Below are 115343 nucleotides of genomic sequence, written 5' to 3'. Positions count from 1 at the left end.
GAGGTGCGGGTGACCATGCCCGCCGACGAGATCGCCGCCATCTCCGATGAGGTGCGCAGGACGCATCGCGGGTTCGGCATCGGCCCCGCCGGAGACGGACTGTCGCGCGCGGTCGTGCCCGCGGCATCCGTCGCCGAGGATCGCACGGTGCCACCGACCCTCGAGGAGTTCCGCGCGCAGCTGCTGGCGTACGCGGGCACCGACTTCGGCGTGCACTCGCCGCGTTCGCTGACCCGGTTCAGCGACGCCACCCGCCTCGCCGAGCGTTACCGGGTCGACCGGGTGCTCATCGCGGGCGACGCGGCGCACGTGCACCCTCCGCTGGGCGGGCAGGGGCTGAACCTCGGCATCCAGGACGCGTTCAACCTCGGCTGGAAGCTCGCGGCCGAGGTCGACGGGCGGGCGCCGGCCGGCCTGCTCGACAGCTACTTCACCGAGCGGCATCCGGTCGCCGAGAGCGTGCTGACCTTGACCCGAGCCCAGAGCGAGCTGCTGCTGCCCGAACCCGGCCCGCTCGCCGTGCGCCGCCTGCTGACCGAGCTCATGGACTTCGACGACGTCAGCAGGCTGCTCGCCGAGCGGGTCACCTCGATCGGCATCCGCTACGACCTCGGCGACGGACCCGCGCTGCTCGGCCGTCGGCTGCGCGACATCCGCCTCTCCGACGGGCGCCTCTACGACCGCATGCACGACGGCCGCGGACTGCTGCTCGACCGCACGGGTGCGCTCTCGGCGGGCAGGTGGACCGACCGGGTCGACCTGCTCGCCGACGCCGATGCAGAGCTCGACGCGCCCGCGGTGCTGCTGCGACCCGACGGCCACGTCGCATGGATCGGCGACGACCAGCACGACCTCGACGACCGCCTGCCGGCCTGGTTCGGCGCGCCTCAGTCGACCGCGTAGGCGTCGTAGACGACCTCGCGGGGCCCGCGGGCGGCGACGCCCACGATGAGCGAGCGCTGCAGGTGCGCCAGCTCGGGGGCGGATGTCTCGACCTCGACGTGCAGCCGGAACCGGTACTGCTCGGGCGGCACGACCTCGCCGCGGCCGAGCGCCGCGAGCACCTCGGCGCTGCCCGAGCGGAGGCCGTGGGTGCGCAGGTGCAGCAGCGCGCCGTCGGCGGTGCGCGCCGTGTAGCGCGTGTCGATCTCGATGGTGCCGTCGGGCCGCACGACCTGCCAGTCGGCGCCTCCGGCGAGCACCTCGGCGTCGAGGCCATCGCTCAAGCGCCCGCCGAGGATCGGCACGACACGTCGGTGCCCGGCACTCGTCACGCCGTGGTCCTCGATGCCGTCGACGACGACCGCCGCGCGGAACAGCTTCACGAGCCGGGTCGCGGGCGGCTCGACGCGACCCGCGGCATCCGCTCCCCCGGTCATGCGCGTGCCTCTACGGCGACATCGGCGGTCGAGCGGATGCCGCGGTCGGCCCGCGAGCGCTCCTGCAGCGTGTCGCGCAGCCGCTCGAGGGCGGGCAGCGCCGCGGCGAGGGCGGCCGCATCGGCCGGTCCGAGGGCGGAGAGTGCGTCGCCGACGAGGCTCGCGCTCGCGGCGTCGAACCGTTCGAGCAGGCGGTGCGCCTCGGCCGAGGCGCGCACCTCGACGCGGCGGCGGTCTGTGGCATCCGTCGCCCTCGTGACGAGCCCGCCGGCTTCCATCGACTTCAGCAGGTTGCTGACGGTCGTGCGGTTGAGGCTCAAGTCCTCGGCCAGCTCCACGGGGCTTCGCGCCGTGTCGACCGGGAGCGCGCGGAGCACCTCGACCTGCGCGTCGGGGAGGTCGGGCAGGTGCTCGGCCGCCCGCGCGGCGCGCAGGAGGCTGCGTCGCAGCGGCGAGATGAGGCCGCTGAGGCGGGCCACGTCGAGGCCGTCGGCCGCCTCGGCGGATGCGCCGCCGGCCTCGCCGGCCGACGCGCGCGCCGCGATGCTCATGCCCGCGCCGCCGGGGTCAGCGACGAGCGCTCGTTGAGCAACTCGGGGTGGAAGCCGGCCGCCACCTTGTAGGCGTCGGCGATCTCCCGCAGCTCGGCCTCTGGGATCACGTCGTGGATGTCGGCGAACCCCTGCGGCGCCCGTTCGAAGGCGAGTTGCATCACCCGCTCGGGGCCGAGCTGCCGCGTCATCGCCGACAGCTTCGTCGTGATGGGCCGGCGGTCGGCCTCGTATGCGGCGAGCGCGGCATCGATGCCGTCGGGGCCCCCGTCGGCCGTGGTCGCGAGGTGGAAGGCGAGCGACCGGGCGTCGAGGATCGCCTGCGAGGCGCCGTTCGAGCCGTTCGGGTAGAGCGCGTGCGCGGCGTCCCCGAGGAGCGTCGTGCGCCCGACCGTCCAGCGGTCGAGGGGATCGCGGTCGACCATCGGGTACTCGAGGATCTCGTCGGCGGCGCCGATGATCGCCGGCACGTCGAGCCAGTCGAAGTCCCAGTCGGCGAAGAGGTCGACGATGGGCGCCGGGTCGACGGCGTGGTTCCAGTCGGCGGTCTCGTCGACGCCCTCTGGCGCACGACGCTCGGCGATGAAGTTCACGCGGGTCATGCCCGCCTCGGTGCCGGGGGCGACGAGCGGGTAGGCGACGAACTTCTGCTCGGCGTCACCGGCCATGATCATCGTGCGGCCGTCGAGGTAGGTGGGGGCGAGGGCGGTGCCGCGCCAGAGCACGAGGCGGTTCCACGGCGGTGCGCCTTCGGTCGGGTGCGCCTGCGCCCGCAGGGCGGAGTGGATGCCGTCGGCCCCGATCACGACGTCGGCGTCGAGCACGAGCTCGGCGCCCGCGGCATCCGCGAACCTCGCCCGCTCGACGACGCGGCCGTCCGCACCGGCGACCCCGTGCTCGACGCCCGTCGCTCGCCAGCCCAGCCGGATCGCGTCGGCGCCGAGGCGGCGTCGCACCTCGTCGGCGAGCAGCAGCTGGAACTCGCCGCGGTGCACCGAGAGCTGCGGCCAGTGGTAGCCCGCCTCGAGTCCGCGGGGCTCGCTCCACACGGGCTGCCCGAAGCGGTTGAAGTACGAGAGGCGACCGGGCGCCGTGCCGATCGCGGCGACCGCGTCGACGAGTCCGAGCTCGGTGAGCTCGCGCACGGCGTGCGGCAGCAGGTTGATGCCCACGCCCAGCGGCCGGAGCCCCTGGGCCCGCTCGACGACGGTCACGTCGCGCAACCCCGCCGCCGCGAGACTCAGGGCCGTGGCCAGTCCGCCGATTCCGGCTCCGACGATGACGATCTTCACGCTGCCTCCTTGCAAGTGGTGAATTGAGTTTGGAACAAACACAAATCCCTGTCAAGGGGCAGCGGCCGAGCGCAGGGCGATGGTCGCCCCGGCGAGTGCCGGCGGACGGTCGAGGGGATGCCGGTGGCGGGCCTACGCGGGAACGGCCGCCGCGGCATCCGGCACCGCGTCGGCACCGGCCGAGGCGACCCGAGTGGTGGCATCGCACTGCGTCGCCGAGAGGCGCCCCTCAGGATCGAGCCGCGCGAGGATGCTCGCGGTGATCGCCGCGAGCTGCTCGAGTTCGGCCGGCTCGAGCGCGTCGAGCACGTTCGTGCGCACGGTCGCGACGTGGCCGGGGGCGGCCCGCTCGAGCACCGCGAGGCCGTCGGCGGTGATGCGCGCGTTCGTCGCCCGCTTGTCTTGCGGGCACGGGAAGCGCTCGAGGAGGCGCTTCTGCTCGAGCCGGCGGGCGACGTGCGAGAGCCGCGGCAGCGTGGCGTTGGTCTGCGAGGCGAGCCTGGTCATGCGGCTGGTCTGCTCGGGCGAGGCGGCGAGCACCGAGAGCACGAGGTACTCGAAATGCGTGAGCTCGACATCGCGCAGCAGCTGCGCGTCGAGCACGGTCGGCAGCAGTTCGCTCACCGCGACGAGCCTCGCCCACGCCGTGGCTTCGGCCGAGGAGAAGGGCTGGGTGGTCGTCATGACGCCATTCTAGCGCATTGGTTGTCATGACAACCAATGCCGTGCTACGGTTTAGTTGTCTCAACAACCAAACTGCCATTCGGCACCACGAGGAGAACCACATGACCACGGTCAGCATCATCGGCAACGGCAACATGGGCACGGCGATCGGCGGCCTGCTCGCCGACGGCGGCACGACCGTCGAGTACGTCGACCGCAGCACCACCGACATCACGGGCGACATCGTCGTGCTGGCCGTGCCGCACCCCGCCCTCGCGCAGATCGTCGCCGAGCGCGGCGAGCAGCTCGCCGGCAAGGTCGTCGTCGACATCACGAACCCGCTCGACTTCACCACCTTCGACGGCCTCGTCGTCGACGCCGACGGCTCGGCCGCCGCCGACCTCGCCGCAGCGCTCCCCCAGTCGCGCGTGCTCAAGGCCTTCAACACGAACTTCGCGAGCACGCTCGCCTCGAAGACCATCGGCGATGCCACCACCACCGTGCTCATCGCGGGTGACGACGCCGACGCCAAGGCGCTGCTCGCCGCCGCCGTCAGCGCCGGCGGCGTCAAGGCCGTCGACGCCGGTGCGCTGAAGCGCGCCCGCGAGCTCGAGTCGCTCGGGTTCCTGCAGCTCACGCTCGCCGTGCAGGAGAAGATCTCGTGGACCGGCGGGTTCCCGCTCGCCGCGTAGTCGTCGACCCACCACCGAACGGGCGGGGCCGCGCTCGGTCCCGCCCGTTCGCGACGGATTCGGCGCATCTCCCCCATCCGGCGCCGCTGGGGTACTAGCCTGACCTCGATGTGGTGGAATCGGAAGCACCCGAAACCCCAGCCGGCGCCCGAGGCTCCGGCAGACGTCGCTGCCGCCGCGGCGGCGACGCCCCTGCATCGCAACGCGTTCCTGCTCATGGCCCTCGGAGGCGGGACCTTGGCGGTCATCGGCCTCGCGCAGATCGCCTCGATCGTCGCACCGGTCTTCCTCGCCCTCATCCTGACCATCTGCGCGCAGCCGATCCGCGTCGCCCTCGAGCGACGCGGCGTGCCGCGCGGCATCGCCACGGGCGCCGTGATCGTCGCGCTCCTCGCGCTCGTGGTGGTCTTCGGCTACGCCGTGGCCATCGCGCTCGGCCAGTTCGCCGAGCTGATCACCCAGTACACCCCCGAGATCCAGGCCTGGATCGCGAGTCTCGGCGGCTGGGCCGCATCGATCGGCCTCGACTCCTCGGAGATCTCCGCGGCGCTCGGCAGCTTCGATGTCGGACAGATCGCCCAGGTCGTCTGGGGGCTCGTCGGCGGCGCCGTCGGTGTGACCACGACCTTCGTCATCATCTTCACGATGCTGCTCCTGATGCCGATGGACGCCTCGCTGCTGCCCGCCGTGCTGCGCAAGATCGAGCCGCATCGCCCCCTGCTCGTGCACTCGCTGCGCGACTACGCCGCGAACGTCCGTCGCTACATGGTCGTGACGACCGCGCTCGGCGTCGCCCAGGGCGTCATCAACTGGGTCGTCCTCGAGTTCCTCGGCGTCCCGGGCGCGTTCATCTGGGGCCTCCTGTCATTCATCTGCAGCTTCATCCCCAACGTCGGCTACTTCATCGCGATCATCCCGCCGATCGTCTTCGGCGCCCTCACCGGCGGGTGGCCGACCGTCATCGCGGTCATCGTGCTCTACGGCATCGTCAACGCGGGCGTGCAGTCGATCGTCCAGCCGCGCGTCGTCGGCAACGCCGTCGCCCTCAGCCAGTCGATCACCTTCTTCTCCGTGCTGTTCTGGGCGGTCGTGCTCGGGCCCACGGGTGCGATCCTCGCGATCCCCCTCACGCTCCTGGTGCGCGTCCTGCTCATCGACACCAACCCGCGCATGCCATGGGTGCGCCCCCTGCTCGGGGACTTCGTCGAGACGAGGGCGACCCTCAGTGCATCGGATGCCGAGCGAAAGGCCGAGCGGCGCGCGCGCAAGGCCACCGGCACGTCCGTGCCCACCGCGACCGCCCAGCCCGGCGACGACGTGAAGCACGACTGAGCGGGCGGGGACGACGACGATGCTCGCCGCCATCGGCCACCTGCTCCCGCTCGCGGTCGCCACCGCGGTCAGCTCCGTGCCCATCATGGCCACGATCGTGCTGCTGCTCTCGCCGAACCGCACCCGAACCGCACTGCCCTTCCTCATCGGCTGGGTCGCCGGGCTCCTGCTCGTCGTCTCGATGTGCACGCTGTTCGCCCAGCTCATCCCCACGCCCAAGCTCGGCTTGCGCCCGAACACGGCGATCGGCATCTGGGAAACGGTCATCGGGTCTGCCCTCATCGTGCTCGCCATCGTCTCGTGGGCGCGTACTCGGCACGACTCCCGCACCGAACTGCCGAAGTGGCTCCGCTCGATCGACAAGATCGGCGCGTGGCCGGCGGTCGGACTCGCCCTCGTGCTCAACCTGCGCCCCAAGGCGATCCTGCTCGCGATCGCGGCCGGTCTGGCCATCCGCGGGGAGGACCTCGACTTCGCCGACACGGCGATCTCCATCGGCGTCTACGTGGTGATCGCCGCGTCGACCGTCGCCGTGCCGATCATCGTCACCCTCGCCGACCCGAAGCGCATGCAGCCCCGCCTCCTCATCTGGCAGGACTGGCTCATCCGCAACAGCGCCGTCGTCACCTCGCTCATCGTGCTGCTGATCGGCGTCGTCGTGCTCGGCAGCGGGCTCAGCAGGTTCTGAGGCCCGGCGCGCACCGACCGGTACACGCGGAGGGGCGGATGCCGCGGCATCCGCCCCTCCCGTGTCGGCAGGTCGTGCCGGCTCAGCGCGCGATCTGGAAGTTGAACACGTCCTGATCGAAGTGGTTGTACTCCTCGTAGTCGACGAGGTCGTAGAGGTCGGCCCGGTGCTGCATCTCGCCGAGCTTCGACGTGAGGTGGCCCTCGTCGATGATCGTGTCGAGGCCGCGGCCGGCTGCACCCATCGCGATGCGCAGCAGCGAGACCGGCCAGATCACGATGTTCACGCCGGCGTCGCGCAGCTGGTCGACCGAGAACAGGTCGCTCTTGCCGAACTCGGTCATGTTGGCGAGGATCGGCACGTCGAGCGCGTTGCGCATGGCCTCGAACTCGCCGAGGTCGCGCATCGCCTCGGGGAAGATCGCGTCGGCCCCGGCATCGACGAGCGCCTTGGCACGGTCGATCGCGGCGTCGAGCCCCTCGACGGCCCGGATGTCGGTGCGAGCCATGATGAGGAAGTTCGGGTCGCGGCGGGCATCGGCCGCCGCCCGGATGCGCTTGATCGCGGTGTTCTCGTCGACGACCTGCTTGCCGTCGAGGTGGCCGCACCGCTTGGGGTTCACCTGGTCCTCGATGTGGGTGCCGGCGATCCCCGCGTCTTCGAGGGTCTGGATCGTGCGCGCCACGTTCATCGGCTCGCCGAACCCGGTGTCGGCGTCGATGATGGCGGGCAGCTCGGTCATGCGCGCGATCTGCTGACCGCGGCCGGCCACCTCGGTGAGGGTCGTCAGGCCGATGTCGGGCAGCCCGAGGTCTGCCGCGAGCACGGCGCCGGAGATGTAGACGCCCTCGAAGCCCTTGCGCTCGATGAGGCGAGCCGACAGCGGGTTGAACGCACCGGGGAAGCGGAGCAGTTCGCCGGACGCGAGGCGCTCGCGGAAGAGGCGGCGCTTCTCGGCGGCAGGGGTCTGGGAGTACAGCATCAGGGGTGTCCTTTCGCGGCCGCGCCCCCGTCGGTCGTCGAGTCGTGGGCGCTCATCACAGGCTACCCGCCGGACGCGGGCGGCCGGCCGTGGTCGGCCGTGGTCGGCCGTGCTCAGCCGCGCTCAGCCGACGATGCGGATGCCGAGATGCTCGGCCAACCGGGTCGCGATGAGCGCGACCTGCAGTTCGTCCATCGTGGCGCCGCGCAGCCCTTCGACCCCGGTCACGTCGAGGTCGAGGCCGCGGAGGTCGACGTCGGCGAGCCGCGCGCCGGTGACGTCGAGCGAGCGCACGTCGGAATCCGTGAACGCCATGCGCTCGACCCTGGCCCCGCCGAGGTCGAGTTCGTCGACCGTGCAGTCGGTGAACCGCACGTCGCGCAGCGTCGCGCCGCGGAGGTTCACGAACCCGAGCTTGCAGCCCACGAAGTGCACGGCCTGCCAGGTGTCCTCGTAGAACTCCACCGACCCGATGCGCGAGTTCGACACGACCACGTCGCGGAGGCTCGCGCGCGGCGCCCGCAGCACGGGAGCGTCCCAGCGGTCGAGCACGCTCTCGGCGATGTCGGCCCCGCGCAGGTGCACGTCGTGGGCCGCGACGCCTGCGATCTCGACCTCGCGCAGGCGGATGCCGGTGAGGTCGCGCTCTGCGAGGTCGCCGCCGACGACCCGCACACCCTCGAGGTCTGCGCCAGTCGCGAGCACCGCGGCATCCGCCTCGTCGAGGTCGGGCAGCACGATGCGGTCGAGGCGAGGGGCGATCGTGCGAGTCTGCTTCGCCATGGTCAGCGCAGGATCAGCATGTGGAGAACGAGGTACGGCACCGGTCGATCCTACGGCGGGCCGCCGACGCCTCTGGAAGGATGGCATCGTGACCGCTCCCAGCAACGCCAACGTCGGCGTCCTCCTGCCCCGTGACCTGCCCGTCGACCAGGTGCTGCCGTACGCGCGGCGTGTCGAGGAGCTCGGCTTCGACGAGGTCTGGCTCGTCGAGGACCTCGGGTTCCGCGGGGGGCTCGCCCAGGCCGGCGCCGTGCTCGCGGCGACCGAGCACATCACCGTCGGCGTCGGCATCCTGCCCGCCGGTGCGCGCAATGCGGCCTTCACCGCGATGGAGCTCAACACGCTCGCGCTCATGTTCCCCGGCCGGTTCGTCGCCGGCATCGGGCACGGCATGCCCGACTGGATGCGTCAGGTCGGCGCCTGGCCGAAGAGCCCGCTGACCCTGCTCGGCGAGTACACGACGGCCGTGCGCGCGCTGCTCCGCGGCGAGCCGGGCCCGGCCGCCGGTCGGTACGTCGACGTCGCCGGGGTCGAGCTCGTCGAGCCCGCCTCGGTGGTGCCGCCCGTGATCCTCGGCGTCCGCGGGCCGAAGTCGCTCGCGGTCGCCGGCGCGACGGCCGACGGCGTGGTGCTCGCCGAACCCGCAGCACCCCCGTACATCGCGGCCGCCGTCGAGCACGTCAGGAGCGGGGCGACGGATGCCGCGAGCCACCTCGTCGTGACCTACGACGTCGCGGCGGTCGATGCAGACCCGCAGGCCGCCCTCGCCCGCGTGCGCCCCGGACTCGCGTGGATCGGCGAGCCCGATTGGGCGCCGCACCTCGTCGGCCTGCCCTTCGCCGACGACCTCGCACGGCTGCGCGCGTCGTCGTCGAGCCCCGAGGAGTTCGCCGAGCGCCTGCCCGACGAGTGGGTCGCCGAGCTCGCCCTCGCGGGCACCGCCGAGCAGGTGCGCGAGCGCCTCGCCGCCCGGCACGCGGCGGGCGCGACCACGGTCGTGCTCACGCCGATCGGCGACGACCGCCTCGGCGAGCTCGAGCGCCTCGCCGAGGTGCTGCCGCGCTGATCCCGACCTCGGCTTGAGGCCCAGCCCGACCGAGCGAAGGAGACCATGGTGGCAGGCGGTGCGCAGGTGCTCGACCCGACGGTCGGCGAGGTGCTCGCCGAGCTCGCCGCGCTCGAGGATCCGAAGGTCCGGGCGGTCAACGAACGCCACGGCGACGACCACGGCGTCAACCTCAGCCTGCTGCGCGGCGTGGCCAAGCGGCTGAAGGTCCGACAGGATCTCGCCGTGCAGCTCTGGGCGACCGGTGAGACGCCCGCGCGGCTCGTCGCGATCCTGATCAGTCGCCCCAAGGAGTACACCGCCGCCGAGCTCGACGAGATGCTGCGCGATGGCCGCGTGCCCAAGGTGCACGACTGGCTCGTCAACTACGTCGTGAAGAAGAGCCCGCACGTCGAGGAGCTGCGGGTCGCCTGGTTCGACGACCCCGACGACGTCGTCGCCAGTGCCGGTTGGTCGCTCACCGCCGCCCGCATCGCGAAGAACCCCGAAGGGCTCGACCTCGCCGGGCTCCTCGACCTCATCGAAGCGCACATGAAAGGCGCCCCACCGCGCCTGCAGTGGTCCATGAACGACTGCCTGGCATACATCGGCATCCACCACCCCGAGTACCGGGCACGGGCGATCGACATCGGCGAACGTCTCGAGGTGCTGAAGGACTACCCGACTCCGCCGAACTGCACGTCGCCGTTCGCGCCGATCTGGATCGCCGAGATCGTGCGCCGCGGCGAGGGTCCATCGGCCTGAGCGACTCGGGCGAATCGGGCGACCGAGCCCGGATCAGCCGCGGCTCACAGTGCCGGCTCCGGGCCCGGCCCGTGCGGCGCACCCATGGAGCCCTCCGGGTCGCAGTGCATCACCGAGAGGTGGACCTCGTCCATGACCGAGTAGGTGTACTCGAACGGGTAGTCGAGCGTGATCGTGCCCGGCGCCATCATGCTCTCGAAGACGTGCGGCATCGTGCCGGCCGGGCAGGCTCCGACGTAGGCTCCGAGCGTCGTCACGACGAGCGGCTCCGGGCAGAACATCGTCGACGTGGTCACGCCCGCGCAGAAGTCGGTGCCGCCGGTGGCGGGCTCCGGCTCCAAGGTCTCATCGTCCGCTTCGGCCTCGGACTCCGACTCGGCCAACGCGAGCGCCGCGACATGGCTCGCCACGGCGGCCTCGACGGCCGAGCGCATCGGCGCGAATCCGGCGGCGACGCCCGCTCGATCGGTCTGCGACGCCCGACGCAGTGCGTCGACGGCGGTGCGGGCCCCCTGCAGCATCGCCGGCTCGGCTGAGGTCGCGCCCGCGATGCGCGCCTCGGCATCGGCGGCGAACCGCTCGACGAACGCCGGCAGCGCAGCGTGGGTCGCGGACGTCGCATCGACGACCTCCGCGGCCTCAACCCCGGCGATCGCCGCGTCGAGTGCCGCCACCGCCGTGCCCGCCTCTGCGAGCAGCGCCGCATCGGCGAATCCGGCGAGGTCGCGGACCGCAGCCCGCAGCGGCAGCGCGGCCTCGAGCGCCGAGCGTCGCGCACCGGCGAGGGCCGTGCTCGCGGCGGAGTCGCGCTCGGCGGAGTACACCGCGACCGGTGCGACCGGGTCGGCCGCCTCGGCGTCTTCGGGGGCGACGATCGTGAACCCGACCCACAGGGCGAGGGCGACGAACAGCACCGCGAATACGGGGCCGACATCGCGCACGAGGTTCTGCTTCAGGGTTCGGGCGGGTTCGGGCGCAGGGGGCGCTTCCGGCATCGGGGGCTCCGTGGAAAGAAGGGGTCGGGTCCCGCACGAGCGCGGTGCGCCGAGCCTATCGCTGCGCGGCGGCACGGCGCGAACCGGGCTCGGCCCCTCCGCCGACGGGCGTTCAGGCCGCAGCGCGTGCGACCTCGGTGATCCGCCCGTCGACCAGGTGCACGACGCCGTGCATGCGCGGCAGGTGCACGAGGTCGTGGGTGACGAGCAGGGTCGAGGTGTTGCGTTCATCGGTGAGCCTCAGGATCAGCTCGATGATGCTCGCCCCGCGCTCCTGGTCGAGGGCGCTCGTGGGTTCGTCGACGAGCAGCACACTCGGGTCGTTCATGAGCGCCCTGGCGATGTTCACGCGCTGCCGCTGACCTCCCGAGAGCTGGTGCGGTCGCTTGCCCCGTTGATCGGCGAGGCCCACGGCGTCGAGGAGTTCGTCGGCCCGAGCCGAGGCGGCACCGCGGTTGCGGCGGCTGTGCTTCGCGCCGAGCTCGTTCATCACCGTGAGCTGTTCGGTCGCCGTAAGCGACGGCAGCAGGTTCGACTGCTGGAACACGATGCCGATCCGGCTGCGTCGAAGCTCGGTGGCCTCGCCGGCGTCGAGCTTCGTCGCGTCGATATCGTCGATCAGCACGCGGCCGGCATCGGGTCGGATGAGCGTCGCGGCCACGGCGAGCAGGCTGGACTTGCCCGACCCGCTCGGGCCGGTGATGCCCGTGACGGTTCCGGGGTGCGCGGTGAGCGACACCCGGTCGACGGCCGTGAGCCGCCCGTCGCCGTCGGGGAAGGTCAGGGTGATGGTGTCGAGGGTGATCATCGGTTGCTCCCGAGGGCGGTCAGTGGGTCTGCGGAGGTGACGGAGCGGAGCGCGAAACCGGCTCCGGCGAGGCCGAGCACGATCATGATGACGGCCGGCAGCAGGGTGGTGATCGGGCTGAGCAGGAACGGCAGGGCACTTCCGCCGACGAGCACGCCGAACAGCGCGACCACGGCGAGGCCCACCCCGATGCCGAGCGCGAGCACGACGAGCGCCTGCCCCAAGGCGTCCCGCACGAGCGAACCGGTGCTCGCCCCGAGGGCCTTGAGCACGGCGATGTCGCCCTTGCGCTGCATGGTCCAGACGGTGAAGAACGCGCCGATGACGAGACCCGAGATGCCGAACAGCATCGCGACCATGAGCAGCAGCGAGCCGATCTCCGACTTGAAGGCGCTGAGCGCGAGCAGGGATCCGAGGGTCGTCTTCGAGACGGTGCCGTTCGTGGCGTCGGCGGCGTCCCAGTCGGGGTCGCCGCTCACGGCCAGCACCGTGGCATCCGCCCCCGGGTTGCCGGTCGCGGCCGCGTAGGACTGCCAGTCTGCGAGCGTCATCTCGACGACCGGGGTGTGGCTGTACCAGGCGTCGCCCCCGATCGTCTCGACGGTGTACTCGGTGCCGGCGATCGAGATCTCGTCACCGCCCTCGACGCCGAGGTCCTTCGCGGCCGGCGCCGAGAGCCCGACGCGTCCGTCGGCGGAAGGGGCCGTGGCGTCGAACCCGTGCTGCACCCCGAAGACCGCGATCGCCGTGCGCACGTCACCCGCCTCGGCGCTCGTCTGGCTGATGCCGATCGGCTCGACGCCGCGCACGCCGGGAACGGCGGCCCAGTCCTCGGCCTGCTGCGCGGTGACGGCGGAGTCCGAGAAGCTCGCGGCGTCGGAACCGTCGGCGGGCGCCGAGAACACGATGCGGTCGCCCGGGATGGCGAGCACGGCCGAGATGTTCTGCGTGGCGAGCCCGCCGGTGAGCCCGCTGAGGAACCCGACCAGGATGGTGATGAGCGCGACGACCGAGCCGATGAGCACGAATCGGCCCTTGGCGAAGCGCAGGTCGCGGATCGCGACGAACATGTTGGAGTCCTTTCCGGCCACCCGATGGGGCGGCATGACCACCCGACGAGGTGGCATGTCCCACTCTTCTCGCGGGGCCCGCCCGCGTCATCCGCACTCCGCACACGATTCGGCGGGCGAACGGATGACCCGGGAATCGTCCTTTCGAAGGGTGCCGCGGCCCCGGCCTGCCCGTAGAGTCGGCCCCATGGCCCACACCGCGTTGACCCCGGTCTTCGTGGGTCTGCGAACCGGGCTGCACGTGCTGTTCGCGGCCCTCACCGTGCTCGTGATGGTGCGCGCGATCCTCGCCCCGACCGAATCCAGTGGCCTGGTCATCGCGATCTCCGCGGTGCTGCTGCTCACCTACGGCCTGGGCGGCGTGGTCGCTCGGCCGCGCGAGCACGCGCACGAGGGGGCCTCCGAGGGCACACGCGCGGGCTCTCGACGGCGGATCGCCCCGCTGATCTGGCTCGCGGCGCTCAGCCTCGAGTGGGTCGTGCTGGTGTGGCTCATCCCCGAGGCCGCCTACCTCGTGTTTCCGATGTTCTTCCTCTACCTGCACCTGCTCGGCCGCTGGTGGGGGTCTGCCGCGATCCTCGGTTCGACGATCATCGCGATCTGCGCACTGGGCCTGCACGGCGGGTGGACGATCGGCGGCGTCATCGGCCCGCTCGTCGGCGCCGGGGTCGCGCTCCTCATCGGGCTCGGATACCAGGCGCTCGCCCGCGAAGCCGCACAACGCGAGGCCCTCATGGACGAACTGCTCGCGACACGCACCCAACTCGCGACGACGGAGCACGAGTCGGGGGTGCTCGCCGAGCGCGCACGGCTGGCCCGCGAGATCCACGACACGCTGGCGCAGGGGCTCTCGAGCATCCAGATCCTCCTGCACGCGGCCGAACGCGCCGACGGCGAGCGGCCCGGCATCGAGCACATCCGGCTGGCCCGCGAGACCGCGGCCGCGAACCTCGCCGACGCGCGACGGTTCATCCGCGAGCTGACGCCGCCCGACCTCGACGACCACGGGTTCGGTGGTTCGCTGCGCCGTCTCGCCGAGACGCAGTGGGCGACCGACGGGCTCGAGGTGCGCGTGCGCGTCTCCGATCAGGTGGTGCTGCCGATGCAGTTGCAGACCGCACTGCTCCGCATCGCGCAAGGGGCGATCGCGAACGTCATCCAGCACGCGCACGCATCGGTCGCGACGATCACCCTGGCCGTCGAGGACGACGAAGTGCGCTTCACCGTGGTCGACGACGGCGACGGGTTCGATCCACTGCAGAGCGCGAACACCGACGGCCGATCGGATTCGTTCGGCCTGCGCGCCACACGTGAGCGCGTGCAGCAGCTCGGCGGGGAGCTCGTCATCGACTCCGCTCCGGGTCAGGGCACGACGCTCGCCGTGACCATCGCCCTCGAGGGGGTCTCATGATCCGCATCGTGATCGCCGACGACCACCCCATCGTGCGAGCCGGGCTCGTCGCGCTCTTCGGCCAGGAGCCCGACGTCGACGTCGTCGCCGAGGCCGCATCGGGCGATGAGGCCGTGCGCGCCGCGGAGCGCGAGAATCCCGACGTGGTGCTCATGGACCTCCAGTTCGGCGCGAACGGCGGCACCGGGGCCGACGCGACCCGGCGCATCCGCTCGCTCAGCGCCCCGCCGTACGTGCTGGTGCTCACGAACTACGACTCCGACGCCGACATCCTCGGCGCGGTCGAGGCCGGCGCGAGCGGCTACCTGCTGAAGGATGCCCCGCCGCACGAGCTCCTCGCGGCGGTGCGTGCCGCCGCAGCTGGCGAGAGCGCCCTCGCCCCGGTCATCGCCTCACGACTGCTCGACCGCATGCGTGCACCCTCGGTGAGCCTGAGTTCACGCGAGATCGAGGTGCTCGAACTCGTCGCCGCCGGGCGATCCAACACCGCGATCGCCGCCGAGCTCTTCGTCAGCGAGACCACCGTGAAGTCGCACCTGGCGCACGTCTTCTCGAAGCTGAACGTGTCGTCGCGCACGGCCGCGGTCGCCGCGGCCCGTCAGCGCGGCATCCTGCGCTGACGCCTCGACGGGATGGCGCTCTGGCTCAGCCCTGACCGGCCGGCCCCGCCTGCCCGATGCTCGTCCAGCCGCCCGAACCCGGCTGCGCGGATGCGCCGCCGGCGGCGCCGGAACCGCCCTTCAGCGCCTCGAGCTGACGCTCGATCTCGGCCTGCGCCGAGATGACGGCGAGCTGACGCTCGATGTCGGCGTCGGGCGCGGCGGTGAGGTCGGTCAGGGCGCCGCTCGCGAGCAGCTCGTCGGTCGCGGCCGCACGGGCCTGCATCTGGGCGACGCGGTCGCGTGCGCGATCGAGGCTGGACCCGACATCCGTGATGCTGTTGCTGATGCCCGACACGGCCTCGTTCGCCCGCACCTGGGCCTCGGAGGCGGTGTAGGTCGCCTTGATGGTCTCCTTCTCGATGCGGAACGCGGCGACCTGGTCGGTGAGGCGACGCTCGCGCTCCTGCAACTGCGCCGTCTGCCGGTCGAGCGCCGTGAACTGCTGCTGCAGCTGCGCGACCTGGCTCTCGAGCATCGCGCGGCGCTCGAGTGCGGCGCGCGCGAGGTCTTCGCGCCCCTGCGCGAGCGCCTCGGCCGCCTGCGAGCCGAGGCGCTGGTAACGCGCGCCCATCTCCTCGCCCTGCAGCTCGATGCGCTTCTTCGCGGTCGCGACGTCGGCGACGGCGACGCGCACCTGCTGCAGGAGCTTCACCTGCTGGTCGTAGCTGTCGTCGAGGGTCTCCCGCGGGTCCTCGATGCGGTCGAGCGCCTTCGTCGTCTTGCTGCGGAAGATCGTTCGCATCCGCGAGGTGTTGCTACTGCTGCTCATGGTCGGTTCCCCTCATCTCGAACGGTTGAAGCCTGCGGCGACGGCGCGGCGAAGCGCCCGTCGCGCCGATTGAGCGCCTGCAGCTCCTCGATGCCCGCGTGCAGCGCGGCGACCTCGCGGTCGACATCCGACCTGAGCACGGCGAGCGTGTCGTCGGTGGTTCCCGAGAGCCCGGATGCCACGGCCGACCGCACATGCCGAACGAGCTGTTCGACCTGGTCGACGCGATGACGTGCTGCGGGCAACTCCTCGGCGAGCACGGCGGTGTCGTGCTCGGACTCCATGAGGCGCAGCTGCAGGTCGAGCACGCCTCCCTCGTCGGCGATGCGCCCGAACAGGCGCGGCAGCTCGCCGCGGGATCCGCCGCCGCCCGCGACGAGCTCGACGGCCGCACCGCCACTGCGCAGCGCCTCGTCGAGTCGCACACGCAGGGCGAGCACCGGGCGTTGCGCACCCCGGCTGACCTTGGCCCTGGCCCGCAGCGCGGCGCCGCTCACGGCGCGGTTGCGGCGCACACGCCGTACGGCCGCTCGCACGATGAGCACGAACGTCACCATGACGGCGAGCGAGAACAGCACGATGCCCCCCAGCACGCCCAGCACCACTTCGATGCCCGTCACTGCACCACCCCCAAGTCGTGATCGACGACTCCGTCGACACGCGATATAACGCGTGTCGCGAGAATACCCCGGAATCGCGCGAACCGTGAGTCCCGTCGGCGGATTCGCAGGCTGCGGCGCCGGACGACCGGCGTCAGAACGGCCAGATCAGCGGCACGTAGAGCACCGCGACCAGCAGGAAGAACAGCAGGAGCGGCAGCCCGAGCTTCCAGTAGTCGCCGAAGCGGTAGCCGCCGGGTTCGAGCACCATCGTGTTGGCCGGCGTCGCGACCGGCGTCAGGAACGATGCCGCGCCCGAGACGGTCAGCGCCATCATGAACGGCAGTACCGAGACGCCGAGGTCGGCGGCGACGACGACCGCGATGGGCGCGACGATGAGCACCGTCGCGGTGTTCGAGATGAGCTGGCCGAGCACCATGGTGAGCACGCACATGGCGGCGAGCGCCAGGTACGGCGTCGACTCCCCCACGAGGCTCAGCAGGCCGCCGGCGATCACGTCGGCCGTGCCGGTCGTGATGAACGCGGTCGACAGCGGGATCATGCCGGCGACCAGCACGACGGTCGTCCAAGAGACGCTGCGGTACGCCTGCGTCGGCGTCACCACGCGCAGGAGCACGAGGGCGGATGCCGCGGCGAGACCTGCGATCGCGGCCGGCACGATCCCCGTGGCGAGGAGCACGACCATGACTGCGAGCACGCCGATCGCCCGCTTCGCCCCGTCGCCGAGCGGCACGGAGCGCCGGACCCGAGCCGGATCGTCGACGACGAGCACCTCAGGGCCCGCCGTGTTGCGCTCCAGCTCGTCCCAACCGCCGCCGAGCAGCAGCGTGTCGCCCGCCTGCAGGGTCGTCTCGGCGCCGACCAGGTCCTCCCCGCCGCGCTGCACGGCGAGCACCACGAGGTCGCCGCTCGGCGTCACCATGCCGGGGAACAGGTGAAGTCCGATGAGCGACGAGCGGGGAGCCACCACGACCTCGGTCGCGCCGCGGCGCACGCCGAGGAGTTCGGTGCCCTCTGGCAACCTGTACTGGCTGCGCAGGGCACGCGCGTGCGCCGACACGTCCTGCGGGAGGATCGACGGCGCACGGCTCGGCAGCAGCCGCCGACCGAGCAGGGCGATGATCAGCACGGTGCCCACGACGAGCGGAACGCCGACCAGCCCGAACTCGAAGAAGCCGAACGGGCGAGCCCCGGCATCCGCCGCCGCCTCGCTCACGATGATGTTCACGGGGGTGCCGGTGAGCGCGAGCAGCGACCCCGCATGCGCCGAGAACGCGAGCGGCATGAGCATCTGCGACGGCGCAACGCCCGCGCGCGTCGCGACCACCACGACGACGGGGATCAGCGCCGCGACCGCGCCGTTCACGCTGATGAGCGCGGTCACCGCCGCGACGAGCAGGCAGACGACCACGAGCAGCACCTTGCGCCCGGTGCCGGCTCGCCCGATGACCTGCTGGCCGGCCCACGCCGTGACGCCCGTCGCGTCGAGGGCCTCGCTCACGACGAACAGCGCCGCGATGAAGATCACGGTCGGGTCGCCGAACCCCGACAGGGCCTGACCGAGGTCGAGGATGCCAGTGGCCCACAGCGCGACCGAGACGCCGATCGCGACGATGCCGAGCGGCACCCGGTTCGACATGAACGCCGCGATGGCGAGCGCGAGGATCACGAGCGTGGTCACGACGGGATCCATGAGGCTCACCCTAGCGAGACCGGGCCGGCGGATGTCGGATCCGGGCGTGGAGTCCCAGGGGCTCGGGATCCGGCAGGACGGCGCCGCCCGGCCCTGCGCGCGACTATCCGGGCGCCGACGGGAACGCCCGGCGCGCCAGCAGCACGACCAGTGCGCCGGCGAGCACGAGCGCAGCACCGCAGTACGCGACCCAGTCGAGTCCGACACCGGCGAGCACCGCGCCGCCGAGCGCCGCGCCGCCGCCGATGCCGATGTTCGCGGTGGCGTTCACGAGGGCGCCGATCAGGTCGGGCGTCGCACCGCGGGTGCGGATCGCGGCCGTCTGGAAGCTCGACGCCACCGCCCCGAACGCGGCGCCCCACAGGGCGGAGGCCGCGAGCACGCCGACGGCCCCGGGGAACGCCAGCCCGAGCGCGACCAGTCCGACCACCATCACGCCGAGCACGAGCAGCAGGCTCGAGCGCGGCCGGCGGTCGAGCGAGACGCCGGCGAACCACGTGCCCGCGAGCCCGAGGCCGCCGAGCAGGAGCAGCACCGGTCCGATGCCGCTCGCCTCGATCCCCGCCGCGAGCAGGATCACGGCCACGTACGTGTAGACGGTGTACTGCCCCAGGTAGACGAGCGCGTTCGCCACCGAGACCATCGCGAGGCGCCCGCGCCGCAGCATCCGCTCGGGGTCCGCTCGATCGGCGGCCGGCTCGACCGCCACTGCGGGCAGCAGCACCGCCACGAGCACGAGGGTGATCGCGCAGGCGACGGCGAGCACGCCGAAGGCGACCCGCCACCCGACCGCCGTGCCGAGCGACGTCGACAGTGGAACGCCGAGCACGAAGCCCGCCGATGCGCCGGCCGTCACGAGCGCGAGCGCGCGGCCGGTGAACTCGGCTCGCACCAGCCGCGACCCGTAGGCGATGCTCAGCGAGAAGAACAGGGCGTGCGCGACGCCGCCGATCGCCCGGCCGGCCGCGACCACCGCGAACGTCGGCGCGAGCGCGACGACGACGTTGCCGGCCGTGTACGCCGCGAGCGTGCCGAGCAGCAGTGCCTTGCGCGGCAGCCGCCGGGTCCAGAGGGTCAGGGGCACGGCGAGCGCGGCGACCATGAACGCGTAGACGGTCACGAGCAGCCCGGCGATCGACTCCGTGACGCCGAGCTCCTCGCCCATCGCCGGCAGCACGCCGACCGGCAGCATCTCGGTCGTGACGGCGAGGAACGTCGCGATCGTGAGCGCGAGGATCCCTCCGGCGGCGTCGCGCACGGTGCCGGGACGCCAGGCCCTCGGCTCACCGGATTCGCTCATACCGCGAGGCTACCGACCGCAGCCGCGCCGCCACGCGGCATCCGCTCGCCGAAGCCGTGACTCATGCGGCGCGCTGCCGCGTACGCGGCTCAGCCGCCGGTGCGCCGGCCGGTGCGGAGGCGCTCGACGGTCTCGCCCGCAGCGGTCGCGACGAGCACGAGCGCGGCGAGCACGCTCATGAGCAGCGGCTCGAGCAGCCAGCTCAGGGCGGCCAGCAGCACGAGCAGGCCGAGCCCCGCCAGCTGCGCCCGCATCCAGCGCCCCTCGAGCACGCGCCGGAACAGCAGCGTGCCGCCGAGGAACAGCAGCGGTCCGCCGATGACCGTGAACACGGCGGCCGCGCTGTGCTCGTGCGGATGCGCCAGGATCTCCTTGTCGCCGACGCCGAGCATGACGATGCCCGCGATGATGAGCAGGTGCACCCACGAGTACGCGGTGCGGGCCAGTCGCGCCGGCGCCTCGTGCGCTGCGATCGCCTCGGGGCCGACGCGTTCCCCGTGGTCGAAGTAGATCCACCAGCAGGCCGCCCCCGCGACGAACGCGGTCACGAGCGCCACGGCCACCTCGACGGATGCCTCGGAGTCGACGACCTGGAATCCCGTGACGAGCAGGCCCTCGCCGAGGGCGATGAGCACGAACAGCGCCGACCGCTCCGCGATGTGCGGGCCCGAGACATCCCACGCCCCGACCTCGACCCGGCCGAGCCGCGGCACCGGATACCCGAGCACGCTGCCGAGCAGTTCGATGCCGATGGCCGCCGCCCAGAACGGCAGCTGCACGGGCAGCGGCAGCAGTGCGCCGACCAGCCAGAGTGCCGACCCCGCCGTGGTCCAGACGAGCACGCACGAGAAGTCCCGCGCCAGTGCCGCATCGTGTCGTGCCGCCGCCAGCACGATGAACACCGCCCGGCCGAGTTGGAGCACGACGTAGGCGATCGCGAACGCCCACGCCCGGTCGCCGAACGCCTCGGCGATCGACACGCTCAGCACGAGCGCCACGAAGGCGAGCACGATGACGGCGCCCCGCACCGGCAGCTTCACCGGGTCGAGCCAGTTCGTCAGCCAGCTCGTCGAGATCCACGCCCACCACAGCGCGGTGACGGTCAACGCCCCCTCGAACGCCCCGAGCGGTGTCTGGTTGGCGTAGAGGTACGTGCCGAGCTGGGTGAGCGCGAACACGAACACGAGGTCGAAGAACAGCTCGACGAAGGCGACGCGGTCGGCACGCTCGGAACCCGACGGCCTCAGGAGGTCGCGACGGAATCCGATCCTCGCGGTCGTCGTCAGCCCGGCTGCATCGCCCATCGACGCATCACCTCCCGGGCCGAGCGTAGCGTTCCCTCGGCGACAGCCTGCCGGGGGGCGAGCCCGGTCAGTCGGACGCAGTGGACCCGGTCCGCCCCAGCCGCGCGACCCTCGCCCGCGCGTTGCGCTCGCTCGGCGACATCGCGCCGAGCAGGCGGCGCGCGACGGCGAGCAGCAGGCGAGTGAGCGTGATCGCCGGCCACCACGGCCGCCTGAGCCCGAGCAGCTCCCGCTGGTGCGGGGCCAGCGAGGCGACCGCACCGCCGAACAGGATCGGGTACAGCCGCCCGGTGAGTCCCGGCAGGCCCGGCCGGCGCAGGAAGTGCACGGTCTCGACGACCCGCTCATCGCGCTTGGCGTCGACGAGGAACCCCGCCATCTCGCCGCGCAGCGCCGCCACCGTGGTCGGCGGATCGGTCACCCCCATCAGGCTCCCGGCCTCGGCCCACTCGCGGACGTAGGCATCCGGCCCGCCGGGGATCGGCCCTCCCCAGATCTCGTGCGCACCGAGGAACGCCTCGGTGAACGCATCGTGCACCCAGCGCAGCAGCTCCTCATCGTTCGCGGCGTACGGGCGCTCGACGCCCTGCGCATCGACGTAGGTGCCGGTCACGTGCTCGTGCAGTCGGGACACGAAGGCGGATGCCGCGGCCGCCGCCCGCCGGTCGCCGAAGGTCGTGACGGCGACCCACCGCACCGTGCCGTCGAGCCGCGCGAGCGGATCCTCGCGGTACCGCGACCAGTCGTGCACCCCCGCCATCGCGCCCGGATGCAGCGTCTGCAGCAGCAGCGCCCTGATGCCCGCGACGAGCGTCGGCAGCGCGCCGTTGACGGCCCAGACCGCACTGCCCGGCCCGAAGAACCCGGCGTCCTCGCCCTCGGCGAGCGCCGCGGTCCACGCCGGAGGATCGGGCCGCCGGCTGCGCAGCGGATGCCAGCGCGCGGCGCCGATCGACGACCCCGCCGTGCGCGTTCCCCGATCGCCCATACTCGACGGTAGACCGCGCCGACTGGCATGCGGCTGCGGATCCGCGGCTCCTCTGGCCGACGGCAGGCGACGGCGGCCCGCGCCTCGGCCCGCGCCGCGGTGCGCGCGCCCCGCTGCGTCAGGGCGCGAACGCCCGCTCGACGATCCGCGTCGGCATCACGGTCGGGTCCCCGAGGGTGTCGGCGAAGACCAGCTCCGCGGCGCCGATGAGCAGCAGTTCGTCGTCGAGCCGCGCCTGCACGATGACCGGCTCGCTGCCGCCGCCCGGGAGCGTCGGCGCGATCCGGCGGTGGAGCTCGCCCTCGCCGACGACGGCGAGCAGGTGCGCCAGGTGGCCGCCGAGGATGACGGTCCGTGGATTGAAGATGTTCACGATCGATCTGAGGGCGACGGCCAGCCGACTCACCTGACGGTCGATCTCCCGGCCTCCCGGCCCGTCGCGGTCGCGCCACGCCGCACCCATCGCTTCCTGCACGACGGCGAGCTCGACGTCGCCCAGCGCCGCCGCCTCGACGAACCGGTCCCGCCGAACCTCGGTCTCGAGACATCCGCTCGCCCCGCAATGGCAACGTCGGCCCTTGGTCGAGACCGCGGTGTGCCCGAACTCGCCCGCGTTGCCCCCCTCTCCGGCGACGAGTCGGCCGTTGATGACGATGCCGCCGCCGATGCCGCTCGCGCCGCCGTTGAGGTAGATGATCACGCCGTCGCCTCGCCCGGCCCCGAACGTGCTCTCGGCGACGACACCGCAGTTCGCGTCGTTGCCGACGACGACTCGCATGCCCGTCGCCTCTTCGACGAGCCGGCCGATGGGCGCGTCGCGCCAGCCGAGGTGCGGGGCCAGGATCACCGACCCGTCGACCTCGCGCACCAGGCCGGGGAGGGCGACGCCGACGCCGAGCACCGTCGCGTCGCCGAACGCCGGACGCATGCCCTCGATGATCGCGCTGACGACGTTGACGAACTCGCCCGCCGTCGGGATGCGTTCGTTCCGGTACCTGACGCGATGGAGCACTCGGCCGCTCAGCCCGACGAGCGCCACGTCGATGGCGTCCACCTCGGGGTTGACGGCGATCGCGGTCGCCTGGTCGGACGCCGCGACCGACGGGCTGGGCCTCCCCACCTTGCGCACCGTCGTCGCGGGATTCTCCACGACGAGCCCCCGATGCGAGAGGTCGGTCACCAAGCCCCCGATCGTCGATCGGTTCAGCCCGGTGGCCCTCGTGATCTCGGACCGCGACATCGGACCGTCGCGGTGCACCAGCCGAAGCACCTGCGCGAGGTTCTGCCGTCGGATGTCGTCGATCGTCGCCCCGAGCGTCGAGCTCGGCGAATCCATCCTCGCTCCGTCCATACCCATCCCTTTCGGATCGCGGCGAAGGGGCGCGCCACGACGACGGACCGCACGGCAGCCCGTCGTCGTGGTGGAGCGCCCGGCCCCCTGCCGGTCAGTTGCTGCTGAACGCCGCGTCGAACGCGGCCGACGGCGGCGTGATCGCGTTGAGCCGGCGAACGAAGGCGAGCGCCTCCGGCGCACCCTGGAGCCGGTCCATGCCCGCGTCCTCCCACTCGACGCTGGTCGGGCCGTCGTACCCGATCGCGTTCAGCGCCCGGAACACGGGCTCCCACGGCACCGCCCCGTGGCCGGTGGACACGAAGGTCCAACCGCGCCGAGGGTTCGCCCACGGCAGATGCGACCCGAGCACGCCGTTGCGACCGTCGAGGTTCGTCACCGACTCCTTCACGTGCACGTGGAAGATGTGCTCGGCGAAGTCGAGCACGAACGCGACGCTGTCGAGCTGCTGCCACACGAAGTGCGACGGATCGAAGTTGAACCCGAAGCTCGGCCGGTGGCCGATCGCCTCGAGCGTGCGCTTCGCGGTCCAGTAGTCGTAGGCGATCTCGGAGGGATGCACCTCGAGCGCGAATCGCACGCCGACCTCCTCGAACACGTCGAGGATCGGGTTCCAGCGGTCGGCGAAGTCGCGGTAGCCGGCGTCGATCCATTCATCGGACGCGGGCGGGAACATGGCGACGGCCTTCCAGATGGACGACCCCGTGAACCCGTTCACGTTCTTCACGCCCAGCTTCGCCGCGAACCGCGCGGTGTCCTTCAGGTCCTCCGCCGCGCGCCGGCGCACGCCCTCGGGGTCGCCGTCGCCCCACACGCGATCGCTCAGGATGTCGCGGTGGCGTTCATCGATCGGATCGTCGCAGACGGCCTGCCCGGTGAGGTGGTTCGAGATCGCGAAGACGGTCAGCCCGTTGCGCTCGAGGATGTCCCTTCGGCTCTGCACGTAGGCCTCGTCGTCCCATCTCGAGACATCGAGGTGGTCGCCCCAGCAGGCGATCTCCAGCCCGTCGTATCCCCATTCGCCCGCCAACCGGGCGACTTCCTCGAACGGGAGGTCGGCCCACTGGCCCGTGAACAACGTGATCGGTCGCGTCATCGCGAGTGCTCCTTGCTTCGGTGGTTCGGTGTGCTGCGGGTCGGCATCAGCCGACCGGGGTCCAGACGGCATCGTGCTCGGAGCTGCGCTCGACCGCGTGGAGCACGCGCTGGAGGTGCAGTCCGTCGGCGAACGACGGGCTGGGGGCGGCGCCGGCGGCGATCGCGGTCACCAGTTCGACGACCTGGTGCGAGAAGCCGTGCTCATAGCCGAGCGTATGCCCCGGCGGCCACCACGGCGCCAGGTACGGATGCCCAGGCTCGGTCACGAGCACCCGGCGGAACCCCTGCTCGAGTTCGGGGTCGGTGGCGTCGTAGACCTCGAGCTCGTTCAGCCGTTCGAGGTCGAAGGCGATGGCGCCTCGCGACCCGGACACCTCGATGGTCAGGGCGTTCTTGCGGCCGGTCGCGAACCGCGTCGCCTCGAACGTGCCGATCGGCGCGAATCCGTCCTTCGAGGCGAATCGTCCGGTGACGAGTGCGACATCGTCGACCGTCACGGTGCCGACCCGGTCGGATGCCGTGCCGGAGAGCCCGACCCGTTCGCCGAGCATCGGTCGTTCGGTCACGATCGTCTCCAGGATTCCGGAGACGCGCTCGAGCCGAAGTCCGGTGATGAACTCGGCGAGGTCGATGGCGTGAGCGCCGATGTCGCCAAGGGAGCCGGAGCCCGCACGGTGCTTCTCGAGCCGCCACGTCATCGGGCCGGTCTCGTCGCGAAGCCAGTCCTGTCGGTAGGCCGCCCGCACCTGCCTCACCACGCCGATGCGCCCGGACGCGACCAGATCGCGCGCGAACGTCACGGCCGGCACGCGGCGGTAGGTGAGGCCCACCATGCTGAGCACCCCGCGCTCGGCTGCGGCGTTCGCGGCTGCGGCCATCGCCTCGGCTTCGGCGACGGTATTCGCGAGGGGCTTCTCGCAGAGCACGTGCTTGCCGGCCTCGAGTGCGGCGATCGCGATCTCGGCGTGCGTGTCGCCCGGGGTGACGATGTCGACGAGGTCGATGTCGTCGCGGGCGATCACCTCGCGCCAGTCGACGGATGCCTCGGCCCAACCCCATTTCTCCGCGGCCTGCCCGACGGCCGCGGGGTCGCGCCCGGCCAGGACCTGCATCGTGGGCTTCACGGGGAGATCGAAGAACCTGGGGGCGACGCGCCAGCTCTGGGAGTGCGCTGCGCCCATGAATCCTGCGCCGATCATCGCGACGCGGAGCGTGTTCGACATGTCGTCCTTTCTTTCGTTGCCGGGTCGGTGCATCGAGGCGCCCGGCCGCGTCGGCCGGGCACCCCGATCACCCGATCAGGACTCGAAGGCGAGATCGATGAACTGGTCGACGTTGTCCTTCGTGACCACGGGAGCGTCGAGGACGATCCGGGTGGGCACGCTGGGCGTGATCAGGTCGCTCATCGTCTTGCCCTGCGCGATGAGGCGCGCGAGCGCGATGCCGTCTGCGGCCTGCGTCGACGGGTAGATGATGGTGGCCTTGAGCACGCTGTCGTCGGCCTGGATGGCCTCCATCGCGTTCTTCGAGCCGGCGCCGCCGACCATGAAGAACTCGTCGCGGCCGGCGGCGTTGATCGCCGCGAGCACGCCGATGCCCTGGTCGTCGTCGTGGTTCCAGATGGCGTCGATCTTCGGGTTCGCCGAGAGCAGCTGCGAGGTCGCTGCCTCGCCGCCCTGCACGGTGAAGTCCGCGGCGACGCGGGCCGAGACGTCGAGGCCGCAGTCCTCGAGCGCGTCGGCGAAGCCCTGCGAACGGTCCTGCGTGAGCGGCAGGGAGTCGATGCCGGCGATCTCGGCGACGACGGCGTCGGGGGTGTCGCTCAGCTGCTCGCAGATGTAGGTTCCCGCGGAGACGCCCATGCCGTAGTTGTCGCCGAGCACCGTGGTGCGTGCGGCGAACGGGCTCGAGAACTCGCGGTCGACGTTGATGACCGGGATGCCGGCCTCCATCGCCTTGATCGCGACCTCGGTCAGCGCAGCCCCATCGCTCGGGAGCAGCACGATCGCGTCGACGCCCTCGTTGATGAAGGTCTCGACGGCGGCGATCTGCGCGTTCGCGTCGTTCGTGCCCTCGGCCATCTTCAACTCGACGTCGCTGAAGCCGGCCGCGGCCGCCTGGGCGCCCGAGTTGATGGCGCCGAGCCAGCCGTGGTCGGCGGCCGGACCCGAGAAGCCGATGACGACGTTGTCGCCTGACGCCGCGTTCTCCTCGCTGCTGGTGCCCTGGTCGGTGACGCTCTCGTCGGAGCCTCCGCCGGTGCAGCCGGCGAGGAGTCCGATGGCGAGGACGGATGCCCCCACGCCGAACAGCGCGCGCTTGGCGAGCCTGTGATTCCGTGCCATGAGTTCTCTCCTTTGAGGTGTGTGATCGCTGAGGTGATCGCTCGGGGATGCGGGGTGGGCATCGCCGCTCGGCGTTTGTTTTTAGTCGCATCAAATAACGCCGTTCGCACCATATCAATCCGACCCAGTGCTGTCCACAGGCATTTCCCGCGGCGTTCGACTGCAATCGGTCGGCCTGTTTCCTCGGCAATCACGGGATTTCGGTCGCCCGAATGGTCTGATATGTTGCGACCATGATCAAAGTCGACCATCCCGTGCTGCTCGACGCCCGAGGCCTCCAGAAGTCCTTCGCCGGTGTGCGCGCGCTGAAGGACGTGACCCTCGAGATCCGGGCCGGCGAGGTGCACTGCATCCTCGGCCAGAACGGCGCGGGCAAGTCCACGCTCATCAAGACGCTCGCCGGCGTGCACCAGCCCGACCAGGGCGAGATCCTCTGGCTCGGCAGCCCCGTCGCCATTCCCGACCCGCAGGCCGCCCTCGAGCTCGGCATCGCGACGATGTACCAGGAGCTCGACGTCGTCGACGGTCTCACCGTCGCCGAGAACATCTTCCTGGGCCATGAGCTCGCGAAAGCCGGCTTCACCCGCCGCAGCCAGGCGTACCGTCGCACCCGCGAGCTCATGCAGCGCCTCGGCCACGGGTCGATCTCGCCGAACACGGAGGTCGGGTCGCTGAGCTGGCCCGTGCCCTCTCGCACGACATCAAGCTGATCATCATGGACGAGCCGAGCGCCGTGCTCGACTCCGAGGAGGTCAAGAACCTCTTCCACGTGATCGGCGAACTCACGAGATCGGGCATCGCCGTGGTCTACATCACGCACCGCCTCGAGGAGATCCGCCAGATCGGCGACCGCATCACCGTCATCAAGGACGGTCGCAGCATGGCTCACGGGCTCTCCGTCGCCGAGACGCCGACGGCCGAGCTCATCCGCCTGATGACCGGCCGCAACGTCGAGAACGTCTTCCCGCCGGCAGTGCCCTTCCCCGCCGACGCCCCCGTCATGCTCGACGTCGACGGCCTCGAGCTCGCCGGCGTCTTCTCCGACGTGTCGTTCTCGGTGCGCGCCGGAGAGGTCGTCGGGCTCGCCGGACTCGTCGGCTCCGGTCGATCCGAGATCCTCGAGACGATCTACGGCGCACGCCGCTCCTCCCGTGGCCGCGTGGCCGTCGCCGGGCGACCGCTCGCGCGCGGTTCCGTCGTGGCCGCGGTCGCCGCCGGCATGGGGCTCTCCCCCGAGGAACGGAAGAGCCAGGGGCTCGTGCTCGAGGAGCCCATCTACGTCAACGTCACGCTCTCCTCGATCTCGCGCTTCGCACGCGCCGGATGGCTCGACACGCGCGCCGAGCGCAAGGCGGCCGAGGCGCAGATCGAGGCGCTCGAACTGCGCCCGGCCGACCCCGACCGCGCCGCCATCACCCTCTCCGGCGGAAACCAGCAGAAGATCCTCCTCGCCCGCTGGCTCACCCAGATCGACGAGCACGGCGTGCTCGACCTCGTCATGAAAGGAACTGCCGCATGAGCGAGCAGACCACCCCCGGCGCTGAAGTCGTCGCCGAGCCGGACCCCACCACGTCCGCAACCACCTCGGTCGTGGAGGCCCAGCCCTCGCCGATCCGCCGCCTGTTCAGCGGCCCGGTCGGCCGCAACGCCGGGCTCGTGCTCGCGCTGCTGCTGATCGTCGTCGTCGGTGCGATCACCGCAGGCGACACCTTCTTCCAGGTGTCGAACATGCTCACGATCCTGCGCCAGGCCTCCATCATCGGCGTCATCAGCGTCGGCATGACGCTCGTGATCATCGCGGGCGGCATCGACCTGTCGGTCGGCTCGGTCATGGGGCTCGCCTCGGTCGTCGCGACGCTCGCCGTCGTGCAGGACGTCGTCGACCAGTCGCACTGGATCGTGATGATCGCGATCGCACTCGTGGTCGGACTCGCCGCGGGCCTCGTGAACGGCGTCGTGATCGCCTACGGCAAGGTCGTCGCCTTCATGGCGACCCTCGCGATGCTCGTCGCCGCACGAGGGCTCGCCGAGATCCTGGCGGAACGACGCACCCTCGTGATCGAGAGCCGCGACTTCATCGACGTCATGAACTCGGACCTCCTCGGGGTCGACATCCTCATCTGGATCTTCGCGCTCGTCGCCGCTGCCGGGTGGGTCGTGCTGAACCGCACGACGTTCGGCCGACGCACGGTCGCGATCGGCGGAAACCGCGAGGCCGCCCGCCTCGCCGGCATCGACGTGAAGCGTCACACCATGTGGCTGTACGCCATCGCCGGCCTGTGTGCCGGCATCGCCGCCATCATGATCCTCGGCCGCACCACGGCCGGCACGTCGACGCACGGCACTCTGTACGAGCTCGACGCGATCGCCGCGGTCGTGGTCGGCGGCACGCTGCTGGTCGGCGGGCGCGGCACGATCACCGGCACCGTGTTCGGCGTGCTGATCTTCGCGACGCTGTCGAACGTGTTCGTGCAGAACAACCTGTCGTCGTCGGTGCAGGCCGTCGCCAAGGGCATCATCATCGTCGTCGCGGTGCTGCTGCAGCAGCGCTTCGCGAAGCCGACCGGTTCCCGCGAATAGCGCGAGACGTCAGCTCGCGGCGACCTGCTCCGGCTCGCGCGCCGAGGTCGGGCTGCCCACCGACGCCGAGGTCGGATCGCGGAGGATGGTGCGGAACACGAGCTCGCCCGCGCCGATCAGCACGTTCTCGTCGAGCGTCGACGACACGATGCGCACCTCGGACGACGGTCCGGCGAGCGCGGCGCGTTCGACGGAGTCGAGCAGTCGATCGCCGGTCGCGTTGCGCACCGCGCCCAGGAACCCGCCGAGCACGATGACGCCGGGATTGAAGATGTTCACGATGTTGCGAAGGGCGATGCCGAGGAAGTCGAGCTGGCGGTCGACGAGCGCCGTCACGGCGGGCTCCTCGCCGTAGGCCTCGCGCAGCCGCTGCTCGAGCAGGCTCGACTCGGCGTCGCCGAGGCCGACCACGCTGAGCAGGTCGTCGCGGTTCACCTCGGTCTCGAGACATCCGACGGCACCGCAGTGGCACAGCCCCCCGTCGGAGTTGACGAGCATGTGCCCGAGTTCGCCGCTGTAGCCGTTCTCGCCCGACAGGAGTTGTCCGCCGACGATGACCCCGCCGCCGATGCCGCCGGCTCCACCGTTCAGGTACACGACGTTGTCCTCGTCGATGCCCTCGCCGAACTGCCCCTCGGCGACGACCGCACAGGTGGCGTCGTTCGCGGCCCAGGTCGGCAGGCCCGTCGCCTTCGCGACCATCTGCACCAGCGGCTCGTCGTGCCAGTCGAGGTGCGGTGCGACCCGCACGACGCCGTCACGCGCGCCCACCAGGCCGGGCACGCCGATGCCGACGCCGAGCACGGTGCCGCCCTCGGAGAGCTCGAGTCCGCGCACGAGGGCCTGGAGCGTGTTCACCACGTGCACGGCGGTCGGCGCCCGCTCGACGTCGAAGCGGAACTCGCGGAGCACGCGACCGCCCATGGCGACCACGCCGATCGAGATCGCGTCCTTGTCGGGGTGCACGGCGACCGCGATGTGGCGGGGCGACGGGCCGATCACGGTGCTCGGCCGGCCGACGCGCTTCGTGTCGACCGGCTGGGAGACGGTGACGAGGTCGAGCGACTCGAGCTCGGTGACGATGGTGGCGACCGTCGACCGGTTGAGCCCGGTCGCATGCGTGAGGTCGGCACGGGTCATCGATCGGTTCGCGTGCACGAGCGACAGGACCGTGCTGAGATTCTGCCGACGGAGATCCTCGAGGTTCCGTCCCCTGGATCCGACACGCGAGGTGCCCCCGATCGGATCCTTCATCCCACCTCCAAGTAGGTGTTCTCGTCGGTGGCGCGATGCGGAGCCGGCGATGACTGATTCCGATGCTACTCGGATTGTTGGAATCGAGGCCGAAGGGGCCGCCGCAAGACGCCGACCCGCTCGGAACGCGCTCCGCTGGAACACAGGGTGAGAGCGCTCTCACCCTTGGGGGTCACTCTAGCCCCGATCCCACCGGAGACTGAAGTCCGGTTGCTCCGGATGTCGGAGAATCGCCGGTTTGTTGCAATTCAAGACTTAACACCCGTCGCACGCCCGGTCGGCGACACGACCGCAACGCCGGCACCCTCGTCGGAATCCGCACGGGTCGACGGCGGCGCCTCGGTCCAGGCCTCCCGACGCCCCTCCTCCCTCGCCCGCTCCACCAGGTCCGCCACCGCGCGCCGGTCGCGGCGCCGACGGGCGACGAGTGCGGCCGTGATGAGCGCCAGCGCCAGGAGCACGGTGAGCTGGGGCCAGGGCGGGGCCCAGGTCGACAGCGTCGCCGACTCCGCGGCATCCGGCGCCGATCGCCATCCGCCCGATGCGTCGGCGACCTGCACGGTCGTCTCGACGCTCGTGGGCACGAGCACGAGGGGCCACACGTCGTCGAGTTCGACCTTCACCTCGCGACGCTCACCCGGAAGCAGCTCGATCACCTCGTCGGAGGCCGTGAAGGCGGACGCCCCGCCCGCGGCCGCCACCTGCCCGGTGACCGCCAGTCGGGTGTTGCCGGTGTTCTCGAGCGTGAACGATGCGGACAGCAGACCGGGGAGGAACGGATTCCAGGCAACCCGGTACTCCGAGGAGGCGTCGACGATGGCGAGGGCGGGCTGCAACTCCCCCACCACGCGCGTGAGCACGCGGAAGCCGACGCGACTCTCGATGCCGATCGTCGCGCCGTCGCCCGACCCGACCGAGGTGATCGACGCGGCCACTCCGGCGGCATAGTCGCCGGGGACCGCTCGTTCCGGCACGGTGACCGTGTAGGGCACCACGACGGTGCCGCTCGCGGGCACGGTCACGCTCTCGGGCAGATCGATCCAGAGTCCGGCGGAGGTCGACGGCGTCGTCGCGTGCAGCATGTTGAAGCGCCCGGTGTCGGTGAAGTACCCGTCGGCGGCCGACAGGGCGAAGGTGACCTCCGACTCCCCCAGGTTGCGAACGGCGAGGTGCTCGGTTCGCGTCTCGCCCGGGTCGAGCGACTGCTCGACCCAGGCCCGATCGTCGGGTCCGTCGGCACCGGCGGGAGCGACCGACCAGCTCACCGCGGGGTCTTCCGCCGCGATGGCCGAGTTCGGCGCGACCGCCTGGTGCGCGAACGGCATGATCAGCGAGGCCATGACGCCGAGTCCGACGCGCCACGTGAACGGGCTGACGGTCTTCATCGACCACTCCTCGGATCCTCGAGCGAACACGACTGTATGTTGTGACTCCAGTCATATTACCCATAGCCTGCTCTGAAGGTGTCGACGCGATGCGAGCCACGGACCGGTGACGGAGCCGTCCGGCTCGAACGACGGCGCTCATGCGTCCCGACGTCGTCCGGACCATTCGATCCTCGGAACAGGAGCGTCATGACCTCGACCCCCCTCGCCCCACCCGCCTCGACGCTGCGCGTCGGACTCCTGGTCGGCGCGGTCGCCCTCACGGCGTTCAACCTCCGCACGGGCGTCACCGGGTTCAGCCCGCTCGCCGACCGCATCGGCGACGACCTGGGCTTCGGCGCTCCCGTGATCGGCGCGATCGGCACCGTCGTCACCGCGTGCTTCGCGATCTTCGGACTCGTGTCGCCGAGCGTGGCGCGATGGATCGGCCTCGAGCGGGCGATGGTCCTCGCGCTCGTCGTGTCGACCCTCGGCACGCTGCTGCGGTCGATCTCGTCGTCGACGGAACTCCTCATCGGGTCGAGCGTGCTGCTGTTCGCGGGCATCGGCATGGCCAACGTGCTGACCATCCCGCTGATCAAGCGATGGTTCCCGGCCAGGCTCGGCACGCTGAGCAGCGTGTACGCCGTGCTGCTCCAGGTCGGCCAGGTGGTCGCCCCCATCGTCTCGGTGGCCGTCGCAGAGTCGCTCGGCTGGCGATGGGCGCTGGCGATCTGGGCGTTCCCGCTCGCCATCGCGGCGGCCATGTGGGCGGTTCCCGCCCTCGCGGGTCGAGGCGCACCCGCCGGTTCGACGGCCGCCCCGCAACGCCTCGACGCCGCGACTCGACGCCGCTACTGGCGGACCCCGACGGTGCGCGGACTCATCCTGCTCTTCTCGATGACGGCGCTCCACACGTACACGATCGTCACGTGGCTGCCGAACATCGCGATCGACGCCGGCCTCGGCGAAGGCGGCGGCGGCGCACTCCTTGCCTTCTTCTCGGTCTTCGGCATCGCCGCCGGCTTCGTGGTTCCGGGGCTGACCCTCCGCATGCGCAACCCGATCGGCGTGGTGGTCGGTTGCGCCGCCCTCCTGGGCGTCGGCTACATCCTGCTCGCCATCGACCCGACCACCTTCGCCTGGACGGCGACCGCGGCGCTCGGGCTCGGGGTCAGCACCTTCCCGCTCTGCCTGGCCCTCGTGCACCGGCGCTCGACCACGCCGGAGGGGGGCACCTTCCTCTCGGGGGCGATGCAGGGCATCGGCTACGGCGTCGCGTGCATCGGCCCGCTCTGCGTCGGATGGGTGCTCACCGCCACGGGCAGTTGGCTGCCGGTGTACGTCTGGCTGGTGGCGACGCTCGCCGTCACGGTCTACGGCGGCGTGCTGGCCTGCCGCCCCGGCTCGGTGGAGGCCGACGCCGCCGAGCGCGCATGAGAAGAGGACGGGGATGCCGCGGCATCCCCGTCCTCGTTCGTCTCACGTCGTGCTTCACGCCGACACGCGCGACCTCCGGAACACCAGCAGGGCGCCGACCACCACGACCACGGCGACCGCCGCGACCCCGAGGCCGACGCCGAACCAGGAGCCGAACTCCTCGACGGGCGCGCCGTCGGCGACCGCGGCCGCGGGAGCGACGTAGTCCTCCGCGACCACGTCGACCATCACGATCTCGAGCGGCGCGCTCGTCTCGTATGCGATGGGGTCGGTGACGCGCACGGTGACGTCCCACGATCCCTCCGGGAACGTGCCGGCCGGCACGCCCCAGATGCCGGAACCCTGGCTCGCCGAGACGAGCGGAACGGGTTCGAGGAGCTCCCCGGTCGCCGATCGGCCCTCGACCGTCGCGGTGATGAGCGCCTCGACGGGGTGCGAGTCCTTGGCGTACACGAAGGAGACGTAGATGCCGCCCTCTCCGTCCTGCGCGATCTGGCCCTCGATGGGACCGCCGTGCGCCTGTGCGGGAGCGGCTCCGAGCCCGAGCAGCAGCGCGGACAGCATCGCCAGGAGCGCGACGAGCATCGCCCAGGCCCTCCGGCGCGCGACGGTCGCTGCGATCATCGTCGAAGCCACGGCCGTCACTCGAAGAGGGAGAGCGTGAGGGTGGAGGCGTAGTTCCCCGGCTCGACCGTCACGGGCGTGCGCAGGGACAGGTCGGCCGTCGCGGTCCACTGGCCCTCCTCGGCGATGGCCTCGGATGCCGCGGCCATCGCGAGGAGCTCGACGTCGACCAGGCCGGGGCCGGCGTCCAGTTCGCCCTCGACCGGGTCGCCCGCGGCGACCAGGCCGGACTCGCCGCCGTCGATGAGCTCGGGCGCCCAGCCCAGCAGCGAGGCCGGGATCGACGGCTGCCCTGCGGCGCCCTCGAAGTCGGTCGCGGTGCCGAGCACGTACCAGAACGCGTCGTCGGGGATCTCGTCGGCGGTGCGGGTGTCGGTGACCGTCACGGTCGGCAGGGTGCCGGTGAACTGTCGGACCGTCGGGGTGGATCCGGACTCGTTCAGCGTGGCCGAGCCGCCCGCGACCGTGAGGGCGAGCACGCCGGGCTCGTCGATCTGCGCGATCTCGACGGACACGTCGATGTCCTCGCCGCCGTGCTGCTCCTCGGCGGACGCCGCGGTCGCGACACCCGCCAGCACGATCACGCCGGCCGCGACCATCGCGCACCTGGCGACGACTTCTCTTCTCCGCATGGGGTTCTCCTTCTCATGGACCGGCGTCGTTCGCGCCGGAAATCAGGGGGTGGGTGTGGTGATGGGCGGCCCGCCGTCTCCGGCGGGCCGCCCATCGGATCAGCCGCAGGGGAACGCGGCGTATCCGGTCTCGACGGTGGTGGTGACCGTCTCGCCGTCGACGACTCCCGTCACGGTCACCGAGGCGGTGCCGGCGGGCAGTGCGGCGAGGCGCGTCGTGAACGCGTGGAACGCGTTCTTGCCGGGAGCCACGGCGGCGAACGACTTCGTGCCGTACGCCGACGTGTACGCCACCGTCAGCGGCACGTCCTCGTTGTTCGTCGTCTGGAGCGTGAGCATCGCCTTGCCCGCGACGCATCGTGCTCCGGCGACGACGGTGACGTCGAGCGCGGTGCCGACGGCCGGCACGTCGAGACTGCCGACCTCGCTCGTGTTGCCCGCGGCATCCGTCGCCCGGTACTCGACCGTCACCGCGCCGTTCGGCAGTGCGACCGGGCCGTCGAAGACGGTCCACTCCGCGTCGCCGATGCGGTACTCGATCGAGTCGACCCCGCTCGTGGCGTCTTCCGCCTCGAGCTCGAGCGACCGCAGGGCCGGGTCGGTCTCGTCGGCCGCGATCGCCGCGGTCGGCACGGGTGCCGTCGCATCGATCTTGAACGCGACCGACTGCACCTCGGCCGAGCCGCCCGACGAGGTCGAGGCACGGTACTGCAGTTCGTGCTCGCCGTCCTCGGTCACGACGACGGGCGCCGTGTACTCGACCCAGCCCTCGCCGTCGAGGTTGACCTCGCGGTAGACGGTGCCGCTGCCGCCCTGGGCTTCGACGGCGACGGTGACGTCACCCGTGTACCACCCGTTGTCGCCGGGCGGCGATTCGGGCGTCACGGCCGCCGTGACCTCCAGCGGGTCCTCGACCACCTTGAAGTAGTCGAAGGAGGCGGTGTTCGACACCTGGCCCTGCGCGGAGTTGCCGAGGGCGTACAGGCCGACCTTGGCATCCGCGAGCGCGGAGTTCGACACCGTCTGCGCGATCGCCGTCCAGTTCACGCCGTCGGTGCTGGAGTACCCGGTGAAGGTCGTGCCGACCTTCTCCAGGCGCAGCCACACGAGCCCGTTCGCCGGCGCCGGAGCGTTCGGCTGGGGGTTCTGCACCGAGTTCCCGACCTCGCTGCGCATCTCGAGGTTGCGTGCGATCGGCTGACCGGCCTCGTTCGTCGCGAGGATGTCGAGCTTCACGTAGTTGGCCTCGTCCTTGAAGAGGATCAGGCCGCCCTGCTGGTAGCGCCGGTCGAGCTCCGAGGCGTCGACCTTCGTCTCCACGACCCAGTCGTCTGCCGGCTGGGGCTGCAGCACGAAGTTCGTCACTCCCGCGTCCGTGTTGTAGATGTCGAACGGCGAGGTGTCGATCCGCAGCTGCCCGTCGGAGACGCGGTAGCCGTCGGTGTCCTCATTCACGACCTCCCAGCGGCAGGCCTCCAGCGAGGTGCCGTCGAACTCGTCGTTCGGCGATTCCGCCGTGGCGGTGTCGTCGGGCGTCACCTGGAACCAGTCGTACTTCGCGTTGATCACGCCGTACGCCTGCGAGGGCGTGCTGTTCGTGCCGAGCGTGAGCAGGCCGATCTTCGGGTCGTCGATTCCGGCGAGGGTGAACGTGTCCGGCATCGTCGTGAAGTCGGTGCCGTTCGCCGAGTACGCGGCGCTCACGGTCGTGCCATCGCTCGTCAGCCGCACGTAGTACGTGTCGGGGAAGTCCGCCCCGAGTGCCGACGTGTTGCGCTCGACCGCCGTGGCGTTGTCCTCCTTCAGGAACTGGAACACGCGATTCGCGGGATCCGACGACTGGCCGCGTGCCATCTGCACGAGCTTCAGGTAGTTGTCGTCGTCGCCGTAGATCGTGATGCCGGCCTGCTGGTACTGCACCCGTGCCGGGAAGTTCACCTTCGCGGTCATCGAGAACGCACCTTCAGGGATGTCCTGCAGGACGATGTTCGGCGAACCCGTGCCGGCGGCGTGGATGTCCGTCAGCGAGGCCGGGATCGTGAGCTCCCCGTTCGCCACCTGGGCGAACTGGTCGATCCGCACCGAGCGGTTCCAGCGGTTCGTCGTGTCGAGCGCCGTGCCGTCGAATCCGTCGGAGCGCCCGCTGTAGCAGATGCCGATCGGCGCCGAGTTGACGTTGATCGTCTGCTTGAAGTCGCGGTACGCGCCCCCGGCGTCGGTCACCCGCACCGTGAGGGTGTAGGCGCCGGGCTCGGTGTACTCGAAGGCGAACTCCGAGGTCCCGGCGACGAAGCCGCCACCGGTTCCCGCGTCCCACTTGTAGGTGAGGAGGCCGGAGTCGCCGTCGGGGTCGGTCGCCTCGATCGAGGCGTTCACCGCCAACGGGGGCTCGCCGCTGGTCACGTCGACCGTGAGCTCGCCGGTCGGCGAGGCGTTCGTGTCGACGCCGTCGCCCTCGAACACGAGGTTGTTGACGTTGGCGCCTCCCGACGTGAGCACGAAGTACAACGTGCCGGTCTCGCCGTTCGTCGCCGCCGTGTCCAGCGTCATCGGGAAGTCGCGGTAGGTCTGCCACGCGGGCTGGCCGTTCGAGCCGTTCGTGGGCTGGAACGTCACCGTGCCGAGGGTCGGACCGGTCGGCGAGTTCCACCGCGCCGCGATGGAGCCGTCGCCCGCAAAGCCCTTGGCGATGCGCAGGGACACCGAGTCGATGCCCTTCAGGTTGATCGGCTCGTACGACCACCAGTCGTTCGTCTCGATGTTGCTGACGTTGCGTCCGCCACCGGCCGAGTCGCCCGTGGCCTCGGTGCGCACGCCGTCATCCGCTCCGCCGGTGCCGCCGATGCGGCCCGTCTCGTCGAAATACTCCGCCTGGAAGTACTTCGGGTTGAGGATGTTCGTGCCGAATCCCGTGAGCGGGACGCCGGCGGCGCCGCCGTCGTCGGCGTAGTTCACGTTGATCACCCAGAAGAGGTTCGCCTCGAGGCCGTGGCCCGCGTCGCGGATCGTCTGGATGCTGCCCTCGCAGCCGTGCTGCTCACCGAAGTCGTGGTTGTGCGAGTCGTGGCCGAGTGCGGCGACGACGGTGACGTTCGCGCAGTCGACGGGACCCGAGGCATCCGGATCGTTCACCGTCACCTCGTAGCGCACCTGGTCGCCCCACTCGAAGAAGCCGCCCTGCTCCGGGAAGGTGATCTCCACCGTCGGAACCGCGTTGCCGACGACGATCTGCACGTTCGCGACCGCCGAGTGGCCGAGTTCGTCGGTCACCGTGAGCTGCGCCGTGTACGCGCCCGCTCCTTCGTAGGTGTGGGTCGGGTTGGCCGCGTCCGAGGTCGGCGTCCCGTCACCGAAGTTCCACTCGAGCGTGTAGTCGAGGGCGAGCGGATGCCGCGTGCCGTCGGAGCTGAAGTTGACCGTCAGCGTCTCGTCGGGGCCGTTCGTGACATCCGCGGATGCACGTGCGATCGGCGAGGGGCTGCCCTGGACGTAGTCGATGCGGTAGACGCCCGAGTCGGCCGTCGAGCCGCCGAAGTCCGAGCCCCAGTCGATGACGTAGAGCGCGCCGTCGGGGCCGAACTCGAAGTCCATCGAACGGTGCCAGTCGCCGCCGCCGTCGAAGATGCCGGGCAGGATGCGGTTGATGTCGACGATCTCCGAACCGGTCTCCTCGTCGAGCTGGATCGAGTACTGCTTGCCCTGGTTCCACTCGCCGAAGATCGCCTTGCCGTCCCAGTAGGCGGGCCACTTGGTCTCGGACTCGAGGTCGGGGTCGAATCGGTAGACGGGTCCGCCCATGGGCGCTCCGCTGTTGCCGATCTCGGGGTAGATCGCCGCGGTGCCGTTCTCCGTCCACCATTCCGGCTGGATCACCGGAGGCAGCGTCGTCAGGCCCGTGTTGTTCGGGCTGTTGTTGATCGGCGCGGCCGGGTCGAAGGCGGCTCCGGCGGTCGACGTGGCGAAGTTCCAGTCGCGGTAGCACTTGACGCCCACGCAGAGCGGCCAGCCGTAGTTGCCGGGCTCGTCGACGATGTTCCACTCGACCGTGCCGCCAGGGCCGCGGTTCGCGTTCGCGGATCCGGCGTCGGGGCCGTAGTCGGCGACGAACAGCTTGTTCGTCTGCGGGTCGAGTCCGATCCGGAACGGGTTCCGGAAGCCCATGGCGTACACCTCGGGCCGGGTCTTGTTCGTCGTGTCATCCGCCTCGTCGAACAGGTTGCCCTCGGGGATCGTGTAGGTGCCGTCGGCCTGCGGCGTGATGCGGAGCACCTTGCCGCGGAGGTCGTTCGTGTTCGCCGACGACTTCTGCGCGTCGAAGTCGGACCGGCCCGTGCGCTCGTCGATCGGCGCGTAGCCGTCGGACTCGAACGGGTTGGTGTTGTCGCCGGTGGCGAGGACGAGGTTTCCGTCGTTGTCGAAGAGCATGTCCCCACCGGCGTGGCAGCAGGTGTTGCGCTGCGTCGCGACCTTCATGAGGACCTTCTCCGACGAGAGCGCCGCCGTCTTCGCGTCGAAGTCGTACGTGAACCTCGAGAGGCGGTTGTGCGGGCCGTCGCCGCCGACGCTGTTGGGTGCGTAGTAGAGGTACACCCAGCCGTTCTCGGCGAAGTCGGGGTCGAGCACGACGCCGAGCAGGCCGTCTTCGTTGGCCTGCGTGACGGCGAGCGTCAGCGCGGTCGTCGTCGCGTTGGTCTCGGGGTCGATCTGCTGCAGCCGTCCGTTGCGCTCGGCGTAGAACACCTTGCCGTCGGGCGCGATGTCCATCGCCATCGGGTTCTGGGTGTTGTCGTCGAGCGTGATCTTCTCGTAGTTCGCGCTCTGCGTCGCCGAGCAGCCCGCCGGAACGACGCCGGCCGCGATCTCGAGTCCACCGAGGATGTGCTGGCGGAACGCCGGGATCTCGTAGTTCGACTCGATGTGGCCGAGCCCCGTGTACCAGGAGCGGCCGCCTTCGTAGTCGCTCTGGCACCACGCGATCGGGTGGTCGGCGCCCTGCGTTCCGCCCGTGTAGCTGCTCTCGTCGAGCGAGAGCAGCACGTGCACGTTGTCGCGCGTGAAGTTGCGGTAGTTGTACCACTCGTCGCTGAGGGTCCAGGTGTCGCCCTCGAGGTGCATGGTCGACGGGTTGGCCTTGTCCTCGATCTTGACCGTCGCCTGCTGGGGCGCCGGGTGGCCGTTGAAGTACCCGCCGACGAGGCCGCCGTAGAAGGGCCAGTCGTACTCGGTGTCGCTCGCGGAGTGGATGCCGGCGTAGCCGCCGCCGCCGCGGATGTACTCCTCGAAGGTGGTCTGCTCGTCGGCGGTCAGCACGTCGCCGGTGGTCGAGTTGAACACGACGGCGTCGAACAGTGCGAGGTCGGCCGCGTTCGCGGGTGCGAACACGCTCGAGTCCTCGGTGAAGACGGCTTCGAAGCCGTTCTCCTCGGCGAGGTCCTCGATGAGGGTGTTGGCCGGGGCGATCGACCCGTGGCGGAAGCCGGCCGTCTCGGAGAAGACGAGGACGCGGAAGTCCGCGGTCGCCTCGAGTTCGGCGGCCTCGGCCGCTGGTGGGCTCCAGAGTGCCGGCAATGCGAGGCCGGCGACGACCGCGAGTGCGGTCGCGAACGCCGTGGTCCGGCGCCTGGTTCCTGGGATGGGGATGGGGACTGCTCTGTGCACCATGCGCTCCTGAGGTCGTCGTCGGTCACTCGCGCACCGGCATCGACCAACCTCGGTCGACATTGACTGCGCTGAGGCTGATGCTATGGAGCCTTTTTGTTGTTTGTCAAGCAGAATTAACCGAACCCCGAAATCACGCATGCTTCCGGTCACGCGCTGGCGCCAGTACGCGCCGAGCATCGAATCTTCCTGTTTCACAACAATTTCTTCGTGCGTGCCGGACCGAACCACCGTGACCGTGGCGACACCGAGGCGTGACGCCCCGACCGTTGCAGGGCTGCGCCTCGGCGCGGCGCCCCTCCGGCGCGGCGCCCTCCGGGGTTCTCAGGCCACGCCGTCGAGGGCGGAGAGGATCGGCCACATGTGGTCGAGGAGGCTGGCCGGGAGCATCTCCGCCCCCGAGCCCGGGGCGAACGGCGCCCGGTACCGACCGCCGTGCACCTGCGCCGGCGTCACGAAGTGCTCGTGGTGCCGGTCGACGTACTCGATCGCGCGCCCCTCCATCGACCCGGACACGGCCACGAAGTCGAACATCGCGAGGTGCTGGACGACTTCGGACAGGCCGGCGCCGCCGGCGCGCGAGCAGACCGGCACCCCGGTTCCGGCGGCGAGGAGGAGCGTGGCGATGTTCTCGTTGACGGCGGTGCCGTCGATCTGGAGGTAGCCGATGGCGTTGAGCTGCAGCAACTGCTTGACCATGACCGGGCTGAGCGCGTGCTCACCCGTGGCGATCGGCACCGGCGTGATGGCGTGCGCGATGGCCGCATGCCCGAGCAGGTCGACGGGACTCGTGGGGTCCTCGACCCAGTGCAGGTCGAAGGCGCTCAGCGCGGAGATCCACGCGACGGCCTGGTCGACGCCCCAGCGATGGCCCGCGTCGACGGCGATCGCGATGTCGGGACCGCAGACCTCCCTCGCGATCGCGAGCCGGCGCAGGTCGTCGGCGAGGCTCGCACCGACCTCGAGCTTGACCTGCGTGAACCCGCTCGCGAGCGCCTGACGGCAGAGCCGCTCGAGATGCTCGTCGGAGCACCGGAGTGCGCCGGGCCAGGCCGCGGCGGCCGGGTAGCCCTCCGCGAGCAACCGGCGCTCGCGTTCGAATCGGTGCGCCTCCGCCCCATCGAGGATCGCCAGCGCCTCTTGCGGCGCGAGCGCGTCCGACAGGTAGCGGAAGTCGATGAGGCCGACGAGCTCCGCCGGGCGCATCGCGGCGAGCAGCCTCCAGAGCGGCACGCCGGCCCGCTTCGCCTTGAGGTCCCACAGCGCATTCACCACGGCACCCGCGGCGCGATGCGCGACACCGCCGTCGGGCGCGAGCCATCCTCGCTGGGAGTGGTCGACGAGCGCCCGCCAGGTGGCGCCCATGTCGGCGAGGAGCGTGTCGAGATCCTGCTGCTCGACGATCGCCATCGCCGCGTCGATCGCCGCGAGTTGCACGTCGGCGCCTCCGCCGGCGGTCGGGACGAACCCGTGCCCTTCGCGCCCGTCGGTCGCATCGTCGCTGATGGTCAGGTAGGCCGCCGAGCAGACGGAATCGCGGCTCGAGGCATCTGCGCCGTCGAGCCGAGAGGGGGAGCCGAAACGTATTTCACTCGTGAGATAAGAGAATGCTGCGCCCATGCCTGCCTCCGAGGCCCAAGTAAACATCCGATCTATACCCGCCGTCAACCAGTGATCTGGCTGACCTCTTATCAGTATCGAGCCGCTCGCGAGTTTCGCTCTGAGGCCCGAAAATTTCAGGGAACGCGTTCCTTCGGAAGACATCCGATGGCCTTTCGAGCCGAATTGGTGGGACAAGGACATCGACCCATCTATTTGTTGAAGAAATCCCCAAATTGGCGGCAGCCTGCTGGATTCCCTCACCGAAAGTCCTTGACACATCGGATGTCTCATCGATACACAGGTCACGGTGGTCGGGCTGGAGCCCGCTGCCTGACGACGATGTCTGGAGGCCGATGATGACCGAAGACCACGAAACCGGAGCAGGAGGGCGACCGCTCGCCCGCGCCGGAAGACCGCGATCGCCACGCCGCATGCGCGGCGTGACCGCCGCAGGGCTGGCCGCCCTGCTGGCGATCCCCATCTCCGCTGCGGCAACCGTGCCCGCGGCGACGGCGGCGGAACCCGAGCCGCACGCGCGCATCTCCGGCGCGCCGGACGTCGTGTGGTTCGACGAGCCGCTCGCGACGACCGGTGACCAGCAGCGCAACTGGGAGCAGCGAGCGCTGCCGATCGGCAACGGCGCGCTCGGCGCCGTGGTCTACGGCGGCGTCACCGACGAGCGCATCCAGTTCAACGAGAAGTCCCTGTGGTCGGGCGGACCCGGAGCACAGGGCGGCTACGACTACGGCAACTGGACCGACGGTCGCGGACCCGAGACGATCCAGCAGGCGCGCGACCTGATCGCCGCCTCGCCGACGGGAGGGGTCGCCCCCACCGACATCGCGAACCTGCTCGGCCAGCCGAAGCGCAACTTCGGTTCGTACCAGACGTTCGGGGACCTGAACCTCACGATGACGGGCATCGGCTCGACGACCGAGTACCGACGGCAACTCGACATCGGCGACTCGCTCGTCACGACGAGCTTCACCGCCGACGGTGTCGACTACACGCGCGAGTACTTCGCGTCGGCGGCCGACGACGTCGTCGTGGTCCGCCTGGCCGCGGACGAGCCGGGCCGGATCGGCTTCACCGCGCAGGTCGCCCTCCCGGGCGGGCGCAGCAACGTCGTGCACACCGCCCAGGACGGGCGCCTCACGACCTCGGGCACGCTCTCCAACAACGGCCTCCGATTCGAGTCGCAGCTCGCCGTCGACACCGACGGCGGAACCGTGGCGGACAACGGGAACGGCACGGTCACGGTCACGGGGGCGAACGAGGTCACGCTCGTGCTCGGCGCCGCGACCGATTTCGCGATGGACTTCGCCGACGACTACCGCAGCGGCGTGAACCCGCATGTGCCGGTCACGGCCGCCGTCGACGCCGCGACCGAACGCTCGTACGACGAGCTCCTCGAGCGGCATCAGGACGACTACCGGTCGCTCTTCGATCGCGTCGGGCTCGACCTCGGTGGAGCCGAGCTCCCCGACATCCCCACCGACGAACTGCTCGCCGCCTACCGCGGCACGGTGGACGCCGAGAGCGCCCGCGCACTCGAGACGCTGTACTTCCAGTACGGCCGCTACCTGCTCATCTCGTCGTCACGGGCGGGCTCGCTCCCCGCGAACCTGCAGGGCGTGTGGAACCGGGTCAACAATCCCCCGTGGGACGCCGACTACCACGTCAACATCAACCTCCAGATGAACTACTGGCCGGCTGAGACGACGAACCTCTCCGAAACGGCGGATCCGTTCTTCGACTACGTCGAGTCGATGGTGCCCGCCGGCACCGTCACGGCGAGCGAGATGTACGGCGCCGACGGCTGGGTCGTCGGCAACGAGACGAACCCCTACGGGTTCACGGGCCTCCACAACTACGCGTACTCGTTCTGGCAGCCGGATGCGGCCGCCTGGCTCTCGCAGCACTTCTGGCAGCGCTACCTGTTCACGCAGGACGAGGACTTCCTGCGCGAGCGCGCCTACCCGATGCTGAAGTCGGTGTCGGAGTTCTGGATCGACTTCCTCGTGAAGGATGCCGACGGCAGCTACGTCGTCACCCCGAGCTACTCCCCCGAGCAGGGCGACTTCACGGTCGGAGCCTCGATCTCGCAGCAGATCGTGACCGAGGTGCTCACCTCGGCCGCGGCTGCAGCCGAGCTCGTCGGCGAGGACGACGCCGAGTACCTCGCGCAGCTCGGCGACAAGCTCGACCATGTCTACCCCGGCCTCGCGATCGGCTCGTGGGGGCAGCTCAAGGAGTGGAAGGTCGAGCAGGCCCTCGACAACCCCGGCAACCAGCACCGGCACGTGTCGCACCTGTACGCGCTCTTCCCGGGCTCGGCCGTCTCGCCCGCCGAGACGCCCGAACTCGCCGCGGCGGCCCGCACGTCGCTCGAGGGCCGAGGCGATGGCGGCACCGGATGGTCCAAGGCCTGGAAGATCAACTTCTGGGCACGCCTGCTCGACGGCGACCGTGCGCACAAGCTGCTCGGCGAGCAGCTGAAGGGCTCGACGCTCGACAATCTCTGGGACGACCATCCGCCGTTCCAGATCGACGGCAACTTCGGTGCGACCTCGGGTGTCGCGGAGATGCTGCTGCAGAGCCAGGCCGGACGCATCGACGTGCTGCCCGCGCTGCCGTCGGCGTGGCCCGACGGCTCGTACTCGGGGCTGAAGGCCCGTGGCGACGTCGAGGTCGGCGCAACCTGGCAGGACGGGTCGGTTCGCGAGATCACGCTCGAACCGGCGCAGGACGGGGAGCTGCGGGTCGCGAACCAGATCTTCAAGCCCGGCTTCTTCAGCCTGAAGGACGGCGACGGCACGATCATCGAGCCGACGCTCGACGGCGGCGTCGCCGTCTTCGAGGGCGAGGCGGGCGAGGTCTACACGATCACCGCGGAGGTCGCGCTGGCGGTCAGCGCACCGGCATCCGCCGTGAGCGGCCAGGAGATCCCGGTCGTCGTGCGCGTCGAGGCCATCGGCACGGAACCCGTCACGGGTGCGAGCGTCGCGGTGGGCGTGCCGTCGGACACGGCGCCCGGGATCCCCGCGTGGTCGGCGGCGCCGGCCACGGTGGACTTCGGGCCCATCGCCGCCGGGGCGTCCGCAGAGCAGACGGTCACCGTCAGGGTCGGCGCCGGCAACGCCTCGAGGCAGTCGCCGATCACGGCGACGCTCACCCGCGACGGCTCGTCGATCTCGACGACGACGGTCGTCGACGTGAAGCCGCCGACTCCATGCCCGGTGCCAGACCCCGCGAACGCCCTCGTCGCGTGGAACCTCGGTGGCGATGCCGACGGCGACGCCTCGCCGTACGATCGCGACTGGCGGATCCAGGGCACCCTGCCATCGCTGGCGGAGGGTCCGACCGGCACTGCGCAACGCCTGAGCAGCGCCGGGTACCTCACGAGCGTCGCGCCGTTCGCGCTCGGCTACCTCGAGGAATCCACCTTCGCGGCGGAGTTCAAGATCGATCCGGGCCAGTCGAGCCACCGACGATTGTTCGACCACCGGGCCGCGAACAGCGACTCCGACGGCATCCTGATCGACCTGACCCCGTCGAACAACGTGCGGATCATCACGGCCGGCGTCGGCACGACGACGACGGCGGTGGTTCCGACCGGGCGGTGGTTCTCGCTCGCGGTGACGTTCACGACGGGCGGCCTCATCACGGTCTACGTCGACGGGGCGCAGGCCGCCACGGCGACGATCAGCGGTTACCAGGCGGCCAACGCCTGCACGTCGCGGACGCTCCACATCGGCGCGAACCGCGACGGCGGCGAACGGCAGTCGGGCGGCGTCGACCGGCTCGCGATCTTCGCTCGCGCCCTCACCGCCGCCGAGGTCGGTCGTTGGCAGGAGCTGGCGTTCCCGCCGACCCAGCCGATGCTCGAGGTGACGGCCACGGCCGCCGCGCGCTGCGTGGCCGGCAAGGTCGTCTCCACCGTCACCGTGACGAACGAGGACGACGTGCCCATCGACGTCTCCGTCGAGACCGCCTTCGGCACCCGGTCGTTCACCGCGGTCGCTCCGGGCAAGAACGCGTTCCACGGCTTCACGACCCGTGCCGCGAGCATCGCCGCCGGCGAGGCGACCATCGGCCTCACCGCGACGGTCGACGGCGAGGAGGTGAGCCAGAGCGTCGTGGCGCCCTACCCGGCCCACAGCTGTTGACGATCCGCTGACGGGCCGACGGGGTGGCGATGCGCGAAGCATCGCCACCCCGTCTCACGTTCGGGCCGCGCCGGCAGATCGGGCAGGCGGATGCCGCGGCATCCGGAGCCCGGAGCCCAGCGCGTTCGCGCTAAGCGGCCGCCGCCGCGTACTGCTGAGCGACCCTCGCGACCTTGTCGACGTAGTCGTTGTCGTGGTTGTACGAGTAGACCGCCGCACGCCACCCCTCGGGCGTGGTCATCGACCCGGATGCGCACAGGTAGTTCGCCGTGGTGAGCGCGGCGTCGTCGATCTGGTTCGGGTCGGCAACGCCGTCGCCGTCGCCGTCGCCGCCCCACTTCGCCCAGGTCGACGGGATGAACTGCATCGGGCCGACGGCGCGATCCCACGTGGTGTCGCCGTCGAACGCGCCCCCGTCGGTGTCGGCGATCTTCGCCACCCCGTTGCCGTCGAGCGCGCGGCCGATGATGGGGGGCTGCACGTGGCCCGCGTCGTCGATCGACCGGCCGCCGTGGCTCCCGTGCCCGGACTCGACCGAGCCGATGGCGGCGATCGTCGCCCAGTCCACCCCGCACTCCGGGTGTTCGGTGGCGACCACGATGTGGGCGAGCGCGTACGCCGCGAGCGCGCGCTCGGGTATGTCGGTCGCCGCGGCGATCCGACCGGCCCAGTCGGCGTCGATCAGCGGCAGCTCGGCCGGCACGGGCACGGAGCCCGACAGCCCGGTGGACTCCTCGGCCGTCGGCTCGTCGCCCTCGGCCAGCACGTCGCCCTCGAGTTCCTCGGGATCGGCGGTCTGCTCGGGCTGCGCCACCGTCGGCGGGAGGGCCACGTGCGGCCCATCGGCCGCCGGTGCCGCGAAGCCGCCCGGGTTGGTCGCCGTGCCGACGATGTTCACCGCGACGACGGCGCCCACCACCAGCGCGACGACGCCGACCACCACGCCCGAATACGCGGCGACGCGGCGAACGATTTGCCAGCCGGTCGCCCGCTCGCGGGCGGCACGGGGCCCGCCGTGCTCGTCGGCGTCGAGTTCGTCATCCCAGGACATCGTGCGGTGGCTCCGTTCGGGCGGTGGTTCAGGGCTGCCCAGTGCGATCGCTCCGGCGCCGACTCGTTCGAGCAGGGCGAAGCGACCGCCTCTTCACCCTACGCGCGAGCCGCGGACGACGCACGGGTTTGCCCCAACGCGCATGGCCGACGCGCGTTCGCCGCGGCATCCGGGGCAGCGGGATCTCGTCGCGATCTCCCCCGCGCGGCGGATCCGGCGAGCGCCGCGCCGACCTACCGTGGTCAGCGGCCCGAGTAGCCGTGCCGTTCAGCCCTGCCGCACAGCCCGCACGATGAGCGCGCGCACCTCGGGCACGAGCTCGTCGGCCGGCCCGTCGACGACCACGGCGGGCGCGACGGCCGTGATCGGGAGCGGGGCGACCGCCGACGGAGCGCTGCCCGCCGCCGCACGCCAGCCGGAGATCTGCTCGGCCGAGGCGACGTACGCGATGCGCCCGAGGCCGACCCACGCGTGCGCCGCGGAGCACATGGCGCAGTGCTCCCCCGACGTGTAGACGGTGGCCGCCGCGCGTTGCTCGGGCGTCAGGTTCACGGCCGCCCAGCGCGCGATCTCGAACTCCGGATGCCGCGTCGCATCGCCCGTGCTCTCTTCGCGGTTGCGATCGGCGAACCGTTCGACGCCGAGCGCATCGACGAGCACCGAGCCGAACGGGCCGTCGCCCGAGTCGAGCGCTTCGCGTGCGAGTTCGACGGCGCGACGCAGGTGGACGAGATCGGCTTCGGAGATCGGCATCCTCCCAGTCTGCCGCGCTCGTGGCGCGCCGTCACGGGTCGGGTCAGCCGATGACGTCGCCCGCCTCGACGACGGTGAGCCGTTGCGTCGGCCTCGTGAGTGCGACGTAGAGCCGCTTCCACGTCGCGACGGAGACCGCCTGCGGCGCCGGCATCGGCGGCACGGCCACCACGACGGCGTCGAACTCGAGGCCCTTCGCGTCGTCGGGCGTGCCCACCCAGAGCCGGTCGGCAGCGCCGCTCGCGGCGGCCGCGGCGGCCTCGGCCGCGCGGACCTCGCGCAGGGCGCCGAGCACCCCGAGCGGTGCGATCACGCCGACCGTGCCCTCGCTCTGCGCGAGCGACTCGACGGCCGCCCGCGCGGTCGCCTCTCCGAGGTCGGCGGGTGCGACGCGCACGACACTGGGCTCGTGCTCGCCGTCGCGAGCCGACGTCGGCTCGTGCACGCCCGGGTCGATACGGCGCAGCACGCCGGTCGCGAGCCGCATGATGCGACCGGGGGTGCGGTAGTTGACGGTGAGGTCGGTGCGGCTCCATCTCGGCACCTGCGGGTCGAGCAGGCCCGCCCAGGTGAACGGGGCGTCGGTGGCCGTGTACTGGTTCGCGTCGCCGACGAGGGTCATCGACCGCGACGGGCAGCGGCGGATGAGCGCGCGCAGCAGCATCGGGCTCGTCTCCTGCGCCTCGTCGACGATGACGTGGCCGTAGACCCACTCGCGGTCGGCCATCGCGCGCTCCGCGGGCGTGCGGCCATCGCCGGCGACCTGGCGGTCGGCGAGCATCGCGGCGCTCACGATCTCGACGGGCGCGCTCAAGTGGTCTTCATCGGCATCGGCGTCGGTCACCATGTCGAGCACGTTCTGCGCGTAGGCGAGGTCGGTCGCCCGGTCGGCCCTCGCCTGCGCCGCGGCGGCGGTCATCGGCCGCGGATCGTGGCCGAGCAGCTCGGCGAGCTCATCGACGAGGGGGATGTCGGCGGGCGTGAGGCCGTGCTCGCGGGGGCGGAGCAGCGCCGATCGCAGCGACGGGTCGATCGAGGGGAACGCCGCGTCGAGCCGGTCGGCGTCGCTGAACAGCTCGCGAATCACGTCGACCGGGTCGAGCAGCGGCCAGAGCTCGTCGAAGAGCTCCTGCACGGCCGGGTCTTCGGCCCAGTCGGCGCGCCGCTCCCAGTCCTCCATCGCCGAGGCACCGTGCTCGGCATCCTCGAGGCGCAGGATCTCGGTCAGCAGCGCCTTCTCGAACTTCGGCCGGGCCGCGTTGTGCGGCGTCGCGCCGGCGCGGCCACGCGAGCGCACGCGCGCGAGCAGCCGGCCGTCGAGGGTCATCGGCTTGAGGCCGGCCGGGCGCAGCACGAGGTCGCCGTCGTGCGAGACCTCGAAGGCGCGCACGGCCTGCTTGAGCGCGGCGACGATGTCGAGCCGGCCCTTGAACTCGGCCGCGACGGCGGAATCGGTCGCGGTCGCGGTGACGCCGGGCACGAGCGTGCTCGGCGTGACGAGCACGGCCGAGTCCTCGCCGAGCGACGGCAGCACCTGCGAGATGTACTCGAGGAACCGCAGGTTCGGGCCGACGATGAGCACGACCGACTTCGAGAGCCGGTTGCGGTGCTCGTAGAGCAGGTACGCCGCGCGCTGCAGGGCGACGGCCGTCTTGCCGGTGCCCGGCCCGCCCTGCACGACGAGGGTGCCCGCGAGCGGACCGCGGATGATCGCATCCTGCTCGCGCTGGATCGTGCCGACGATGTCGCTCATGTGCGCCGTGCGCGGCCGGTCGAGTGCGGCCATGAGCGCGGCATCCGCCCCATCGCCCGCAGTCTCCGCGACGGCGTCGGGGTGGTCGAGGTCGACGAGCAGCGGCTCGTCGTAGACCGCCGTCACGGTGCGATCGGTCGACGAGATGCGACGCCTGGCCTTGACGCCCTCACGGTGCAGCGGCGTCGCCGTGTAGAACGGGCGCGCCACGGGCGCACGCCAGTCGATGAGCAGTCGTTCGCCGTCGTCGGGGTCGCTGAGCCCGATGCGGCCGATGCGGAACCGCTCGCCCTCATCGGTCTCGATGCCGCCGAAGAGCAGGCCGTACGACGCGGTGCGGAGCCCCTGGAGGCGCTGCGCATGGTGCGCGACGAGGGCATCGCGCTCGGTGAGGTTCAGCTCGTCGCTGGGTCGGCCGAGCATCGCGCGGAGGTACTCGGCCTCCTGCTCGACGAGTCCGGCGACGACCCCGCGGATGTGGTCGAGCGCCGCCTGCTCCTCGGCGACGGGCGTGGTGGAAGTGCTGCTGGCGATCTCGGTTCTCCTCGTGCGGCGGAACCGTCGATTCTACCCGCGATGGATGCCGCGACATCCACCTGTGAAGTCAATCCCCTGCAGCGTGCCCGCCGGTCGGCCTAGCGTCGAGTGACACGACGATCGAAGGAGGGGCCATGCCCGGCACCGAGAAGGAACGCATCATCGAACTCGCGCGCGGCATCCCGTTCGGATGGCTGACGACCGTGACCGGCGACGGCAAGCTCGTCTCCCGGCCGATGTCGCCGCGCGAGGTGACCGATGACGGTGTGATCTGGTACTTCGCCGAGCGCGACTCGCGCGACGCGAGCGAGATCTCGGCGAACGCGAACGTCGGCGTCACCCTGAACTCGGGGTCGACGTTCGTCTCGTTCGCCGGTCTCGCCGAGCTCGTCGACGATCCCGCCCGCAAGGACGAACTGTGGGATGCCGCGGTCGAGGCGTGGCTGCCGGACGGCCCGCAGAGCCCGAACGCGGTGCTCATCAAGGTCACCGCCGAGTCGGGCGAGTACTGGGACACCCCGGGCGGGCGCATCGCCACCCTGATCAGCTTCGTCAAGGCGAAGGTGACCGGCGAACGCTACGACGGCGGCGAGAACGAGACCGTCGTGCTCTGAGCTATCGGAGCGCGTCCTGAACGCCGCGGATTCTCGGGTGCGCACGCCGCGCAACGTACGGTGCGGCCGGTGCTCGTCGTCGAAGTCGCCGGAGTGGCGATATCGGGCGGGGCGCGAGTAGCGTAGCGTCGCCCCGCTCGATCGACGGCGACGACAGGAACCCGCATGACCACCTCCGCACCCACCGCTCCCCCCGTGAAGCTCCGGCGTTCGCTCGGGCTCTGGGCGATCGTCGGCCTCGGCCTCGGCTACATGACCCCCATGACCGTGTTCGACACGTTCGGGTACGTCTCCGACGAGAGCGGCGGGGTGGTGCCGCTCGCCTACCTGTTCGCGCTCGTGGTGATGCTCTTCACCGCGATCAGCTACGGGCGCATGACGCGCGTCTACCCCTCGGCGGGTTCGGCGTACACGTACGCGTCCGAGACGATCCACCCGAACGTCGGCTTCCTCGTGGGGTGGACGGCCCTGCTCGACTACCTGCTGCTGCCGCTCGTGAACGCGCTGCTGCTGCGCCAGTACTTCGAGGCGTTCTTCCCCGACATCTCGGGCTGGGTCTGGGTCGGCGGGTACGTCGCGCTCATCACGCTCCTGAACCTGTGGAGCATCACGTCGACCTCGCGCGTGAACGCCACGCTGCTCGTCTTCCAGGTCGTGCTCATCGTCGTGTTCGTCGGCCTCGCCTGGGGAGCGCTCAACGCGGGCGCCGGCAACGGCACGCCGTTCAGCATCGAGCCGCTCTACCACGCGAACGTGCAGATCGCGACGGTGATCAGCGCGGCCACGATCGTGTGCTTCTCGTTCATCGGGTTCGACGCGATCACGATGTACACCGAGGAGGCGAAGGACGCGAACACCGTGCCGAAGGCGATCGTGCTCTCGCTCGTGATCGGCGGCGGGCTGTTCTTCGTCGCCGGGTGGTTCACCCAGTCGCTCTTCCCGAGCGTCGAGGGCCTCACCGAGGGCACCGCGCTGCCAGAGCTCGCGTACTCGGTCGGCGGCATGCTCTTCCAGATCCTCTTCGTCGCGGCCGCCGTCGCCGCGGTCGCCGCGTCGAGCCTCGCCTCGCACGCGAGCGTCTCCCGCATGATCTACGTCATGGGCCGCAACGGCACGGGTCCGATCTCGCGACGCCTGTCGTACGTGCACCCGCGGTTCCAGACGCCGGCGGTCGCGATCGTGCTCGTCGGCATCGTCTCGCTGGGCGCCGCGGTGGCCGACCTCGACTTCATCTTCTCGCTCATCAACTTCGGTGCGCTGATCGCGTTCACGGTCGTGAACATCACGGTGATCCTGCACTTCGCCGTGCGCCGCCGCGAGGTGAGGTCGGCGTCGCAGATCGTGCGCAACATCGTGCTGCCGGTCATCGGCGTCGTGCTCACCGTGGTGCTCTGGCTCAACATCAGCAGCGACGCGATGATCTACGGCCTCCTCTGGCTCTCGATCGGGGTGGTCGCGCTGCTGGTGCTGACTCGCCTGTTCCGCCGTCCGATGCGCCTCTCGCTCGAGGAGGACGAGGTCATCGCCGAGGGCGACGAGGGCGAGGACGCCCTGCTCGCCGAGGACCGCAGGCGACTCGACTCGGCCGAGTAGCGCTCGCATGCGAGGGGCGGATGCCGCGGCATCCGCCCCTCGTCACGTCGGCGTCGATCGTGCTCGACGGGTCAGGCCGCCCACCACGGCCGCAGCGGCAGCCCCCCGTTGCCGCCATGCTCGTCGGGCCTGACGGCCAGCACCTGGTGCAGCTGGATGCCGCCGGACTCGAACGCGAGCCGCGACCCTGCCATGTACAGCCCCCACACCTTCGCGGTGGGCAGGCCGACCTCGGCGACCGCCTCGTCCCAGTGGGCGACGAGGTTCGCGCACCAGTCGCGCAGGGTGAGCGCGTAGTGCGGTCGCAGGTTCTCCTCGTGCAGCACCTCGAGCCCGACATCCTGCGCCTCGCGGATGATGCGGCCGGAGCCCGTGAGCTCCCCGTCGGGGAAGACGTACCGGTCGATGAATCCCTTCGCCGAGGGCTGCGAGGTGTTGTCGGGGCGGGTGATGCAGTGGTTGAGCAGCAGCCCGCCCGTGCGCAGCCGCGACTGCAGGAACCCGAAGTACGAGGCGTAGTTCTTGACCCCGATGTGCTCGAGCAGTCCGATCGACGAGACGGCGTCGAAGCCGGTCTCGCGGATGTCGCGGTAGTCGCCGAACCGCACCTCGGCCAGGCCGGAGAGGCCTTCGTCGTCGATGGCGCGCTGCGCCCACGACGTCTGCTCCTCGGACAGGGTGACCCCGATCGCCCGCACACCGCGGCGTGCGGCGTAGCGCACCATGCCGCCCCAGCCGCATCCGACGTCGAGCAGGCGGTCGCCCGGCTTCAGCCGAAGCTTCTCGAAGACGAGCCGGTACTTGTTCTCCTGGGCCTCGTCGAGCGTCGCCTCGAGCGAGGGATAGCAGGCGCAGGTGTACGTCATCGACGGCCCGAGCACCCACTCGTAGAACGTGTTCGAGACGTCGTAGTGGTGGTGGATCGCCTCGGCGTCGCGCGACTTGCTGTGCCGCAGCCCCTCGGCGACCCTGCGCCACCTCGGCGGCACCTCCTGCGGCGGCGGGGCGATGGGGCGCAGGTGCTCGACGCCGATCGACCGCACGACCTGCGCCATGAGCTTGGGCGGCGGCAGCTTGAAGACGAGCTCGTCGGCCAGGGCCTTCAGCAGTTCGTAGGGATCGCCCGGGTGCACCCCGTGGATCTCGAGATCGCCGGCGATGTACGCACGCGCGAGGCCCAGGTCGCCACGACCTGTCGCGAGATACGTCGTGCCGCGCGGGCTCGTCAGCTCGATCCCGAGCGCCGCATCGGGCGGACCCGCCGAGCTCCCGTCGTACGCGGTGAACCGCAGGGGCAGGCGCCCGCCCGCGAAGATCTCGAGGATCTGCGCCAGCGTGAGCTTGCCTGCGGCATCCGGGCCGCCCGCGGCATCCGCTCGGCCGAACGGATCATTCGGTTCCGTCGGGTCGTTCGAACCCGCCGTGCCGGTCATCGGTCCCTTGGTCGTCGTCATCGACGTTGCACCGCCTTCGCATAGAGGTCGAGGAGTCGTGAGTCGGGGTCGAACCGCGCCTTGGCGGATCGGTAGGCGTCGCCGCCGTAGAGCGCGTCGAACTCATCGCGCGAGTAGAACGCGTCGGAGTAGAGCGACTTGTGGCCGTCGAGCGCCGAGACCTCGCGCTCGATCAGGCGGTTCGTCTCGCCCTCGGTCGCGCCGACCGGCACGGTCGACCAGAAGCCGACGTTGACGTAGGTGCGGTGCGGCTCGAGCGGGTAGAGCGGCCAGGCGTCGTCGCCGCGCAGTTGCAGCGGGCAGAGCCAGATCGGCTCGATCGGCACGTTCGCGAGGAACCAGTCGAGGAACTCCGCGGTGCGCTCGATCGGCACCTCGACGTCCTGGATGACGCGCTCGCGCGGCGGCCGGCCCTTCACCCGCTCGAGCCGATCGCCGATGCCGTAGCGGCGTTCGAGCCGCATGAGCCGCGCGTAGGAGCTGCTGCGCCGCAACCGCCGGGGCCACAGCCGGCGCACGAGCGGCTGCTGCGCGCCGAACGCCGCGGAGCACCAGAACCAGTCGGCGTCCCACCGCCAGAGGTAGTCGTGCACGGTGAGCCGGTCGCGCTTCGCGCCATCGTCGTGCTGCATCGACCGGTAGTAGACCTGCTGGCCGGTGTAGTCGCTGACCGGGCCGGATGCCGCGGTGCGCCGGCCGAGGCAGAGGTAGCCCTCGTCGGCGCTGAACACGACCCCGTCGAGGAAGTCGACCCGCTCGCCCTCGTGCTCGCCCGTCGCGACGATGCGCCCCATCGCGGCCACGAGCTCGCCGAGGTCGTGGAACCGCACGTGCGTCAGCGCGACGAACGGCTCGACGGGCTCGAGCTCGATGCGCAGGCGCACGGCGTAGCCGAGCGTGCCGTACGAGTTCGGGAACGCTCGGAACAGGTCGGCGTTCTCACCGTGCTCGCCGTCACCGCGCGACGCCGTCACCACCTCGCCGGCCCCGGTGAGGATGTCCATCTCGAGCACCGACTCGTGCGGCAGCCCGTTTCGGAACGACGTCGACTCGATGCCGAGACCCGTGACGGCGCCCCCGAGGGTGATCGTCTTCAGCTGCGGTACGACGAGCGGCACCAGGCCGAAGGGCAGCGTCGCGTCGACGAGGTCCTCGTAGGTGCACATGCCCGCGACGTCGGCCGTGCGCGCCTCGGGGTCGACCGAGATGACGTGGGTCAGGCCCGACGTGTCGAGCCCCGCGGCATCCGCCTTCGCGCGCGTCCTGAAGAGGTTCGAGGTGCGTTTCGCGAGCCGCACCGAAGAGGTCGCGGGCACCGCGCGATAGCTCGCGAGCAGGCGCTGGACGCCGGCGGCGTGAGCAGTACGTGCGTCGATCACGGACGCGGACACGTGCTCACGCTAGTCCGCAGGAGCCGCTGTGACTACGGCAAGCTCGAGGTGCACACACACAGCAACGTCACACCGATTCGTCCGGCAACGAGCGGAGGGCCGGGTGCCGTTCGGCAACCGACCCTCCGCTGAAGTCTTGACCTCCTCAGCCCCGTCCTTGCGTCACACGAACACCAGGCGAGTGCTGATGCCGTCCGTTTCGACCGAGACGATGCGATTGCCCTTGGCTTCCTCTTCGTCGATGGCATGCATGATCGCAAGGGCGCGGCGGAACGTGTCGGTCACATTCAACTCCTTCACTTCAGCCGTGGTCGCAACGATCTCTGCGTAGGAGGGGGGAAGACTGAGCGAGAAGCGGGTCGGCACCTTCTTCGCCGGCTTCCGAGATTCGGATACCGTGCCCGGCAAGGTCTCGCCGGCGCCATCGGCGTCGAGTGTTTCCACAGTGTCAGTCACGATTCGCTTGCGGGACCTTTCGTTCTTCTGGTTCATGAGAACCTCTCCAATGCATGAAGCGGGATCCCCGGCTCCCGCGATACAGGCACCGATAGCTGTTGACATGCCCCTCCCGGGCTGTCGTCTCGGACGGGTGGACGCACGCGCCCCAGACACGTGGCCCCGCCACTGCTTTCGGATCAGGGTCTCACTAACCTAGCACCGATCACTTGGGTATCAAACGGATAATTTCATAAAATTTGTGTATTGAAAATGATACCTCGCCTCAGTACAGTTGCTTCACCCCCTGTCAGGGAATCGGGGATGAGGGGGGTCGGACGAAGACGACTTGAGAGGGGGTGGCCAGAGGTCGAGTGGGCTCAGCTCACAACCCTCGTCCCCAGATGTTCGCCAGTCACGTCTCTGAGCACGTGACTCTCGTCGCCAAAGAGAACCGGTCGACCACGCCGAGGCGTCAGCCCTCCCCGTTCACGAATCGAAAGGTGCTCCGATGTCCCACCCCACCACGGGGGCGATCCCGATCGTCCCCGAGTCGCCCGCGCTGCCGGAGGTCATCCACCACGGTGAACCTCCGCCCGCCGTCGCCATGACGAATCAGTTCGTCGGGCGCACGCCCGACGGCGTTGCACCGCACACCGAATCCGACACACGAGTCGTCGTCGTGACCCCTCGTGACATTCGCCAGTCGCACGCGGGCGAGCTCGTCGCCGTCGCCGTCGGATCGGTCAGTGCGCTCCTCGTCGTCGTCGGGTACGTGTTCCTGGACCAGCCGTTCGAGGAGACGCTCGCGCTGCTCACCGCCTGCGTCACGGTTCTCGTGGCGCCGTACATCCCCCGTCGCATGCTCCAGCGCGACAACAAGTAAGCCCGCCGCGGGGCGGGCGCTGCGATGCGCCCGCCCCGCCTGAAGTTCGCGCGACATCAGCCTGTTCGGAGCACCCGCGCGTCCGGAGCGTCGACGACGGCATGCGCTCGCGCCGAAGGTCGGTCGCGCGGCGTCCACCCCCGGCGGCAGCGGACAGTCGATCGTCGCGCCCTCCTCGTCGGCCGTCTGAGGATAGCGCCGACCGTGTGACCGTCTGCGCATTCGTCGCGTCAGCCCTGCCGCCAGCGGTACTCGAGCTCCGGCCGACCGGGCGTGCCGTACCGCGGCGCCCGCTCGACCGAGCCCTCGTCGGCCAGGTGCTCGAGGTATCGCCGGGCGGTGACCCGTGAGATGGCCAGCTCCCCGGCGAGCTCGCTCGCCGAGACGGCGTCGGCCCGCCCTCGCAACGCCTTCACGATGCGTCCGAGGGTGTCGCCCGTGAGCCCCTTCTCGAGCGGCACCGACCCCGGCGAGCGCAGGCGCGCGAGCGACTGGTCGACCTCGTCCTGCGTCGTGGTGCCCGCGCCCTCGTCGAAGCCCGCACGGAACTCGAGGTAGCCGCGCAGCCGTTCGGCGAACACCGGAAAGGTGAACGGCTTGATGAGGTAGGCCACGATGCCGAGGTTCACCGAGGCGCGCACGACCGACACGTCGCGCACGGCCGAGATGGCGATCACGTCGACCTCGAGTCCGGCGGTGCGGATGCGCCGGCACAGCTCGATGCCGTGGATGTCGGGCAGGTTCATGTCGAGCAGCACGAGGTCGACCGATCCCCGTCGCGAGCCGTCGCCCTCGAGCGAGTCCCGCAGCAGCCGGATCGCCTCCTTGCCGTCGTGCGCCACGCCCGCGACCGCGAAGCCGTCGAGTCGGCGCACGTACTCGGCGTGCGCCTCGGCCGTGATGGGCTCGTCGTCGACGACGAGCACGCGGATGTCGCTCATGCGCGGCTCCCGCTCGAGGCGGCGTCCGGGGATGGCGCCGACGCTGCAGCTGACGCCGACGGGGCGGGCTGCGGCAGCAGCACCGTGAACACCGCGCCGACCCCGTCGTCTCCGGGGGTCACCGTCACGGTGCCGCCGAGGCGGCGCACGGACTGGCCGACGAGCGCCAGACCGAGGCCGCGCCCGCCCTCGCCGTGCGGCTTCGTCGAGAACCCGCGCTGGAACACCCGCTCGGGGTCTGGCACTCCGGGGCCGTTGTCGGAGACCCGGATGCGCACAGCCGACGCACCCGCCGCGCCCGCCGGCGTCACGTCGATCGCCACGCGCACCTCCGGGTCGGCGACGGCGACCGACGGCTCCATGGTCGCCGCGACGGCATCGATCGCGTTGTCGATGAGGTTGCCGACGATCGTGACCCATTCGGCCGGCGGCACGTCCGTGCTCGCGACCGCCGGGTCGACCGAGACGGCCAGCACCACGCCGCGCTCGCTCGCCTGCGCGGACTTGCCGAAGAGCAGGGCCGCGAGCACCGGCTCCTCGACGGCGCCCATCACGTCGTCGGCGAGCTCCTGGCGCGAGTCGAGCTCCTCGGCGGCGAAGGCGAGCGCCTGCTCGGGCCGGCCGAGCTCGATGAGCGCCACGATCGTGTGCAGCCGGTTCGCGAACTCGTGCGTCTGCGAGCGCAGCGCATCCGACAGCGTGCGCATCGAGGCCAGCTCGCCGGTGAGCTGTTCCAGCTCGGTGTGGTCGCGCACGGTCGTGACCGTGCCCAGGATGCGGGCCGGACCGGGGTTCACCGCGGTCGGCGTCGACACGGCGACCGCCTGGTTCACCACGAGCACTCGATCGTCGGTCAGATGCACCTCGTCGACGGCGACGGCTCCGCCGGCGAGCAGGTCTCGCAACGACGCGGGCAGGTCGAGGTCGACGATCGCGACGGGGTCGCCAGAGACATCCGACGACGGATGCCGCGGCAGCCCGAGCAACTCGGTGGCCTGGTCGTTGGCGAGCACGAGCCGGCCCTGCGTGTCGACGAGCAGCAGGCCCTCGCGCACCGAGTGCAGCACGCCCTCGTAGTAGGCGAACATGCGGCTCATCTCCTCTGGACCGCGCCCCCACGTGACCCGACGCAGGTAGCGGCTGAGCAGCCACGCCGCGAGCGCGCCGAGCAGCAGCGTGACGATCGCGGCTCCGAACACGATGGGCAGGCGGGCGCCGAGCGCGGCCGAGAGGTTCGACACCGTCACCCCCGCCGAGACGATGCCGACGACCTCGCCCGAGGCGTCCTCGATGGGCACGGTGGATCGCACCGACGGGCCGAGCGTGCCCGTGTACGTCTCGGTGAACGACTCCCCGCGCAGCGCCGGCTCGATGGTGCCCCGGAACGGGAGTCCGATCTGCGAGGTGTCGGGGTGCGTGTAGCGGGTGCGGTCGGGATTCATGATCGTCACGAAGTCGGTCGCGGTGTCGTCCATCACGGCGACGGCGTACGGCTGCAGCTCCGCGGTCGGGTCGGCCTCGGCGAGCGCGTCGACCACGAAGGGGTTGTCGGCGATCGAGGTGGCGACCACCATCGTCTTCGCCGCGGCGTCGGCCTCGACATCCGCTCGCGCATCGTTCCAGAGCCAGATGGTGGCCGCCGCGGTGAGCACGGCGATGAACGCGACCTGCAGCACGAACAGGCGCGTGGCGATGCTCCATCGCCTCACCCACGCCGTCATGTGCACGAGACCAGTATGAACACAACGTCGTCGCACCCGCCCCGTCGGTCGAAGCTGTCAGCACTGATCGCAGGCCGGCCGCATCGAAGCGGCCCCCATGAGGACGAGGAAGACCAATGGCAACGACGCATGCGGTGTCCGCACCGAAGAACCGGAAGGCGCGACGACTCGATCGCTCGCACTACCTCTACATCGCCGTGATCGTGGCGGTGGCCGCGGGCATCGGCGTCGGGCTGGCGTTCCCCGACTTCGCCGTCGGCCTCAAGCCCATCGGCGACGCCTTCATCGCCCTCATCAAGATGATGATCGCCCCCATCATCTTCTGCACGATCGTGCTCGGCGTCGGTTCGGTGGCCAAGGCCGCGACGGTCGGCAAGGTCGGCGGACTCGCCCTCGGCTACTTCGTGATCATGTCGACCTTCGCGCTCGCGATCGGCCTGCTCGTGGGCAGCATCATCCACCCGGGCGCCGGCCTCGACATCTCGTCGACGACGTACGACACGTCGGACCTCAAGGCCGAATCGTCGACGGAGTTCATCCTCGGCATCATCCCGACCTCGTTCTTCTCGGCGCTCACCAGCGGCAGCATCCTGCAGGCCCTGTTCGTGGCCCTGCTCGTGGGCTTCGCGCTGCAGAAGATGGGGCCGAAGGGCGTGCCGATCCTCGAGGCGATCCGCCACCTGCAGGTGCTCGTGTTCCGCATCCTCGCCATGATCATGTGGCTCGCGCCCATCGGCGCCTTCGGCGCGATCGCCGCCGTCGTCGGCGCGACCGGCGTCGCTGCGCTCGTGGCCCTCGGCACGCTCATGGTCGCGTTCTACGTGACCTGCATCCTGTTCATCGTCGTCGTGCTCGGACTGCTGCTGAAGGTCGTCACCGGCGTCAACATCTTCCGCATGATGAAGTACCTCGGCCGCGAGTACCTGCTCATCGTCTCGACCTCGTCGAGCGAGGTCGCGCTGCCCCGCCTCATCGCCAAGATGGAGCACCTCGGCGTCTCGAAGCCGGTCGTCGGCATCACGGTTCCCACCGGGTACTCGTTCAACCTCGACGGCACCGCCATCTACCTCACGATGACGTCGCTGTTCATCGCGAGCGCGCTCGGCACCCCGCTCAGCCTCCCCGAGCAGATCTCGCTGCTGCTGTTCATGATGATCGCCTCGAAGGGTGCTGCCGGGGTCACCGGCGCCGGCCTCGCGACGCTCGCCGGCGGCCTGCAGGCGCACCGACCCGACCTCGTCAACGGCGTCGGGCTCATCGTGGGCATCGACCGCTTCATGAGCGAGGCCCGCGCCCTCACGAACTTCACCGGCAACGCGGTGGCCACCGTGCTCATCGGCACCTGGACCAAGCAGATCGACACCGTGCAGGTCGAGGACGTGCTCTCCGGACGCCGGCCCTTCGACGAGGCGACCATGAGCGCCGACGACCACCTCGGCGCCGACGAGCAGGCCTACGAGGCCCGTCGGTCGGCCGATGCCGACGGTGAGCACATCTCGACGGGCGCCGTGGCGAGCATCGTCAACGGGCCGACCGACCGCGCCTCCGCACCTGCCCTGCCCGCCGCACCCGCCCTCGAGAAGGAGTCCGCTCGTGTTCACTGACACGCTCCCCGGCGTTGAGCGGCGGGCCACGAACACGGCAGTCCCCGTCGACACCGTCGCGAACACCGTGGCGCCGGCCATCGCCAGGTCATGGCTGCTCGTCTCGGGTTCGAAGCCCGAGGGGTTCGCGGATGCCGCGGCATCCGGAGCCGATGCGATCGTGCTCGACGTCGAAGATGCCGTGGCCGTCGGGGCGAAGGCCGCGGCCCGCGACGCCGTGGTCGGCTGGCTCTCGGGCGGCGGCCGCGCCTGGGTTCGGATCAACGACGCGACGACGACGCACTGGAGCGCAGACCTCGATGCCCTGGCGGGGGCGCACGGACTGGAGGGCGTGATGCTGGCCAAGGCCGAATCCGTCGCCCAGGTCGCGGCGACCGCCGATCGCCTGCGGCCCGGCACCCCGATCGTCGCGCTCATCGAGAGCGCGGTCGGGCTCGAGGACGCCTCGGCGATCGCGCGGCATCCGTCGACGTTCCGCCTGGCGTTCGGGGTCGGCGACTTCCGACGCGACACGGGCATGGGTGCGAGCGAGATCCGCACTCGCCTACCCGCGCTCCCGCCTCGTCGTCGCGAGCCGGGCCGCTGGGCTCCCCGGCCCGATCGACGGGCCGTCGCTCAGCACCGAGCCCGACCTCGTGCGCGACCAGTCTGCGCATGCCGGGTCGCTCGGCATGACGGGTCGCCTCTGCCTGCACGGTGAGCAGGTCGCCTCGGTGAACGGGGCACTGAGCCCGTCGAGCGACGACATGGCCTGGGCCGCCGGCGTGATCGCCGAGTTCGAGGCGCGCGGCGGCGTGATCCGCGACGGCAGCGACCTCCCGCGGCTCGCCCGTGCGCGCGCGATCACGGCGGATGCGGCCGCGTTCGCCTACTCGGCCTGACGTCGGCGGCCGCCTCGGCGGGCTCGGGCCACCGGGCCACCGGGCCTCCGACGCCGCCGGGCCGGCTCAGGCCAGCCGCATCGTCGCACCCGCCCGGGCCGCGAAGGCGGTGGCACCGGCGGTGATGGTGCGGCGCATGACCTCGACCGCTGCGGTCGGCGCGACATCCGCCGGCCAGGCGACGCTGATCGTGCGTTCGAGGGCGTGCCCCGCGAGCCGCACCGCTCGCAGTCCGGGCCGGTCGATGAGCACCATCGCCGGCACGATCGCGACGCCGAGTCCGCGCTCGACGAATCGCAGCACCGCGTCCATCTCGGCGCCCTCGAGCACGACGCGCGGCGTCAGGTCGGCGGCCAGGAACGCGGCATCCGTCGCAGCACGCAGGTCGTAGCTCGAGCTGAAGACGATCTGCGGCAGGCCTGCGACCTCGTCGAGCGTGATGGCGTCGCGCTCGGTGACCGGGGCGGCACCGGCCGACGAGACGACCACGAGCTCCTCGACGAGCAACGGGGTCACCGTGAAGCGCTCGGCCGACGAGGCGTCCGACGTCGTGATCAACGCGAGGTCGAGTTCGCCGCTGCCGAGCTGGTCGAGCAGGTGACGCGAGCCGTGCTCCGACAGGTGCAGCTCGATGCCCGGATGCGCCGCATGGAACGCGCTCAGCACCTCGGCGACGAGGCTGATGCAGAGGGTCGGGGTGGCGCCGAGCCGCACCCGGCCGCGCTCGAGTCCGGCGAGCTCGGCCAGTTCGCGGCGCACCGACTCCGCGTCGGCGAGCATGCGCCTGGCGAGCGGCAGCAACGACTCCCCCGCGACGGTCAGCGTGCTGCCGCCCCGCGCGCGGTGGAACAGCTCGGCGCCGAGGTCGTGCTCGAGCGCGGCGATCTGGCGGCTCAGCGAGGGTTGGGCGAGGTAGAGCTCCTCTGCCGCCCTGGTGAAGTTGCCGAAGCGCGCGACCTCGATGAAGCTGCGCAGCTGCTCCAGGTTCATGTCGACAGCCTACGCTTCGATAGCTTCTCTGCATCATGCCAACGACTTATATGCATTGGAGGAATCGGATGCCGCTGCCTAGCGTTGACGGCATGAGCACCACGACCCCCACCGACCGCCATGCAGAGCGGCAGATCTCCACCACCGTCCTCGTCATCGGCACCGGCGGATCCGGGCTGCGCGCCGCCATCGAGCTCGCCGAGGCGGGCGTCGACGTGCTCGCGCTCGGCAAGCGCCCCAAGTCCGACGCCCACACCTCGCTCGCGGCCGGCGGCATCAACGCCGCCCTCGCCACGATGGACGCCGACGACAGCTGGCAGCAGCACGCCGCCGACACCCTCAAGGAGAGCTACCTGCTCGCCGACCCGCGCACCGTCGTCACGGTCACCGAGGGTGCGGCCCGCGGCATCGACGACCTCGAGCGCTACGGCATGCCGTTCGCCCGCGAAGACGACGGCCGCATCTCGCAGCGCTTCTTCGGCGCGCACACCTACCGCCGCACCGCGTTCGCGGGCGACTACACCGGGCTCGAGATCCAGCGCACGCTCATCAACCGCGCCGCGCAGTTGAACCTGCCGATCCTCGACACGGTCTACGTCACGCGCATCCTCGTGAACGACGACGGCGCGGTCTTCGGGGCGTACGGCTTCGATGTCGAAGACGGCACGCGGTACCTCATCCACGCCGACGCCGTGATCCTCGCCGCGGGTGGCCACAACCGCATCTGGCGGCGCACCTCGTCGCGTCGCGATGAGAACACGGGCGACTCGTGGCGGCTCGCCGTCGAGGCCGGCGGGCGCGTGCGCGACCCCGAGCTCGTGCAGTTCCACCCGTCGGGGATCATCGAGCCCGAGAACGCGGCCGGCACCCTCATCTCCGAAGCCGCGCGCGGCGAGGGCGGCATCCTCACCAACGGCCTCGGCGAGCGCTTCATGCACAGGTACGACCCCGAGCGCCTCGAGCTCTCGACCCGCGACCGCGTGGCCCTCGCCTGCTACACCGAGATCAAGGAGGGGCGTGGCACCCCCAATGGCGGTGTCTGGCTGGATGTCTCGCACCTGCCCCGCGAGACGATCATGCAGCGACTCCCCCGCGTCTACCAGACGATGCTCGAGCTGCAGATGCTCGACATCACGAAGGAGCCGATCGAGATCGCGCCCACCGCGCACTACTCGATGGGCGGCGTGTGGGTTCGGCCCGACGATCACGGCACCGACGTCCCGGGGCTCTACGCGATCGGCGAGGCCTCCTCCGGGCTGCACGGCGCCAACCGCCTCGGCGGCAACTCCCTCATCGAGCTGCTCGTGTTCGGACGCATCGTCGGCCAGGCCGCGATCGACTACTCGCGCGGGCTCACCGGCCAGCAGCGCTCGGCCGCCGCCGTGCAGGCCGCCCGCGACGAGATCGCCGCGCTGCTCGCATCCGATGGCACCGAGAACGTGCGCGCCCTGCAGCGCGCCATCCGCAACACGATGACCGAGCACGCCGGCGTCGTGCGCGACGAGCAGGGCCTGCTCGCCGGGCTGGCCGAACTCGACGCGATCGAGGCCCGCATGGCCGACATCGGCGTGCACCCCGACATCGCCGGCTACCAGGACCTCGCCCACGCGTTCGACCTCAAGTCGGCGGCCCTCGCGGCACGCGCCACGCTCGAGGCCGCACTCGAACGGCGCGAGACCCGCGGCTGCCACAACCGCAGCGACCACCCCGAGACGGATGCCGCGCTGCAGGTCAACCTCGTGTGGTCGCCCTCGACCGGGGTCACCCGCGAGTCGATCCCGCCCATCCCCGCCGAGATCGCCTCCCTCATGCGCGAGGAGGTCTCGCTCGCGGGCAAGCTCGTCGAGTAGCCCGGCCCGGCAGACCTGCCACGGGCGTACCCGAGCACGACGAAGGGCGGATGCCGCGTGGCATCCGCCCTTCGTTCGTGCACGCCCTGGGGCGGTTACGTATGCCGCTTCGACGTGACCGCGCGCTGCAGGAGCACGAAGACCAGCAGGATGCCGCCGGTGATGATCGTCGTCATCTCGGGCGGGATGCCGCCGTCGCGGGTGATCAGCACGTTCATCAGGCCGAGCACGAGGGCGCCGACGACGGAGCCGAGCACGTAGCCGTACCCGCCCGTGAGCAGGGTGCCGCCGATGACGGTCGCCGCGATCGCGTCGAGCTCCCACCCGATGCCGGTGATGTTCTGCGCGATGCCGAGGCGTGACGTGTAGACGACGGCGGCGATGCCCGAGAGCGTTCCACTGATCACGTACACGAGGATCTTCGTGCGCGGCACCGCGAGCCCCATGAGGGCCGACGAGCTCTCGGAGCCGCCGATCGCGTACACCGTGCGACCCGTGCGGGTGCGGTGCAGCACGAAGAAGGCGATGAGCACGACCAGCAGGGCGATGATCACGCCGGGCGTGACGACCACGTCGTTGACCTTCTCGCCGTCGATCAGCTTGAACTGCTCGCCGAGCCAGAGGATCGGCGACTCGTCGTCGAGGCGCTCGGGCCGGGTGCTCAGGAGCGCGGCGAGACCGCGGCCCAGGAACATCATGGCGAGCGTCGCGATGAACGGCTGCACGTTGAAGTACTGGATCAGGATGCCGCTGGCGAGGCCGATGACCGTGCCGATGAGGACCATCAGCACGATCACGAGCCACGGATTCCACCCGGCGTTCGCGAGCATCACGCCGGCGACGCTCGAGAGCGCGATGACCGAGCCCACCGACAGGTCGATGCCGCCCGTGAGGATCACGAACGTCATGCCCACCGCGAGGATGATCAGGTGCGCGTTGTTGATGAACAGGTTCGACAGCGTGTTGTACTGCACGATGCGGCCGTAGGCCACCTCGCCGTAGATCACCATGCCGACGAAGATGACGATGGCCGCCACGGTCGGAAGCACCGACGGGTTCGACGACACGACGCGCTTCACGCGGGCGACGATCTTCGAGAATGCGGATGCCTCGACGGGTGCGTCGACGCGGGGGGTCTGCACGGTGGTCATGCCGTCACCTCCTGCTTCTGCTGCTTCGGCGCAACGGGGGTCGAGTCGGACTTCGGCTGCGGAGGCTTGCGCCGCTGGCCGAACCAGCTGCGCACCCGCTCGGACTGCAGCAGGCAGAGCACGACGATCACGATCGCCTTGAACGCGGGCGTCGCGGACGAGGAGATGCCGAGGAACACGATGGTCTTGTCGAGCGTCGCGATGAGCAGGGCGCCGACCACGGCGCCGCCGATCGAGAACTTGCCGCCGGCGAGCGAGGTGCCGCCGATGACGACGGCGAGGATGGCGTCGAGCTCCATCTGGTAGCCGGTGCGCGAGACGTCCACCGTCATCACGGTGCCGACCGACATGATGCCGGCGATGCCCGCGAGCACCGCGCTCAGGATGTACACGGTGAGCAGCAGGCCGCTGGGCTTGATGCCCGCCATGCGGCTCGCCTTCGGGTTGATGCCGATCGCCTCGATCATGAGGCCGAGAGCGCTGCGACGCACGACGAGGCCGACGATGATCACGATCACGATCGCGAGGAGGAACACCACGGGCAGGCCGATCACGAAGCCGTTCGCGATCCACCGGAACGGATCGTTCGTGGCTGAGGTGTTCTGCCCCTCGGTGATCACCTTCGCGATGCCGCGGCCCGCGAGCATCATGATGAGCGTGCTGATGAACGGCTGGAGCCCGATGTAGGCGACCAGCACACCGTTGATCGCGCCGAGCACGGCGCTCACGAGGAGCGCGAGCCCGATGGCGCCGAGGGCGACGCCGAGCGAGCCCGACTGTCCGGCATCCTTCATGAACACCATCGCGACCGCACCCGAGACCGCCATCACCGAGCCGACCGAGAGGTCGATGCCCCCGGTGGCGATGACGAGCGACAGCCCGACGGCGATCATCATGATCGGAGCCGAGGCGCGCAGGATGTCGACGAGGTTGCCGACGAGGTTGCCGTTGACGGGGTTCACCGACAGCGTGAGGTAGTTCGGGTCCTTGAGGACGTTGAGGGCGAGGAGGGCGAAGATCGCGACCACACCCCAGAAGTACGGCTTGCGGATGAGCTCGCGCAGCCAGTTCGATCGAGCAGCGGTGCTCATGATTCCTCCTCCGGCGCAGCGGACGCGTGCGCGTTCCCCTGCGGTGCCGCGGTCGGGTGCGAACCCGCCTCGGCATCGATGATGCCACTCTCGGCCGCCGCCTCGACACCGTGCGCGGCGATGACGTCGACGACGTGCTGAGCGGTGATGGCGGGTCCGTTCACGATCTCGCCGATCTTCTGGTGATCCTTGAGCACGACGATGCGCTCGCTCAGGCGCACGACCTCCTCGAGCTCGGACGAGATGAAGACGACCGAGACGCCGTCTTCGGCGAGTTCGGCCACCGCCTCCTGGATCTCGGCCTTCGCGCCGACGTCGATGCCGCGCGTCGGCTCGTCGAGGATCAGGAGCTCGGGCTTCGTCGCGAGCCACCGGCCGAGCAGGACTTTCTGCTGGTTGCCGCCCGAGAGGTTCTTGATGAGCCGGTTCGGATCGGAAGGGCGCACGTTCAGCGCGACGATGTACTTCTCGACCAGCTCGTCCTGCTCCTTGCGCGGGATGGGCCGGGCCCAGCCGCGCTCGGCCTGCACCGCGAGGATCATGTTCTCGCGCACGGTGAGGTCGCCGATGATGCCCTCGTCGCGGCGGTTCTCGGTCGAGAACGCGATCCGCTTGCCGAGGCCGTCGGCGGGGGTCTTGAGGTCGACACGCTTGCCGTGCAGCTCGACCTCGCCCTCGTCGGCGCGATCGGCGCCGTAGAGAAGTCGTGCGAGCTCGGTGCGCCCCGACCCGAGGAGGCCCGCGAAACCGACCACCTCGCCACGATGGATCTCGAGGTCTGTGGGCTCGATCGAGCCGTGCCGGCTCAGGCCCTTCGCGGCCAGCAGCGGCTCCTCGGCGTCGTAATCGCGCTGCTCGACGCGACGATTGCCGCCGAGCGAGGAGAGCGTGCCGAGATCCTTGCCGATCATCTTCGAGATCAGGGCGTGGCGGTCGAGCTCGCGGGTGAGGTACTCGCCCTCGTACTTGCCGTTGCGCAGGATCGTCAGCCGGTCGCTGATGGCGTACACCTGGTCGAGGAAGTGCGAGACGAACAGGATCGCGACGCCCTGGTCGCGGAGCGTCCGCATGACCCGGAACAGGCCCTCGACCTCGGCCGCGTCGAGGCTCGAGGTCGGCTCGTCGAGGATGAGCACCTTCGCCTTGACCGCCATGGCCCGACTGATCGCGACGAGTTGCTGCATCGCGATCGACAGCGTCGAGAGCGGCCTGTGGGTGTCGAGGTGCTCGAGCCCGAGCGTGGCGAGCGCTTCGGTCGCTGCGGCGTGCGTCGCGCGCCAGTTGACGCCGAAGCCGCCTCGGATCTCGTGGCCGAGCATGACGTTCTCGCCGATCGTGAGGTTCGTGACCAGGTTCACCTCCTGGTACACGGTCGAGACCCCGGCGCTCTGCGCGTCGCGGGTGCCGTGGAACTGCCGTTCCTGACCCGCGACGACGATCGACCCGCTATCGATCTTGTAGACCCCGGTGAGGGCCTTGATCAGCGTCGACTTGCCGGCGCCGTTCTCGCCCATCAGCGCGTGGACCTCGCCCTGGAAGAGGCGGAAGTCCACGCCGTCCAGCGCCTTGACGCCTGGGAACTCGATGGAGATGTCGCGCATCTCCACGATGGGCAGTGATTCACTCATGGCATTCGCATCCTGTGCTTCGGCCGCATGAGCGCGGCCGGCCTTTCAAATGGAGCGGTGCGGGGTCGCTTGAAGCAGCAGACCCCGCACCGCGTGCGCTGCACGCCGCGATGCGCGGCGTGGTCAGCGGATCAGTACTTGCGGTCGGCGAGCACGGCCTGAGCCGCCTCGGCCGAATCGAATGCCTCGCTCGGCACGATGATGTAGGACTCGACCGACTCGCCCTCGAGCGTCTTGTTCACGACGTCGAGCGCGGTCTCACCGAAGAGCGGGTTGTACTCGTGCACGTAGCTGAGCTGGCCGTCGGCGAGCGCCTGCATGGCGGCCTTCGTGCCGTCGATCGTGGCGATCTTGACGTCGACGCCCGGCTCGAGGCCGGCCTCTTCGACGGCCTGGGCTGCGCCGAGGCCCATCTCGTCGTTCTGCGCGAAGATCAGCTGGATGTCGTTGCCGTTGGCCTTGAGGAGCGTCTCGGTGACGCTCTTGCCCTCTTCGGCCGACCAGTTCGCGGTCTGCGCGGCGACCTGCACGAGCTTCGAGCCGTCGACCGACTCGTTCCAGCCCTCGTTGCGCTCGTTCACCACGCCGACACCGGCGGGGCCCTCGAGCGTGATGTAGTTGCCGCCGTCGGGGAACTGGTCGACAGCCCAGGCGCCGACCTCCTTCGCGACCTCGACGTTGTCGGGCGCGATGCGGGTCACGTACAGGCTCGTGTCGTCGGGCTCGATGCCGCGGTCGAGGAGGATCACGGGGATCTCCGCCTCCTGTGCACGTGCGAGCGAGTCCTCCCAACCGGATGCCTCGGTCGCCGACAGCAGGATCACGTCGACGCCCTCGTCGACGAACGACGTGAACGCGTCGATCTGCGACTTCTGGTCGAGGTTGGTCGCGGGCGCGTACTTGAGGTCGAACCCGGCTTCCTTCGTGAAGGTGTCCTGGACGTTCGTCTCGTTGGCCTCGCGCCATGCGCCCTCGGGGCCGACCGCCACGAAGCCGACCGTGGTGAGCTCGTCGGCGCCGGCGTCCGAACCGCTGTCGCCGCCGCTCGAGCATGCGGCGAGGCCGATGCTCAGCGCACCGACGGCCGCCAGGCCGAGGATTTTCGTGAATCGCCTCTGAACTGACATGTGATCTCCTCCTTGAGACCCGGCACCAATGCGCCGGTGTTTTCCGCTGAGCGGAATCCGAGTGATTGCGGCGACGCTTGGCGCGTCCCACACCGTGATGTTACCGGGAACAAACTCGGGCGCACAAGCGATTTGTTCCCGGAAACATAACATTCCGGAAACAGGCCGCGCGACCCCGGGATTTAGAGGGGTCGACGAGGCCCCATTCGTCGCGATCGCCGGCCGATCGCGCGGCACTCGCCCCGGTTCGCGCCTAGGCGTCGTCCTCGTCGTCGGCCGCGATCATCTCGATGATCGTGTCGACGCTGAGCCCCGGTCCGTTGCTCACCTCGCCGATCTTGCGACGGTCCTTGAAGATCGCGATGCGGTCGCTCAACCGGACGACCTCGTCGAGCTCGGAGGAGATGAAGACCACCGCCATGCCGTCGCGGGCCATCTCGGCGACGCGGGCCTGGATCTCGACCTTGGCCGCGATGTCGATGCCGCGGGTGGGCTCGTCGAGCACGAGCACGTGCGGACGCGTCGCGAGCCACCTCGCGAGCAGCACCTTCTGCTGGTTTCCGCCCGAGAGCTGGCGAGCGGGTGCGTCGAGTCCGGGCGCGACGATGCCGAACGACTCCACGTACCGCTCGACGAGCGCGTCGCGCTCGGCGTGGGAGATCGGCCTCGCCCAACCGCGGATCGCCTGCAGCGCGAGGATGATGTTCTCGCGCACGCTCAGCTCTTCGATGATGCCGCCGTCGCGACGGTCCTCGCTCGCGAACGCGATGCGGCGACGCAGGGCCGTCGCGGGGTTCGGCAGCCCGACCGACCGGCCGTCGATCTGGAACGTGCCGGAGTCGCTGCGCACGACGCCGGTGAGCAGCTGCCCGAACTCGCTCCTCCCCGAGCCCCGCAGGCCGCCGAGGCCGACGACCTCGCCGCGGTGCAGTTCGAAGTCGGTGGCCTCGAACTCGCCACGCCGGCCGACGCCGATCGCCCGGAAGACGGGGGTGCCCTTGGGGTCGGCCCGGTGCGCGCGACGGTCGGATCCGATGCGGCGCAGCTCGATGAGGTCCTTGCCGATCATCTTGGAGATGAGCACCGCGCGATCGAGCTCGCGGGTCGGGTACTCGCCCTGCCCGTGACCGTCGCGCAGCACGGTGATGCGGTCGCTGATCGCGTACACCTGCTCGAGGAAGTGCGAGACGAAGAGGATCGCGACACCCTGCTCGCGCAGCCGCCGGAGGGCGCGGAACAGTGTCGCGACCTCGTCGGCGTCGAGGCTCGAGGTCGGCTCGTCGAGCACCAGCACCTTGGGGTGGGTCACCATCGCCCGTGCGATCGCGACGAGCTGCTGGAGGGCGGGCGGCAGGGTCGACACGGCCTGCCTGGGGTCGAGGTCGCCGAGGCCGAGCTCCTCGAGCACGGCCGTGGCCCGCCGTCGCGTGGCCGCCCACGAGATGCCGTACCAGCGCCGCTCCTCGTGGCCGATCATCACGTTCTCGGCGATCGAGAGGTTGCCGCAGAGGTCGACGTCCTGGAAGGCCGCGGCGATGCCCGCGGCCTCGGCCTCGGCAGGGCCAGAGAGCACGACGGTCTCGCCGCCGACGCGCACCTCGCCCGCGTCGATGCGGTACGCACCGCTCAGCGCCTTGACCAGCGACGACTTGCCGGCGCCGTTGCCGCCCATGAGCGCGTGCACCTCGCCCGCGTATAGGCGCAGGTCGACCTCGTGCAGCACGGTCGTGCCGTCGATGTCGACGGTGATGCCCGTCATCTCGACGACGGGGGGCGTCGAGGCATCCGTCGCGTTCATGACGCCCTCGGGGGCGCGGTCGACGATCGCACGACGAGCTCGCTGGGGATCTTCGAGCGCTGCGGGATCTCGCGCCCCTCGAGTGCCGCGCGCAGGACCTCCATGGCCTTGACGCCGAGCGCGTGGAAGTCCTGGGTGACGGTGGTCAGCGGCGGGATGAAGTGGCGGGAGAGCGGCAGGTCGTCGAACCCGATGATGCTGACGTCTTCGGGCACCCGGATGCCGCGGTCGTGGAAGCCGTGCACGACGCCGAACGCCATCTCGTCGTTCGCGACGAACATCGCCGTGTACTCGGGCACGCCGTCGAGCCCGACGGCGTAGTCGTAGCCGAAGTCGGCGGTCCAGTCGCCGACGACGATCGGTCGGGCCCTGAGCCCCCACTGCTCGATGCGCGCGTGGAACGCCCGCTCGCGGCCTCGGGCGTCGAGCCAGTCGAGGGGGCCGGCGAGGTGCAGGATGTCGCGGTGCCCGAGTGCGACGAGGTGATCGACGGCGAGCGTGGTGCCGAGCTGCTGGTCGACGCTGACCGTGAGGAAGTTCGGGTCCTTCGCGGCCTTGACCACGAGCACCGGCACGTCGATCGAGATGCGGCGAAGCGCCGACACCGACGACGAGCGGGGGGCGACGATGCAGAGGGCGTCGACGCCCTCGGCGATGAGGTGGCCGACCGCTCCTTCTGGAGTGAGGTTCGCGTCGTCCTGCATCGCGACCGAGGCCACGGAGTAGCCGCTCGACCGGGCCGCGAACTCGAGCCCGCGCAGGGTGCTCGTCGGCCCGAACTCCACGGAGCTGTCGACGATGACGCCGATGCGCTGGGTTCGCTGGGTGGCGAGCGCCCGTGCGGCGCTGTTCGGCTTGAAGTCGAGCTGCTGGATGACGTCGAGCACCCGCTGGCGCGTGGCCGGGCGGATGTTCGGGTGCCCGTTGAGCACGCGCGACACGGTCATGTGGGACACGCCGGCGAGCACGGCGACCTCGCGGATGCCGAGCTTCTCGGGGCGTTCCCCGCTCTCGACGTCACTCACCACCGGTCTCCTGTCTCGCAGAATCGTCGCCGCCCAGGTGCCCCGATGCCGAATCGCCGATCTCGACCGCTCGACGACCGGTCGACGGGGAACAGCCTATTCGTTCAGGGCCCGTGAGCACGTGACGATGTGGACGGCGTGCCCGCGCGACGATCCGCGCGAGCACGCCGCCCTCGATCATCCGCCCGCGCGCGTCAACCGCACGTCCGCGCCTCGTACGACGCGCCGCCCGCGGAGCTCGCGCCCGTCGCCGTCGCGGCGACCCCGACGTATCCGCCCGGCATCGATGCGAGCCGGCTCGCGAAGGCCTGCGAGACCGTCTTGCCCGCCGGCACCCCGGCGAAGGTCTTCGTGCCGTACGCCGTCTCGACCGTGACATCCGCCGCCCTGCTGTCGGCGTTCCGCACCGACGCGACCAGGGTCGCCTTGCCCGCGACGCACTTGGACGTGGCCGTGGTCTCGACGGCGAGATCGGGGTTCGTGCCGACGCCCGCGTAGTGGAACATCACGCGCCGGTACTCCTGCGCGGTGATCGGCATGATGCCGCCGTGGCGCTTCTTGAGCGTGCCGAGGTTCACGTTGGTCGCCTTCGACCACGCCGAGGCCGACGTCGAGTTGAGGTCGGTCGTGCGGAACGGCAGGTACCCCTTGCCCGCGCCGTACTGATCGGCGAGCAGTCCGTAGAGCTGCTGGGCGGCCCCGCGGTCGTCGTCGTTGTACGCGAAGAACTCGGGACCCTCGAGGCAGGCGCCGGTGTAGTTGTTGCCGCCGGCGCACGTTCCGCTGCCGCTCAGGATCGACTGCAGCGTGCCGACGAGCACCCACTCCTGGTCGGTGCCCGTCGTCTTCGCGGTGGCCGAGGTGGTCACGGCGTCGAGCTTCTTCGACCGTTCGATCGTGATCTGGCCGTCACCGGAGGCGCGGTAGAACCAGTCGCCGACCTTGATCACGGTCGTGTCGATGATCGAGCCCTGGCGGTCGATCCACTTCACGGGCGTCGAGAAGGTGCGGAAGTCGCGCGTGGTCGACAGGTACACGTCGACGCTGTCGCCGAGTTCGGTGTTGCCGTCGGCGCGGGTCGCCCAGTACACGTAGTACTGCTGCGTCACGTCGTCCCAGATCGCCTCGGGCGCCCAGGCCATACCGGCGTTCGGGATGCCGCTCGCGACGTCGGTGAGGCGGGGTTCGGTCCAGTTCACGAGGTCGGTCGACTCCCAGACCACGAGGTTCTTCGAGCCGGTCTCGGTCGCCTGCGCCGATCCCCAGCCGCCGCGGTAGTAGATGCTGAGGTCGGTCGCGATCAGGTAGAACCGGTCGCCCTCGGGCGAGCGAACCACGAACGGGTCGCGCACGCCGCCGTCGCCCTGGCCCTTGGCGAGCGAGAGCACCGGGTTGCCGTTGGCGCGGGTGTCGGTGAAGGCGACCGCGTCGCGGCTCGTCGCGAAGTAGATCTGCTCGTCGTTCGCGCTGCCCTCGGTGCCGGTGAAGTGCGCGAACAGGTAATCGGTGGTCTCGGCGAGCTCGACCGCCTTGCGCACGGTGAGCGGGATGTCGCGGGTGGCCGTGACGCCGTCCTTCGTGGCCGTGACGGTCAGCACGACGCGGGCGTCGCCGTTCGCGGGGCGCGTCACGACGCCCGGCGCGACCGTGGAGGTCCCGTCGACGTCGACGATCGCGGGCGCCGACGAACTCCAGGTCAGCGCGGAGTCGTACCGCGAGCCGATCGTCGGCAGCGTGATGTCGGAACGGACGTCGTCGGCGTAGGGCAGGGCGATCGCGTCGAGGTCGCGCTGTGCGGCCTCGCTCGGAGACGGTGCACGCAGCACGGTCACGACGAAGGACCGCGTCGCGGTCTGCCCGCGCACCGTCGACGTCGCGGTGAGGGTGACTTCGGTGTCGGACGCCGGCTGCGTGACCCCGCCGTCGGCGGCCACGATGCCGGCCGGCGACGACGACCACGTCACTCCGCCGGCCGTTGGGAGCACCAGGTCGGTCTCGACCTTCGTGAGGTCCTGCGTGTTCGCCGCCGCCAAGTCGAGCGCGGCGATCGTCTCGCTCGCGGCCGCCTCGGCATCCGTGGCGGCGATCGCGCCGAGCTCAGCCGTCGAGAGCGCCTCGGTGTAGACGCGGAACGACGAGACATCCCCCTGGTAGAGCGAATCGGCCGCGTACGCGCTCTTGCCGATGAAGTTCATGGTGTGCGTCGTGAGGTCGCTCAGGTTCACGGTCGAGTTCGCCTTCTCGGCGACCTGCACGCCGTCGATGAAGAGCCGCAGCGTCGACGTCGTGCCGTCCGCGTTCTTCGCAATCGTGGCCGCGACCGACTGCCACCGCCCCGCGGCGAGCTTCGTCGCCGACGTGACGGTCTGCTCGCCCGACCAGTTGGTCTTCGTGATCGCCACGCGAGGGGCGATCGGCTGGATGAAGAACTGGCCGGTGGCGCCCTCGCCCGAGCCGCCGATGTTCCAGAGGAACTTCGCACCGCTCAGCGCCGTCGGGCTCGTCTCGATCACGATCGTCGCCGCCGACCGACCCGCGAGGAGTCCGTCTGGCAGCTTCACGTGGTTCGACCCGGTGAAGCGCATGAACCCGTCGCGCCAGGCCTCGCCGCCCACGACGGTCGCATCGCGCCCGCCGCCCGAGCGGTCGTGGGCGACCGTGCCCGACGCCTCCGAGAAGTCGTAGGACGCCAGCAGCGACGCCGGCTCGGCCGCCAACGCGACGGGACCGATCATCGCCAGGCTTCCGGCCGCCAGCAGCGCGCTCGTCGCGCCCGCGATCCATCGGCCTGTTCGCCGCAGACGCGGCGTTCCTTCTCGAACCATGAGAACCTCCAGTGCATCGTGTTCGCGACCGCGATCGGCCGCGACGGTGGTGGAACGCGCACGGGTCGTTCGATCGACCTCGCGCGGTACGGCAGGCGGTCGTCGGCGCGGGCCGGCGAACGCATCGAGCGGGCGGTGCTCCTCTCCTCTCCTTCGAGTGAGTGGTTCCCGCCTTCACGTGACGGTGACGGTGCGATCCGTTCGGATCGGATCCGTTCGGATCGGAGCCGTTCGGATCGGACCCATTCGGATCAGCGGCGCGCTCGACCGAGCGGATGCCGCATGGCGACCGTGCGCAGGAGCAGCGCGGCCGCTCCCCCGGCGAGCAGCACGCATGCCCAGGTCAGCAGGTCACCCGACCATCCTGAGAGCGGAAGCGATTCGGGGCCGCAGGATCGGATGCAGGACAGCGGCAGGATGTCGACCCGGATGGCGACGCCCCACGAGGCGGCACCGGTCGTCTCCCCTCCGACGACCGGGAGTCCCTCGACGTGCGGCAGCAGGCCGCCGATCACCTCCGTCCCTCGAGGACCACGTCGCGGCGGCCCTCTTCGCGGGCCTCCTCGAGCATGGTGTCGAGTCGACGCTTGGACCTGCCGCGTCGCCAGAGCAGCGACATCACGATGAGGACGATGCCGAGGAGCAGGAGGAGCTGGGGCCACGGAACGGCCCAGACGAGCACGGCCGTGGATGAGGAGTCGACGGCGGTCTCGTCACCGCTCGCGGTCGTCACCGAGGGCGAGAGCACGATCTCGCCCGGAACGGCGAACATCGGCCAGACCTGGTCGACCGAGAGCGAGAACGAACGGGTCTCCCCGGGGAGGACCTCCTGCGGATGGTCCGTCTCGGCGGGGAACGCGATGCTCCGGCCGGCGATCTCGAGCACGCCGGCGACCTCGAGGCGGGTGTTGCCCTCGTTGACCACGTCGAACGAGACGTCGATGCTGCCCGGACGGATCGGGTTCCACGAGGTCTGGTAGTCGGCGGCGACGTTCGTCACCGAGTAGGCGGGCGCGAGCTCGCCGGTGACCCTGGTCATGACCCGGAAGCCGACGCGGCTCTCGACGCCGACCCCGGCACCGTCGCCCTCCTTGACCGAGAGCACGGATGCCGCGATGCCGGCCGCGTGGTCGCCGGGTTCGGCGTTGCCGGGCACGGTGATGGTGAACGGGACGACGACCATGCCGCTCGGCGGCACCGTGACGGTCTCGGGCACGTCGATCCAGGTGCCCGCCGCGACCGACGTCTGGTCGGAGGGCAGCATGTCGAAGCGTCCGTTGCGGTTGTAGAAGCCGTCGGCCGCCGCGAGACGGAAGGTGACCTCCTCGGGGCCGAGGTTGCGCACCGCGAAGGCGTCCTGCACGTCGGCCCCCGCGTCGATGGCGTGTTCGACGGCCACTCGCCCGTCGGGCCCGGACGCGTCGGCGGGCGAGACTGACCACGACACCGCAGCGGCCCCCTCCTCGGCCGCGGCGGGCGCAGCCGTCACGGCGCCGAGGCCGGCGACGAGCCCGGCGACGAGGGTCAGCGCACTGAGCGCTGAGCGGGAGGTGGTTCGGATCACGGCGAGTCCTGGTCGGGGTGGTGCGGTCGGGCCGGCGGTGTCGCGCCGGCCCGACCACGGGTGGATCGGGTCAGAGCGAGTCTTCGAACAGCGACAGCGTCAGGAGCGACGTGTAGCTGCCCGGCGCGACGTCGACCGGGGTCTTCAGCACGAGGTCGGCGTTGGCCGTCCACTGGCCCGACTCGGCGGTCGAGGCCGCGGAGTCGAGCGAGAGCGCGAGCAACTCCTCGCCGGTGAGGCCGACGTTGTTCGGCCCGGCGTCGAGGGTCGTGCCGACCTCGTCGCCCGCGGCCACCTCGCCGTTGCCGGTGGTGACGAGCGCCGGCGACCAACCGAGGTGGTCGGCGCCGATCGCGGGCTGGCCGTTCTCGCCGACGAAGCTGCCGGCCTGGCCGGTGACGTACCAGTAGGCGCCCGCGGGGATCTCCTCGCGAGTGTCGGTGACGGTCACGTCGGGCAGGGCACCGGTGAACTGGCGGTACTCGGCCGTCGAGCCGGTCTCGGTCAGTGCGGTCTCGGTGTTCGCCACCGTGAGGCTCAGTGCGCCGTTCTCGACCGCGGCGATGTCGACCTTCACGTCGACGCCCGAGCTGCCCTCGGGATCGGGGTAGGCCGCGAACGCGGCGCTTCCCACGCCCACGAGCAGCAGCCCGCCGAGAACTCCCGCCGCGCAACGCGCTGCAGCACCTTTGCTGATCATGATTCCTCCAGTTTCTCGGTCGGCGTGCGCCGAGCCGAATCGTCGTGCAGCAGGGGGCTGACACGTTCGTTCATGAGGCTCGGGGATACGACCGAGGTCGGCGCCCTTGCCGGTGGCGGTCCCCTCGGGGACCGCGTCGGAACCCGAAATGTTCACGGGAACATTACGAGGATAAGCACGCCCTCGGGCGTCGTCAAGCCGATGACGAAGTCCGCGTGAACGAGCGGTCTCGCCCCCGCGCGCGGCCGCAGATCGCGCCTCGAACGAGGTCGCCGATCCCGTCGACATCACGAGCCGGCGCCGCATGGGCTCACGCGCCTCGACGGCGTCGTCGGCACCCATGGGCGCGCCTCCTGCTCGTCTCATCCCGTTCTCTCCTCGTTCCTCATCGCGTCACGCGAAGGTGATCGCGTCCCGCGTCACGCGGATCGGTCGGTGGTGCGGCGACCGCCACCGGGTGAGGGTGGCGGCCGCCGGTCTCTGGTCAGCCGCAGCCGAGCGCGGGGTACGCCGCCGCGACCTCGGTCGAGACCTGCGCGCCGTCGACCGTCGCCGTGGCGGCGACCGTCACCGAGCCGGCCGCGACCGAGCCCACCCGGGTCGAGAAGGTCTTCGAGACCGTCTTGCCCGCGGCGAGCGAGGCCGTGGCGGTTCCGTAGGCGGATGTCTCGTCGAGCACGACCGGCACGTCGTCGCCGTTGGTCGCCTTGACGACCAGCACGACCTTGCCCGCGACGCAGCGGACGCTCGCCTCGGCGCTCACGGCCAGCTCGCGCTCCGGCGCGGCCCGCACGATCGTCAGCGTGTACGTGACGTTCGTCGTGTGGTCCTGCGCGTACGCCTTCACGATCACGGTGGTCGGGTCCGTGCCCGCCGCGACGGCGACGGTGCGAGGCTCGGCGTCGTCGATGAGGATCCCGTCGACGTGCACGAGTCCGCTCGGCACGGCCGGGTCGAAGTCGAGCTTCACGCTCGTCGCATCGAGCGGCACGGTGACCGTGTACTCGCGCGTTCCCGCGATCAGGGCCGGCGACAGCGTTCCGCCGTCGACCCCGAGCTTCGAGAGCTCGGCCGCCGTGCCGTAGCTGTTCGACGAGGTGGTGGAGAGGCCGAACAGGCCGCCGACGAAGCTCGTGCCGTTGCCTTGGAAGCGCACCGTCACGACCGGGATCTTCTCGCCGTGCTCGTCGAGCACGAACTGCCCGTTCTGGTCGCGCTTGTAGCTGTCCTTCGCGGCGATGCCGTCGAGCACCGCCTTGGGGATCTGGTCGTACTGGATGTACCAGTTCGTGGCGCCGCCGGCGTTCGTGATCGTCTCGTGCTTCAGCAGCACGTCGTTCAGGTACACGTCGAACGTTCGCCCGTTGTCGCCGCCGTAGTACCGCGCGCCCAGGTAGTTCTTCGGCAGCGACGGGTCGACGATCATGTCGTACTGGAAGTAGGCGCCGGCGGCCGCCGGCGCGTGCCGGAAGCTCTGGCCGTTGTAGACGCCGACGGTCGAGTTGACGAACCGGTAATTCTTGTCGGCCTCGCTGTTGTTGTCGTCGAACGAGGTCAGCGAGTCGATCGTCGTCTCGGCCGCTCGCAGCTGCTGCTTGCCCTTCAGGATCAGGGCCTGCGCCTCGGCGGAGTCGGGCTCGACCAGGGTCATGTACGTCGCGTACCGCGCGTCGTACAGGCTGTAGTACGGCTCGAACGTGAGCGCGGCCGACGTCGCGTCGACGCCGTGCAGCTTGAACCGCATGGTGGTCATGCCGTTCGCGTTCGCGCCGTCGGCGATGCGCTCGATGCTCGTCGCCGCGTCGGCCTTCCAGGCCTCGGCGTCGGCCACGATCACGTCGGAGCTGAGGGACGTGTCGGCGACGCCCATCTCCACGAGCACGCCGGCGGTGTAGCTGGCGCCGACGTTGTCGCGGCTGAGCTCGGTCGCGAGCAGCACCGGGCCGTACTTGAAGGCGACCCAGTTCGGGTTCTCGGTGCCATCCTCGATGGTCACCTGCGCGGCGAGGGTGTAGTCGATCTCGTCACCGGCGGCGACCGGGAGCTCGAGGTAGCCGTCGCTCGTGAGCGCCGCGACATCCTGTGCCTCGCCGTTGACCTTCAGGGTGGGGGTCGAAGCCGCCCAGGCCGGCACGCGCAGCTTCAGCACGGTGCCGTCGGCGACCGCTCCGCCGTCGAGCGCGCTCACCTCGAGGTGCACGTCGGGGCTCGCCGGCACGTCGGCCGTCTGCACCAGTCGCAGGTTCTGCCCTTCGGAGCGCAACTCCGAACTGCGGAACTGGTTCACGTAGACCGATGTCGCGTCGGTGAAGTAGATCGAGTCGCCGAGCTTCGTGAAGCTCTCGATGCCCGTTCCGTGGTCGCACCAGAACTGGTCGAGGCGGGTGCCGAAGACCTTCGCGTAGCCGGAGGTCTGGGGCTGGAAGTACGTGACCATGCCCGTCTCGGGGTTCTGCGAGGCGAGGATCGTGTTGATGAAGGTCGATTCGTAGTAGTCGGCGTACTTCACGTCCTTCGTCACGGCGAAGAGGGCGTGGCTGAGCTTCAGCATGTTGTACTCGTTGCAGCCCTCGGCGGTGGAGTTCTCGCCGTAGCCCGTGGTGACGCCGTTGGTCGCGAACTGGTAGAGCGTGTCGGCGCCGTGGAAGTGCTCCGACTGGCTGTTCGCGCCGTTCGCGTAGGTGTGGTCGTCGATGACGATCTGCCAGAACTTCTCGGCCGCCGTGCGGTACATCGGCAGGGCGTCCTTCTCGGCCTGGGTGAGCGTGGCGTAGAGGTCGGGGTCGTCCATGAACACCGTGTAGCGCTTGAGCGCGCCGACGAGCTTCGGGATCGTGGTGTTGGCGTGCTTGCCGTTGAGCACGTCCTGCCCGTTCGCGAGGCTCTGGAAGAGCGTGACCTCGTCGAAGTACTCGGCTGCGCGCTTGTGCACGGGGTTCTTCGTGATGCTGTACAGCTCGTACAGGGCCTCGTTCATGCCGCCGTACTCGGTGTTCAGGATGACGGCGGGGTTCGAGAGCGACGCCGCGTAGTTCTTCACCCAGGTGCCGAAGCCGGATGCCACCGACAGGGCCTTCGCCGAGACCGCGGGCGGCGCGTACGCGTGGGCGTCGAGCAGCCCCGCGAGCACCTTGTGCAGGTTGTAGAACGGCACGAGCAGTCCGTCGCGGCCGCTCGGCAGCGCATTCAGGGCGAACGGCGCCACGTAGCCGGCGCTCGAGGGGTTCGCGGCGGCCCAGGCATCCTGACATCGCTTGAGACCGTCGACCGCGGCGGTGAGCTTGGCGAGCAGCTGCGCCTTGACCGCGGCATCCGTCGTCGTGGCGTACGCCTGCGACAGCGCGGAGACGTAGTGGCCGAAGAAGTGGCCCTGGAAGCGGGTGCCGGTCGAACGCTCCCACCCGCCGTACCCGCCGGCGGTGGTGGGCGTGAGTCCCGCCTGCACGTACCAGGAGTAGAGGAACTTCTCGGGGTCGAGGCTCAGCAGGTAGTCGATGGTCTTGGTGTTGGCGTTCTCGAGGTAGCCGTCGGCGACCGTGACGTTCTCGAGGCCCGCGTCGTCGAGGTACTGCGAAACGGCGTCCGCTCCGGGCTGCACGACGACGTCGAACTCGCGCGTGACGGGGTCGCTGCCGCCGTAGGTCGCGGTCGCGGTGAGTCGCACCGCGGCCGATTCGGCCTCGGGCCGGGTGACGCGCGCCATCTCGCCGTCGATCGCGATGACGGACTCGTCGGACGAGCTCCACGCGATCGTGCTGCCCTTGAGCCCGGCGGCCGGGACGGCGAAGGCGACGCTCGCATCGGCCGGGATCGAGAGCGCGGCGAGGTCGGACTGCGCGACCGCCGCCGGGTCGAAGGCGGGGTCGTTGCGCTGCGTGAGCGTCACGACATCGGCGACGGTCGCGACGCCGTTGTAGAGCGCGTAGTCGTCGAGCCGGCCGTTCAGGTACGAGCCGTTGTAGTTCGGGCCGTTGTACCCGAGGGTCTTGGTGCTCGTGCCCTCGGATCCGAGCACGCCCGAGGCGCTCGCGCTCACCGGGGTCTTCACGTTCGCCTGCTGGAGCACGCCGTTGCGGTAGAACGCGACGGCCTTGGTCGCGTGGTCGTAGGTCGCCACGACGTGGGTCCACTGCCCGGCCGGGAAGAAGCTCGCCCGGTCGGCGTCGACGGCCACCTTGTAGGGCTGCCCGGTCGAGGGCCCGATCGACAGCGCGAGCGGGGTCGTGTTGCTCTCGGAGGTGAGGTACCACCCGTCGGAGTTGTAGACCGTCTTGCTCCAGGCGAAGACCTGCTCGGCGCTCATCGCCGCGCTGGGGTTGTACCAGAACGAGACCGTGAGGTCCTGCGGCTGCAGGTACGACGCCGTGCCGAGCTTGAGCGCGGTCGAGCCGTTGAACGAGAACGCCTGGCCGTGGATGCCGGTCGCGTACGCGGCGGTGCCGCGCTGCAGGCTCACGGCGGCGGCGTTGGTGCTGCTGTCGGCGAGAGCGCCGTCGAGCTTCAGCTCGAGCACCTTCGACGACTCGATGCTGAGGTCGTCGGTCGCGGCCATGGCCGCGGGTGCGGCCGCGGCGGTGACGAGTCCGCCGAGGAGCGCGCCGACTGCGGCGAGCGCGACGGTGCGTGCCAGTTTCACCATGGGAGGTGTCCTTCCGGAGTGATCAGGAGGTGCAGGTCAGTTGCAGTTGCGGGCCGCGAAGGCGCCCGTCTTCGAGCCGGAGGCGGACGTCGCCACCGCCTCGCCCGCGGGGATCGAGGCGAGTCGGGTGCTGAAGGTCTGGCTCGACGCCTTGCCGGCGGCGACCTGGACGGTCTTCGAGCCGTACGGGGTGGCGACCGCGATCTCGGCCGGCGCGTCGCCGGTGTTCGCGACCTGGGTCACGAGCACGGCCTTGCCCGCGACGCAGCGGGTGTCGGCCTGCACGGTGAACGACGGCCCGGCCGGGGCGGCAGTCACCCCGACGGCGGCCGCCACGGTGACGGCGCGGCTGCTCGAGAGCACCCGATCGGGCGCGTTCCAGGCGGTCGACCCGCCGGCGCCGGTCCACGTGTCGAGGTTCGCCGAGAACGTCGAGACGGTTCCGGTGACCGGGTAGGTGCCGGGGGTGGTGAGGTCGACGGATGCCGCGTCCCACGTGACCGGTCGCGTCGCCGTTCCGCGGTCGTAGGCCAGGCGCACCTCTGCGGTCTCGGGCAGTGCGTCGACGAGGGCCCCCGCGTCGCTGCCCTCGGCGACCTCGAACGACCCGAGGTCGGTCGAGACGGCGGATGCGGCATCCGCTGCCCTGACCGTGTCGTACTGCGCCTTGGTCAGCGAGACGACGCCGCCGTGCTTGGTGCTGGGGGCCATGTAGAAGCCGGGGTCGTTGAGCTGGGTCCACCCGGCGTCGAGGTCGGTGGTCGTCATCGGCCGGTAGCCCGTCGAGGGGATGACGTCGACGTAGAGGTACCAGCGGTTCTCGCTGTGGCTCTTGAAGACCGCGGGGCCCTCGACGCCGCCCGCGTTGCCGCCGGCCCACGCCGCGCCGATCTTGGTCTGGAGCTGCGTCCACGTGGTGCCCGACTCCCACCAGCGGGCGGCGGTGGTCGACTCCATGTAGATGCCCTTGCCGAGGCCGTTGTCCTTCGTGATGCGGTAGGTCGTGCCGTCGTCCTGGATCATCGTCGTGTCGATCGCGTTCGCACCCGGGTCGACGAACGGCCCGCCGTAGGCGTAGGTCGCCTGCGTGAAGTCGGTCGTGGCGCCCCACAGCACCCGGTTGTAGCTCGTGCCGGTGTGCTCGGGGTTCTGGTAGACGTTCGAGGCCCAGTACATGACGAACGCGCCGCGGCCGTCGGGGTAGTAGTCGTCGACCCAGGTCGCCTCGGGCGCCCAGGCCATGCCGAGCTCGGCGACCTCGGCGCCGCTCGCGTCGAGCGAGACGTCGATGCTGCGGGGCGCACCCCAGCTCACGAGATCGGTCGACTCCCAGACGAGCAGCTTCGTGCTGGCGCTCTTGGTCCAGTAGCACCAGCTCGTGCACGAGCCCGAGCCCCCGTCGCCGCCGAACACGCGCAGGTCGGTCGCGATGATGTAGTACGTCTTCGTCTCGGGGTTGAAGGTCAGGTACGGGTCGCGGATGCCGGTGGTGCCGAGCTGCGAGGCGAGGATCGGCTTGCCGTCGTTCAGCGGGTCCCACTGCTCGGGGTCGTCGCCGCGCGAGACGTCGAGGTAGATCTTCTCGGCGTAGCCGGCGGAGTCCTCGATGAAGTGCACGAGCAGGTAACCGTAGGCATCCGTCGCCTCCGCGGCGGGCGAGACGCTCACCGGGATCTGCTTCGAGGCGCTCACGCCGCGCACGGTGGCCGTCGCGGTGACCGTGCCGCTCGCCGCGGGCGAGCCCGGGGCCGGCTGCACGGCCTGCAGGGTCCTCCCGCTCGCGCCGAGCGCGAGCCCGGCCGAGGGTGCCGACCAGCTGAGGCCGGCGGCCGACGAGGTGGGCAGCGTGATCGAGGAGTCGGTCAGCGCGATCGGCTGGATCGCGTCGAGCGCGGCCTGGGCGCTCGCCGCGAACGTCGAGGCGTGCGCGCCGGCGTCGGCGTCGGAGACCGCCGCGACCTCGGCGGCGGAGAGCGCCCGGTCGTAGGCACGGAACGCCGAGACCTCGCCCTTGTAGAACGGGTCGGGCCAGGGCGAGCGGCCGATGGCGTTGACCGTCTGCGTCGTGATCGACGACGGTTCGAGGGTCGTCGCGGTCTGGCCGACCTTGACGCCATCAATGTAGAAGGCCAGCGTGTCGGCCGCTCCGTCGAGCACGGTCGTGACGCTGTACCAGCGGTCGGCGGCGAGCGAGGCGGTCGCCCTGGCATTGGCCTCGCCTCCGGCGCTCGCGGTGGTGATCGCGGCGCGCGCCTTGTCGCGCATCGACGCGAAGAAGTACGAGGTGGTGCTGTCGCTGCCGATGTTCCAGAGGAAGTTGAAGGTCGTGAGCATCGAGGCGTCGAACTTCGTCTCGACGGTGATCGTGGCCGACTGCTTGCCCGCCAGCAGGCCGTCGGGCAGCCGCACCCAGTCGGCGGTGCTCGTCTTCGCGCCGCCGGTGAACTTCAGCGACGAACCGGTCCAGAGCGCGTCGGTTCCGTTGACGACGGATGCCGCGCCCGCCGCCGATGCTCCCCCGGCCGAGTTGGGCACGCTGGCCCCCGTCGTCTGCGTGAAGAGGTATTCGGCCAGGAGCCCGTTGCGGGGTGCGGTGGCCGTCGTGGCGGTGGTCGCGGCGGTGGTCGCGGCGTCTGCGGGTGCGGGTGCGGCGAGCGGTGCGGCGACGAGCGCGGTGGCGGCGATGGCCGCCCCGATCGCGAGTCCACCGGCGCGGAGGGCGCGGGTGATGACGGCGTGCTTCGACATTGAGAGCTCCTCGAGCCTTCGGCTTCGTTGACGGGCTGGGTCCGGTGACAAGCGTTTGTTACCGGTAACGGCGCGAACCTAGCACACCCTCGAGACGGCTCGCCAGAGATTCGACGTGAGGATTTCTCTCTGCTGCGCACCCTTGGCATCTCGAAATGTGTCCGGTAACATTCAGGCGTTCCGGCGCTCTTCGCCGGATCCTCGTCAATGGCGACTCCAAGGAGATCCATGCGCCCGTCCGCCCTCCTCCCACCTTCCCGGTCGCGGCGATTGCTCGCCGCCGCCCTCACCGGGGCCATGGTCACCGGGCTCTGCATGGCCGTGCCGCTCTCGGCCTCGGCCGCCGAACTGCCCGCCGTCACGGCCCACTACGACATGACGCACGCCGGCAACCAGCTGCTCGACATCTCGGGCAACGGGCGCAACGCCGCGCTCACGGGCTTCACCGACGCCTCGTTCGCGGATGCCGCCGGCGACGCCGTGCTGCGGTTCAAGAAGGACGGCTACGCCGCACTTCCGAAGGGCCTCGTGACCGGCACCGACAACGCCTTCACGGTCGAGTACACGGTCGCGACCCAGACCGCCACGAACCAGTTCGGCTGGGTCATCGGCGACGGCGTCGGCGCGTGGAACACCACCGCGCTCGGCAACCACGTGTTCGTCAACCCGCGATCGGGCGAATCCGCCTACAGCAACGCCGTGCTCTCGGGCATCCGGGTGAAGTCGGCCACTGCCAACGGCGAGGTGCGCCTGCCGAACGGCGGCGGCCTGAACCCCGGCTTCTCCACGCTGACCCTCGTCGGCAACGGCAACGCGCTCACGCTGTACCGCGACGGCGTGCAGATCTCGACGGTCACGCACACCTACGCGATGAGCTCGATCATCCCGACCGGCACGACCCTCGGCTACCTCGGCCGCTCGCTCTACACGGGCGACGCGCTGGTGCAGGCCGACGTCACCGACGTCAAGTTCTGGGATGTCGCGCTGACCCAGCCGCAGGTCGCCGAGAGCATGCCGACCGCCGCCGCGAAGGCGGCCGCGAACGAGGCGCTGCTTCGTGCCGACCTGCTGCCGACCGTGCTGGGGGCCAACCCCTCCGCCTCGCAGGTCACGCGCAACCTGACCTTCCCCGCGTCCTCGAACGGCGTCGCCCTGACGTGGGCTTCGCAGAACACCGCGGTGATCTCGAACACGGGTGCGGTCTCGCGCACCGTCACGACCGACACCCCGGTGACGGTCACGGCCACCACCCCGACGGGCACGGTGATCACCTTCGCGTTCACCGTGCTCGCCGCCTCGCCCTCGGCCGACCTTGACGCGATCTCGCTCGCCTCGCGCACGACCGAGAACCTGCCGCTCGTCACCAAGGGTTCCGTCAACGGCGCGGCCATCACCTGGACCTCGTCCGACCCCGCACTGGTCACCCCGACCGATGCCGGGTACGCGGCGCCCGCCGTGGGCTCCGCCGACCCGTTCGCGGGCGGCGGCCTCGTCGCCAGGCCCGCCTACGGCGACGGCGACCGCACCGTCACGCTCACCGCCCACGCGGTGCTCGGGTCGACCGCGGTCGAGAAGTCGTTCACGGTGACGGTCGCCGAACACGCCCGCTCCGCCCCCGACGCCGGCTACGCCTCCGCGTACTTCAAGTCCGACGGCGACGAGAAGATCTACCAGGCCGCGACCTCGGGCAACGACTTCTTCACCTTCTCGCCGGTCAACGGCGGTGCCGCGGTGATCACCTCGACGGCCGACACCAAGGGCCTCCGCGACCCGTACATCCTGCGCTCGCACGACGGCGACAAGTACTACATGGTGGCCACCGACCTCTGCATCAGCTGCGGCACCGGATGGGGCCCCGCCCAGTCCGAGGGCAGCCTCAAGATCGAGGTGTGGGAGTCGACCGACCTCGTGCACTGGACCCGCACGAACGGCCAGAACACGGGCATCACGATCAACCAGCCCGCCGCCGGCATGACCTGGGCGCCCGAGGCGTACTGGGACGACGAGCTGCAGTCCTACGTGGTGTTCTTCGCCTCGCGCCTGTACTCCGACGCCTCGCACACGAACAGCGACAAGCTGTACGCGCGCATGTTCCAGGTGCTGACCCGCGACTTCAAGACCTTCACCTCGCCGCCCGCGAGCTGGCAGGACACCGGATACGCCCGCATCGACTCCACCGTCACGAAGATCGACGACTACTACTACCGATTCACGAAGAACGAGGAGAGCGGCGCCGCCGGCACCCTCGAGGCCGGCAAGGACATCTTCCTCGAGCGTTCGAAGGTGCTCACCGCACCGACGACCGCGTCGAGCTGGAACGCCGACCCGAGCCAGACCTGGCAGCTCACCGACACCCGCATGACGAGCCTCGAGACCGGCCAGTCGGGTGAAGGCCCCGAGATCGTGAAGCTCAACGAGGGCGACCCGAACAACGCGAGCGGCGACGGCTACGTGTTCCTCGTCGACAACTACGGCGCCGGGGGCTACCGGGCGTTCGCGACGACGGGCGCCGAGATCGCCTCGAGCTCGCAGAGCGATCGCCTCTCGCAGCGCGCGAACTGGAACGTCCGCCCCGTCGGCGGCCTGCCCGCGAGCCCGCGCCACGGCGCCTTCGTCAGCGTGCCGCAGACGGTGCTCACCGCCATGCACGACTGGACCGGCATCACCGCCGTCGACTCGACCACCGACCTGACGGCCGACGGCCGCGATGTCGAGGCCGAGGTCACGGCCGCAGACGGCGGCGACGTCGTGGGCACGGTCACCTTCTCGGGCGGCGACTGGAGCAAGACCGTCGCACTGCACGACGGCTCGGCGACGGTCACCGTGCCGGCGGGCGTGGCCTCGGTCACCGCGGAGTACGACGGCTACGCCGACGGCCTCGTCGCCGCCTCGACCTCGGCATCCGTCGAGCTGCAGGGCGGCCTCGAGCTCGAGGCCACCGCCGCGACCCGGTGCGTCGCCGGCAAGGTGCAGCTCGTGGTCACGACGCGCAACGTCGACGACCAGCGCGCCGACGCCGTGCTGCAGACCCCGTACGGCGGCAAGAACCTGACGCTCGCCGCCGGTGCCTCGGTCTCGACGGCCCTCTCGACGCGCGCCGCGTCGATCCCCGCCGGCACGCTCACCCTCACGGGCAGCGCCGCCGACGGTTCCACCTTCGAGGGAACCTTCCCCACCCCCGCCGCCAACTGCGGCTGAGCGGTCCGGATGCCTCGGCGGCCCGCCGAGGCATCCGGCCCCGCCCTCTCGACCACCACCATCACCACCACCACCACCACGACTGCACCACCGGACTCGACCACCACCACGGCACCACCACAAAGGAGTGACATGCGCGACACCTTCGTGCGGAAGATGCGAACGGGGGCCACCGCCATCGCGGTGACCGCCGCCCTCGCCGCGGCCGGGGCGCTCGCCCCGCAGGCCGCGGGCGCCGCCCCGGCTCCCGCCCCGCTGATCCACTACACGTTCGACGCCGCCACCTCCGGGGTCGTCGCCGACGCCTCGGGCAACGGCAACGACGGCGTCATCAAGCAGGCCGGCGCGACCGTCGACGGCGGCGCCCTGTCGCTGCCGGGCGGTGCGCGTGCGACCGCCGCCTACCTCGAGATTCCGACCGCCGGCCTCGTCGGCAAGAAGCAGGTCACCGTCTCGACGTGGCTCGAGAACCGCTCGGGCCCCGCGAACGTGGCGGCCGCCTTCCTCGGCGCGCCCGTGGCATCCGGTGCCTCGTACTCGAGCGCCTACTGGCTGCTCAACCCGACCAACCCGAGCGGTTACGTGAAGTCCGCGCTGACGAACACCGCCAGCGCGAGCGCCCCGTGGGGCACCGAGGTGGGCCCGGGTGCGACGAACTCGGCCACGACCGGCATCCGCACGCCTGCAGGCATGGCCCTCTACACGACCGTCATCGACGGCGTGGCCGGCAAGCTCACCGTCTACGTGAACGGCACGCAGATCGGGCAGGTGACGATCGCGCGCGACGTGTCGTCGTTCGGCGCGAACCTCGTGTCGTACCTCGGCCGTTCGACCTACAACGACGCCGGCTGGGCCGGCTCGGTCGACGACTACGCGGTCTACGGCGAGGCGCTCGACGCCGCAACGGTGCAGCAGGTCTACGCCGAGCAGGCCCTCGCCGGCGCAGTCGCCGACGTGACCGTGCCCGCGACCGCGACGGCCGACTTCACGCTGCCGACCGCCAAGCGCGGTGCCGCCATCTCGTGGGCATCGAACGGTGCGGCGATCGCCGTCTCGGGCGGAGCCGCCACGGTGACCCGCCCGGCGCCCGGCTCGACCGACGCCGCGGTGACGCTCACCGCGACGTTCACCGCCGGCGGCGCGACCCAGACCCGCGACTACCCGGTGACCGTGCCGGCGCAGCTCAGCGACCAGGCCAAGGTCGACGCCGACCTCGCGGCCGTCGAACTCGCCGGCACCGACGACGTGCGCACGAGCTTCTCGGTGCCGACGGTCGGGGCGAACGGCTCGGCCATCGCCTGGACCGTCACGTCGGGCGACGAGGTCGCGACCACGCGCGCCGGCGTCAAGGCCGGCACCGCGACGATCGCGATCACCCGCCCCGCCGACGACGCCGAGGTCGCGCTGACCGCGACCGCGACGCGCGGCGGCGCCACGGCCACGCGCAGCTTCACGCTCACGGTGCCCGCCCTGCCGACGACCGACGCCGACCCCGAGGCCTACGTCTGGGCGTTCTTCACCGGTGAGGGCGCCGGCGCCGAACGGGTCAGCCTCGCGGCCTCCAAGGGCAACGACGCACTGCGCTGGAACACGCTGAACGACGGCGAGCCGATCTTCACCTCGACGCAGGGCACCACGGGCCTCCGCGACCCGTTCATCATCCGCTCGCACGAGGGTGACAAGTTCTACATGCTCGCCACCGACCTGAAGGTCGCCGGACTCGCCGGCGGCTTCACGACGGCGCAGATCTCGGGCTCGCTCGCGATCGAGGTGTGGGAGTCGACCGACCTGGTCAACTGGTCGAACCAGCGGCACATCCAGGTCTCGACGCCCTACGCCGGCAACACCTGGGCGCCCGAGGCGTACTGGGACGACGAGCTCGGCCGCTACGTGGTGTTCTGGGCGTCGAACCTCTACCCCGACACCAACCCGGCGTCGCGCACGGCCGTCACCTACAACCGCATGGTCTACGCCACGACCGACGACTTCGTCACCTTCTCGGAGCCGCAGGTCTGGTCCGACGTCAAGCGCGGCACCGGCCTCGGCCTCATCGACTCGACGGTCGCCGAGCAGGACGGCATCTTCTACCGGTTCACCAAGGACGAGGCGTCGATGACGATCCGCGAGGAGAAGTCGACCGACCTGCTCGCCACGATCAGCGGCACGCTGCCCGGCACCTCCGGCGCGGCCGACCAGTGGACGCTCGTGAAGGAGAAGATCGCGACCGGACTGCCCAACGGCGAGCCCGGCGGAACGTACTCGAGCGGCGAGGGGCCGAGCATCTTCCCGTCGAACCCCGGCGACGTCAACGGCTTCGAGTGGTACCTCTTCATCGACCAGCCGTCGTACCACGGCGGTCCGAACCACTACATCCCGTTCGGGTCGGGCGACATCGCCGACGGATCGTCGTGGCAGCCGCTCGGCACGACGCTGCGGGCGAACCTGCCGCAGAACAGCGACGGCGGCAAGCCGCGACACGGCACCGTGATCCCGGTGACGCGCGCCGAGTACCAGAAGGTGCTCGAGGCGTACGCCCCGGCCGTCGCCGTCGCCGAGGTGGACCCGATCACGGTGACCACCCGAGCCGGTGTCGCGCCGGTGCTGCCGAAGGCCTCGCTCACGACGGCCGACGGCAGCGCGAAGCAGGCCGACGTCGTCTGGGCGTCCGTGCCCGCCGGCGACTACGCGGCCCCCGGCACGTTCACCGTGCGCGGCGTCGCGCAGGACGACTCGCGGATGCCGGTCACGGCGACCGTGACCGTCACGCCGGGCGTCGAGGTGGCCGCCGAGACCCGCTGCGTCGCCGGCAAGGTCACGCTCGTCGCGAAGTCGACGAACCGGGCATCGCAGAGCGCGAGCGTCGCGGTCTCGTCGGCCTATGGCGAGCGCACCATCACGCTCGCCGCGGGTGCGACGCAGTCCATCACGTTCTCGAGCCGCCTCGCGACCGTGCCCGCCGGGCAGGTCACGGCGACGGTCGACGGCGTGGCGGTCACCGCCTCGTACGAGGGCCGCTCGTGCTGAGGCGCGCGCCCCGCGGCATCCGGAACCTGATGCACACGGCCCTGGTCGCCGCGCTGGCGATCGGGGGCGTGACGGGCCTCACCGCCCTCGACGCCGCGCAGGCGCCCGCGGCCGAGGCGATCGGGTCCGACACGTTCACCAATCCGCTCGCGCCCGACACGGCCGACCCGACGATCGAGTTCCACGACGGCAATTACTACATGGTGTCGACGACGTGGGACAACAAGGTCGTCATGCGCAAGGCGCCGACGCTCGCCGGGCTCGGCACCACCAAGCCGGTGGTCGTCTACTCCGACACCAACACCGGGCGCAACGGCAACATGTGGGCGCCCGAGCTGCAGCGCCTCGAGGGGCCGAACGGCTGGCGCTGGTACCTCATGTACACGATGGGCGTCTCGGGAAACTACGGCACCCAGCACCTGCAGGTCATCGAGAGCGCGGCGGACGACCCGATGGGGCCGTACACGTACAAGGGCCGTCCGATCCCGACCGACGACTGGAACATCGACGGGGCCTACCTGCAGCTGAACGGCGAGCTGTTCGTGACCTGGTCGGCGTTCGCGCCCGACGGGCTGCAGAGCAACTACATCGCCCGTATGGCGAACCCGTGGACCGCGACCGGCGCGCTCAACATCCTGTCGCAGCCCACCGAGAGCTGGGAGGTCATCGGCCAGCCCGTGAACGAGGGTCCGATCCCGCTGCAGAAGGACGGCAAGACGTGGATCGTCTACTCGGCGAGCTTCTGCGGCACCGAGGACTACCAGCTCGGCACGCTCGAGTACCTCGGCGGCGATCCCGTGCTGCAGGCCTCGTGGCAGAAGAGCGACGGCCCCGTCTTCTCGAAGGCGAACGGCGTCTACGGCACCGGCCACAACGACTTCTTCGAGTCGCCAGACGGCACCGAGACGTGGAACCTCTACCACGCCAACGCCCGCGCAGACGGCGGCTGCAGTCGTGAGCGCTCGGCACGCGCGCAGATCGTGGACTGGACGGATGCCGGTGAGCCCGACTTCGGCGTTCCGCAGCCCACGACCACGCAGGTGGCCGTGCCGAGCGGCGAGAACGCGCCGATCACCGCCCAGGTCGAGGGCGCCAGGTGGAACCTGGTGAGCCGCAGCACCGGGCTCTGCGCCACGGTGCCGTCCGCCGCAGCCGGCGCGGCGCTCGTGCAGGGCGACTGCGCCTCGTCGCGGGCGCGGTTCGTGCTCGACACCACGGGTGACGGGTACCTGCGCATCGTGAACGCCGTGAGCGGCACGTCGCTGGGCCCGGTCGACTGCGGCACTGGCCAGGGGGCCGGTGTCGTGCAGACGCCGTTCGTCACGACGGGCTGCCAGCAGTGGTCGGTCGCCCAGACGACCGGCGGCTGGTCGACGCTCACGAGCCGCACCAGCGGCAAGGTGCTCGACACGGCGGCCGCCACCGCGGCCGGGTCCGCGGTCGTGCAGGCGACCGCGAACGCATCGGCCGGTCAGGACTGGGCGCTGCGCCCCGCCGGATCGGTCGTCGTGACCTCGATGGCCTCGGGCAAGTCGTTCGACCTGCCCAGCTGCTCGACCGCCGACGGCGCGATCCTGCAGCAGCGCGAGTACGTCGGCGCCGCATGCCAGGGCGTGACGTTCACGGCCGCGGCGAACGGCGAGTCCGAGATCCACCTGGGCTCGGCACCGGCGAAGTGCCTGTCGGTCACGGGCGGCTCCTCGGCCGACTCGGCGACCGTCACGCAGGGCGCCTGCGGCGTCGCCGGAAGCACCTGGCGGGTACTCGTCAGCAACGACGGGGTCGTCGAGTTTCGCAACGGCGCAAGCCTGAAGGCGCTCGACCTCTCGTTCTGCGCGGCATCCGACGGCACCCGCATCCACCAGTACAGCGTGCTGAACAACGACTGCCAGCGGTACCGGGTCTCCTCGGTCGCGGCCGACCCCGTCGCCCCGGCGGCGATCGAGGCGACCGCCTCGACGCGCTGCGTCGCGGGCAAGGCGGTCGTCGTCGCCACGGTGCGCAACGCCGACGAGGTCCCGCTCGAGGTCACCGCGACGAGCACCGCGGGGGCGAAGTCGTTCACCCTCGACGCCGACGAGTCGGCCAGCGCGTCGTTCTCGACGCGCGCGAAGACGATCACCGCCGGCACCGTGACCGTCACGGCGACCGACCCTGGCACCGCGGGCCGCTCGCTGAGCACCACGGCGGCGTATGCGGCGGCGGGCTGCTGAGGCATCCGAAGCGATGCGATGACGAAGGCGCCGTCTCCCCCGCGGGGGCGGCGCCTTCGTCGCGACCGGCCCCGAACCGACCACCGACCACCGACCACCGACCACCGACCACCGACCAGACCCAACCGAACCGAACCGAACCGAACGAACAGAGAGACCGATGATGCGCTCTTCCGAACCCAGTGATCGAACCCCCGCGCGGCACGCGCGCGGCACCAAGGCCCGGCGTACCGCCGCGGCATCCGTCATCGTCGGCGCCGCCGTGGCGTCGACCCTCTTCGCTGGCATGCCTGCCGTGGCCGACACGCCGGCGCCACTCGAGCCGATCGCGTCGTACTCGTTCGACGACGGCACGCTGCAGGACGGGGTCGGTGCGGCCGACCTGACCGCCTCAGGCACCGCAGCCGTGGTGACCGACGCCGATCGGGGCAAGGTGCTCCGCGTCGACGGCACGACGAACGGCTTCGCGGCGTTCCCGCGGGGCTTCTTCGACGGCCGCACGAACATGACCGTCTCGATGGACGTGAAGGGCGAGAAGACGAGCGGCAACTTCTTCACGTTCGCCTTCGGCACCGACACGACGAACTACTACTACCTTCGACTGCGCGGGGCCGAGGTGCGCAGCGCCATCACGAAGGCATCGTGGCAGAACGAGTCGGCCGTCACCGGCGCGACCACGAACGGGGCATGGCACCACTACGACGTGGTGTTCGACGGCACGAAGATGACCGTCTACGTCGACGGCGCGAAGCTCGGCGAGAACGCGGCGCTGAGCACGACGGTGGCGGGTCTCGGCTCGAACCAGTACGGCTACCTCGGCAAGTCGCTCTACGCGGCCGACGAGTACTTCAAGGGATCGTTCGACGACGTGCAGGTGTTCGACCGGGCCCTCTCGGCATCCGAGGTGCTCACGAATGCCGGCGCGACCGACCAGTTGACGGACCTCTCGCTGACCGACCCGACGCAGCTGAAGCTCGGCGCGATCGTGAACGGCACGACGCACACGGCGATCCTCCCGGTGAAGCCGGCCACGGATGTCTCGGCGCTCGCCCCGACGTTCGTCGCCGCCGCGGGCGTGACCGTCTCCCCCGCGTCGGGCACGACGGTCGACCTCACCTCGCCGGTCACGTACACCCTCACGGCGCAGGGCGGCGCGACCTCGACCTGGACGCTGTCGGCCCAGTCCGTGAACAGCCCCGTGCTGCCGGGGCTGTACGCCGATCCGAACATCGCGGTGTTCGGCGACACGTACTACATCTACGCGACGACCGACGGCACCGCCGGCTGGGGAGGCAAGGACTTCTACGTGTGGAAGTCGGGCGACCTCGTGAACTGGACGCGATCCGCCCAACCGTTCCTCACCCTCGACGGCGCGAACGGCAACGTGCCGTGGGCCACGGGCAATGCCTGGGCCCCCACGATCATCGAGCGCGGCGGCAAGTACTACTTCTACTTCAGCGGGCACAACGCGTCGCTCAACCGCAAGACGATCGGCGTGGCCGTGGCCGACAGCCCCGAGGGTCCGTTCACCGCCCAGCCGACCGCGATGGTGCTGAACAACGAGGCCGTCACGTCGGGCCAGGCCATCGACCCGGCCGCGTTCCACGACCCGGTGTCGGGCAAGTACTACCTCTTCTGGGGCAACGGCAGCCCGGTCTTCGCCGAGCTGAGCGACGACATGCTCTCGCTGAAGCCGGGCACGATCGCGGCGATCAGCGGGCTCACCTCGTTCCGCGAGGGCACGTTCCTGAACTACCGCGACGGGCTCTATCACCTGACCTATTCGATCGACGACACCGGCTCGGAGAACTACCGGGTCGGCTACGCCACCTCGACGAGCGTCACCGGACCGTGGACCTACCGGGGCGTGATCCTGGCGAAGGACCTCTCGCTCGGCATCAAGGGCCCCGGACACAGCTCGATCATCAACGTGCCAGGCACCGACGACTGGTACATCGCGTACCACCGCTTCGCCATGCCGAACGGCGACGGCACCCACCGCGAGACGACGATCGACAAGCTGACGATCGGGGCCGACGGACTCTTCCAGGTCGTGCAGCCGACGCTCACGAGCGTCGCGCCGCAGCTGATCGGCGGGCAGGTCGAGGTGTCCGCCGTGGCGACCAGCCGGTGCGTCGCCGGCAAGGCGGTGCTCGCGGTCACCGCGACGAACGGCTCCGACGAGCCCGTCGCCGTCGACATCCAGACGCCGTACGGCACGAAGCAGGTGGCCTCCCTCGCCGCCGGCGCCTCGGCCAGCGCGAGCTTCTCGAGCCGACTCGTCGCGCTGCCCACCGGCGCGGCGACCGTCACCGCGATTGGTGCCGACCCCTCGGCGACCGACACGGTCTCGGCCGGATACGCCGCCCGGAGCTGCGGCTGACCCGAACCTCCGACCGTCCACCGACGTCCTCCTCGAGTTCGCGGTCGCCGCCGCGCGCTGATCAGGTGTTCGACGACGGGTCGGATGCCGCGACATCCGACCCGTCGCCCTACCCCGATCGTCGCCGACCGGCCATGATGTATCCATGAACGGCCACGTCGGCGAGCGGGAGCGCGTGCGATGACCGCCGCCCCCGACCAGCACCGGCACCCCGGGGTCGCCCGATTCATCCCGTTGCTGGGCTGGATCCGCGGGTACGACCGCCGGTGGCTCGCGGGCGACCTGATCGCCGGGGTGACGGTCGCGGCCCTGATCGTGCCGAAGAACCTCGGCTATGCGGGCATCGCCGGGGTGCCGCTGCAGAACGGCCTCTACGCAGCCGCGGCCGGCGCGATCCTGTACGGGATCTTCGGAACCAGCCGCCAGATCTCCATGGGACCGAGTTCGGCGCTGGCGGCCGTCGCGGGCAGCGCCGTGCTCGCCACGGGACTCTCCGACCAGGCGCAGATCGCCTCGTTCGTCGCGGGCATCACGCTCGCATCGGGCGTGCTCTTCCTGCTCCTGTTCGTGCTCCGGATGGGATGGATCGCGCAGTTCCTCTCGCGGGCGGTGGTGACCGGGTTCCTGTTCGGGGCCGCCGTCGACGTGGTCATCTCCGAGCTCCCGAAGCTCACCGGCACCGACCCCGAGGGGTCCAACGCGATCCAGGAACTGTGGTCGTGGTTCGGCACGCTCGACGAGACGCACCTGACCACGCTGATCGTCGGGGTCGTGTCGCTCGTCGTGGTCTTCGGAGTCGGCCGGGTCGCGCCGCGGATGCCCGGTGCGCTGGTGCTCGTGGTCGGCGGCCTGCTCGCCTCGTGGCTCCTCGATCTCGGGGCCCGCGGCGTTGCGCTCGTCGGCGACGTGCCGCGGGGCCTGCCCTCGTTTGCGGCGCCCGACCTCGGCCTCATGTGGGACAACGCGGCCACGGTCGGGATCGCCGCGGTCGCGCTCGTGCTGATCGGCTTCTCGCAGACCGCCGGCGACGCGAGGATGTTCGCTGCCAAGCACCGCTACCAGGTCGACATCGACCAGGAGTCGATCGCCCAGGGAGTCGCCAATGCCGGGGCCGGCCTCTTCCAGGGCATGCCGGTCTCGACCAGCCTGTCGGCGAGTTCGCTCAATGACCACGCGGGCGCCCGAACCGGACTGGCGTCGATCACCTCGGGGCTCACCGTCCTGCTGACCCTGCTGGTGCTGGCGCCACTCTTCTCGGGCCTGCCCAAACCGGTCCTCGCCGCCCTGATCATCGAGGCCGTCGTGATGGGCATGATCAACATCCCCGAGATGCGCCGTCTCGCCCGCGTGCAGCCCTTCGACTTCTGGATCGCCATCGCCGCGATCATCGGCACCCTGACCTTCGGCGTCCTCGCGGGCGTGATGATCGGCATCGGACTGTCCGTCCTCTGGCTCATCGGAGTCGCGACGCATCCCAACATCGCGACCCTCGCACGGCAGCGGGGCACCCAGGTCTTCCGCGACATGAGCGAGCATCCCGCCGACGAGCAGATCCCGGGTGTCGTCGTGATCCGGATGGACGGCGGCCTGTTCTTCGCAACCTCCGATGCGCTCGAGGACCGGGTCCGCGAGATCATCCACTCGACGCCCGACCTCACCGGGATCGTGCTCGACTGCGCGGGCATCAACTTCATCGACTCGCAGGGGTGCGCCAAGATGAACGACATCGTCGTGCTCGCCCAGGACTCCGAGGTCACCCTCCGCCTCGCCCGCCTGAAGCCGGTCGTCAGCGCGACGCTGGCTCGCGACGGGGTTCTGCAGCGCATCGGCGCCGACAACATCCACGGCAACGTCGACCGGGCGGTGCGAGCGCAGCTCGAGCACCCGGGGCCACCTCCGGGCGCAAGCGGTTCGACGATCGCGTGAGTTCAGCGGACGCGTGAGCTCGACGGCCGCATGAGCTCGGCGATCGAGGCCCATGAGGCGCCCCGACGGCCGCGTTCAGGCTTCGGTTGCCGCCGCATCCGCTCCGGCCGCGAGCTTCACGAGGTGTGCATGCGCGTACTCGCAGATGAGCGCGTGTCGATAGACCATGCGGGGTACGTCGACGTTGGAGTCCATCCAGACGGTCAGCTCGCCGTTCTTCCAGTGCCGGAACGTGTCGTCGTCGCAGAGCACAGCCAGGATCTCGAGGAACGAGTCGTCGAACCGCATCGAGTGCACCGCCCGGCGATACTCCTCCATCGTGAGCGCCATCGAGAACGGGATGTTCATGACGCAGAGGGCGGTCTGGATGTCGAGGCGCAGCAGTCGCAGCCGTCGCCGTTCGGCATCGATGGGCGGGATGTCGAGCTCCGCGAAGTCGAGCCGGGCCGGTGGCGAGGGCGGCGCCAGCGGCACGCCGTCGAGCGCGATGAGCACGTCGTAGACGTTCACGTCGTGCTCGACGACCGCGTGGTCGCCGAGTTCGGCCAGGCTCACGGGTCGCAGCGTGACCGGCGGGATCGCGGCATCCGTGTTGCGCAGCACGAAGTTGACGAGGTTCGTCTCGATGACGAAGTGCCGGATGAGCAGTTCGACGGCGTCGGGTGAGACGAACCGTCGCAGGTACCAGATGCAGAGCGCGTCCATCGTGGCCAGCGGCATCCACCGGAACGGCAGCACGCGCTTCACGGCCGAGATGAGCGCGACGACGACGCGCGAGAACGGCCGTGCGAGCGGGTACAGCCAGCGCCGCGAGAGCCGCCGCTGGTCGGCGATGATCTTGCGCACGACCGCGCGATCGATCGGCACGGCGGGGTCGACCGCGACCGCCGCCCACATGCTCGGGTCGGATCGCACGGGCTCGGCCATCAGCTGTCCAGTTCTTCCAACTGCAGCGCGTAGAGGCGGGCGACGACCTGCGCGCAGCGCACGATCTCGTCGGCGGCGGCCTCGTCGATCATGCCGGAGGTGAGGATCGCCTCGAGGGCACCGGTGTGCTCGCTGTCGGCCTCCTGGTGGTACTGCATGAAGTGCACCTGGTTGTCAGCGAGCCCGAGCACCTCTTGGAAACGCTCGGCCCACCCGGCCGCGCGCTTGGCCCCGAGCCCCTCGATGATGAACATCGCGCCGAGCAGACCGGTGGGGTTCGGCCGGTCGGCGTAGTGGAACATGTAGCCCGACAGCGCCTCGGATCCGAGGTTCTTGCGGCCGGCGCGCAGCTCGGCGAGCGACCCGCCGATCGCCACGTAGTCGCGCTCGAGCATGAGGTAGTCGCGGTGCTCCTCCTCGGCGTGGCGGATCGCCGCGGTGCGCAGCTCGAAGTGGTCGATGTCGAAGTTCGACGCGGCCCGCGAGATCCACGGCGAGCCGTCGACGACCTGCTGGCGCAGGTTGAAGAGCAGCCGCTCGTAATCGTGCAGGGTCACCGTTCCGGCCTCGAGTCGGCTGAGCACGGGCACCCGCGCGAGGCGCTCTTCGAGCTCGACCCAGACGTCGGCCAGCCGGTCGGCGAGGCTGTCGGCGACGGATGCCGCGGCATCCGCTGTGCTGATGGTGGTCGTGTCGGTCATGCTGCTCCTCGGTGGTCGGATGCGGGCTGGTCGGCGGTCTCGGTGCTGCGGTGCGGTCTGCGGACGGGGTCGCGCAGTGGTCAGGCGGGCTGCCCGGGCGGGGCGACCACGGTGAGGTGGGCGAAGGCGAACGAGAAGCGGCCGGACTCGGGCACCGCGAGCAGCACCGTCTCGCCCGGTTTGAAGCGGCCGGTGCGCCAGGCCTCCTCGAGCGCGATGAAGATGCTCGCCGAGCCCGTGTTGCCGCGCGTCTCGAGGTTCGAGTACCAGCGGTCGGTGTTCAGGTTCGGGATGCGGCGGCTGAGCGCGTCGAAGGCGAGGTCGCGGAACGCGTTGGTGCTGTAGTGGCAGACGACGTGGTCGAGGTGGCTGACGTCGACGAGGCCGATGTCGACGAGCTCCTCGAACTGCCTGAACCCCGCCTCTGCGAGGTCGTCGAGCATGCTCACGTCTTGGCGCAGCACGAACATGCCGGCCGCCTCGGCATCGGCGATGTCGAGGTCCTGCCAGGTCGCGCCGACGGTCGGCTCGGCTCCGCTCATGCCGGCCCGCATGCACACGTCGTGCTCGTGCGCGAGGCTGACCTGCCGCACCCAGTCGACCCGAAGCGACGGCTTGGTCGGATGCGGCTGGAACTCGACGATGGCCGCGCCCGCGCCGTCGGAGAGCATCCAGCGGAGGAAGTGCGAGTCCATGCCCGCACGGATGCCGTCGAACCGCCGCTGTCGCAGGCTGCGACTCGGGAGCTCGGAGCCGACGACCGCCGCGCGCGGGTGGTCGCCGAGCCGGATCTTGCTCACGGCCGCGTCGAGCGCCGCGAGGCTCGAGGCGCACACGCCCGACATGGTGAGCGTCTGCATCGGACCGCCGCCGAGCCGCCCGTGCACCATCGAGGCGAAGCCGGGCACGAGCACGTCGCCCATCGTCGTCGCGCAGGCCAGCATGCGCAGGTCTTCAGCCCGGATGCCGCGGTCGTCGAGCGCCGCCTGCAGCGCCTTGACGGCGAGCTGCTCGTTGAGCTCGGTCGGCTCGCCGTGCTCGTCGAGCGCGTAGTGCCGCTGCCGGATGCCGTTCGCCTCGAGCACCCGGCGCCGGATGCGCTCGGTCACCGCATCGTTGCCGCCGAGCCTCGCCGCGATGCCGTCGTTGTCGACCGGATCACCGGGGAGGTATGCGCCGAAGCCGGTGAGATACGCGGTCGCCGTTGAACCCATGGGGAGACCCTAGGGCACGAGATGCGTCATGGGCGTCGCCATGCATCGTTCTGTGCAGATTCCGAGAACGCGCGCATTCTGGGGAGAGCCCGCGTCGGCTCAGGGTCGCAGCATGACCTTGCCGATGCGACCGGCGTCGAAGTTCGCGCGGCTCGCCTTCGCGATCTCGTCGAACCCGTAGACGGCCTCGACGGGCAGCGTGATGACGCCTTCGCGCAGACGGGTGAATACCTCGCCCATGAGCCGGGCGCGATCCTCGGCCGCCATGGTGGCGCTCACCCGACTGCCCCAGAACCCCTTGACCGTCGCCTGCTTGAAGATCACGTCGCCCGAGGGGATCTGCATGACCGGCGACGCCATCGCGCCGAAGACCACGAGCGTGCCGTTCTCGGCGAGCAACGAGAGCACCTGGCCGCTCGCGGCACCGCCGACCGCGTCGACGCCCACCCGGATGGGGGCGCCGCCCGTCACCTCGGCGACACGCTCACGCCAGCCCTCGTCATCTGTGGCGACGATGCTGCCGATGCCCTGCCCGGTGAGTTCGTCGACGCCCGCGGCACGACGCACCAGCCCGACCACGTTGATGCCGCGAGCGGGCGCCAGCTGGGCGAGCAGTCGCCCGACCGCGCCGTTCGCCGCGTTCTGCGCCAACCAGTCGCCCGGTTCCAGCGCGAGCGAGTCGAGCAGGCTGACCGCGCTGAACGGCATCGCCACGATCTGGGCGGCGACCTCGTCTGGCAGACCGTCGGGCAGCGGGATGAGGCCCGCGGCAGACGCGATGAAGTACTCCGACCAGACCCCGGGCGTGCCGCCGGTGACGACGCGCTGCCCGACCGAGAGGTGCTCGACGCCCTCACCCAGTGCATCGACGACGCCGAGCGCCTCGGTGCCGCCGATGGCCGGCAGCTCGGGCTTGTAGCCGTACGTTCCGCGAACCGTCCAGAGGTCGTGGTTGTGGATCGGCGAGAGCAGCAGGCGAACCCGCACCTGCCCGGCACCGGGCTCGGGGATCGGGACCTCCCGCACCGACAGCTCCTCGGCCGGGTCGCCGAACCGGTCGTGCACGAGTGCCCGCATCATCGACTGCTCCATCTTGCGCTCCTCTGCTCGCCTGCTCGCCGCCGTTCCCGGCGGCACTTGACCATCCAACGCCCCGGGTCTGGGCGTTCGCCGAGCACGGCCAACGCCCCGGGTCTGGGCGTTCGCCGAGCACGGCGATCGCCGTCCGCGCAGCCTCAGCCCCGGGGCGTCCACCCCGACGGCAACGGGCCGTCGATCTCCGCGCGCTCGAGGTCGGCCGCCGCAGACCAGCCCTGCGCGGCATCCGTCGTGTCGAAGCCGCCGCGCGCGACCCGGAACCCGACGTCTTCGTGGTGCATGCGCGGCGCTCCCCCACGGCGCACCGAGGCGCGCACGCTCCACGCGTCGTCGGCGTATCCGCCGCCGCGGAACACCCGGTAGGCGTCGTAGCGAGCCGGATCGAGCAGGTCCCAGCACCACTCCCAGACGTTGCCGAGCGTGTCGAAGAGCCCGTTGAGGTTCGGATGCTTGCCGCCGACGTCCTGCGGCGCGGTCACGCCGTCGGCGCTCGTCCAGGCGACCTCCTCGAGCGGACCGTAATGCGGACGCGTCGAGCCCGCCCGGCACGCGAACTCCCACTCGGCCTCGGTCGGCAGGCGGAACCCGTCGGCGTCGACATGCCAGGTGACGTCTTCGCCGTCGTACGTGTAGGCGGGCTCGAGGCCCTCCCATTCGGATGCCGCGTTGCAGAACCGGATCGCCCGAAGCCAGCTCACGTCGGTGGCCGGACGCCGCGGATGCGACGCCGTCTCGCCGAGCATCTCGGCGAGCTGCTCCTGCGTCACCTGGTAGACCCCGAGCTCGAACGGCTCGAGCTCGACGCTCCAGCGCACCTTGCGCCGCGCGTCGTGCAGCGCCACGGTGCCGCCGTCGATGCGCGCCATCTCGATGTCCGTCACCGGGGCAGTCTCGCACGCCCCGGCGACGACGGCGCCCACGATGACGCCACCGACGTCGTCCGTGTCAGTCGCGTGCCGCCAGTTCGTCGGCCGACGCCCGAGCCGCCTCGGCGGTGCTCGCCGCGGCATCGCGTTCCTGCTCCCGCTCGCCCGCCGTGCGTTCGGATTCGGCGAGCGCCTGCTCGGCCTCTGCGAGGCGCTGCTCGAGCTCCGTCAGGGCTTTCCGCAACTCGTCGCGAGCAGAGGCCGCCTCCTTCACCGCGGCATGCGCATCATCGACGCGAGCGGATGCCTCGTCCGCGGCATCCTCCGCCGTCGACGCCGCCTGCTCGGCTTTCGCGACCTCGGCGGCCCGCTTCGCCGCCTCGGCCTCGTCGGCCTTCCGCTGCTTCTTCGCGCGATGTTCGCCGACCTCGTCGTGCGGCGCAGGTCGGCTGGAACGGGCAGAGCCGTCGGCCCCCGACCAGGCCGCCACGGCGTCGGTCAGATCCACCTCGGTGCCGATCGCCTCGAGACTGCGGGTGAGCCGCCCGGTCAGCAGAGCTTCGGATGCCGCGGCATCCGTCATCGCAGCCTGCAACGTGTCGGCGACGTCGTCGAGCACAGGCCCCCGCACCGGGTGCCCGAGTTGCTCGGCGAGCTCACCGGCATCCTGTGCGAGCGCTCGGACGACCTTGCGCCGCTCTTTCGCGAGCGCGACCAGGGCGGATGCATCGACCTCCGCCTGCGCCTCGCGAAGCTGCTCGCCGAGCTGCAGCAGCTGCGCGAGCTCGTCGCTGCGGTGGCGCGCGAGCTGGTTCACGAGCCAGGCCGGAGCCGATGGCCGACGGAGCTCGCCGACCGCGTTCGCGAGGTCGCGGTCGCTCCCCCGCAGTTCCTTCGCCCGTGCGTTGCGGGCCGCCGTGAACTCGTCGGGCGGCAGCTCGTACAGCTCGTTCGCGAGGTCGGCGAACGCGTCGTCAGCCATGCCGTCATCCTCCCACCAGGCGTCGCGCGCCCGCCGATGCGTCGCGCCCGGGTCGGTCAGGTCGGGTCGGTCCGCCGATCAGGTGGCCGGCTCGCTCGTCGGCGTCGCCGAAGGGCTCGGCTCGGGATCCGGCGCGGTGAGCTCGGCGATCGCACGCTCGAAGGCGGCGATCGTCGCGGCGTCGACCGCACCCGTCGGCTCGACGCCGAGCTCGGACTGGAACGCCTGCAGCGCCGCGGTGAGCTCGTCGGTCCACACCCCGTCGACCGGTCCGTCCCAGAACCCGGCGAGCTTCAGTGTCTGCTGCACCGCAGCCGTCGACGCCAGCGAGTCCTGTGCGGCCGCGCCGCCGAGCGCCACGAGCTCGGCCTGCAGTGCCGCGGCAGTCGCCTTGTCGACCGTGCCCGTGACCGGCAGGCCGTTGGCTTCCTGGAGGTCCTCGATCGCCTGCACGGTCATCGGCCCCGAGACGCCGTCGACGGTGCCGGCGTAGTACCCGGCCGTGGCGAGGTCCTGCTGCAGTGCGAACGTGTACGCGCCGACCGCCGCCACCGCCTGCACCTGCTGGTCGTCGGTGAGGCATCCGGCATCCGCGAAGAGCCGAAGCCACGCCATCTCGAGCGCGACGACGGCGCTGTTGAACTGCTCCGATGCGTCGGCCAGGGTCGTCTGCTCGGTGATCGCCGCCTGCGCATCATCGAAGTCGGCGTCGGCCTGCTTCACCCGGTCGACGGATGTCGCGGGTGCCAGCGGCGTGGCGGTCGGGGGCTCGGCAGGCTCGGCGACCGAGGGCGTGCCGGTCGGACCCGCCTCGGCCGCGGCCAGCGCCGCCTGCGCCTCGACGAGCTCCGTCTGAGCGGCCACGAGCGCCTGCTGCGCGTCGACAGCAGCCTCGGCGCCGTCGAACGCGTCGTCGCGAGGAGCGGCGAGGTCGGCACCTGCGTCACGCACGTCGCCGACGGTGGGCGCGGTGTCGTTCAGCACGTCGCCGTACCGGTCGAGGGCGTCGATGTAGTCGCGGCTCGCGCCGCAGAACTCCTTCGACGCGGAGTCGAACTCGGCCTGCGCGCTCGCCACGGCCTTCTCCTTCGCGCTGACCTGGGCCTTGGCCCGCTCGACGCTGTCGGCGCCCTCGGCGCATCCGGTGAGCGCCACCACGACGGCGATCGAACCCACCGCCGTTCCGAGGAACCCCGACATCCTCACGCGATCCATGTTCACCGAGATCCCCCGATCATGTGCTGAAACGTGCTCACATCATGGCACCGGGGCGGCTCGCGACGCGGGACATTCAGCCCCGACTTCCTCCGTGCATCAGGCCCTCGATCTCCCACCGACCGACGATGCGTCGGGCGCGCGTGGCCTCGACGCCATCGAGCCGGTCGAGCAGCGGCAGCGCGACATCCGTCATCAATGGATCGATGAGCTCTCGCACGCCGGCCGAGCGGAGCAGCTGCTCGAGTCGCGTGAAGTCGCTCACGAGCAGCGTCGGCACCTGCCCTTGGAGCAGCACGACCGCGGCGAGCCGGCGCTCGAAGACCGGCACAGACCACAGCTCCGATGCGAGCGCGGTGACCTCGTCATGCGTGAGTTCCGGATGCCGCCGGCGGGCGTCTCGCACCGCGCCCCGCACCGCACCCACCGAGGCGCCGTAGAACCGCAGTCCGCCGCCGATGCGCTCGGCATCAGCGCTCGCGCGCTCCTCGGACGCCTCCATCTGGAGGGTGCGGTCGATGAAGTCGGCGGCGGGCGTGGTCACCCTTCGATTCTGGTGCCGGGTGACGACGCTCCTGCCGCACCTGCTCGAGCTGGGGAGACTCTCCGTCGGCCCGGCGACGGTGGACCCGTCCTGAATAGGATGTCCGGATGCGTCTCTTCGACCACATCGGCATCTCCGTCGACGACCTGCCCCGCTCGATCGCCCAGTTCGACCCGGTGATGACGGCCCTCGGCTGCACGCGACAGGACGCCGACAACGGAGTCTCCTGGTACCGGGGAGAGGACGAGCTGATCCTCCTCCCCACCCGCGAACCGGGCAGCGGGCCGCACCGGCACGGGCGCGTCGGCTGGCAGCACCTCGCGTTCCCCGTCGACTCGCGCGACGACGTCGACCGCCTGCACGCGATCGCGATCGATGCGGGCTGGACGGCGGTCAGCGGACCGAAGGTCTTCACGCGATTCAGCGATCGCTACTACGCGTCCTTCGTCGAGGACGACAACGGCATCCGCATCGAGTTCATGTTCAACCCGCCGCGGGAGCCCGCCGCCGACTGAGTCCTCATCGACGCCGTCATCGAACCAGCGCTGTTCTCGATCGAATTCAGGCGCCGGTCTCGGCAGGTACGCCGGTCTCGACGGGTGCGCCGTTCGCCAGCGCCTCGCGGCGCCCCCGTTCCTGAGCGTCCCGGACGAGTCGCTCGACCTCGCGCGCCTGTCGTCGTCGGCCCAAGAGGAGGGCGCAGACGATGAGCGCCCCTGCAAGCAGGATGAGCAGATGCGGCCAGGGCATGGTCCACACGAAGATGTCCTGCGAGATGGGCGCCATGGGCTCGACTCCCCCGTCGGGCTCGACGACCATGGGCCGGAATTCGACCGGCACGATGGCGAATCCCAGCGGCCAGACCTCCGAGACGTGGACGATCGTCGATCGCCGATCTCCAGGAAGGAGTTGGACGGGGTCAGGCGCTCCGGACTCCTCCGATCCGGACTGCGTCCCGCTCTCCGCCGTGGAAACGGGCACTTCGAGTCGAACGTTGCCGGAGTTCTCGAGCTCCGTCGTCACGTCTATGGCACCAGGCGCGAATGGGTTCCACGAGAGGTCGTACCCCGCGCTGATCGCGGCCACGTTCAGGGCCGGCCGCAGTTCTCCGGACACACGGGTCATCACCCGGAATCCGATCCGGCTCTCCACGCCGAGGCGAGTCCCCGTCTCCGATGCGTTGACGGAGTAGACCGAGGCGGCGATGCCGGCCGCATGGTCCCCTGGCGTTGCGTTCGCCGGCACCTTCACGGTGAACGGCACGATCTCCGTGCCGGCGGGTGGCACGGTGACCGTCTCGGCGACGTCGATCCAGGTGCCCGCGTCGGTCGAGTCCTGGTCGGATGGCAGCATGTTGAATCGACCGGTCGACGTGAGATAGCCATCCGCAGCGGTCAGCGTGAAGGTGATCTCCTCGGCGCCGAGATTGCGCACAGCCAGATGATCGATGGTCGATTCGCCCGGGTCCAGTTCCAGTTCGACCCACGTACGGCCGTCGGGCCCGGCCTCGTTCGCCGGGCTCGCCGCCCACGTGATGGTCGGGTCGTCGGCGGCGAAGGCCGCTCCGGCGCCGGCACCGGCCAGCTGCATCACCAAGGCGGCGAGGGTCGCGATCATCGTCCTTCCCCACCCCGCTGCCGTGCGCCTGCCACGCTCGGGATCGGTTCTCAAGCTCGCGCTCCTGTCCAATCGTTCACTCCTTCTGCCAACCCGTCCGCCTCTGCGTCGAGACGAATGCCCGGGGTCGCGGCTGCGCCGCAGACCCCGGGCATGCCCTCGCTATTCGAAGAGCGAGAGAGTGATCGTTCCTGAGTAGTTGCCGGGGGCAACAGTGGCAGGAGTGCGGAGGAACAGGTCCGCGGTTGCGGTCCACGACCCTTCGGGTGCGACGGCCTCGGAATCGAAGGCCATGGCGAGCAGCTCCTGGTCCACCACGCCGACCGCGTTCGGACCGGAATCCAGCACCGTGTCGACCTGGTCGCCTGCGGCGACCAGACCGGACTCACCACCGTCGATCAGCGATGGCGCCCAGCCCAGGTGCCCGGCGTCGATCGCAGCCTGCCCGGCATCGCCGGTGAAGTCCGACGCCGAACCCAGCACGTACCAGAAGGCCCCATCCGGGATCTCCTCCGCCGTGCGCGTATCGGTCACCGTGACCGTCGGCAGCGACCCGGTGAACTGACGAACCGTGTCCGTCGACCCGTCTTCCGTCAACGACGTCGAGGACCCCGCCACGCTCATCGCGAGCACGCCCGGCTCGTCCAGCTCGCTGATCGCGACGTTCACGTCGACATCCGAGTCACCGTACTCATCGGCGATCGCGGTACCCGCGATCCCCACCAACAGTGCTGCACCGACGGCCACGGCCGAACAGCGTGCAAACATCCTTCGCTTCTCCATCTCAAAGCTCCTTCGAATCAAGGCCGACATCATGTCGGCACACAATCGGGTCACGGTGGCCCGGCGGGAACCCCCGACGGGCCACCGTCGTCAGCTAGCCGCAGGACTTCGCGTCGTACGGTGCTTCGACTTCGACCGACACCGGCGCACCGTCAACGGATGCGGACACGTGGGCTGTCACGGATGCGGCAGGCACGTTCGTCAGCCGCGTGGTGAAGGCGTGCACCGCGTTCTTGCCGGGCGCGACCGAGGCGAACGACTTCGCACCGAACGACGAGTCGAACGAAACCGAGATCGCCACGTCGTCGTTGTTGGTCGCCTGAGCGGTGACCACCGCCTTGCCCGCGACGCACCTCGTGCCCGCGATGACGGCGACATCCAGCGATGGCGCGGCGTCCGCCTCCGCGAACTCGATCGTGTCGACCTCGAAGAGGTCGCCGCTCGGCCCGGTGTACGAGAAGTACACGTCCTGGCTTCCCGTCGCTCCTTCGAGCTCGGCGGTCACCTCGGTCCATGCGCCGGCCGCGCCGTCGACCTCGATGGTGCCCGCGACAGGACCGTCGGGTGCACCCAGGCGGACCTGGATCTTGCCGCCGGTCTGGAGGGGCTTGACCTTCGCCGTCACCGTGGCAGCACCGTTCTCACCGAAGGCGACCGACGACAGGCCGGTCCAGTCGCCGTTGTCGACGTCCTTCACCACGAGGTTCGGAGCGGTTGCACCGAACTCCGCGGAGCCCCCGGCGACCTTCGCCGTGGCGATGCCCTTCGTCCAGCCGAGCGTCTCGGCCTCGAAGACGCGGAACGGATCGAAGTCCCGCACCTGGTCGACACCGGCGTAGGTTCCGACGACCTGGTTGACGGTGCCGTCCTCCTTGAAGGTCAACTCCTCGATGTGAGCGCTGCGATAGCCCTGGGTGGTGTTGCCGTTGATTCGCTTGTTCAGCGTCGGCGCGTGGTACGTGAAGTAGTACTTGCCCTCGTACTCGAACACCGACTGGTGGTTGTTGCCGCCGGTTCCCGCTCCGAAGAACTGCGACTGGTTCGGGAACATCACGCCGGCGTAGGCCTCCTTCGGCCAGGACATCGGGTCCTCCGACATCATGTAGCCGATCTGGCCGCCACCGGGGTAGCCGGCCAGCGGCGTCTGGTTGCCGCCGAAGTCGGAGCCGCCGAAGTGCGACGAGTACGACAGGTAGTACTTGTCGCCTCGCTTGAACACCTGCGATGCCTCGAACGCGACCGGCGCGTCGACGACGGCGGCCGTACCCTCCGTGGAGACCATGTCGTCGCCGAGCTCGATGACGCGGATGTTCTTCGGGTTGTTGAAGCGTTCAGCCGCCGGCATGCTCGTCGAAGCCGGCCCACCACCGAAGAAGAGGTACTCCTCGCCGTCGTCGTCGACGAACGGAGCGGGGTCGAAGAGCCAGGAGACCCCCTGCGCCCCGGGCGTGCTGCCGTTGATCAGCGTGCTCGTGCGCTCGCTGGTCCAGGGTCCGATCGGGCTGTCGCCCGTGATCACGTTGCTCGAGCCACCGCCGTTGGCGTAGTACAGGAAGTACTTCTCCACGCCGTTGACGACCTTCTTGGCCATGCCGGGAGCCCACGAGTTGCCGGTGAACGGCGCGACTCCGTTCGGACCGGCGACCTGGATCTCGCCGTGGTCGGTCCAGTTCACGAGGTCCGTCGAGGAGATCAACGTCACCTGGTTGATGGAGCCGTAGTTGATCCCCGCCGAGATTCCGGTCACGGGGTCGGGCGCGTAGCCCTGGGTGTCGTTCGTCATGTACATGTACACACGGCCGTTGTCCACGAATCCGAAGCCGTCGGCCCCGAACTTGTGCCCGAGGAGCGGGTTGTGCTCACCGGGGAGCTTGCCGACGACCTCGATGGTCTTCGACGGCGCCGCGGGCGGCGGTGCACCGATCACCGAGACGTCGTCGAGCTTGAAGTCCATGAGGTGCGTGTCGGGTGCCGTCGACGGCGTCTGGGTCCACGGCGTCTCGAAGAAGAGGCGCGCGGTCGAGACGCTCTGCCCCGCCGGGATGGTGAACGTGCCGTTGAAGTACGCCCACTGTCCCTTCGTCGCCGTCACGTTGACGAGGTTCGTGTACGTCGATCCGCCGTAGTGCATGGTTGCGAAGAACTGCTTCGTCGCGGGCCCGTTGGCATTCTCGTACTTGATCCGTGCCTTGAGGGCGTAGGTCTGCCCCGCGCTGACCTTGCCGGTCAGGTCCTGCATCGGACCCGACCCGGTTGTCGTGCGACCGGTCACGCTGGCCGCATTCGCACCCGAATACGCATCGGTCGTCGTGGCGAGCGTCCCCCCGTCCGTGCCGTTGCCGTTGTTGACGAACCAGCTGGTCGTCCCATTCTCGAAGCCGCCATTGAGGATCAACTCCTCCTCGGCGGCGTACGATGTCGTCGCAGCGAATGATGCGGTCATCAGCGCCGCCAGAGCCAGACCTGCCAGGGTCCGTCTCGGCACGCGTCGCCGCCGTTGTTGTTGCAGTTCCACGAATCCTCCTTGATTGATGTGTCGTGGAGCGGATGGAGCACCGGTCGCGAGCCGTTCTCGAGACCGGGTTCCGAGCGGGTGGGTCCCGGTCACTCGGGGCCCACCCGCCCAGGTCAATTGCAGGCGTGCGCCGCGTAGGCGGCATCCGCCTCCACCGTCACCGGCTCGCCGTCAGGCGCAGCCGAGACCTCGGCGGATACGGCACCGGCGGGGATGCTCGCCTGCCGGGTCGTGAAGGCATGCACCGCGTTCTTGCCGGGGAGCACCGAAGCGAACGTCTTGGATCCGAACGCCGATTCGAACTCGATCGCGACCGGCACCGCTTCATTGTTCGTCGCCTGGATCGTGACCAGCGCCTTGCCCGCCACGCAGCGGGTTCCGGCCGTCACGTCGACATCCAGTGATGGGGTCGCCGGCTCCAGCACGCCCAGTCGGGCGAGCTGGTAACTGAGTGCCCGCTCGGGCGCGTCGATCTGGTTCTGGGTCCCCAGCTCTGCAGCCTTCGCGGATTGCGCTTCGGCGAGCGCATCACGCATCGACGTCCACGCCTCGGCCGGGTAGTCGCCCTGGTCGAGCGTGCCCGCGTGGGCGATGGCCGCATCCAGGTCACTCTCGTCGAGCGGCTGGTTCTGCGACGTCAATGCATCGCTCAGGAGGAAGCGGTCGAAGTCGACGTGGCCACCGGCCTGCTGGGTGGCGTAGTTGAACAATCCGACGCGATGCCCCATGAAGTGCGTGAGTCCTCCGTCGAGCCGCAGCGGCCCGACCGCATCTCCGAGCTGCGTCCATGTCAGGCCGTCGAGGCTGAAGTAGAAGGTCGTGAAAAGTTGACCCGACGTCCTGGCGAAATCGAGATCGGCCTTGAGGTGGACCTCCGATGCCGCACCGAGCGTCGCAGAACGGCCCGGGAGGAAGCTCTCGATCGCCGCCTGGTCGATCGAGGATGCGAACGGCTGGCCGCGATGGACGACGCCCACCGTATTCACCCCGGCGACGCGTTTCACGGCGACGTACGAGAAGTCGCGGTTGTAGGCGGCGAGGCCGGCGACATCGCCGTCCTTCATTCCCGAGATGTCGAGCTTCGTCTCCACCGATTCGCGCGGCCCGAAGGTGCGCTGCGACAGGGTGTTGCGCGCCTCCTCGAGCCACGTGAGCTCCCCGCCCGAGTTGCGGTGCGCATACGCGCCGGTCACGACCTTGCCGGTCGCCATCCTCAACCACCCGTCCCGGTCGGTGAGCGACCAGTACCGGTTGTCGGGCGCGTGGTTCCACTCCCAGACCAGGTCGAGGTTCGACCCGTTCGGAGCGACTTCCTCCGCCTGCGCGACTTCGGTGGTGACCGGGCGCCCGACGAGTGACGCATCGTCGACCGTGAAGTCCATGAGATGCGTGTCGGGGGCCGTGGAGGGCGTACTCGTCCAGGGTGTCTCGATGAAGATGCGCACGTCCGAGAGCGCCTGCGAGGCCGGAATCGTGAACGACCCCGACACCTTCCCCCAGGTTCCCCGGGTGAGGTTGGTCGCGGGCGAGAGGTTCGTGTAGGTGGTGCTGCTGCCGCCGTAGCGCGCGGTGAGGTAGAACTGCTTGGTCGCCGGGCTTGCGGGGTTGTCGTACTTCACCCATGCCGAGACGTCGTACGTGACCCCGTGCTGCACCTTGCCGGTCACATTCTGCGCGGGACCCGAACCGGTGGTCACTCGTCCGCTGACCGCGACAGCCGAGGTTCCGGTGTGGGCGTCCGTGCTGGTCGCGAGCGTCGCGGTGTCATTGACGCTCCACCCCGCGGTGCTTCCGGACTCGAGACCGGGATTGTCGAGAAGCTCGACGCCGATCAGCGACTCGTCCAGGTCGGGCGGGGTCGGGATCGTCCACTGCTCGTCCTGGTAGGACCGGTGCGGCGCGTCGTTGTCGAAGTCGTCGGACCCGACGATGCTCTTGAGCCGCTCGAAACGCTCCTGCTCAGGGGTGAGGCTGATCGGCTTCTCGAAGGCACCGTTGACCGGAACCACGCCGTTGTTTCCGAACGTGGGCCATCCGTCGCTCCACGTCGCCGGGATCAGGGCCGGAGTACGTCCGATCGGGAAGTTGTCGCGGAAGAAGAACCCGTACCAGTCGTCCTCGCCCTCATCGTTCGCGATCGGTACGAGGCTTCCCTGCGCGAACCCGTTCGAATTCAGCGCGCCTCGAGACTCGTATGGGGCAGGAGCGTTCGCGAGCCGACCGAGCAGCTCGGTCGAGCGGAACATGGCGACCTGTCGGCCGCTACTCGGCCAGGTGATCATCACGACGTAGTAGTAGCCGTCGATGTAGAACGCCTGGGCGCCCTCGAAGAGTCCGCTGCTGCCGACGTACGGCTGGCTCGCGAAGTCACTGCGCTGGATGAAGTTCGGGAAGTCCTGCTCGATCGCCGTCAGCGTCGAGTTCAGCCGCACTGCGCTGACGCCGCCGTAGATGATGTACGGGACGCCGCCGTTCGCGTCGTCGAAGAACAGCGAGGGGTCGTGGAGGCTGCGGCCGAGCGCCGTCCGCGTCCATGTCCCGTCCTCGATGTCATCGGTGCGGTAGATGTACGCGCCGCCCAGGTTCAGTGAATTGATCAGGACGTAGAACGTGCCGTCGTGGTAGCGCAGCGAGGACGCCCATTGTCCTTGCCCATAGGAGTTGGATCCATTGCGCAGTGAGAACGCATCGCCGATGTCGAGGCGGTCGAACGCGTAGTTGACGATCTCCCAGTTGACGAGATCGTACGACTTCATGATGGGCGCCCCAGGGCTGAGCTGCATCGTGGTGCTGATCATGTAGTAGAGGTCGCGCCCCTCGTCGTTCTCCGACGCGGGTACGCGTTCGACGCTCACATCGGGGACGTCGGCGTTGAGCAGGGGGACGGTATACGTCCCGTCGCCCTTATCGGTCGTCGTGTACGACGAGTCGGGGTTCCATTCCTCCGCGGCCTGCGCGACGGCGGTCGTCGCGAAGAGGCCGACACTGGCCAGGAGGCCGGTTGCGGCGAGTGAGACGAATCTCAGCATGCCCTTTCTGTGAGACATGTGCGTAGGCGATGGTCGTCCGACGGACATTGATCCTCCTTGATCAATACACAGGGCGACGCGTCGGCATCCGATCGCGTGGCGCTCGAGAGAGGTGGGTCGTTCGCGATCAGTAGATCGATAAACCTTGAACCCGCTGTGAATGTTACCGGGAACAGTCGGACGCGTACAAGGCCCAATCGCAGCGAGTCGAGTCGGACCTCGGGCCCGCCCCGAACGCGCCCGGCTTTCGGTCTCCGATCCGCCGCATGCTCTCATGCTGTCATGCACCCTCGCAGGTGAAATGATGAGGGAATGGCGGGCACGCACCGATCGAATGTCACGATGCAGGATGTCGCTCGGCGCGCAGCGGTCTCACCCCAGACCGTCTCCAATGTCGTGAACGGTCGGTCCGGTCGGGTGAGCGAAGACACTCGGCTCCGCGTCATCGAGTCCATCACCGCCCTTGGCTATCGCGTGAACCAATCGGCACGCTCCCTTCGCCGAGGGCGCACCGGCACCGTCGGGCTCGGCATTCCCACCCTCGACTCCGAGTACTACGGAGCCCTCGCCGAAGCGCTCAGCGACCGGTTCTTGGAGCGTGGATTGCGGCTCGTCATCGAGACCACCGGTGGCGCGGTCGGAGCCGAGATGCAGTCTCTCGCGTCGTCACGCCTGGATTCGTACGACGGCTTCGTCCTCGCTCTGGCGGCCGGCGACACGGACCACCTCGTGCAGATCGACACCGAGACGCCCGTCGTGCTCCTCGGTGAACGCGCGCTCTCCAGTCAATTCGACCACGTCGTGATGGACAACATCGCGGGCGGACGTCGCGCGACGGAGTTCCTGCTTCAGCGCGGTGCGCTCCGGATCGTCGCGCTCGGCGGAATCGGCTCCGACGAAGAGTCCATGCCGGCGCTCCGAACCCGTGGCTACCTCGACGCGCACGCGACGGTCGGCATTGACGTCGACAGAGCCCTGATCGTCCCCTCGACCTTCGGAATGGAGGCCGGCTACGAAGCCATCAGCCGCCTTCTCGAACAGGGTCGCGCTTTCGACGGGGTGTTCGCCATGACCGATTCAGTCGCCATCGGTGCACTCCGGGCGCTCGCGGATGCCGGGGTTCGAGTGCCCGACGACGTGCAGGTGGTCGGCTTCGACAACATGCGGGCCGGCCGTTACAGCGTGCCGAGGCTCACGACGATCGAGCCCGCGAACGAGGCACGCGCCGACGCCATCGTCGATCTGCTCATGAGCCGGATGACGCATCCGCGCGGTGATCTCGAACGCCGCGTCATCGTGCACCCCGCAACGCTCATCGAACGTGAATCCACGATCGGGCCCCGGCAGGGCACGAAGGCGAACTGACGGCGCTCGGCCGAACCGATCACCCGTCGTTCGCCGGGCCCTGCGGTCGGGCCCGGTGGGACCCGACCGCAGCCGCTGACGTCAGCAGGACTTTCCGGAGTATGGGACCTCCTTTTCGGTCGTGACCGTGCGACCGTTCATCTCAGCGCTGAGCACGATTGAGACGTTGCCGCCCGAGACCGTGGCTTGCCGCGTCGAGAACACCTGGAACCCCGACTTCCCCGATGCGATGTCGGCAAAGGACTTGGTTCCGTAGTCGGTGTCGATTCCGATGTCCACGGGCACGTCGTTCTCGTTGTCGATGCGCACCGCGAGTACGCCCTTCCCGGCAACGCAGCGAGTCTCGACCGAGACCGCCGAACTCAGCTCAGGGTCCTCGATGTCCGCGCACGACAAGCTCATCGTGAGCCAATCCGCGTGGTCGTAGGCATTCGTGTCGCCGCCGATATCCGCGGTGAGCCGAAGGCGGTCCACGCCGGTGACGTCGATGGTGAACGCTTCCTTCTGCTTGTAACGGATGACGCTGGAGTTGCTCCAGAGCGTCGACCCGTCCCCGGTCACCGAACCGCTGATGGACGGCTTGAGGGTCGTATTGCCGTTGTTGGTCTCATCGTCCACCCCGAGCGCGCCAGACAGGACGGTGCAGTTCCCGCCCAACCAGACGTCGACGGTCGAGACCGCGTTCGATCCGATTCCCTTCGGATAGACCGTTCCGTCGACCGTGAGCGGGTGGTCGTCCTGACTGAGGTCGCGGCGCGGGGTCCCGGTCCATCCGTTCGTCGTCGCGAGCCACGGGAGGTCGCTGAGATAGGTTTCGCCGGTTGGAGCACTCGGCGTGACCTTGACGACCACCGATGCCGGTTCCGAACCGCCTTCCCACACGATCTGCGCCGGCAAGGACACATCTCCGATGGTCGCGGTCGCGCCCGCCTCGATATCGACCGTCACGGTCGCCGAGCCACCGGCGGCAATCTCCGGAACGCTGACCGGTGATGCGGCGGTGACTCCGCCAGCGGTACCGATCTCCAGTCGCGAGCCGACGAGGGGCACCTCGAGGAGGTTGTGCACCGTGACGGGAACTGTC

General features: G+C 70.3%; 82 protein-coding genes and 2 pseudogenes (2 of these 84 running past the window's edge). 25 read left to right on the top strand and 59 right to left on the bottom strand.

Annotation, left to right across the window (positions count from 1 at the left end; translation table 11 throughout):
- On the top strand, positions 1 to 903 hold the 3' portion of the coding sequence (gene rox, locus ASE68_RS03660; RefSeq protein ID WP_055855259.1) for a rifampin monooxygenase. It extends 534 nt beyond the left edge of the window; only the last 903 of its 1437 coding nucleotides appear in the window; the start codon falls outside the window, past its left edge; it ends in the stop codon at positions 901 to 903.
- On the opposite strand, the gene ASE68_RS03655 is transcribed toward rox, so the two are convergent.
- From ASE68_RS03655 to ASE68_RS03640, 4 genes are all read right to left on the bottom strand, one after another.
- Positions 888 to 1379, bottom strand: a complete 492-nt coding sequence (locus tag ASE68_RS03655) for a DUF3237 domain-containing protein (protein ID WP_082461959.1) — start codon at positions 1377 to 1379, stop codon at positions 888 to 890. The genes rox and ASE68_RS03655 overlap by 16 nt on opposite strands.
- Positions 1376 to 1930 (bottom strand): MarR family winged helix-turn-helix transcriptional regulator, encoded by a 555-nt coding sequence (locus ASE68_RS03650; protein WP_055855257.1) that lies wholly within the window; start codon positions 1928 to 1930, stop codon positions 1376 to 1378. The genes ASE68_RS03655 and ASE68_RS03650 overlap by 4 nt, the downstream gene beginning before the upstream one ends.
- Positions 1927 to 3222 (bottom strand): flavin-dependent oxidoreductase, encoded by a 1296-nt coding sequence (locus tag ASE68_RS03645; RefSeq protein WP_055855255.1) that lies wholly within the window; start codon positions 3220 to 3222, stop codon positions 1927 to 1929. Before ASE68_RS03645 ends, ASE68_RS03650 begins: the two co-directional genes overlap by 4 nt.
- 132 nt (positions 3223 to 3354) lie before the next feature.
- Positions 3355 to 3906, bottom strand: coding sequence for a MarR family winged helix-turn-helix transcriptional regulator (locus ASE68_RS03640; RefSeq protein ID WP_082461957.1), 552 nt, complete (start codon positions 3904 to 3906; stop codon positions 3355 to 3357).
- A 101-nt stretch (positions 3907 to 4007) separates the two neighbouring features.
- Between ASE68_RS03640 and ASE68_RS03635 the strand changes: the two genes are divergently transcribed.
- The 3 genes from ASE68_RS03635 to ASE68_RS03625 all read left to right on the top strand — a co-directional run bounded on the left by ASE68_RS03635 (position 4008) and on the right by ASE68_RS03625 (position 6597).
- The gene (locus tag ASE68_RS03635; protein ID WP_055855254.1) at positions 4008 to 4577 is read left to right on the top strand and encodes an NADPH-dependent F420 reductase; all 570 of its coding nucleotides are present in this window, start codon (positions 4008 to 4010) and stop codon (positions 4575 to 4577) included.
- A 108-nt stretch (positions 4578 to 4685) separates the two neighbouring features.
- Positions 4686 to 5909: an AI-2E family transporter gene (locus tag ASE68_RS03630; protein ID WP_055855252.1), complete on the top strand. Its 1224-nt coding sequence runs from the start codon at positions 4686 to 4688 to the stop codon at positions 5907 to 5909.
- A 19-nt stretch (positions 5910 to 5928) separates the two neighbouring features.
- Complete coding sequence (locus ASE68_RS03625; RefSeq protein WP_055855250.1) at positions 5929 to 6597, top strand: GAP family protein; 669 nt, start codon at positions 5929 to 5931, stop codon at positions 6595 to 6597.
- A gap of 82 nt (positions 6598 to 6679) precedes the next feature.
- Here ASE68_RS03625 and prpB read toward each other — a convergent pair whose 3' ends face one another.
- Together prpB and ASE68_RS03615 are read right to left on the bottom strand one after the other, a co-directional pair.
- A complete protein-coding gene (prpB, locus tag ASE68_RS03620; RefSeq protein ID WP_055855249.1) occupies positions 6680 to 7579 on the bottom strand; it encodes a methylisocitrate lyase in 900 nt (299 codons plus the stop codon).
- Positions 7580 to 7702: 123 nt separating this feature from the next.
- Complete coding sequence (locus ASE68_RS03615) at positions 7703 to 8362, bottom strand: pentapeptide repeat-containing protein (RefSeq protein WP_055855247.1); 660 nt, start codon at positions 8360 to 8362, stop codon at positions 7703 to 7705.
- A gap of 88 nt (positions 8363 to 8450) precedes the next feature.
- Here ASE68_RS03615 and ASE68_RS03610 point away from each other — a divergent pair, with 88 nt between their 5' ends.
- Complete coding sequence (locus ASE68_RS03610) at positions 8451 to 9428, top strand: LLM class flavin-dependent oxidoreductase (RefSeq protein WP_235480750.1); 978 nt, start codon at positions 8451 to 8453, stop codon at positions 9426 to 9428.
- 48 nt (positions 9429 to 9476) lie between these two features.
- Positions 9477 to 10172: a DNA alkylation repair protein gene (locus ASE68_RS03605; RefSeq protein WP_369800054.1), complete on the top strand. Its 696-nt coding sequence runs from the start codon at positions 9477 to 9479 to the stop codon at positions 10170 to 10172.
- Positions 10173 to 10216: 44 nt separating this feature from the next.
- Here the strand turns inward: ASE68_RS03605 and ASE68_RS03600 are convergent, their stop codons facing one another.
- The 3 genes from ASE68_RS03600 to ASE68_RS03590 form a co-directional block, all read right to left on the bottom strand.
- A complete protein-coding gene (locus ASE68_RS03600; RefSeq protein WP_055855245.1) occupies positions 10217 to 11167 on the bottom strand; it encodes a hypothetical protein in 951 nt (316 codons plus the stop codon).
- A gap of 112 nt (positions 11168 to 11279) precedes the next feature.
- Positions 11280 to 11975, bottom strand: a complete 696-nt coding sequence (locus tag ASE68_RS03595) for an ABC transporter ATP-binding protein (protein WP_055855243.1) — start codon at positions 11973 to 11975, stop codon at positions 11280 to 11282.
- Entirely contained in the window at positions 11972 to 13045 is a 1074-nt protein-coding gene (locus ASE68_RS03590; protein WP_055855242.1) for an ABC transporter permease, read from the bottom strand. Before ASE68_RS03590 ends, ASE68_RS03595 begins: the two co-directional genes overlap by 4 nt.
- A 187-nt stretch (positions 13046 to 13232) precedes the next feature.
- On the opposite strand from ASE68_RS03590, the gene ASE68_RS03585 reads away from it, so the two are divergent.
- Entirely contained in the window at positions 13233 to 14456 is a 1224-nt protein-coding gene (locus tag ASE68_RS03585) for a sensor histidine kinase (protein WP_055855240.1), read from the top strand.
- The gene (locus ASE68_RS03580; protein WP_055855238.1) at positions 14453 to 15076 is read left to right on the top strand and encodes a response regulator transcription factor; all 624 of its coding nucleotides are present in this window, start codon (positions 14453 to 14455) and stop codon (positions 15074 to 15076) included. The genes ASE68_RS03585 and ASE68_RS03580 overlap by 4 nt, the downstream gene beginning before the upstream one ends.
- Positions 15077 to 15101: 25 nt before the next feature.
- On the opposite strand, the gene ASE68_RS03575 is transcribed toward ASE68_RS03580, so the two are convergent.
- From ASE68_RS03575 to ASE68_RS03530, 10 genes are all read right to left on the bottom strand, one after another.
- Positions 15102 to 15887: a PspA/IM30 family protein gene (locus tag ASE68_RS03575; RefSeq protein ID WP_055855236.1), complete on the bottom strand. Its 786-nt coding sequence runs from the start codon at positions 15885 to 15887 to the stop codon at positions 15102 to 15104.
- Positions 15884 to 16507, bottom strand: a complete 624-nt coding sequence (locus ASE68_RS03570; protein WP_055855234.1) for a hypothetical protein — start codon at positions 16505 to 16507, stop codon at positions 15884 to 15886. Before ASE68_RS03570 ends, ASE68_RS03575 begins: the two co-directional genes overlap by 4 nt.
- Before the next feature lie 133 nt (positions 16508 to 16640).
- Positions 16641 to 18200: an SLC13 family permease gene (locus ASE68_RS03565; RefSeq protein ID WP_055855232.1), complete on the bottom strand. Its 1560-nt coding sequence runs from the start codon at positions 18198 to 18200 to the stop codon at positions 16641 to 16643.
- Positions 18201 to 18303: 103 nt separating this feature from the next.
- Positions 18304 to 19500 (bottom strand): MFS transporter, encoded by a 1197-nt coding sequence (locus ASE68_RS03560; RefSeq protein WP_055855230.1) that lies wholly within the window; start codon positions 19498 to 19500, stop codon positions 18304 to 18306.
- 89 nt (positions 19501 to 19589) lie between these two features.
- Positions 19590 to 20804: a low temperature requirement protein A gene (locus ASE68_RS03555; RefSeq protein ID WP_055855227.1), complete on the bottom strand. Its 1215-nt coding sequence runs from the start codon at positions 20802 to 20804 to the stop codon at positions 19590 to 19592.
- 67 nt (positions 20805 to 20871) lie between these two features.
- A complete protein-coding gene (locus tag ASE68_RS03550; RefSeq protein WP_082461954.1) occupies positions 20872 to 21792 on the bottom strand; it encodes an oxygenase MpaB family protein in 921 nt (306 codons plus the stop codon).
- A 118-nt stretch (positions 21793 to 21910) separates the two neighbouring features.
- Positions 21911 to 23128 (bottom strand): ROK family transcriptional regulator, encoded by a 1218-nt coding sequence (locus ASE68_RS03545; RefSeq protein WP_055855224.1) that lies wholly within the window; start codon positions 23126 to 23128, stop codon positions 21911 to 21913.
- A 109-nt stretch (positions 23129 to 23237) separates the two neighbouring features.
- Entirely contained in the window at positions 23238 to 24239 is a 1002-nt protein-coding gene (locus ASE68_RS03540; RefSeq protein ID WP_055855221.1) for a sugar phosphate isomerase/epimerase, read from the bottom strand.
- Between the two features lie 46 nt (positions 24240 to 24285).
- The gene (locus ASE68_RS03535) at positions 24286 to 25464 is read right to left on the bottom strand and encodes a Gfo/Idh/MocA family protein (RefSeq protein WP_369800053.1); all 1179 of its coding nucleotides are present in this window, start codon (positions 25462 to 25464) and stop codon (positions 24286 to 24288) included.
- Positions 25465 to 25539: 75 nt separating this feature from the next.
- The gene (locus tag ASE68_RS03530) at positions 25540 to 26586 is read right to left on the bottom strand and encodes a substrate-binding domain-containing protein (protein ID WP_055855219.1); all 1047 of its coding nucleotides are present in this window, start codon (positions 26584 to 26586) and stop codon (positions 25540 to 25542) included.
- A 233-nt stretch (positions 26587 to 26819) separates the two neighbouring features.
- Between ASE68_RS03530 and ASE68_RS03525 the strand changes: the two are divergent.
- Together ASE68_RS03525 and ASE68_RS03520 are read left to right on the top strand one after the other, a co-directional pair.
- A pseudogene (locus ASE68_RS03525) lies at positions 26820 to 28105 on the top strand (sugar ABC transporter ATP-binding protein).
- Positions 28102 to 29166 (top strand): ABC transporter permease, encoded by a 1065-nt coding sequence (locus ASE68_RS03520; protein WP_055855217.1) that lies wholly within the window; start codon positions 28102 to 28104, stop codon positions 29164 to 29166. The pseudogene ASE68_RS03525 and the gene ASE68_RS03520 overlap by 4 nt, the downstream one beginning before the upstream one ends.
- Positions 29167 to 29175: 9 nt before the next feature.
- On the opposite strand, the gene ASE68_RS03515 is transcribed toward ASE68_RS03520, so the two are convergent.
- Together ASE68_RS03515 and ASE68_RS03510 are read right to left on the bottom strand one after the other, a co-directional pair.
- A complete protein-coding gene (locus ASE68_RS03515; RefSeq protein WP_162238242.1) occupies positions 29176 to 30306 on the bottom strand; it encodes an ROK family protein in 1131 nt (376 codons plus the stop codon).
- Positions 30307 to 30668: 362 nt separating this feature from the next.
- Positions 30669 to 31805: a hypothetical protein gene (locus ASE68_RS03510; RefSeq protein ID WP_157421530.1), complete on the bottom strand. Its 1137-nt coding sequence runs from the start codon at positions 31803 to 31805 to the stop codon at positions 30669 to 30671.
- Positions 31806 to 31994: 189 nt separating this feature from the next.
- Between ASE68_RS03510 and ASE68_RS03505 the strand changes: the two genes are divergently transcribed.
- Entirely contained in the window at positions 31995 to 33224 is a 1230-nt protein-coding gene (locus ASE68_RS03505; RefSeq protein WP_055855210.1) for a CynX/NimT family MFS transporter, read from the top strand.
- Positions 33225 to 33278: 54 nt separating this feature from the next.
- On the opposite strand, the gene ASE68_RS03500 is transcribed toward ASE68_RS03505, so the two are convergent.
- The 4 genes from ASE68_RS03500 to ASE68_RS03485 form a co-directional block, all read right to left on the bottom strand.
- Positions 33279 to 33848 (bottom strand): hypothetical protein, encoded by a 570-nt coding sequence (locus tag ASE68_RS03500; RefSeq protein WP_157421529.1) that lies wholly within the window; start codon positions 33846 to 33848, stop codon positions 33279 to 33281.
- Between the two features lie 17 nt (positions 33849 to 33865).
- Positions 33866 to 34480 carry a hypothetical protein gene (locus ASE68_RS03495; RefSeq protein WP_055855205.1) on the bottom strand — a complete coding sequence of 205 codons (615 nt, stop codon included), beginning with the start codon at positions 34478 to 34480 and terminating at the stop codon, positions 33866 to 33868.
- 99 nt (positions 34481 to 34579) lie between these two features.
- Positions 34580 to 40138, bottom strand: a complete 5559-nt coding sequence (locus ASE68_RS20840; RefSeq protein ID WP_200921663.1) for a ThuA domain-containing protein — start codon at positions 40136 to 40138, stop codon at positions 34580 to 34582.
- A gap of 324 nt (positions 40139 to 40462) precedes the next feature.
- Positions 40463 to 41758: an enolase C-terminal domain-like protein gene (locus ASE68_RS03485; RefSeq protein WP_055855203.1), complete on the bottom strand. Its 1296-nt coding sequence runs from the start codon at positions 41756 to 41758 to the stop codon at positions 40463 to 40465.
- 413 nt (positions 41759 to 42171) lie between these two features.
- Here ASE68_RS03485 and ASE68_RS19760 point away from each other — a divergent pair, with 413 nt between their 5' ends.
- Positions 42172 to 45909 carry a glycoside hydrolase N-terminal domain-containing protein gene (locus tag ASE68_RS19760; protein ID WP_082461949.1) on the top strand — a complete coding sequence of 1246 codons (3738 nt, stop codon included), beginning with the start codon at positions 42172 to 42174 and terminating at the stop codon, positions 45907 to 45909.
- A gap of 130 nt (positions 45910 to 46039) precedes the next feature.
- On the opposite strand, the gene ASE68_RS03475 is transcribed toward ASE68_RS19760, so the two are convergent.
- The 3 genes from ASE68_RS03475 to ASE68_RS03465 all read right to left on the bottom strand — a co-directional run bounded on the left by ASE68_RS03475 (position 46040) and on the right by ASE68_RS03465 (position 49889).
- Entirely contained in the window at positions 46040 to 46960 is a 921-nt protein-coding gene (locus tag ASE68_RS03475; RefSeq protein ID WP_055855201.1) for a lytic transglycosylase domain-containing protein, read from the bottom strand.
- Positions 46961 to 47227: 267 nt separating this feature from the next.
- On the bottom strand, positions 47228 to 47713 hold the full coding sequence (locus tag ASE68_RS03470) for a nucleoside deaminase (protein WP_055855199.1): 486 nt from the start codon (positions 47711 to 47713) through the stop codon (positions 47228 to 47230).
- Between the two features lie 43 nt (positions 47714 to 47756).
- Positions 47757 to 49889 (bottom strand): ATP-binding domain-containing protein, encoded by a 2133-nt coding sequence (locus ASE68_RS03465; protein ID WP_055855197.1) that lies wholly within the window; start codon positions 49887 to 49889, stop codon positions 47757 to 47759.
- A gap of 248 nt (positions 49890 to 50137) precedes the next feature.
- On the opposite strand from ASE68_RS03465, the gene ASE68_RS03460 reads away from it, so the two are divergent.
- Both ASE68_RS03460 and ASE68_RS03455 read left to right on the top strand, forming a co-directional pair.
- Positions 50138 to 50617, top strand: coding sequence for a pyridoxamine 5'-phosphate oxidase family protein (locus ASE68_RS03460; RefSeq protein WP_055855194.1), 480 nt, complete (start codon positions 50138 to 50140; stop codon positions 50615 to 50617).
- A 165-nt stretch (positions 50618 to 50782) separates the two neighbouring features.
- The gene (locus ASE68_RS03455) at positions 50783 to 52210 is read left to right on the top strand and encodes an APC family permease (RefSeq protein WP_055855192.1); all 1428 of its coding nucleotides are present in this window, start codon (positions 50783 to 50785) and stop codon (positions 52208 to 52210) included.
- 71 nt (positions 52211 to 52281) lie between these two features.
- On the opposite strand, the gene ASE68_RS03450 is transcribed toward ASE68_RS03455, so the two are convergent.
- The 3 genes from ASE68_RS03450 to ASE68_RS03440 all read right to left on the bottom strand — a co-directional run bounded on the left by ASE68_RS03450 (position 52282) and on the right by ASE68_RS03440 (position 55547).
- Positions 52282 to 53664, bottom strand: coding sequence for a class I SAM-dependent methyltransferase (locus ASE68_RS03450; RefSeq protein WP_235480749.1), 1383 nt, complete (start codon positions 53662 to 53664; stop codon positions 52282 to 52284).
- The gene (locus ASE68_RS03445) at positions 53661 to 55055 is read right to left on the bottom strand and encodes an FAD-binding oxidoreductase (protein ID WP_055855189.1); all 1395 of its coding nucleotides are present in this window, start codon (positions 55053 to 55055) and stop codon (positions 53661 to 53663) included. Before ASE68_RS03445 ends, ASE68_RS03450 begins: the two co-directional genes overlap by 4 nt.
- Positions 55056 to 55217: 162 nt before the next feature.
- Positions 55218 to 55547 (bottom strand): hypothetical protein, encoded by a 330-nt coding sequence (locus ASE68_RS03440; RefSeq protein WP_055855187.1) that lies wholly within the window; start codon positions 55545 to 55547, stop codon positions 55218 to 55220.
- A 454-nt stretch (positions 55548 to 56001) separates the two neighbouring features.
- Between ASE68_RS03440 and ASE68_RS03435 the strand changes: the two genes are divergently transcribed.
- A complete protein-coding gene (locus ASE68_RS03435) occupies positions 56002 to 56376 on the top strand; it encodes a hypothetical protein (protein ID WP_055855185.1) in 375 nt (124 codons plus the stop codon).
- A gap of 230 nt (positions 56377 to 56606) precedes the next feature.
- Here the strand turns inward: ASE68_RS03435 and ASE68_RS03430 are convergent, their stop codons facing one another.
- Together ASE68_RS03430 and ASE68_RS03425 are read right to left on the bottom strand one after the other, a co-directional pair.
- Complete coding sequence (locus ASE68_RS03430) at positions 56607 to 57317, bottom strand: response regulator (protein ID WP_055855183.1); 711 nt, start codon at positions 57315 to 57317, stop codon at positions 56607 to 56609.
- A complete protein-coding gene (locus ASE68_RS03425) occupies positions 57314 to 59038 on the bottom strand; it encodes a sensor histidine kinase (RefSeq protein ID WP_055855181.1) in 1725 nt (574 codons plus the stop codon). Before ASE68_RS03425 ends, ASE68_RS03430 begins: the two co-directional genes overlap by 4 nt.
- 116 nt (positions 59039 to 59154) lie before the next feature.
- On the opposite strand from ASE68_RS03425, the gene ASE68_RS03420 reads away from it, so the two are divergent.
- Entirely contained in the window at positions 59155 to 60642 is a 1488-nt protein-coding gene (locus ASE68_RS03420) for a cation:dicarboxylate symporter family transporter (protein WP_082461948.1), read from the top strand.
- Positions 60632 to 61523 (top strand): annotated as a pseudogene (locus ASE68_RS03415) (CoA ester lyase). The gene ASE68_RS03420 and the pseudogene ASE68_RS03415 overlap by 11 nt, the downstream one beginning before the upstream one ends.
- Positions 61524 to 61589: 66 nt before the next feature.
- On the opposite strand, the gene ASE68_RS03410 reads toward ASE68_RS03415, so the two are convergent.
- Complete coding sequence (locus ASE68_RS03410; protein ID WP_055855179.1) at positions 61590 to 62513, bottom strand: LysR family transcriptional regulator; 924 nt, start codon at positions 62511 to 62513, stop codon at positions 61590 to 61592.
- Between the two features lie 92 nt (positions 62514 to 62605).
- Between ASE68_RS03410 and ASE68_RS03405 the strand changes: the two genes are divergently transcribed.
- On the top strand, positions 62606 to 64363 hold the full coding sequence (locus ASE68_RS03405) for an L-aspartate oxidase (protein ID WP_055855177.1): 1758 nt from the start codon (positions 62606 to 62608) through the stop codon (positions 64361 to 64363).
- 95 nt (positions 64364 to 64458) lie between these two features.
- On the opposite strand, the gene ASE68_RS03400 is transcribed toward ASE68_RS03405, so the two are convergent.
- The 12 genes from ASE68_RS03400 to ASE68_RS19755 form a co-directional block, all read right to left on the bottom strand.
- Complete coding sequence (locus ASE68_RS03400) at positions 64459 to 65514, bottom strand: ABC transporter permease (RefSeq protein WP_082461946.1); 1056 nt, start codon at positions 65512 to 65514, stop codon at positions 64459 to 64461.
- Positions 65511 to 66605, bottom strand: coding sequence for an ABC transporter permease (locus ASE68_RS03395; RefSeq protein WP_055855174.1), 1095 nt, complete (start codon positions 66603 to 66605; stop codon positions 65511 to 65513). The genes ASE68_RS03400 and ASE68_RS03395 overlap by 4 nt, the downstream gene beginning before the upstream one ends.
- Positions 66602 to 68233, bottom strand: coding sequence for a sugar ABC transporter ATP-binding protein (locus ASE68_RS03390; protein WP_055855173.1), 1632 nt, complete (start codon positions 68231 to 68233; stop codon positions 66602 to 66604). Before ASE68_RS03390 ends, ASE68_RS03395 begins: the two co-directional genes overlap by 4 nt.
- A 131-nt stretch (positions 68234 to 68364) precedes the next feature.
- Complete coding sequence (locus ASE68_RS03385) at positions 68365 to 69360, bottom strand: ABC transporter substrate-binding protein (RefSeq protein ID WP_055855170.1); 996 nt, start codon at positions 69358 to 69360, stop codon at positions 68365 to 68367.
- Between the two features lie 253 nt (positions 69361 to 69613).
- Entirely contained in the window at positions 69614 to 71158 is a 1545-nt protein-coding gene (locus ASE68_RS03380; RefSeq protein ID WP_055855167.1) for a sugar ABC transporter ATP-binding protein, read from the bottom strand.
- Positions 71155 to 72183, bottom strand: coding sequence for a LacI family DNA-binding transcriptional regulator (locus ASE68_RS03375; protein ID WP_055860601.1), 1029 nt, complete (start codon positions 72181 to 72183; stop codon positions 71155 to 71157). The genes ASE68_RS03380 and ASE68_RS03375 overlap by 4 nt, the downstream gene beginning before the upstream one ends.
- Before the next feature lie 194 nt (positions 72184 to 72377).
- Complete coding sequence (locus ASE68_RS03370) at positions 72378 to 74918, bottom strand: immunoglobulin-like domain-containing protein (RefSeq protein ID WP_055855165.1); 2541 nt, start codon at positions 74916 to 74918, stop codon at positions 72378 to 72380.
- Positions 74919 to 75259: 341 nt separating this feature from the next.
- Positions 75260 to 75523 (bottom strand): hypothetical protein, encoded by a 264-nt coding sequence (locus tag ASE68_RS03360; RefSeq protein WP_055855159.1) that lies wholly within the window; start codon positions 75521 to 75523, stop codon positions 75260 to 75262.
- Positions 75520 to 76572 (bottom strand): hypothetical protein, encoded by a 1053-nt coding sequence (locus tag ASE68_RS03355; protein WP_055855158.1) that lies wholly within the window; start codon positions 76570 to 76572, stop codon positions 75520 to 75522. Before ASE68_RS03355 ends, ASE68_RS03360 begins: the two co-directional genes overlap by 4 nt.
- A 70-nt stretch (positions 76573 to 76642) precedes the next feature.
- Positions 76643 to 77272: a hypothetical protein gene (locus tag ASE68_RS03350; protein ID WP_055855156.1), complete on the bottom strand. Its 630-nt coding sequence runs from the start codon at positions 77270 to 77272 to the stop codon at positions 76643 to 76645.
- 484 nt (positions 77273 to 77756) lie between these two features.
- Positions 77757 to 81911: a beta-L-arabinofuranosidase domain-containing protein gene (locus ASE68_RS03345; protein ID WP_055855153.1), complete on the bottom strand. Its 4155-nt coding sequence runs from the start codon at positions 81909 to 81911 to the stop codon at positions 77757 to 77759.
- Positions 81912 to 81947: 36 nt separating this feature from the next.
- A complete protein-coding gene (locus tag ASE68_RS19755; protein WP_082461943.1) occupies positions 81948 to 84659 on the bottom strand; it encodes a LamG-like jellyroll fold domain-containing protein in 2712 nt (903 codons plus the stop codon).
- Positions 84660 to 84887: 228 nt separating this feature from the next.
- On the opposite strand from ASE68_RS19755, the gene ASE68_RS03335 reads away from it, so the two are divergent.
- From ASE68_RS03335 to ASE68_RS03315, 5 genes are all read left to right on the top strand, one after another.
- Positions 84888 to 87857, top strand: a complete 2970-nt coding sequence (locus tag ASE68_RS03335) for an immunoglobulin-like domain-containing protein (RefSeq protein WP_157421528.1) — start codon at positions 84888 to 84890, stop codon at positions 87855 to 87857.
- A 132-nt stretch (positions 87858 to 87989) separates the two neighbouring features.
- Positions 87990 to 90881: an immunoglobulin-like domain-containing protein gene (locus tag ASE68_RS03330; protein ID WP_055855150.1), complete on the top strand. Its 2892-nt coding sequence runs from the start codon at positions 87990 to 87992 to the stop codon at positions 90879 to 90881.
- A 29-nt stretch (positions 90882 to 90910) separates the two neighbouring features.
- Positions 90911 to 93094 carry a family 43 glycosylhydrolase gene (locus ASE68_RS03325; protein WP_157421527.1) on the top strand — a complete coding sequence of 728 codons (2184 nt, stop codon included), beginning with the start codon at positions 90911 to 90913 and terminating at the stop codon, positions 93092 to 93094.
- A 163-nt stretch (positions 93095 to 93257) separates the two neighbouring features.
- Positions 93258 to 95477: a family 43 glycosylhydrolase gene (locus ASE68_RS03320; RefSeq protein ID WP_162238241.1), complete on the top strand. Its 2220-nt coding sequence runs from the start codon at positions 93258 to 93260 to the stop codon at positions 95475 to 95477.
- Between the two features lie 180 nt (positions 95478 to 95657).
- Complete coding sequence (locus tag ASE68_RS03315) at positions 95658 to 97403, top strand: SulP family inorganic anion transporter (protein ID WP_055855144.1); 1746 nt, start codon at positions 95658 to 95660, stop codon at positions 97401 to 97403.
- A gap of 75 nt (positions 97404 to 97478) precedes the next feature.
- Here ASE68_RS03315 and ASE68_RS03310 read toward each other — a convergent pair whose 3' ends face one another.
- The 8 genes from ASE68_RS03310 to ASE68_RS03275 all read right to left on the bottom strand — a co-directional run bounded on the left by ASE68_RS03310 (position 97479) and on the right by ASE68_RS03275 (position 104950).
- Entirely contained in the window at positions 97479 to 98330 is an 852-nt protein-coding gene (locus tag ASE68_RS03310; RefSeq protein ID WP_055855143.1) for a hypothetical protein, read from the bottom strand.
- Positions 98330 to 99031: an iron-containing redox enzyme family protein gene (locus tag ASE68_RS03305; protein ID WP_055855141.1), complete on the bottom strand. Its 702-nt coding sequence runs from the start codon at positions 99029 to 99031 to the stop codon at positions 98330 to 98332. Before ASE68_RS03305 ends, ASE68_RS03310 begins: the two co-directional genes overlap by 1 nt.
- Before the next feature lie 80 nt (positions 99032 to 99111).
- Complete coding sequence (locus ASE68_RS03300; RefSeq protein WP_055855139.1) at positions 99112 to 100245, bottom strand: 3-oxoacyl-[acyl-carrier-protein] synthase III C-terminal domain-containing protein; 1134 nt, start codon at positions 100243 to 100245, stop codon at positions 99112 to 99114.
- A 99-nt stretch (positions 100246 to 100344) separates the two neighbouring features.
- Entirely contained in the window at positions 100345 to 101322 is a 978-nt protein-coding gene (locus ASE68_RS03295; RefSeq protein WP_055860598.1) for a zinc-binding dehydrogenase, read from the bottom strand.
- A gap of 158 nt (positions 101323 to 101480) precedes the next feature.
- Positions 101481 to 102224, bottom strand: a complete 744-nt coding sequence (locus ASE68_RS03290; protein WP_200921662.1) for an SUMF1/EgtB/PvdO family nonheme iron enzyme — start codon at positions 102222 to 102224, stop codon at positions 101481 to 101483.
- Positions 102225 to 102288: 64 nt separating this feature from the next.
- Positions 102289 to 103191, bottom strand: coding sequence for a hypothetical protein (locus tag ASE68_RS03285; RefSeq protein ID WP_055855137.1), 903 nt, complete (start codon positions 103189 to 103191; stop codon positions 102289 to 102291).
- A gap of 78 nt (positions 103192 to 103269) precedes the next feature.
- On the bottom strand, positions 103270 to 104406 hold the full coding sequence (locus ASE68_RS03280; protein ID WP_055855135.1) for a peptidoglycan-binding protein: 1137 nt from the start codon (positions 104404 to 104406) through the stop codon (positions 103270 to 103272).
- Between the two features lie 76 nt (positions 104407 to 104482).
- Positions 104483 to 104950: a DNA alkylation repair protein gene (locus ASE68_RS03275; RefSeq protein WP_235480748.1), complete on the bottom strand. Its 468-nt coding sequence runs from the start codon at positions 104948 to 104950 to the stop codon at positions 104483 to 104485.
- 107 nt (positions 104951 to 105057) lie between these two features.
- Here ASE68_RS03275 and ASE68_RS03270 point away from each other — a divergent pair, with 107 nt between their 5' ends.
- Complete coding sequence (locus tag ASE68_RS03270; protein WP_055855134.1) at positions 105058 to 105465, top strand: VOC family protein; 408 nt, start codon at positions 105058 to 105060, stop codon at positions 105463 to 105465.
- A 46-nt stretch (positions 105466 to 105511) separates the two neighbouring features.
- Here ASE68_RS03270 and ASE68_RS03265 read toward each other — a convergent pair whose 3' ends face one another.
- The 4 genes from ASE68_RS03265 to ASE68_RS03250 form a co-directional block, all read right to left on the bottom strand.
- Positions 105512 to 106567 carry a WxL protein peptidoglycan domain-containing protein gene (locus ASE68_RS03265; protein ID WP_055855132.1) on the bottom strand — a complete coding sequence of 352 codons (1056 nt, stop codon included), beginning with the start codon at positions 106565 to 106567 and terminating at the stop codon, positions 105512 to 105514.
- Between the two features lie 162 nt (positions 106568 to 106729).
- On the bottom strand, positions 106730 to 107350 hold the full coding sequence (locus ASE68_RS03260) for a hypothetical protein (protein ID WP_055860591.1): 621 nt from the start codon (positions 107348 to 107350) through the stop codon (positions 106730 to 106732).
- Between the two features lie 94 nt (positions 107351 to 107444).
- The gene (locus ASE68_RS03255) at positions 107445 to 109793 is read right to left on the bottom strand and encodes a family 43 glycosylhydrolase (protein ID WP_082461942.1); all 2349 of its coding nucleotides are present in this window, start codon (positions 109791 to 109793) and stop codon (positions 107445 to 107447) included.
- A 185-nt stretch (positions 109794 to 109978) separates the two neighbouring features.
- Positions 109979 to 113182, bottom strand: a complete 3204-nt coding sequence (locus ASE68_RS03250; RefSeq protein ID WP_235480747.1) for a family 43 glycosylhydrolase — start codon at positions 113180 to 113182, stop codon at positions 109979 to 109981.
- A gap of 24 nt (positions 113183 to 113206) precedes the next feature.
- On the opposite strand from ASE68_RS03250, the gene ASE68_RS03245 reads away from it, so the two are divergent.
- Complete coding sequence (locus ASE68_RS03245) at positions 113207 to 114259, top strand: LacI family DNA-binding transcriptional regulator (protein WP_055855129.1); 1053 nt, start codon at positions 113207 to 113209, stop codon at positions 114257 to 114259.
- An 81-nt stretch (positions 114260 to 114340) separates the two neighbouring features.
- On the opposite strand, the gene ASE68_RS03240 is transcribed toward ASE68_RS03245, so the two are convergent.
- A protein-coding gene (locus tag ASE68_RS03240; protein WP_082461940.1) for an NPCBM/NEW2 domain-containing protein crosses the window boundary here: on the bottom strand, positions 114341 to 115343 show its end. Its footprint extends 1310 nt past the window's final position; only the last 1003 of its 2313 coding nucleotides appear in the window; its start codon lies off the right edge, out of view; it ends in the stop codon at positions 114341 to 114343.

Source organism: Agromyces sp. Leaf222 (genome assembly GCF_001421565.1).
Taxonomy (GTDB): Bacteria; Actinomycetota; Actinomycetes; order Actinomycetales; family Microbacteriaceae; genus Agromyces.
Note: the sequence above shows the minus strand (reverse complement) of the source record. Positions and strands in the feature narration are given on the sequence as shown.

What these genes read in the sequence shown, in the direction of transcription:
- ASE68_RS03635 (WP_055855254.1), top strand. Translation starts at nt 4,008, where the DNA reads ATGACCACGGTCAGCATCATCGGCAACGGCAACATGGGCACGGCGATC.
- ASE68_RS03350 (WP_055855156.1), bottom strand. Translation starts at nt 77,272, where the DNA reads ATGATCAGCAAAGGTGCTGCAGCGCGTTGCGCGGCGGGAGTTCTCGGC.
- ASE68_RS03380 (WP_055855167.1), bottom strand. Translation starts at nt 71,158, where the DNA reads ATGAACGCGACGGATGCCTCGACGCCCCCCGTCGTCGAGATGACGGGC.
- ASE68_RS03475 (WP_055855201.1), bottom strand. Translation starts at nt 46,960, where the DNA reads ATGTCCTGGGATGACGAACTCGACGCCGACGAGCACGGCGGGCCCCGT.
- ASE68_RS03330 (WP_055855150.1), top strand. Translation starts at nt 87,990, where the DNA reads ATGCGCGACACCTTCGTGCGGAAGATGCGAACGGGGGCCACCGCCATC.
- ASE68_RS03335 (WP_157421528.1), top strand. Translation starts at nt 84,888, where the DNA reads ATGCGCCCGTCCGCCCTCCTCCCACCTTCCCGGTCGCGGCGATTGCTC.
- ASE68_RS03585 (WP_055855240.1), top strand. Translation starts at nt 13,233, where the DNA reads ATGGCCCACACCGCGTTGACCCCGGTCTTCGTGGGTCTGCGAACCGGG.
- ASE68_RS03615 (WP_055855247.1), bottom strand. Translation starts at nt 8,362, where the DNA reads ATGGCGAAGCAGACTCGCACGATCGCCCCTCGCCTCGACCGCATCGTG.
- ASE68_RS03600 (WP_055855245.1), bottom strand. Translation starts at nt 11,167, where the DNA reads ATGCCGGAAGCGCCCCCTGCGCCCGAACCCGCCCGAACCCTGAAGCAG.
- ASE68_RS03655 (WP_082461959.1), bottom strand. Translation starts at nt 1,379, where the DNA reads ATGACCGGGGGAGCGGATGCCGCGGGTCGCGTCGAGCCGCCCGCGACC.
- ASE68_RS19760 (WP_082461949.1), top strand. Translation starts at nt 42,172, where the DNA reads ATGCGCGGCGTGACCGCCGCAGGGCTGGCCGCCCTGCTGGCGATCCCC.
- ASE68_RS03345 (WP_055855153.1), bottom strand. Translation starts at nt 81,911, where the DNA reads ATGGTGAAACTGGCACGCACCGTCGCGCTCGCCGCAGTCGGCGCGCTC.
- ASE68_RS03485 (WP_055855203.1), bottom strand. Translation starts at nt 41,758, where the DNA reads ATGGGCGCAGCATTCTCTTATCTCACGAGTGAAATACGTTTCGGCTCC.
- ASE68_RS03310 (WP_055855143.1), bottom strand. Translation starts at nt 98,330, where the DNA reads ATGGCCGAGCCCGTGCGATCCGACCCGAGCATGTGGGCGGCGGTCGCG.
- ASE68_RS03455 (WP_055855192.1), top strand. Translation starts at nt 50,783, where the DNA reads ATGACCACCTCCGCACCCACCGCTCCCCCCGTGAAGCTCCGGCGTTCG.
- ASE68_RS03515 (WP_162238242.1), bottom strand. Translation starts at nt 30,306, where the DNA reads ATGACCCGTGCCGACCTCACGCATGCGACCGGGCTCAACCGGTCGACG.
- ASE68_RS03460 (WP_055855194.1), top strand. Translation starts at nt 50,138, where the DNA reads ATGCCCGGCACCGAGAAGGAACGCATCATCGAACTCGCGCGCGGCATC.
- ASE68_RS03495 (WP_055855205.1), bottom strand. Translation starts at nt 34,480, where the DNA reads ATGCGGAGAAGAGAAGTCGTCGCCAGGTGCGCGATGGTCGCGGCCGGC.
- ASE68_RS03510 (WP_157421530.1), bottom strand. Translation starts at nt 31,805, where the DNA reads ATGAAGACCGTCAGCCCGTTCACGTGGCGCGTCGGACTCGGCGTCATG.
- ASE68_RS03315 (WP_055855144.1), top strand. Translation starts at nt 95,658, where the DNA reads ATGACCGCCGCCCCCGACCAGCACCGGCACCCCGGGGTCGCCCGATTC.
- ASE68_RS03295 (WP_055860598.1), bottom strand. Translation starts at nt 101,322, where the DNA reads ATGCGGGCACTCGTGCACGACCGGTTCGGCGACCCGGCCGAGGAGCTG.
- ASE68_RS03470 (WP_055855199.1), bottom strand. Translation starts at nt 47,713, where the DNA reads ATGCCGATCTCCGAAGCCGATCTCGTCCACCTGCGTCGCGCCGTCGAA.
- ASE68_RS03440 (WP_055855187.1), bottom strand. Translation starts at nt 55,547, where the DNA reads ATGAACCAGAAGAACGAAAGGTCCCGCAAGCGAATCGTGACTGACACT.
- ASE68_RS03410 (WP_055855179.1), bottom strand. Translation starts at nt 62,513, where the DNA reads ATGAACCTGGAGCAGCTGCGCAGCTTCATCGAGGTCGCGCGCTTCGGC.
- ASE68_RS03305 (WP_055855141.1), bottom strand. Translation starts at nt 99,031, where the DNA reads ATGACCGACACGACCACCATCAGCACAGCGGATGCCGCGGCATCCGTC.
- ASE68_RS03560 (WP_055855230.1), bottom strand. Translation starts at nt 19,500, where the DNA reads ATGAGCGAATCCGGTGAGCCGAGGGCCTGGCGTCCCGGCACCGTGCGC.
- ASE68_RS03465 (WP_055855197.1), bottom strand. Translation starts at nt 49,889, where the DNA reads ATGCTCGGCCGACCCAGCGACGAGCTGAACCTCACCGAGCGCGATGCC.
- ASE68_RS03580 (WP_055855238.1), top strand. Translation starts at nt 14,453, where the DNA reads ATGATCCGCATCGTGATCGCCGACGACCACCCCATCGTGCGAGCCGGG.
- ASE68_RS03300 (WP_055855139.1), bottom strand. Translation starts at nt 100,245, where the DNA reads ATGGGTTCAACGGCGACCGCGTATCTCACCGGCTTCGGCGCATACCTC.
- ASE68_RS03395 (WP_055855174.1), bottom strand. Translation starts at nt 66,605, where the DNA reads ATGAGCACCGCTGCTCGATCGAACTGGCTGCGCGAGCTCATCCGCAAG.
- ASE68_RS03530 (WP_055855219.1), bottom strand. Translation starts at nt 26,586, where the DNA reads ATGGCACGGAATCACAGGCTCGCCAAGCGCGCGCTGTTCGGCGTGGGG.
- ASE68_RS03650 (WP_055855257.1), bottom strand. Translation starts at nt 1,930, where the DNA reads ATGAGCATCGCGGCGCGCGCGTCGGCCGGCGAGGCCGGCGGCGCATCC.
- ASE68_RS03505 (WP_055855210.1), top strand. Translation starts at nt 31,995, where the DNA reads ATGACCTCGACCCCCCTCGCCCCACCCGCCTCGACGCTGCGCGTCGGA.
- ASE68_RS03500 (WP_157421529.1), bottom strand. Translation starts at nt 33,848, where the DNA reads ATGATCGCAGCGACCGTCGCGCGCCGGAGGGCCTGGGCGATGCTCGTC.
- ASE68_RS19755 (WP_082461943.1), bottom strand. Translation starts at nt 84,659, where the DNA reads ATGTCGAAGCACGCCGTCATCACCCGCGCCCTCCGCGCCGGTGGACTC.
- ASE68_RS03535 (WP_369800053.1), bottom strand. Translation starts at nt 25,464, where the DNA reads ATGTCGAACACGCTCCGCGTCGCGATGATCGGCGCAGGATTCATGGGC.
- ASE68_RS03640 (WP_082461957.1), bottom strand. Translation starts at nt 3,906, where the DNA reads ATGACGACCACCCAGCCCTTCTCCTCGGCCGAAGCCACGGCGTGGGCG.
- ASE68_RS03265 (WP_055855132.1), bottom strand. Translation starts at nt 106,567, where the DNA reads ATGATCGCGACCCTCGCCGCCTTGGTGATGCAGCTGGCCGGTGCCGGC.
- ASE68_RS03325 (WP_157421527.1), top strand. Translation starts at nt 90,911, where the DNA reads ATGCACACGGCCCTGGTCGCCGCGCTGGCGATCGGGGGCGTGACGGGC.
- ASE68_RS03550 (WP_082461954.1), bottom strand. Translation starts at nt 21,792, where the DNA reads ATGGGCGATCGGGGAACGCGCACGGCGGGGTCGTCGATCGGCGCCGCG.
- prpB (WP_055855249.1), bottom strand. Translation starts at nt 7,579, where the DNA reads ATGCTGTACTCCCAGACCCCTGCCGCCGAGAAGCGCCGCCTCTTCCGC.
- ASE68_RS03280 (WP_055855135.1), bottom strand. Translation starts at nt 104,406, where the DNA reads ATGGATCGCGTGAGGATGTCGGGGTTCCTCGGAACGGCGGTGGGTTCG.
- ASE68_RS03390 (WP_055855173.1), bottom strand. Translation starts at nt 68,233, where the DNA reads ATGAGTGAATCACTGCCCATCGTGGAGATGCGCGACATCTCCATCGAG.
- ASE68_RS03630 (WP_055855252.1), top strand. Translation starts at nt 4,686, where the DNA reads ATGTGGTGGAATCGGAAGCACCCGAAACCCCAGCCGGCGCCCGAGGCT.
- ASE68_RS03270 (WP_055855134.1), top strand. Translation starts at nt 105,058, where the DNA reads ATGCGTCTCTTCGACCACATCGGCATCTCCGTCGACGACCTGCCCCGC.
- ASE68_RS03540 (WP_055855221.1), bottom strand. Translation starts at nt 24,239, where the DNA reads ATGACGCGACCGATCACGTTGTTCACGGGCCAGTGGGCCGACCTCCCG.
- ASE68_RS03420 (WP_082461948.1), top strand. Translation starts at nt 59,155, where the DNA reads ATGGCAACGACGCATGCGGTGTCCGCACCGAAGAACCGGAAGGCGCGA.
- ASE68_RS03245 (WP_055855129.1), top strand. Translation starts at nt 113,207, where the DNA reads ATGGCGGGCACGCACCGATCGAATGTCACGATGCAGGATGTCGCTCGG.
- ASE68_RS03595 (WP_055855243.1), bottom strand. Translation starts at nt 11,975, where the DNA reads ATGATCACCCTCGACACCATCACCCTGACCTTCCCCGACGGCGACGGG.
- ASE68_RS03545 (WP_055855224.1), bottom strand. Translation starts at nt 23,128, where the DNA reads ATGGATTCGCCGAGCTCGACGCTCGGGGCGACGATCGACGACATCCGA.
- ASE68_RS03520 (WP_055855217.1), top strand. Translation starts at nt 28,102, where the DNA reads ATGAGCGAGCAGACCACCCCCGGCGCTGAAGTCGTCGCCGAGCCGGAC.
- ASE68_RS03385 (WP_055855170.1), bottom strand. Translation starts at nt 69,360, where the DNA reads ATGTCAGTTCAGAGGCGATTCACGAAAATCCTCGGCCTGGCGGCCGTC.
- ASE68_RS03320 (WP_162238241.1), top strand. Translation starts at nt 93,258, where the DNA reads ATGCGCTCTTCCGAACCCAGTGATCGAACCCCCGCGCGGCACGCGCGC.
- ASE68_RS03370 (WP_055855165.1), bottom strand. Translation starts at nt 74,918, where the DNA reads ATGATCGGTCCCGTCGCGTTGGCGGCCGAGCCGGCGTCGCTGCTGGCG.
- ASE68_RS03400 (WP_082461946.1), bottom strand. Translation starts at nt 65,514, where the DNA reads ATGACCACCGTGCAGACCCCCCGCGTCGACGCACCCGTCGAGGCATCC.
- ASE68_RS03435 (WP_055855185.1), top strand. Translation starts at nt 56,002, where the DNA reads ATGTCCCACCCCACCACGGGGGCGATCCCGATCGTCCCCGAGTCGCCC.
- ASE68_RS03255 (WP_082461942.1), bottom strand. Translation starts at nt 109,793, where the DNA reads ATGACCGCATCATTCGCTGCGACGACATCGTACGCCGCCGAGGAGGAG.
- ASE68_RS03450 (WP_235480749.1), bottom strand. Translation starts at nt 53,664, where the DNA reads ATGACGACGACCAAGGGACCGATGACCGGCACGGCGGGTTCGAACGAC.
- ASE68_RS03555 (WP_055855227.1), bottom strand. Translation starts at nt 20,804, where the DNA reads ATGGGCGATGCAGCCGGGCTGACGACGACCGCGAGGATCGGATTCCGT.
- ASE68_RS03285 (WP_055855137.1), bottom strand. Translation starts at nt 103,191, where the DNA reads ATGGCTGACGACGCGTTCGCCGACCTCGCGAACGAGCTGTACGAGCTG.
- ASE68_RS03405 (WP_055855177.1), top strand. Translation starts at nt 62,606, where the DNA reads ATGAGCACCACGACCCCCACCGACCGCCATGCAGAGCGGCAGATCTCC.
- ASE68_RS03575 (WP_055855236.1), bottom strand. Translation starts at nt 15,887, where the DNA reads ATGAGCAGCAGTAGCAACACCTCGCGGATGCGAACGATCTTCCGCAGC.
- ASE68_RS03430 (WP_055855183.1), bottom strand. Translation starts at nt 57,317, where the DNA reads ATGAGCGACATCCGCGTGCTCGTCGTCGACGACGAGCCCATCACGGCC.
- ASE68_RS03565 (WP_055855232.1), bottom strand. Translation starts at nt 18,200, where the DNA reads ATGGATCCCGTCGTGACCACGCTCGTGATCCTCGCGCTCGCCATCGCG.
- ASE68_RS03590 (WP_055855242.1), bottom strand. Translation starts at nt 13,045, where the DNA reads ATGTTCGTCGCGATCCGCGACCTGCGCTTCGCCAAGGGCCGATTCGTG.
- ASE68_RS03425 (WP_055855181.1), bottom strand. Translation starts at nt 59,038, where the DNA reads ATGACGGCGTGGGTGAGGCGATGGAGCATCGCCACGCGCCTGTTCGTG.
- ASE68_RS03260 (WP_055860591.1), bottom strand. Translation starts at nt 107,350, where the DNA reads ATGGAGAAGCGAAGGATGTTTGCACGCTGTTCGGCCGTGGCCGTCGGT.
- ASE68_RS03625 (WP_055855250.1), top strand. Translation starts at nt 5,929, where the DNA reads ATGCTCGCCGCCATCGGCCACCTGCTCCCGCTCGCGGTCGCCACCGCG.